At 56.0% G+C, this 115343-nt stretch carries 100 protein-coding genes, 11 tRNA genes and 1 other RNA gene (2 of these 112 cut by a window edge); 58 read left to right on the top strand and 54 right to left on the bottom strand.

From position 1 onward, the window contains the following. The 9 genes from rlpA to leuS all read right to left on the bottom strand — a co-directional run. Window positions 1-128 carry the 5' end (the start) of an endolytic peptidoglycan transglycosylase RlpA gene (gene rlpA, locus D4100_RS08730; protein WP_006319880.1) on the bottom strand. Its footprint begins 958 nt before the window's first position, so only the first 128 of its 1086 coding nucleotides appear in the window; the start codon lies at window positions 126-128; its stop codon lies off the left edge, out of view. 10 nt (window positions 129-138) lie between these two features. Beyond that, on the bottom strand, window positions 139-1251 hold the full coding sequence (mrdB, locus tag D4100_RS08725) for a peptidoglycan glycosyltransferase MrdB (protein WP_006319881.1): 1113 nt from the start codon (window positions 1249-1251) through the stop codon (window positions 139-141). Window positions 1252-1259: 8 nt separating this feature from the next. Next, the gene (gene mrdA / locus D4100_RS08720) at window positions 1260-3155 is read right to left on the bottom strand and encodes a peptidoglycan DD-transpeptidase MrdA (RefSeq protein WP_119804055.1); all 1896 of its coding nucleotides are present in this window, start codon (window positions 3153-3155) and stop codon (window positions 1260-1262) included. A 38-nt stretch (window positions 3156-3193) separates the two neighbouring features. Continuing rightward, the gene (rlmH, locus tag D4100_RS08715) at window positions 3194-3664 is read right to left on the bottom strand and encodes a 23S rRNA (pseudouridine(1915)-N(3))-methyltransferase RlmH (RefSeq protein WP_004949595.1); all 471 of its coding nucleotides are present in this window, start codon (window positions 3662-3664) and stop codon (window positions 3194-3196) included. Between the two features lie 3 nt (window positions 3665-3667). Further along, the gene (gene rsfS / locus D4100_RS08710; RefSeq protein WP_006319883.1) at window positions 3668-3985 is read right to left on the bottom strand and encodes a ribosome silencing factor; all 318 of its coding nucleotides are present in this window, start codon (window positions 3983-3985) and stop codon (window positions 3668-3670) included. A 188-nt stretch (window positions 3986-4173) separates the two neighbouring features. Then, entirely contained in the window at window positions 4174-4836 is a 663-nt protein-coding gene (nadD, locus tag D4100_RS08705; RefSeq protein WP_006319884.1) for a nicotinate-nucleotide adenylyltransferase, read from the bottom strand. Continuing rightward, window positions 4826-5860: a DNA polymerase III subunit delta gene (gene holA, locus D4100_RS08700; RefSeq protein WP_006319887.1), complete on the bottom strand. Its 1035-nt coding sequence runs from the start codon at window positions 5858-5860 to the stop codon at window positions 4826-4828. Before holA ends, nadD begins: the two co-directional genes overlap by 11 nt. After that, the gene (lptE, locus tag D4100_RS08695; protein ID WP_006319889.1) at window positions 5857-6417 is read right to left on the bottom strand and encodes an LPS assembly lipoprotein LptE; all 561 of its coding nucleotides are present in this window, start codon (window positions 6415-6417) and stop codon (window positions 5857-5859) included. The genes holA and lptE overlap by 4 nt, the downstream gene beginning before the upstream one ends. 14 nt (window positions 6418-6431) lie before the next feature. Further along, a complete protein-coding gene (gene leuS, locus D4100_RS08690) occupies window positions 6432-9014 on the bottom strand; it encodes a leucine--tRNA ligase (RefSeq protein ID WP_006319891.1) in 2583 nt (860 codons plus the stop codon). A gap of 277 nt (window positions 9015-9291) precedes the next feature. On the opposite strand from leuS, the gene D4100_RS08685 reads away from it, so the two are divergent. Further along, window positions 9292-9774 (top strand): zinc ribbon-containing protein, encoded by a 483-nt coding sequence (locus tag D4100_RS08685; protein ID WP_004949608.1) that lies wholly within the window; start codon window positions 9292-9294, stop codon window positions 9772-9774. 50 nt (window positions 9775-9824) lie between these two features. On the opposite strand, the gene D4100_RS08680 is transcribed toward D4100_RS08685, so the two are convergent. From D4100_RS08680 to miaB, 12 genes are all read right to left on the bottom strand, one after another. Continuing rightward, window positions 9825-10523, bottom strand: coding sequence for an FMN-dependent NADH-azoreductase (locus D4100_RS08680; RefSeq protein WP_119804053.1), 699 nt, complete (start codon window positions 10521-10523; stop codon window positions 9825-9827). Window positions 10524-10673: 150 nt separating this feature from the next. Continuing rightward, a complete protein-coding gene (gene rihA / locus D4100_RS08675; protein ID WP_119804051.1) occupies window positions 10674-11606 on the bottom strand; it encodes a pyrimidine-specific ribonucleoside hydrolase RihA in 933 nt (310 codons plus the stop codon). A gap of 120 nt (window positions 11607-11726) precedes the next feature. After that, window positions 11727-12452: an amino acid ABC transporter ATP-binding protein gene (locus tag D4100_RS08670; RefSeq protein ID WP_006319906.1), complete on the bottom strand. Its 726-nt coding sequence runs from the start codon at window positions 12450-12452 to the stop codon at window positions 11727-11729. Continuing rightward, on the bottom strand, window positions 12452-13126 hold the full coding sequence (gene gltK / locus D4100_RS08665) for a glutamate/aspartate ABC transporter permease GltK (protein WP_004949616.1): 675 nt from the start codon (window positions 13124-13126) through the stop codon (window positions 12452-12454). Before gltK ends, D4100_RS08670 begins: the two co-directional genes overlap by 1 nt. Continuing rightward, window positions 13126-13866, bottom strand: coding sequence for an amino acid ABC transporter permease (locus D4100_RS08660; protein ID WP_006319909.1), 741 nt, complete (start codon window positions 13864-13866; stop codon window positions 13126-13128). The genes gltK and D4100_RS08660 overlap by 1 nt, the downstream gene beginning before the upstream one ends. Before the next feature lie 216 nt (window positions 13867-14082). After that, window positions 14083-14979 (bottom strand): amino acid ABC transporter substrate-binding protein, encoded by an 897-nt coding sequence (locus D4100_RS08655; protein WP_006319911.1) that lies wholly within the window; start codon window positions 14977-14979, stop codon window positions 14083-14085. Between the two features lie 381 nt (window positions 14980-15360). After that, complete coding sequence (gene lnt / locus D4100_RS08650) at window positions 15361-16890, bottom strand: apolipoprotein N-acyltransferase (RefSeq protein ID WP_119804049.1); 1530 nt, start codon at window positions 16888-16890, stop codon at window positions 15361-15363. Between the two features lie 7 nt (window positions 16891-16897). Beyond that, a complete protein-coding gene (gene corC, locus D4100_RS08645) occupies window positions 16898-17776 on the bottom strand; it encodes a CNNM family magnesium/cobalt transport protein CorC (protein WP_006319913.1) in 879 nt (292 codons plus the stop codon). An 84-nt stretch (window positions 17777-17860) separates the two neighbouring features. Continuing rightward, on the bottom strand, window positions 17861-18334 hold the full coding sequence (gene ybeY / locus D4100_RS08640) for an rRNA maturation RNase YbeY (protein ID WP_006319914.1): 474 nt from the start codon (window positions 18332-18334) through the stop codon (window positions 17861-17863). Then, on the bottom strand, window positions 18331-19386 hold the full coding sequence (locus tag D4100_RS08635) for a PhoH family protein (protein WP_006319915.1): 1056 nt from the start codon (window positions 19384-19386) through the stop codon (window positions 18331-18333). Before D4100_RS08635 ends, ybeY begins: the two co-directional genes overlap by 4 nt. A gap of 202 nt (window positions 19387-19588) precedes the next feature. Continuing rightward, window positions 19589-19924, bottom strand: a complete 336-nt coding sequence (locus tag D4100_RS08630) for a zinc ribbon domain-containing protein YjdM (RefSeq protein ID WP_119804047.1) — start codon at window positions 19922-19924, stop codon at window positions 19589-19591. A gap of 125 nt (window positions 19925-20049) precedes the next feature. Further along, on the bottom strand, window positions 20050-21474 hold the full coding sequence (gene miaB, locus D4100_RS08625; RefSeq protein ID WP_006319917.1) for a tRNA (N6-isopentenyl adenosine(37)-C2)-methylthiotransferase MiaB: 1425 nt from the start codon (window positions 21472-21474) through the stop codon (window positions 20050-20052). A 197-nt stretch (window positions 21475-21671) separates the two neighbouring features. Between miaB and ubiF the strand changes: the two genes are divergently transcribed. Next, window positions 21672-22853 (top strand): 3-demethoxyubiquinol 3-hydroxylase, encoded by a 1182-nt coding sequence (ubiF, locus tag D4100_RS08620; RefSeq protein WP_006319918.1) that lies wholly within the window; start codon window positions 21672-21674, stop codon window positions 22851-22853. A 108-nt stretch (window positions 22854-22961) separates the two neighbouring features. Here ubiF and D4100_RS08615 read toward each other — a convergent pair. The 12 genes from D4100_RS08615 to nagB form a co-directional block, all read right to left on the bottom strand. Beyond that, a tRNA-Gln gene (locus D4100_RS08615) sits at window positions 22962-23036 on the bottom strand. A gap of 19 nt (window positions 23037-23055) precedes the next feature. Further along, window positions 23056-23132: transfer RNA gene (locus tag D4100_RS08610), tRNA-Met, on the bottom strand. A gap of 40 nt (window positions 23133-23172) precedes the next feature. After that, window positions 23173-23247 (bottom strand) — tRNA-Gln (locus D4100_RS08605). Window positions 23248-23291: 44 nt separating this feature from the next. Further along, window positions 23292-23366 (bottom strand) — tRNA-Gln (locus tag D4100_RS08600). A 29-nt stretch (window positions 23367-23395) separates the two neighbouring features. After that, window positions 23396-23480, bottom strand: a tRNA-Leu gene (locus D4100_RS08595). A gap of 7 nt (window positions 23481-23487) precedes the next feature. Continuing rightward, window positions 23488-23564 (bottom strand) — tRNA-Met (locus D4100_RS08590). Window positions 23565-23782: 218 nt separating this feature from the next. Then, the gene (asnB, locus tag D4100_RS08585; RefSeq protein ID WP_006319919.1) at window positions 23783-25447 is read right to left on the bottom strand and encodes an asparagine synthase B; all 1665 of its coding nucleotides are present in this window, start codon (window positions 25445-25447) and stop codon (window positions 23783-23785) included. Between the two features lie 288 nt (window positions 25448-25735). Beyond that, window positions 25736-27193 carry a chitinase ChiC gene (gene chiC / locus D4100_RS08580; RefSeq protein WP_119804045.1) on the bottom strand — a complete coding sequence of 486 codons (1458 nt, stop codon included), beginning with the start codon at window positions 27191-27193 and terminating at the stop codon, window positions 25736-25738. A 201-nt stretch (window positions 27194-27394) separates the two neighbouring features. Next, on the bottom strand, window positions 27395-28147 hold the full coding sequence (locus D4100_RS08575; protein ID WP_004949656.1) for an HAD-IIA family hydrolase: 753 nt from the start codon (window positions 28145-28147) through the stop codon (window positions 27395-27397). A 67-nt stretch (window positions 28148-28214) separates the two neighbouring features. After that, window positions 28215-29435, bottom strand: coding sequence for a DNA-binding transcriptional regulator NagC (gene nagC, locus D4100_RS08570; RefSeq protein ID WP_006319921.1), 1221 nt, complete (start codon window positions 29433-29435; stop codon window positions 28215-28217). Window positions 29436-29462: 27 nt separating this feature from the next. Continuing rightward, window positions 29463-30602 carry an N-acetylglucosamine-6-phosphate deacetylase gene (gene nagA, locus D4100_RS08565; RefSeq protein WP_006319922.1) on the bottom strand — a complete coding sequence of 380 codons (1140 nt, stop codon included), beginning with the start codon at window positions 30600-30602 and terminating at the stop codon, window positions 29463-29465. 18 nt (window positions 30603-30620) lie between these two features. Further along, on the bottom strand, window positions 30621-31421 hold the full coding sequence (gene nagB, locus D4100_RS08560) for a glucosamine-6-phosphate deaminase (protein ID WP_006319923.1): 801 nt from the start codon (window positions 31419-31421) through the stop codon (window positions 30621-30623). Window positions 31422-31756: 335 nt separating this feature from the next. On the opposite strand from nagB, the gene nagE reads away from it, so the two are divergent. The 10 genes from nagE (at window position 31757) to D4100_RS08510 (ending at window position 47047) form a co-directional block, all read left to right on the top strand. Beyond that, on the top strand, window positions 31757-33793 hold the full coding sequence (gene nagE, locus D4100_RS08555; RefSeq protein ID WP_119804041.1) for an N-acetylglucosamine-specific PTS transporter subunit IIBC: 2037 nt from the start codon (window positions 31757-31759) through the stop codon (window positions 33791-33793). A 241-nt stretch (window positions 33794-34034) separates the two neighbouring features. Continuing rightward, a complete protein-coding gene (gene glnS, locus D4100_RS08550; protein ID WP_119804039.1) occupies window positions 34035-35699 on the top strand; it encodes a glutamine--tRNA ligase in 1665 nt (554 codons plus the stop codon). A gap of 578 nt (window positions 35700-36277) precedes the next feature. Then, entirely contained in the window at window positions 36278-37681 is a 1404-nt protein-coding gene (gene chiP, locus D4100_RS08545) for a chitoporin ChiP (RefSeq protein WP_119804037.1), read from the top strand. Window positions 37682-37728: 47 nt separating this feature from the next. Beyond that, complete coding sequence (gene chiQ, locus D4100_RS08540) at window positions 37729-38055, top strand: ChiQ/YbfN family lipoprotein (protein ID WP_006319930.1); 327 nt, start codon at window positions 37729-37731, stop codon at window positions 38053-38055. An 18-nt stretch (window positions 38056-38073) separates the two neighbouring features. Beyond that, window positions 38074-40731 (top strand): beta-N-acetylhexosaminidase, encoded by a 2658-nt coding sequence (locus D4100_RS08535; protein WP_119804035.1) that lies wholly within the window; start codon window positions 38074-38076, stop codon window positions 40729-40731. Between the two features lie 72 nt (window positions 40732-40803). Beyond that, the gene (locus D4100_RS08530; protein WP_119804033.1) at window positions 40804-41958 is read left to right on the top strand and encodes an MFS transporter; all 1155 of its coding nucleotides are present in this window, start codon (window positions 40804-40806) and stop codon (window positions 41956-41958) included. Between the two features lie 48 nt (window positions 41959-42006). Continuing rightward, the gene (gene galE / locus D4100_RS08525; protein ID WP_006319936.1) at window positions 42007-43038 is read left to right on the top strand and encodes a UDP-glucose 4-epimerase GalE; all 1032 of its coding nucleotides are present in this window, start codon (window positions 42007-42009) and stop codon (window positions 43036-43038) included. A gap of 2 nt (window positions 43039-43040) precedes the next feature. After that, complete coding sequence (locus tag D4100_RS08520; protein ID WP_119804031.1) at window positions 43041-45002, top strand: glycosyltransferase; 1962 nt, start codon at window positions 43041-43043, stop codon at window positions 45000-45002. Between the two features lie 436 nt (window positions 45003-45438). Continuing rightward, the gene (locus D4100_RS08515; RefSeq protein WP_119804029.1) at window positions 45439-45936 is read left to right on the top strand and encodes a hypothetical protein; all 498 of its coding nucleotides are present in this window, start codon (window positions 45439-45441) and stop codon (window positions 45934-45936) included. A 130-nt stretch (window positions 45937-46066) separates the two neighbouring features. Next, entirely contained in the window at window positions 46067-47047 is a 981-nt protein-coding gene (locus D4100_RS08510; protein WP_119804027.1) for a hypothetical protein, read from the top strand. A 192-nt stretch (window positions 47048-47239) separates the two neighbouring features. Here D4100_RS08510 and fur read toward each other — a convergent pair whose 3' ends face one another. The 4 genes from fur to ybfF all read right to left on the bottom strand — a co-directional run bounded on the left by fur (window position 47240) and on the right by ybfF (window position 50095). Continuing rightward, window positions 47240-47686: a ferric iron uptake transcriptional regulator gene (gene fur / locus D4100_RS08505; RefSeq protein ID WP_004949689.1), complete on the bottom strand. Its 447-nt coding sequence runs from the start codon at window positions 47684-47686 to the stop codon at window positions 47240-47242. 322 nt (window positions 47687-48008) lie between these two features. Then, the gene (gene fldA / locus D4100_RS08500; RefSeq protein ID WP_006319940.1) at window positions 48009-48548 is read right to left on the bottom strand and encodes a flavodoxin FldA; all 540 of its coding nucleotides are present in this window, start codon (window positions 48546-48548) and stop codon (window positions 48009-48011) included. A gap of 229 nt (window positions 48549-48777) precedes the next feature. Then, entirely contained in the window at window positions 48778-49065 is a 288-nt protein-coding gene (ybfE, locus tag D4100_RS08495; RefSeq protein WP_004949692.1) for a LexA regulated protein, read from the bottom strand. Between the two features lie 256 nt (window positions 49066-49321). Further along, a complete protein-coding gene (ybfF, locus tag D4100_RS08490; RefSeq protein ID WP_081304000.1) occupies window positions 49322-50095 on the bottom strand; it encodes an esterase in 774 nt (257 codons plus the stop codon). Between the two features lie 284 nt (window positions 50096-50379). Here ybfF and seqA point away from each other — a divergent pair, with 284 nt between their 5' ends. The 6 genes from seqA to D4100_RS08460 all read left to right on the top strand — a co-directional run bounded on the left by seqA (window position 50380) and on the right by D4100_RS08460 (window position 57411). Next, window positions 50380-50919 (top strand): replication initiation negative regulator SeqA, encoded by a 540-nt coding sequence (gene seqA / locus D4100_RS08485; protein WP_006319958.1) that lies wholly within the window; start codon window positions 50380-50382, stop codon window positions 50917-50919. Between the two features lie 77 nt (window positions 50920-50996). Further along, a complete protein-coding gene (gene pgm, locus D4100_RS08480; RefSeq protein WP_006319960.1) occupies window positions 50997-52640 on the top strand; it encodes a phosphoglucomutase (alpha-D-glucose-1,6-bisphosphate-dependent) in 1644 nt (547 codons plus the stop codon). A gap of 187 nt (window positions 52641-52827) precedes the next feature. After that, window positions 52828-53478: a PadR family transcriptional regulator gene (locus tag D4100_RS08475; protein ID WP_119804025.1), complete on the top strand. Its 651-nt coding sequence runs from the start codon at window positions 52828-52830 to the stop codon at window positions 53476-53478. Continuing rightward, window positions 53478-53777, top strand: a complete 300-nt coding sequence (locus D4100_RS08470) for a DUF3861 domain-containing protein (protein ID WP_006319964.1) — start codon at window positions 53478-53480, stop codon at window positions 53775-53777. The genes D4100_RS08475 and D4100_RS08470 overlap by 1 nt, the downstream gene beginning before the upstream one ends. Window positions 53778-54125: 348 nt before the next feature. After that, window positions 54126-56306, top strand: coding sequence for a methylmalonyl-CoA mutase (scpA, locus tag D4100_RS08465; protein WP_244941648.1), 2181 nt, complete (start codon window positions 54126-54128; stop codon window positions 56304-56306). Between the two features lie 7 nt (window positions 56307-56313). After that, the gene (locus D4100_RS08460) at window positions 56314-57411 is read left to right on the top strand and encodes a 3-oxoacyl-[acyl-carrier-protein] synthase III C-terminal domain-containing protein (protein WP_006319968.1); all 1098 of its coding nucleotides are present in this window, start codon (window positions 56314-56316) and stop codon (window positions 57409-57411) included. A 51-nt stretch (window positions 57412-57462) separates the two neighbouring features. Here D4100_RS08460 and kdpE read toward each other — a convergent pair whose 3' ends face one another. From kdpE to D4100_RS08430, 6 genes are all read right to left on the bottom strand, one after another. Beyond that, entirely contained in the window at window positions 57463-58152 is a 690-nt protein-coding gene (gene kdpE / locus D4100_RS08455) for a two-component system response regulator KdpE (RefSeq protein ID WP_006319970.1), read from the bottom strand. A gap of 18 nt (window positions 58153-58170) precedes the next feature. Continuing rightward, window positions 58171-60864, bottom strand: coding sequence for a two-component system sensor histidine kinase KdpD (kdpD, locus tag D4100_RS08450; RefSeq protein WP_119804023.1), 2694 nt, complete (start codon window positions 60862-60864; stop codon window positions 58171-58173). A gap of 73 nt (window positions 60865-60937) precedes the next feature. Next, on the bottom strand, window positions 60938-61507 hold the full coding sequence (gene kdpC / locus D4100_RS08445) for a potassium-transporting ATPase subunit KdpC (protein ID WP_006319975.1): 570 nt from the start codon (window positions 61505-61507) through the stop codon (window positions 60938-60940). 19 nt (window positions 61508-61526) lie between these two features. Then, window positions 61527-63596 (bottom strand): potassium-transporting ATPase subunit KdpB, encoded by a 2070-nt coding sequence (gene kdpB / locus D4100_RS08440; RefSeq protein WP_006319977.1) that lies wholly within the window; start codon window positions 63594-63596, stop codon window positions 61527-61529. Window positions 63597-63753: 157 nt separating this feature from the next. Then, window positions 63754-65442, bottom strand: a complete 1689-nt coding sequence (kdpA, locus tag D4100_RS08435; RefSeq protein WP_119804021.1) for a potassium-transporting ATPase subunit KdpA — start codon at window positions 65440-65442, stop codon at window positions 63754-63756. Beyond that, window positions 65442-65531, bottom strand: a complete 90-nt coding sequence (locus D4100_RS08430; protein ID WP_004949718.1) for a K(+)-transporting ATPase subunit F — start codon at window positions 65529-65531, stop codon at window positions 65442-65444. Before D4100_RS08430 ends, kdpA begins: the two co-directional genes overlap by 1 nt. A gap of 444 nt (window positions 65532-65975) precedes the next feature. On the opposite strand from D4100_RS08430, the gene D4100_RS08425 reads away from it, so the two are divergent. The 12 genes from D4100_RS08425 to nei all read left to right on the top strand — a co-directional run bounded on the left by D4100_RS08425 (window position 65976) and on the right by nei (window position 76389). Beyond that, window positions 65976-66182, top strand: coding sequence for a YbfA family protein (locus D4100_RS08425; RefSeq protein WP_006319981.1), 207 nt, complete (start codon window positions 65976-65978; stop codon window positions 66180-66182). A 143-nt stretch (window positions 66183-66325) separates the two neighbouring features. Next, window positions 66326-67282 carry a YbgA family protein gene (locus tag D4100_RS08420; protein ID WP_119804019.1) on the top strand — a complete coding sequence of 319 codons (957 nt, stop codon included), beginning with the start codon at window positions 66326-66328 and terminating at the stop codon, window positions 67280-67282. 15 nt (window positions 67283-67297) lie between these two features. Continuing rightward, window positions 67298-68728, top strand: coding sequence for a deoxyribodipyrimidine photo-lyase (phrB, locus tag D4100_RS08415; protein WP_119804017.1), 1431 nt, complete (start codon window positions 67298-67300; stop codon window positions 68726-68728). Window positions 68729-68750: 22 nt separating this feature from the next. Continuing rightward, entirely contained in the window at window positions 68751-69731 is a 981-nt protein-coding gene (locus tag D4100_RS08410; RefSeq protein ID WP_119804015.1) for an MBL fold metallo-hydrolase, read from the top strand. A gap of 17 nt (window positions 69732-69748) precedes the next feature. Further along, window positions 69749-70492 carry a type 2 GTP cyclohydrolase I gene (locus D4100_RS08405; protein ID WP_006319989.1) on the top strand — a complete coding sequence of 248 codons (744 nt, stop codon included), beginning with the start codon at window positions 69749-69751 and terminating at the stop codon, window positions 70490-70492. 280 nt (window positions 70493-70772) lie between these two features. After that, complete coding sequence (gene pxpB, locus D4100_RS08400; RefSeq protein WP_119804013.1) at window positions 70773-71429, top strand: 5-oxoprolinase subunit PxpB; 657 nt, start codon at window positions 70773-70775, stop codon at window positions 71427-71429. After that, window positions 71423-72355: a 5-oxoprolinase subunit PxpC gene (pxpC, locus tag D4100_RS08395; protein WP_119804011.1), complete on the top strand. Its 933-nt coding sequence runs from the start codon at window positions 71423-71425 to the stop codon at window positions 72353-72355. The genes pxpB and pxpC overlap by 7 nt, the downstream gene beginning before the upstream one ends. Further along, window positions 72345-73082: a 5-oxoprolinase subunit PxpA gene (gene pxpA / locus D4100_RS08390; protein WP_065505956.1), complete on the top strand. Its 738-nt coding sequence runs from the start codon at window positions 72345-72347 to the stop codon at window positions 73080-73082. Before pxpC ends, pxpA begins: the two co-directional genes overlap by 11 nt. A 56-nt stretch (window positions 73083-73138) precedes the next feature. Further along, window positions 73139-73870, top strand: a complete 732-nt coding sequence (locus tag D4100_RS08385) for a DUF969 domain-containing protein (RefSeq protein ID WP_065505957.1) — start codon at window positions 73139-73141, stop codon at window positions 73868-73870. Beyond that, a complete protein-coding gene (locus D4100_RS08380) occupies window positions 73867-74886 on the top strand; it encodes a DUF979 domain-containing protein (protein WP_065505958.1) in 1020 nt (339 codons plus the stop codon). Before D4100_RS08385 ends, D4100_RS08380 begins: the two co-directional genes overlap by 4 nt. 8 nt (window positions 74887-74894) lie before the next feature. After that, window positions 74895-75539, top strand: a complete 645-nt coding sequence (gene pcp, locus D4100_RS08375) for a pyroglutamyl-peptidase I (protein WP_065505959.1) — start codon at window positions 74895-74897, stop codon at window positions 75537-75539. A 58-nt stretch (window positions 75540-75597) separates the two neighbouring features. Next, window positions 75598-76389 carry an endonuclease VIII gene (gene nei, locus D4100_RS08370; RefSeq protein ID WP_119804009.1) on the top strand — a complete coding sequence of 264 codons (792 nt, stop codon included), beginning with the start codon at window positions 75598-75600 and terminating at the stop codon, window positions 76387-76389. Between the two features lie 59 nt (window positions 76390-76448). On the opposite strand, the gene D4100_RS08365 is transcribed toward nei, so the two are convergent. Further along, the gene (locus tag D4100_RS08365; RefSeq protein WP_004949745.1) at window positions 76449-77741 is read right to left on the bottom strand and encodes a citrate synthase; all 1293 of its coding nucleotides are present in this window, start codon (window positions 77739-77741) and stop codon (window positions 76449-76451) included. 735 nt (window positions 77742-78476) lie between these two features. Between D4100_RS08365 and sdhC the strand changes: the two genes are divergently transcribed. The 8 genes from sdhC to sucD all read left to right on the top strand — a co-directional run bounded on the left by sdhC (window position 78477) and on the right by sucD (window position 88309). Continuing rightward, the gene (sdhC, locus tag D4100_RS08360) at window positions 78477-78866 is read left to right on the top strand and encodes a succinate dehydrogenase cytochrome b556 subunit (RefSeq protein WP_065505961.1); all 390 of its coding nucleotides are present in this window, start codon (window positions 78477-78479) and stop codon (window positions 78864-78866) included. Then, on the top strand, window positions 78860-79207 hold the full coding sequence (gene sdhD / locus D4100_RS08355) for a succinate dehydrogenase membrane anchor subunit (RefSeq protein ID WP_004949748.1): 348 nt from the start codon (window positions 78860-78862) through the stop codon (window positions 79205-79207). Before sdhC ends, sdhD begins: the two co-directional genes overlap by 7 nt. Continuing rightward, window positions 79208-80974 carry a succinate dehydrogenase flavoprotein subunit gene (sdhA, locus tag D4100_RS08350; protein WP_065505962.1) on the top strand — a complete coding sequence of 589 codons (1767 nt, stop codon included), beginning with the start codon at window positions 79208-79210 and terminating at the stop codon, window positions 80972-80974. Window positions 80975-80990: 16 nt separating this feature from the next. Then, window positions 80991-81707, top strand: a complete 717-nt coding sequence (locus tag D4100_RS08345; protein ID WP_065505963.1) for a succinate dehydrogenase iron-sulfur subunit — start codon at window positions 80991-80993, stop codon at window positions 81705-81707. A gap of 396 nt (window positions 81708-82103) precedes the next feature. Continuing rightward, complete coding sequence (gene sucA / locus D4100_RS08335) at window positions 82104-84911, top strand: 2-oxoglutarate dehydrogenase E1 component (protein ID WP_065505964.1); 2808 nt, start codon at window positions 82104-82106, stop codon at window positions 84909-84911. 18 nt (window positions 84912-84929) lie between these two features. After that, on the top strand, window positions 84930-86153 hold the full coding sequence (gene odhB, locus D4100_RS08330; RefSeq protein ID WP_065505965.1) for a 2-oxoglutarate dehydrogenase complex dihydrolipoyllysine-residue succinyltransferase: 1224 nt from the start codon (window positions 84930-84932) through the stop codon (window positions 86151-86153). 117 nt (window positions 86154-86270) lie between these two features. Beyond that, window positions 86271-87437: an ADP-forming succinate--CoA ligase subunit beta gene (sucC, locus tag D4100_RS08325; RefSeq protein ID WP_004949756.1), complete on the top strand. Its 1167-nt coding sequence runs from the start codon at window positions 86271-86273 to the stop codon at window positions 87435-87437. Then, a complete protein-coding gene (gene sucD, locus D4100_RS08320) occupies window positions 87437-88309 on the top strand; it encodes a succinate--CoA ligase subunit alpha (protein WP_020825678.1) in 873 nt (290 codons plus the stop codon). Before sucC ends, sucD begins: the two co-directional genes overlap by 1 nt. Window positions 88310-88372: 63 nt before the next feature. On the opposite strand, the gene D4100_RS08315 is transcribed toward sucD, so the two are convergent. Next, window positions 88373-90271 (bottom strand): bifunctional metallophosphatase/5'-nucleotidase, encoded by a 1899-nt coding sequence (locus tag D4100_RS08315; protein WP_119804007.1) that lies wholly within the window; start codon window positions 90269-90271, stop codon window positions 88373-88375. Window positions 90272-90953: 682 nt separating this feature from the next. Between D4100_RS08315 and cydA the strand changes: the two genes are divergently transcribed. The 19 genes from cydA (at window position 90954) to pnuC (ending at window position 103181) form a co-directional block, all read left to right on the top strand. Beyond that, on the top strand, window positions 90954-92522 hold the full coding sequence (gene cydA / locus D4100_RS08310; RefSeq protein WP_004949759.1) for a cytochrome ubiquinol oxidase subunit I: 1569 nt from the start codon (window positions 90954-90956) through the stop codon (window positions 92520-92522). Window positions 92523-92536: 14 nt separating this feature from the next. Next, complete coding sequence (cydB, locus tag D4100_RS08305) at window positions 92537-93676, top strand: cytochrome d ubiquinol oxidase subunit II (protein ID WP_004949760.1); 1140 nt, start codon at window positions 92537-92539, stop codon at window positions 93674-93676. 17 nt (window positions 93677-93693) lie between these two features. After that, window positions 93694-93807, top strand: coding sequence for a cytochrome bd-I oxidase subunit CydX (cydX, locus tag D4100_RS08300; RefSeq protein ID WP_004949761.1), 114 nt, complete (start codon window positions 93694-93696; stop codon window positions 93805-93807). After that, on the top strand, window positions 93807-94103 hold the full coding sequence (ybgE, locus tag D4100_RS08295) for a cyd operon protein YbgE (protein WP_065505967.1): 297 nt from the start codon (window positions 93807-93809) through the stop codon (window positions 94101-94103). The genes cydX and ybgE overlap by 1 nt, the downstream gene beginning before the upstream one ends. Before the next feature lie 130 nt (window positions 94104-94233). Next, a complete protein-coding gene (gene ybgC / locus D4100_RS08290; protein WP_065505968.1) occupies window positions 94234-94638 on the top strand; it encodes a tol-pal system-associated acyl-CoA thioesterase in 405 nt (134 codons plus the stop codon). Then, window positions 94635-95318: a Tol-Pal system protein TolQ gene (tolQ, locus tag D4100_RS08285; protein ID WP_006324117.1), complete on the top strand. Its 684-nt coding sequence runs from the start codon at window positions 94635-94637 to the stop codon at window positions 95316-95318. Before ybgC ends, tolQ begins: the two co-directional genes overlap by 4 nt. Before the next feature lie 12 nt (window positions 95319-95330). Next, window positions 95331-95759, top strand: coding sequence for a colicin uptake protein TolR (gene tolR / locus D4100_RS08280; RefSeq protein WP_004949769.1), 429 nt, complete (start codon window positions 95331-95333; stop codon window positions 95757-95759). A gap of 81 nt (window positions 95760-95840) precedes the next feature. Further along, window positions 95841-97178: a cell envelope integrity protein TolA gene (gene tolA / locus D4100_RS08275; protein ID WP_119804005.1), complete on the top strand. Its 1338-nt coding sequence runs from the start codon at window positions 95841-95843 to the stop codon at window positions 97176-97178. 133 nt (window positions 97179-97311) lie between these two features. Further along, window positions 97312-98604: a Tol-Pal system beta propeller repeat protein TolB gene (gene tolB / locus D4100_RS08270; RefSeq protein WP_119804003.1), complete on the top strand. Its 1293-nt coding sequence runs from the start codon at window positions 97312-97314 to the stop codon at window positions 98602-98604. Window positions 98605-98648: 44 nt separating this feature from the next. Continuing rightward, the gene (gene pal, locus D4100_RS08265; RefSeq protein ID WP_013811931.1) at window positions 98649-99164 is read left to right on the top strand and encodes a peptidoglycan-associated lipoprotein Pal; all 516 of its coding nucleotides are present in this window, start codon (window positions 98649-98651) and stop codon (window positions 99162-99164) included. A gap of 9 nt (window positions 99165-99173) precedes the next feature. After that, complete coding sequence (cpoB, locus tag D4100_RS08260) at window positions 99174-99974, top strand: cell division protein CpoB (protein ID WP_065505971.1); 801 nt, start codon at window positions 99174-99176, stop codon at window positions 99972-99974. Window positions 99975-100152: 178 nt separating this feature from the next. Continuing rightward, a tRNA-Lys gene (locus tag D4100_RS08255) sits at window positions 100153-100228 on the top strand. Window positions 100229-100260: 32 nt separating this feature from the next. Further along, a tRNA-Val gene (locus D4100_RS08250) sits at window positions 100261-100336 on the top strand. 7 nt (window positions 100337-100343) lie between these two features. Continuing rightward, window positions 100344-100419: transfer RNA gene (locus D4100_RS08245), tRNA-Lys, on the top strand. A gap of 143 nt (window positions 100420-100562) precedes the next feature. Beyond that, window positions 100563-100638, top strand: a tRNA-Lys gene (locus D4100_RS08240). Window positions 100639-100764: 126 nt separating this feature from the next. Further along, window positions 100765-100840, top strand: a tRNA-Lys gene (locus D4100_RS08235). A gap of 43 nt (window positions 100841-100883) precedes the next feature. Next, window positions 100884-101014, top strand: a non-coding RNA gene (locus D4100_RS08230) — RtT sRNA. Between the two features lie 353 nt (window positions 101015-101367). Further along, window positions 101368-102429, top strand: coding sequence for a quinolinate synthase NadA (gene nadA, locus D4100_RS08225; protein ID WP_065505972.1), 1062 nt, complete (start codon window positions 101368-101370; stop codon window positions 102427-102429). Window positions 102430-102455: 26 nt separating this feature from the next. Beyond that, window positions 102456-103181 (top strand): nicotinamide riboside transporter PnuC, encoded by a 726-nt coding sequence (pnuC, locus tag D4100_RS08220; protein ID WP_119804001.1) that lies wholly within the window; start codon window positions 102456-102458, stop codon window positions 103179-103181. A gap of 37 nt (window positions 103182-103218) precedes the next feature. Here the strand turns inward: pnuC and zitB are convergent, their stop codons facing one another. Genes zitB through D4100_RS08205 form a run of 3 tightly spaced genes read right to left on the bottom strand, consistent with a single transcriptional unit; the run spans window position 103219 to window position 108001 of the window. Then, entirely contained in the window at window positions 103219-104181 is a 963-nt protein-coding gene (gene zitB, locus D4100_RS08215) for a CDF family zinc transporter ZitB (RefSeq protein ID WP_065505974.1), read from the bottom strand. After that, entirely contained in the window at window positions 104181-107399 is a 3219-nt protein-coding gene (locus tag D4100_RS08210; RefSeq protein ID WP_119803999.1) for an ATP-binding protein, read from the bottom strand. Before D4100_RS08210 ends, zitB begins: the two co-directional genes overlap by 1 nt. Then, complete coding sequence (locus D4100_RS08205) at window positions 107396-108001, bottom strand: response regulator (protein WP_119804127.1); 606 nt, start codon at window positions 107999-108001, stop codon at window positions 107396-107398. The genes D4100_RS08210 and D4100_RS08205 overlap by 4 nt, the downstream gene beginning before the upstream one ends. A gap of 206 nt (window positions 108002-108207) precedes the next feature. Between D4100_RS08205 and aroG the strand changes: the two genes are divergently transcribed. Further along, on the top strand, window positions 108208-109260 hold the full coding sequence (gene aroG, locus D4100_RS08200) for a 3-deoxy-7-phosphoheptulonate synthase AroG (RefSeq protein ID WP_065505976.1): 1053 nt from the start codon (window positions 108208-108210) through the stop codon (window positions 109258-109260). 272 nt (window positions 109261-109532) lie between these two features. Here the strand turns inward: aroG and gpmA are convergent, their stop codons facing one another. From gpmA to D4100_RS08165, 6 genes are all read right to left on the bottom strand, one after another. Further along, complete coding sequence (gene gpmA / locus D4100_RS08195; protein ID WP_065505977.1) at window positions 109533-110285, bottom strand: 2,3-diphosphoglycerate-dependent phosphoglycerate mutase; 753 nt, start codon at window positions 110283-110285, stop codon at window positions 109533-109535. 215 nt (window positions 110286-110500) lie between these two features. Continuing rightward, complete coding sequence (locus tag D4100_RS08185) at window positions 110501-110845, bottom strand: PsiF family protein (protein ID WP_119803995.1); 345 nt, start codon at window positions 110843-110845, stop codon at window positions 110501-110503. Window positions 110846-111038: 193 nt separating this feature from the next. Then, window positions 111039-112082 (bottom strand): galactose-1-epimerase, encoded by a 1044-nt coding sequence (galM, locus tag D4100_RS08180; protein ID WP_119803993.1) that lies wholly within the window; start codon window positions 112080-112082, stop codon window positions 111039-111041. Next, window positions 112076-113227, bottom strand: coding sequence for a galactokinase (gene galK / locus D4100_RS08175; RefSeq protein ID WP_119803991.1), 1152 nt, complete (start codon window positions 113225-113227; stop codon window positions 112076-112078). The genes galM and galK overlap by 7 nt, the downstream gene beginning before the upstream one ends. Then, window positions 113227-114276 (bottom strand): galactose-1-phosphate uridylyltransferase, encoded by a 1050-nt coding sequence (galT, locus tag D4100_RS08170; RefSeq protein WP_119804126.1) that lies wholly within the window; start codon window positions 114274-114276, stop codon window positions 113227-113229. Before galT ends, galK begins: the two co-directional genes overlap by 1 nt. 286 nt (window positions 114277-114562) lie before the next feature. Next, window positions 114563-115343, bottom strand: partial view of a CPBP family intramembrane glutamic endopeptidase gene (locus tag D4100_RS08165; protein ID WP_119803989.1) — the 3' portion only. The gene runs 38 nt beyond the window's last position; 781 of the gene's 819 nt are visible here — the last part of the coding sequence; the start codon falls outside the window, past its right edge — the gene reads right to left on this strand; it ends in the stop codon at window positions 114563-114565.

The following is a 115343-nucleotide window of genomic DNA, read 5'->3' as shown; positions in this document are numbered from 1 at the left end:
ACGCCGCCGATTTCCACCACCGGCCCGTTATACGGTTGCTGCGGCGGTGCCTGCTGTTCCGTGGTCGGGGAGGTACAGGCGGAAAGCAACACAGCCACTACGCCGACCCAAAGCCATTCCTTACGCATTACTCACCTCTTATAAACTTTTAGACAGCATTTTCCGATGCGTGTGGATCGACATGATGATGCCGAACCCAGCCATAAGTACGATCAGCGCCGAACCCCCATAACTGACCAGAGGCAAAGGTACGCCAACTACCGGTAAAATGCCACTGACCATACCAATGTTAACAAACACATAAACGAACAGTATCAGCATCAGGCCGCCGACCATGACGCGGCCGAAGGTCGTTTGCGCTTTGGCGGCGATCATCAGCCCGCGAATAATCACCAGCAGGTACAGCGCCAGCAGCACCAGCACCCCAACCAGCCCCAGCTCCTCGGCCAATACCGCGAAGATGAAGTCGGTATGGCGCTCCGGCAAAAACTCCAGCTGCGACTGGGTGCCATGCAGCCAGCCCTTGCCGGACAGGCCGCCGGAACCTATGGCGATTTTCGACTGAATAATGTGGTAGCCGGCGCCGAGCGGATCGCTTTCCGGATCGAGCAACATCATCACGCGGTCGCGTTGATAGCCGTGCATCAGGAAGAACCATAGTACCGGAATAAAGGCCGCCAGCATTACGGCGGCGACGGCGATCAGCTTCCAGCTCATACCGGACAGGAACAGCACGAACAGGCCGGAGGCTGCGATCAAAATCGACGTGCCCAGGTCCGGCTGCGCGGCAACCAGCAGGGTCGGCAGGAAAATCAGCACCAGCGCAATACCGGTATTCTTCAGTGAAGGCGGGCAGACGTCGCGGTTCATAAAGCGCGCAACCATCAGCGGGACGGCGATTTTAGCGATTTCTGACGGCTGGAAGCGCACAAAACCGAGATCCAGCCAGCGCTGAGCGCCTTTACTGATCTGCCCGAACGCGTCGACCATAATCAGCAGGATCACGCAGAAGATGTACAGATAGGGCGCCCAGCTTTCATAGACCCGCGGCGGGATCTGAGCCATTACGCCCATCACGATCAGGCCCATGACGATCTGGCCGATTTTGCGTTCCATCATGCCGATATCCTGGCCGCTGGCGCTCCACATCACGAATGCGCTATAGACCAGCAGGGCCAGAATGAATAGCAGGAAAGTGGGGTCGATATGGATTTTGGTCCAGATCGAGCCTTTTTGTTGGCTTTCAGTCATGTTCTACCTTAATCACCTTCTACACCAGGCGGCAGTGGGGCCTCGGCTGGTAATTGCGTATTGTTGTCGCCCAGCAGGATATGGTCGAGGATCTGGCGGGTAATCGTCCCGACCGCCGGACCGGCACCGCCGTTTTCCAAAATGATGGCGACCGATACCGTTGGATTATTGTACGGCGCAAAGGCGGTCATCAGCTTATGGTCACGCAGGTGCTCTGCCAGTTTGTGGGCGTTGTAGGTTTCGTAGCCGAATACCTGTGCGGTACCCGATTTTGCCGCGGCTTTGTAGGGTGCATCTGCGAAGTACTTGCGCGCCGTCCCGTTAGGACGGTTGGCGACACCATACATGCCGTCTTTGGCAATTTCCCAGAAGCCGGAATGAATATCACCGATCTGCGTGCTCTCTTCCTGACGGAAAGGCACCAGCGCACCGTTGACGCGGGTGCTTTGCAGCAGATGCGGCGTTTTGACGTTACCGTCGTTAATCAGGGTGTTCAGCGCCTTGGACATCTGGATCGGCGTTGCGGTCCAGTAACCCTGGCCGATGCCCACCGGGATGGTATCGCCCTGGTACCAGGGTTTTTTATAGCGTTTGAATTTCCAGTCGCGAGTCGGCATCAGGCCGGAACGTTCTTCGGAAAGATCGATGCCGGTGTACTGGCCGTAGCCGAACTTGGTCAACCAGGTCGACAAGCGATCGATGCCCATATCGTACGCCACCTGATAGAAGAAGGTATCCGCCGATTCTTCCAGCGCCTTGGTGACGTTCAGGCGGCCATGGCCCCATTTTTTCCAGTCGCGAAAGCGTTTTTCCGAACCGGGCAACTGCCACCAACCGGGATCGAACACTATGGTGTTTTTGGTGATCACCCCGGCGCTGAGCGCCGAGACGGAAATATAGGGTTTTACCGTCGACGCAGGTGGGTAAACCCCTTGCGTGGCGCGGTTGATCAGTGGCCGGTTCGGATCGTTCAGCAGCCCCTGATACTCTTTGCTCGAGATGCCGTCCACGAACAGGTTCGGGTCGTAGCTGGGGTTGGAGACCATGGCCAGAATGCCGCCGGTGCGCGGGTCGCTCACCACCACCGCTGCCCGGCTGCCCACCAGCAATTGCTCGATATAGCGTTGCAGGTTGAGATCCAGCGTCAGGTAAACGTCCTGGCCGGCGGAAGGCGGCTGCTCGTGCAATTGACGGATGACCCGGCCGCGGTTGTTGACCTCGACCTCTTCGTAGCCGGTTTTGCCGTGCAGGGTGTCTTCGTAATAGCGTTCGATGCCCAGCTTGCCGATATCGTGGGTGGCGGCGTAGTTGGCCAGTTTGCCGTCTTTGTCCAGCCGTTCGACGTCGCGATCGTTGATCTTCGAGACGTAACCGGTGACGTGGGTGAGGGCGGAGCCATAAGGATAATAGCGGCGCTGGTAGCCTTTCACTTCCACGCCGGGGAAGCGGAACTGATTGACCGCAAAGCGGGCGACCTGGACTTCGTTCAGCGCGGTTTTCACCGGGATGGAAACGAAACGGCGTGAGCGCTTGCGCTCTTTCTCGAAGTTGGTGATGTCGTCATCGGTCAGATCGACCACCGGACGCAGCGCCTGCAGCGTCGCTTTCAGGTCATCGATTTTTTCCGGCATCAGTTCCAACTGATAGATGGTGCGGTTGAGCGCCAGCGGGGTGCCGTTACGATCGTAGATAATGCCGCGGCTGGGGGCGATGGGCACCAGCTTGATGCGGTTTTCGTTGGAGCGGGTGCGGTAATCCTCAACGCGGACAATTTGCAGATTATACAGATTGGCGATCAGGGTGCCGCTCAGCACCAGAATGACCAAAAACGCCACCAGGGCGCGGCGTACAAACAGGGCAGATTCAGCCGTATAGTCGCGAAAAGGGTTACGTTCTATTTTCATCCCGCTGCTTTATTTCACTCTGTCACTGTCACCACCGGTTATTCCCGGTGGTAAGGATGATTTGTTGTAATACTCCAGGCGCGATAGAGGCTTTCAGCCACCAGGACGCGCACTAAAGGATGCGGTAATGTCAATGGCGAGAGCGACCAGCTTTGTTCGGCAGCGGCTTTGCAGGCCGGCGCCAGCCCTTCAGGGCCGCCAATCAGCAGGCTGACGTTGCGGCCATCCTGCTTCCAGCGTTCGAGCTGTTGCGCCAACTGCGGGGTTTCCCACGGCGTACCGGGGATATCCAGCGTGACAATGCGGTTGCCTTTGCCCACCGCAGCCAGCATCTGCTCGCCTTCCTTTTCCAGAATGCGTTTGATGTCGGCATTCTTGCCGCGCTTGCCTGCCGGGATTTCGGTCAGCTCAAACGGCATGTCTTTCGGAAAACGATGCAGATAATCCATAAAACCGGTCTGCACCCAGTCTGGCATCTTGGTGCCGACCGCTACCAGTTGCAGTTTCACCGCTTAGCCCCAGAGTTTTTCCAGCTCATACAGCTGACGGCTTTCTTCCTGCATGATATGTACGATCACATCGCCCAAATCGACGACTACCCAGTCGGAGGCTTCCTGACCTTTCATGCCGTACAGTTCCATACCTGCGGAACGGGCTTCCTGCACTACGTGGTTGGCGATAGACATCACGTGGCGGGTGGAGGTCCCGGTGCAGATGATCATGCAATCGGTGATGCTGGATTTGCCCTGTACATCCAGAGCGATAATGTCTTGGCCTTTCAGGTCATCAATTTTATCGATGACGAAATCTTGGAGCGCTTTACCTTGCAAAGGTTCCCCCTCGGGTGTGTTCTGTTTGTTCGACTGCGGCAGGCAAATGCCCGCATGCGGCCTGAATCAATGATAATGTCGGCAGGATGCCGCTGAAAGCCAGCTGGTAATTGCCCGGCCAGCTAAGGTTTCCGGGGTTTTCAGCGAATACCTGAAAAATAGCGGCGCAGTATATCACGCGACTTCGGCTAGCGATATAAACCCTGCAACTCGATATAGCGCTGTACCGAGCGCGGCAACAGGTCGTCACAGCTGATGCCCTGATGGCGGCGCTGGCGGATTTCCGTGGCGGAAATTTCCAACAACGGCGTGTCGGCCAGATAAATATGCCCCTGCGGTCGTTGGCTGAGCAGCGCGGCGTCGGTGACCCGATGGCGCTCCAGCCACTGTTGCAGTTCCGGCGTATCCATTTGGTCATTGTAGCCGGGGCGGGCCAGCACCAACAGATGGCAGATATCCAGCAACGCCTGCCAGCGATGCCATTTGTGCAGCGTCAGCAGCGAATCCTGACCAATAATAAACGCCAACGGCAACGTGGGGCCCCGTTCTTTACGCACGTTTTCCAACGTCTCGATGGTATAGGAAGGCGCAGTGCGGTGCAGTTCACGGTCGTCAACGGCGAACAGCGGGTTATTGGCGATCGCCAGCTCAACCATCTTCAGCCGTTGTTGGGCATTGGCCTCAGGTTGCGGACGGTGGGGGGGGACGTGGTTTGGCAGCAGCGTGACCTGGTTCAGGCCGACTTCTGCGGCCAGCGCTTCCACCGGCCGCAAATGGCCGTAATGGATAGGATCAAAGGTGCCGCCGAACAGGGCATGCAGGATTGTCGCGCTTTGTGGATTAGTGGGCATCTGAAAAACTCGTGGCCAGGGGTTTGCCGCACAGCAGCATCGACAGGGTTTCCAGTTCCGGCCACACCGACTGACCGTAATCCTGTTTAAGGGTGATTTCAATTTGCGCCAGCAGATGGACCGCTTGCTGCAATTGAGCGCCGGACAGCCGCTGCAGCGCCTGCGTCACCAGGTTGCGACGGTTTTGCCAGACCTTGTATTGATCGAACAGCGTGCGCAGCGGCACGGAGGCCATGCGTCGTTGCAGGTTCAGCAGTTGCAGCAGTTCGCGTTGCAGGGTGCGCAGCAGGATCACCGGTTCGACATCTTCCTGCTGCATTTGCTGCAGGATATGCCAGGCGCGCTTGCTTTTGCCTGCCAGCAGGGCGTCCAGCCAGTGGAATGGCGTAAAGTGGGCGGCGTCATTGACTGCCAGTTCAACGCGCGGCAGCGTGAGTTTACCGTCCGGGTGCAACAGAGACAGCCTTTCCAGCGCCTGTGATAACGCCAGCAGGTTGCCTTCGTAGCAGTAACACAGCAGTTGATTGGCCGCATCGTCCAGCTCGAGCTTCATGCTTTTGGCACGCTGCATCACCCAGCGCGGCAACTGCGCCTGTTCAGGCGTCTGGCAACTGACGTAAGCGCCATTTGGGCTAAGCGCTTTGAACCAGGCGCTGTTTTCCTGCGCTTTGGTCAGGCGAGGGCCGCGCAGCATCAGCAAGATGTCGTCATGCAGCAGAGCCGCCAGCTTGATCAGTTGTTCACCGATAGGGGCGGTCGGGCCGTTTTCCGGGAAGATCAGCAGCAGCGTCTGGCGGCTGGCGAACAGGCTCATGGCCTGACAGATGCTGAAAATGGCGTCCCAGTCGGTATGGGCGTCGAGAGAAATGCTGTAGTGCTCGGTGAACTGCTGCTGTTGCGCGGCCTGCCGGATCAGATCCTGGCTTTCCTGCAGCAGTAACGGTTCATTGCCACTCAGTAAATAACAAGCGCGCAGCCCCTCTCGGAGCTGCGCGGCAAGTTGTTCAGGATAAATACGGATCATTGCGCTGAGAGACTTTCCGCTTTTTCACCGGCGGCGGCAGCTTTTTGCTGAGCTTGTTCTTCCGCCGCATGCACGGTCAGCAGTTTGCGCACCAGTTGCTGGGCGGCCTGATCACGCATTTCCTGGCGAATAATGTCCTGTTCGGAATCTTTTGCCAGCGCGGTCAGCGGGTTGTCGAAGAACGAACGGAAGACTTTCACGTTCAGCGGATACAGATCATGACCCGGGATCAGCACCTGAGCCTGAACGGTCAGCACCATCTGATACTCAGCGGTTTTACCGTCCTGGAAGATCGAGGCGGTGTCCTGGCTTTCGCTGGAACCGATGATACGCAGGGAAGGAACATCCTTACGTTTCGGATCTTTGACGATTGTCACGTCATTCAGGCGCAATTGCTCACGCACTGCCCGGGTCAGCGGACCATAAGGATCCCCACTGTCCAGTATCAGCGTTTTCATTTCCGAGGGAACCTGCGTGGTGCCACGCAGGTGAAAACCGCAGCCGGCGGTGACCAGCACCGCCAACCCCAGCAACAGCGTCAGAATACGATGTCGCACAACTCCTCCTTGTGTTAACCCACAACCAGGTTAAGCAATTTGCCCGGAACATAGATCACTTTACGAACCGTAACCCCGTCCAGATATTTAGCGACCAGATGTTCCTCAGCGGCACGCGCACGTACCTGCTCTTCGGTTGCATCTGCTGCCACAGTGATTTTAGCGCGAACTTTGCCGTTTACCTGTACTACAACCAGCTTGGAATCTTCGACCATCGCTTGCTCGTCAGCCTGCGGCCAGGCTGCGGTATCCACATCGCCTTCACCGCCCAACGCCTGCCACAGCGAGAAACAAACGTGCGGGGTAAACGGATACAGCATACGAACGACGGACAACAACGCTTCCTGCAGCAGAGCGCGATCCTGCTCGCTTTCCTGCGGAGCGCGGGCCAGTTTGTTCATCAGCTCCATCACGGCCGCAATGGCGGTGTTGAAGGTTTGACGACGGCCAATATCATCGGTCACTTTGGCGATGGTCTTATGCAGATCACGGCGCAGCGCTTTCTGATCTTCGTTCAGCGTCGCGACGTTCAGCGGCTGGACAGCGCCTTTCTCAAGGTGTTCGTAGGCCAGTTTCCAAACGCGTTTCAGGAAGCGGTTTGCCCCTTCAACACCGGATTCCTGCCATTCCAGCGTCATTTCTGCCGGCGAAGCAAACATCATGAACAGACGCACGGTATCCGCGCCGTATTTCTCAACCATCACCTGCGGGTCGATGCCGTTGTTTTTCGACTTCGACATTTTGCTCATGCCAGCATAGACCAGTTCACGGCCTTGTGGATCGGTGGCTTTAACAATGCGGCCTTTGTCGTCGCGTTCAACGGTGGCGTCGACCGGGGAAACCCAGACGCGCTCGCCGCTGTTGCCGGTGTAGTAGAAGGCGTCCGCCAGTACCATACCCTGGCACAGCAGGCGTTTTGCCGGCTCGTCGGAATCGACCAGACCTGCGTCACGCAGCAGTTTGTGGAAGAAGCGGAAATACATCAGGTGCATGATGGCGTGTTCGATACCGCCGACATACTGATCGACCGGCAGCCAGTAGTTGGCGGCAGCCGGGTCCAGCATGCCCTGGTCGTACTGCGGGCAGGTGTAGCGCGCGTAGTACCAGGAGGACTCCATAAAGGTGTCGAAGGTGTCGGTTTCACGCAGCGCCGGCTGGCCGTTAACGGTGGTTTTCGCCCACTCGGGATCGGCTTTGATCGGGCTGGTAATACCGTCCATCACTACGTCTTCCGGCAGGATCACCGGCAGTTGGTCTTCCGGGGTTGGCATTACGGTGCCGTCTTCCAGCGTCACCATCGGGATCGGGGCGCCCCAGTAACGTTGACGAGAGACACCCCAGTCGCGCAGGCGGTAGTTGATCTTGCGTTGGCCCACGCCTTTGGCAACCAGTTTGTCGGCAATGGCGTTGAAACCGGCTTCGTGATCCAGGCCATCGAACTCGCCGGAGTTGAACAGTGTGCCTTTTTCGGTCATCGCTTCGGCGTGCACGTCCGGCTGGCTGCCGTCGAGCGCCAGCACTACCGGTTTGATCGGCAGGCCATATTTGGTGGCGAACTCCCAGTCGCGTTGATCGTGAGCCGGAACCGCCATTACCGCGCCGGTGCCGTATTCCATCAAGACGAAGTTGGCGACCCAAACCGGCACTTTCTCGCCGGACAGCGGATGAATGGCGAACAGGCCGGTCGGCATGCCTTTCTTCTCCATCGTCGCCATGTCGGCTTCGGCCACTTTGGTATTGCGGCACTCTTCGATAAATTCAGCCAGCGCCGGGTTATTCACCGCACCCTGTTGCGCCAGCGGGTGGCCCGCAGCGACGGCCACATAAGTGGCACCCATGAAGGTATCCGGGCGGGTGGTGTAAACGGTCAGCTTCTCGTCGCTGCCCGCCACGTCAAAGGTGATGTCCACCCCTTCAGAACGGCCAATCCAGTTGCGCTGCATGGTTTTCACCTGCTCTGGCCAGCTTTCCAGCGTATCCAGATCGTTGAGCAACTGATCGGCGTAGTCGGTGATTTTGATAAACCACTGCGGGATCTCTTTACGCTCGACCTTGGTGTCGCAGCGCCAGCAGCAGCCGTCGATAACCTGTTCGTTGGCCAGTACGGTCAGATCGTGTGGGCACCAGTTGACCGCAGAGGTTTTCTTGTAGACCAGGCCTTTTTCGTACAGTTTGGTGAAGAACCACTGTTCCCAACGGTAGTAATCCGGATCGCAGGTGGCGATCTCGCGATCCCAGTCATAGCCGAAGCCCAGCAGTTTCAACTGGTTCTTCATGTATTCGATGTTGTCGTAGGTCCACGGGGCCGGTGCGGTGTTGTTCTTCACCGCGGCGCCTTCCGCCGGCAGGCCGAACGCATCCCAGCCGATTGGCTGCAGCACGTTTTTGCCCAGCATGCGCTGATAGCGCGAGATCACGTCGCCGATAGTGTAGTTACGAACGTGTCCCATGTGCAGACGGCCTGATGGGTAGGGCAGCATGGATAGGCAGTAGTACTTTTCCTTGCTCGCGTCTTCGGTAACCTTGAAAGTCTGCTTCTCTTGCCAGTGAAGCTGTACATTCGATTCTATGTCTTCTGGACGGTATTGCTCTTGCATGGCGGCCGGTGGTCCTGTAGGTGTAAAACCGTTACCTCAGTCAGAGATAAGGCTATGAAGATTTAGTATTCGTAGATCCGCATAGCATAGCTGATAAGACCTCCCGGCAACAACACCAAGCGCCCGACTCGGCGTATTTAAAAAATCCCCGCCATGATGTGACTCACATCTTGAGGATCCCGTGCCTTGCCAAGTGACATCAGCAATTTACGACTAAAATGATAAGAGATAGTTTTGGGAGATAAGCCCTGTCACGTGAGTTCATCGAGGAGAGAATATGAACAAGGTTGCTCAGTATTACCGCGAATTGGTGGCATCTCTGACCGAACGTCTGAAAAATGGAGAGCGTGATATTGACGAATTGGTCGCCGGCGCCGAAAAACGGCTGAACGAAGCGGGCGAATTGACGCGCGGTGAGGTGGAGCAGGTGATCCAGGCGGTACGGCGCGACCTGGAAGAGTTCGCCCGCAGTTACCAGGAAAGCAAGGGCGAGTTTACCGACAGCGTCTTTATGCGGGTCATCAAGGAGAGCCTGTGGCAGGAGCTGGCGGATATTACGGATAAAACCCAGTTGGAATGGCGAGAAGTGTTTAAAGACGTCAGCCATCACGGCGTCTACCACAGCGGTGAGGTGGTTGGGCTGGGTAACCTGGTGTGCGAACAGTGCCACCATCATTTGGCGTTTTACACGCCGGAAGTGCTGCCGCTGTGCCCTAAGTGCGGCCATGACCAGTTCCAGCGTCGGCCTTTCGAACCCTGAGTTTGCCCCCTCATTCTTCTTGCCCGGTAAATCAGAATGAGGGGCGGCGATCAGCCGAAGAGCTTTTTCATCAGATTACTCAGAAAACCGCCGTTTGCCGTGGCCTGTACCGCCGCGGGCTGGGCCACTGAGGTTAACCGTATCTTGGCCGGCACCTTTTGCAGCACGGCGATGCGGCTGTCTTGTGCGGCTTTTTCAGCGGCATCCGGCCCGTAGGCAAAACCTTCCGCCAGCACGAATTCTACGTCGGTGATGCCGATAAAACCGAGGAACAGTTTCAGATAAGGGGTGATCAGATCGGTTGGCGTATCGGCGTGGATACCGCCGCGGCTGGAGATCACGATCGCTTTTTTACCCGTAACCAGGCCTTCCGCACCTTCAGAGGTGTAACGGAAGGTTTGGCCGGCGCGGGCCACCAGATCGAAGTAGATCTTCAGTTGAGTGGGAATATTGAAGTTGTACATCGGGGCACCGATGATGATGGTGTCGTGCGATTTCAATTCAGCAATCAGCTCATCGGAAAGCGCCAGCGTTTCTTTTTGGTGCGGCGTCAATGGGTTATCGCCGGCGTTAAAACCGCCAATCACTTCGCCATCCAGTTCGGGCAGAGTTGGGTTGGCCAGATCACGAAGGGTAAAGGTGTCATCCGGATGCGCTTCGCGCCACTGTTCAACAAAAAAATCGACTAATTTTCCAGACTGGGAATAATCGCCCAGAATACTTGATTTCAGGACCAGTATGCGACTCATTATGCTATCTCCGGGCTTACTCTAAGGGATAATTGATGCTGCGTGTGCAAAGCATATTAGAGGCAAGCTGCAGCCGGTGATAGCGTAAAAATTCGCTGAGTTAAATCAAAAAAATTGAATGTACCAGGGCGCAATCGGCGCCCCGGCAGATCAGTAGCGTGCCACGCGTTCAATCAGCAGCTCGATAAATCCTTCGCGATCAATACCGGTCAGCACTTGAACGTTGGCCGGTTTGCCGCTCTGCTGGAAGTCATCCACCACCGTCATGCCGAGGGTATATTCCCCTTTGGTTTCCACGCCGACCCAGCGTTCGATGCCGGTAAACAGCTGCGGTGCCAGCAGCCAGGCAATGGTGCAGGGATCGTGCATCGCGGCACCCGGCAACCCGCGTGGGTGGCGGAGGTACAGCGGCAGATAGAAATCGAGCATCTCTGCGACCGCCTGCGCCATCGGGTTGTCAATCTGGCGGATACGCTCGATATCCTTCGGCAACACCAGTGCCTGATGGGTAACGTTCAACCCGGCCATGGTCAGCGGCACGCCGGACTTCAGCACTATTTCTGCGGCTTCCGGATCGACAAAGATATTGAATTCCGCCACCGGCGTGGCGTTGCCGGCATTCATACCACCGCCCATAAATACAATACGCTCGATGTTGCCTTTCAGCTCGGCATGCTGGGCCAGTAACAGGGCGATATTGGTCATCGGGCCGGTGACCACCAGGGTGATCGGCTGCGGGCTGGTGCGCAGCAGGCCGGCTATCAATTCCACGGCGGTTTGCGTGACCGGTTTTATCGTTGGCGTTGGCAGATGGGTATTGCCCATACCGGTTTTGCCGTGGACATGATCGGCAATCACCAGCGCACGCATCAGCGGCGCTGCGGCACCGGCAGCGACGGGAATATCTTCGCGTTTCATCAGCGTCAGCAGGCCAAGCGCGTTATGCAGGGTTTTCTCCGGCGTCTGGTTGCCGGCGGAAGTGGTGATGGCCTTGACGTCCAGTTCCGGCGAGCGCAGCGCCATGGCAAGGGCAATGGCATCGTCCAGGCCGGGGTCACAATCGATAATGATAGGGCGGGGCATGTTTATCTCCTTTGTTGTTATCCAACGAGCATCGGATCAAAACAGGGGAGAAACAAGCGCTTTTAGTGCCGGGAAAGGGGGCGAAAATGCGCCCCGGGCGGGGCGCATAGTGTCAATGAATCAATGCAGGATCTTGGCCAGGAAGTCTTTGGCGCGCTCTGATTCCGGGTTGTTGAAGAAGTCGTCTTTGTTGCGGTCTTCGACAATTTTGCCTTCATCCATAAAGATCACCCGGTGGGCCACCTTACGGGCAAAGCCCATTTCGTGGGTTACCACCATCATGGTCATGCCTTCTTGCGCCAGCTCGACCATGACGTCCAGCACTTCGTTGATCATTTCCGGATCAAGCGCGGAGGTCGGTTCATCGAACAGCATGGCGATCGGATCCATGCACAGCGCACGGGCGATGGCCACGCGCTGCTGCTGGCCGCCGGAAAGCTGCCCTGGGAACTTGTTGGCGTGGGCGGTCAGGCCAACGCGCTCCAGCAATTTAAGGCCTTTCTCTCGGGAGGCGGCTTTATCGCGTTTTAGCACTTTTACCTGCGCCAGCGTCAGGTTGTCGATGATCGACAAGTGCGGGAACAGCTCAAAATGCTGGAATACCATACCCACTTTGGAGCGCAGCTGCGCCAGGTTGGTGCTCTTGTTGTTGACCGCCGTGCCGTTCACCAGGATATCGCCTTGCTGAATCGGCTCCAGACCGTTGACGGTTTTGATCAGGGTAGATTTGCCCGAGCCTGAAGGACCACAGACCACCACCACCTCGCCTTTTTTTACTTCTGTGGTGCAATCGGTCAGAACCTGAAAGTGACCGTACCACTTAGAAACATTTTTCAGGGATATCATCAAACAGTCCTTTTCTTCAAATAGCTTACCAGCGCCGAGGCGGCGAGACTGATAACAAAATAGACAAAGCCGGCGAACAGGATCATTTCAACCTGTGTGCCGTCGCGCTCGCCGATGGTTGAGGCGGTACGGAAGAAGTCGGCCAGGCTCAGTACGTAGACCAGCGAAGTATCCTGGAACAGTACGATGCCCTGAGTCAGCAGCAGCGGAACCATCGCGCGGAACGCTTGCGGCAGGATCACCAGCTTCATCGACTGCCAGTGGGTCATGCCCAGCGCCAGTGCGGCGGAAGACTGGCCGCGGGAAATACTGATAATGCCGGCGCGGATAATTTCCGAGTAATAGGCCGCTTCAAACAGGGAAAAGGCTACCATAGCCGAGATCAGGCGAATATCGGTTTTCGGCGACAGCCCCAGAACTTGTTGTAATAAGCTTGGAACCACCAGGTAGAACCACAGCAGCACCATCACCAGCGGTACGGAACGGAAAAGGTTGACGTAGAGTGTGGCAAACCAGCTGATAGGCTTGATTGGCGACAGGCGCATGACCGCCAAAATGGTGCCCCAGAGGATGCCGAAAACGATGGCGGTCACGGTGATCTTCAGCGTGATGACCAACCCTTGCAGCAGGTAAGGGAAGCTTGGGACAATGGATGCCCAGTCAAATTCGTACATTATTTACTCCCCATATTGCCAGGCAACTGCACTTTCTTCTCTACCAGACGCATAAACAGCATGATCACGGCGTTGATGCCGATATAGGCCAGCGTAATGGCGGTAAAGGATTCATAGGCATGCGCGGAGTAATCCAGCAGTTTACCGGCTTGAGCGGCCATATCCACCAGACCAATGGTTGAAGCGATAGCGGAGTTTTTGACCAGGTTGAGCATTTCCGAGGTCATCGGCGGCACTATCACCCGGTAGGCGTTCGGCAGCAGCACGTAGCGATAGGTTTGCGGCAGCGTCAAGCCCATGGCGAGCCCGGCGGCGCGTTGGCCACGCGGCAGGGACTGAATAGCGGCGCGCACCTGTTCGCATACGCGGGCAGCGGTAAACAGCCCGAGGCACAGCATGGAGGAGACAAAGAACTGCACGTTAGGATCGAGTTCGGTTTTGAACCACATACCCAGATTGGCCGGCAGCAGTTCCGGAACCACCAGATACCAGGTAAAGAATTGCACAATCAGCGGCACATTACGGAACAGTTCGACGTAACAGGTGCCGAGAGCGGAAAGAAAACGGTTTGGCACGGTACGCAAAATACCGAACAGCGAACCGACAAAGAAAGCGATAATCCATGCACAGACGGAGAGGGCTACCGTGACCTGGAAGCCGGACCAAATCCAGCCGAGGTAGGTGGTATTCCCAAACGGGGCCTGCTGCAGGAAGATACCCCAGTTCCAATCTATTGACATAACAAACTCCGTTAAGCGGGCGCAGAGCGCCTAAAGATTGATGACTATTCAGCTCAGTACAGATCGAATCGCGGCCAGTCAGGCTGGCTTATGTGCGCGCATATCGGTTGTGAGTTATGGGGAAAATGAGGGAGGGGAACGGCCCCCCTCATTCCTGTCTGTCCCAGCCATCAACAGGGCTGGTTTGGCCTGGCGGCCGCCCCAGCTCTTTTTCTATTAGTTCAGTGCTTTATCGTTCGGCTCTTTGAACAGTTGCTTCATGTCGTCTGACAGGGCGAAGTTCATGTTGAGGTTCTTTGGTGGAATTGGCTGGTTGAACCACTTATCAAACCATTTTGCCGCTTCACCGGAGGTTTGGGCCTGAGCGATGGTGTCATCGACCAGTTTTTTGAACTCGGCGTCGTCTTTACGCAGCATACAGCCGTAAGCTTCTTTCGACTGAGGTGTGCCGAGGATTTCCCATTGATCCGGCTTCTTCGCTTTGGCTCGTTCGCCTGCCAGCAGCGCATCATCCATCATGAAGGCTACGGCACGGCCGCTTTCCAGGGTGCGGAACGAGTCACCGTGGTCCTTGGCGCTGATGATACGCATGTTCATCTTGCCGCTGTCGTTCAGTTTGTTCAGCAGCACTTCTGACGTGGTGCCGGAGGTGACCACCACCGGTTTGCCGGCCAGGTCTTTGAAGTCTTTGACGTCAGAGCCTTTTTTCACCAGCAAGCGGGTACCCACCACGAAGATGGTGTCGGAGAAGGCAGCCTGTTTTTGACGTTCAATATTGTTGGTGGTTGAACCGCATTCAAAATCAAAGGTGCCGTTCTGCAGCAGCGGGATACGGTTCTGCGAGGTGATCGGCAGCATTTTTACCTGCAGATCGGGGATGTTCAGTTTTTTCTTAACAGCGTCAACGATTTGGTTGGAGTAGTCCTGAGAGTAGCCCACAACTTTCTGCTGGTTGTCGTAGTAGGAGAACGGCACTGACGATTCGCGGTGGCCGATAACGATCACGCCGTTGTCTTTGATTTTCTTCAGCGTACCTGTCAGTTCTTCCGCATGGGCTACGTTACTCGCCATACCGATCAGCAGTAACGATAACGCCAATTTACGCATTTGCATGGTCCAGCTCCTTTGCTGTTGTCGTGGTTCTGACGAAAGAGCGTCAGATTTAAAACGGGGATCTCTTGCTCAAGATATAAAGATAGTCTTGGAACGGATAACCGTTAGAAAATAGCCGATTGTGAACGCAATGAAACTAAAATGTTTCATTTTTTGAGACGCCACGCGCACCAAATTAATGCAACAAAACCCTGATGCACCTTTCCGGTGCTGGTGATGCTCTCAGGTTGTGCGTAAGTGCGACAAAACGTCAGTAAAAGTAAATCGGCTTTAAATCACAGAGTAATTAAAGCAAGGAGTGTGCCAGAAGCGTTGATTTGACGGGCATTTGACGGGGACAGGGACGAGGGCGCAGTTCAGTGAACTGCGCCCCGGGTGAGATTACTTACGACGCAGGCCGAGCATCAACGCCATGCCGCCAAGCAGCAGGGTGATGATCCACAGCGGTGTGGCGCCAAAGCGAGCGTATGGCGTAATGCCGGTGGTCGGGGTGACTTTCACCTCGAGCACGCTGCGGGTGAACTGCGGGATCTCGGCTATCACTTCACCGTTGGCGTCAACAGCGGCGGTTACGCCGTTGTTGGTGCTGCGCAACAGCGGGCGACCCAATTCCAGTGCACGCATGCGCGCCATCTGGAAGTGCTGCCACGGGCCGATGGAATGGCCGAACCAGGCGTCATTGGAGAGGGTCAGCAGGAAGTTGGTGTCCGGGCGGAAGTTATCGCGCACCTGCTGGCCGAGGACAATTTCATAACAGATCGCCGCCGTCAGGTTATACCCCTTCACGCTCAACTGCGGTTGAACGTAATCGCCACGGCTGAAGGATGACATTGGCAGATCGAAGAACGGCGCCAGTGGCCTCAACAGCGTTTCCAACGGCACAAACTCGCCGAACGGTACCAGATGATGCTTGTTATAGCGGTCTTTGGCCGGGTAGACGTACGGCGTCTGTTCACCCAATACAATGGCGCTGTTATAGATTTGCTGGCCCTGCGGGGTGGCGCGCACGTCGACAATGCCGGTGATCAGGCTGCTGTTTTTGGCGCGCATCAGGTCGTCCATCATGGTCAGGAAGCCGTTCTGACTGGCCTCGTAATCCGGGATGGCGGATTCCGGCCAGATGATGATCGGCGCCTTGCCCATATAAGGACGGGTTTCATCCAGATAGGTTTGCAGCGTGCTGACCAGCGCTTTCGGATCCCACTTCATCGATTGGGCGATGTTGCCTTGTACCATGGCGACATTCACCGCTTTCTCCGGCTGCGGGGTAAACCAGTGCAACTGACGCAGCGGCCAGGGCAACAACAGCAGTGCGATGGCAACGGCCGCAGCGGCAACGCGGCGTTGGTTGATGGCATACACCAGCAACCCGGCGATCGCCATCAGCATGAAGGTGATGGCGTCAACTCCCAGTAGCGGCGCGACGCCTTTCAGCGGCCCGTTGAGTTGGCTGTAGCCGAACTGTAACCAGGGGAAGCCGGTCAGCACCCAACCGCGCAGGAACTCGGTCACTTGCCACAGCACCGGCGCGGCAATCGCCAGGCGGTACCAACTGGTGGCCGGCCACAGGCGTGCCAACAACCCGGCGAACAGCCCGGTATACAAAGCCAGGTAGGCGGCCAGCAGCGCAACCAGAAAAATATTGACGGCAAACGGCATGCCGCCGAAGTCGGCTATGCTGACGTAAACCCAGTGGACGCCGGCGCCAAACAGACCAAACCCCCAACAGAAGCCGAGCAGGGCGGATTGTCTGGTGGTGCGGTTCAGGGTAACGGCCAGCAGGCCGAACAGGGAAACAATGGCCGCAGGCCATATATCGTAAGGGGAAAACGCCAGCGCGCCGCCGGCACCAGACAACAGCGCCAGCAGGGCGCGAACCCGCTGGCGTTCAAGGATAGAGGCTTTAGCCATGTTGGATTTAGTCTTCCAGTTTCGGTTGTGGAGAATCGTCCGGAATTTTTACATGAACCTGGATGATACGTCGACTGTCGGCCATCGCAACCTTAAACAGGTAACCTTCGATTTCAATGGTTTCCCCACGCGCAGGCAGGTGCCCGAAGGCTTGCATCACCAGGCCACCTATGGTGTCGACCTCGTCGTCGCTGAAGTGTGTATTGAAGGCTTCGTTGAAGTCTTCAATCGGCGCCAACGCCCGCACGGTATACATATGGCGGCTGAGTTGGCGGATGTCCAGATCTTCTTCGTCGTCATATTCGTCTTCGATTTCGCCGACAATCAGTTCCAGAATGTCTTCGATGGTGACCAGGCCGGAAACGCCGCCGAATTCGTCAATGACAATCGCCATGTGATAGCGCTGGGAGCGAAACTCCTTCAGCATCCGATCGACCCGCTTGCTTTCGGGCACCACCACCGCGGTGCGCAGCACCTTGTCGATGCTGAACGGCTCAGACTCTGCGCGCATAAACGGCAGCAGATCCTTGGCCATCAGAATGCCTTCGATGTGATCTTTATCTTCGCTGATCACCGGGAAGCGTGAGTGGGCGGATTCAATAATCACGTCCAGGCACTCTTCCAGAGTCTGGTTACGCTTGAGCGTGACCATCTGGGAGCGCGGGATCATGATGTCGCGCACGCGCTGCTCGGCGATATCCATCACGCCTTCCAGCATGTCTCGGGTATCGGGGTCGATCAGATCGTTCTGCTCGGAATCGCGGATCAGCTCTACCAGATCGCCACGGTTTTTCGGTTCGCCGTGGAACAGCTGGTTAAGGATGAGAGTAAAGAACCCCTTCTTGGGACTGGGGCTGTCATTGCTTTGTGAATGGTCGTCGCTCATGGCGTTTTAGTTAATATCACTCATGTAAGAGTTAGGGGCGTCAGCGACAGCCCCTTACAGGGGCTGCGGGGGAATCAGCTGACGTCAGATGGGGTCTTTTTCCGCCAGGTACGGGTCCGGATAGCCCAGGCCGTGCATGATTTCGGTTTCCAAAGACTCCATTTCTTCGGCTTCATCGTCTTCGATGTGGTCATACCCTAGCAGATGAAGGCTGCCGTGGACAACCATATGCGCCCAGTGGGCCTCCAGCGCCTTGTCTTGCTCAACCGCTTCCTGTTCAACGACCTGACGGCAGATGATCAGATCGCCGAGCAGCGGTAGCTCGATGCCCGGTGGGGCTTCGAACGGGAAGGACAGCACGTTGGTCGGTTTGTCTTTCCCGCGATAGGTCAGGTTCAGTTCGTTGCTCTCGGCTTCGTCCACCACGCGAATGGTGACCTCGGCCTCTTCCTGAAACTGCGGCAGCACGCCCTCCAGCCAGCGCTGGAAGGTGGCTTCGTCCGGCAGGCCGTTGCTGTCTGCACAGGCAATCTGCAGATCCAAAATCACCTGACTCATAGTGTCTCCTGCCCGGAGGCGATGATGGCCTCGTGCTTGCGTTGTTCGGCAATCGCGTCTTTGCGTTTTTGTTCGGCGGCTTCCCAGGCTTCATAGGCGATAACCACGCGGGCTACCACCGGGTGGCGCACCACGTCTTCGCTATGGAAGAAGTTGAAGCTCAGTTCTTCGACATCCGACAGGACTTCTATCGCATGGCGAAGGCCGGATTTCTGGTTGCGCGGCAGGTCAATCTGGGTAACGTCGCCGGTGATCACCGCCTTCGAGTTGAAGCCGATGCGCGTCAGGAACATCTTCATCTGTTCGATGGTGGTGTTCTGGCTCTCATCGAGAATGATAAACGCATCGTTCAGCGTGCGACCGCGCATATAGGCCAGCGGCGCGACCTCAATCACGTTGCGTTCGATCAGCTTCTCCACGCGCTCAAAGCCCAGCATTTCGAACAGGGCGTCGTACAGAGGGCGCAGGTAAGGATCGACCTTCTGGCTCAGATCCCCCGGCAGGAAGCCCAGTTTTTCACCGGCCTCAACCGCCGGGCGCGTCAGCAGAATGCGGCGAATCTCCTGGCGTTCCAGGGCGTCTACCGCAGCGGCGACGGCCAGATAGGTCTTCCCGGTCCCCGCCGGCCCAATGCCGAAGGTGATGTCGTGATCGAGAATATTGGCGATGTACTGCGCCTGATTCGGCGTGCGCGGTTTCACCATGCCACGTTTGGTTTTGATGGTTACCGCTTTGCCGTAATCCGGCACGCTATCGGCTACCTGCTCAAGCACCCGACTCTCTTTGATCGCCAGATGGATCTGTTCCGGGTCGATATCCGGGATCACGCCGCGAATGGGCGCGGTATCCACGTACAGGTGGCGCAAGATATCGGCGGCGGCAACTACGCACGGGTTTTTGCCAACCAGTTTGAAACGGTTGTCGCGGCGGTTGATCTCAATCCCCAACCGGCGTTCGAGTTGTTTGATATTGTCATCAAACGGGCCGCACAGGCTGAGCAATCGCTTATTGTCTGCCGGCTCTAACAGAATTTCTTGTGTTGCGACGTTCAAACTATTCCTCAAGGCTCATATCGGGCCTGGTTGATTTTCGGTACGCGCATTCAGGGGCAAGCCCTGAAGTTTCTTCTTGAATTATTCATGGTGCGCCGTACTGGCGCAAGTTTACCCATGATCTATCTGTGCGCCGGCGATGTAATTCAAGGGCGGAGTGAGGAAAAAACGCGGCAAAAACAGCCGCGTAATTGCGCGGGGATCAGTTCTTTTTCACGAACTCGGATTTCAGCTTCATCGGGCCAAAACCATCGATTTTACAGTCAATGTTGTGGTCGCCTTCCACCAGGCGAATGTTTTTCACCTTGGTGCCAATCTTCAGCATAGAAGAGCTGCCTTTCACTTTTAGGTCTTTCACCACGGTCACGGCATCGCCGTCGGCCAGCAGGTTGCCGTTGGCGTCTTTGACGATCAGCGCATCGCTGTCTTCTGCCGGCGCGTTGTCGCTCCACTCGTGGGCGCACTCAGGGCAGATAAACATCGCATTGTCCTGATAGGTGTATTCGGAGTTGCACTGCGGGCAGTGTGGGAGTTGCATGCTATATCGCCTCTTAATAATAAAAAAAACAAAAAAGAACATCACCGGACGCAAGCGCCCGGCGGAGAAATAATAAGGATAAACGTCAACGTGGCGACAGGCGCCACGGCAATGCGGAAACGGCGTCAGGGCTGGTAAGTACCGACACCCAGCGCATTTTCTTTGCGGGTACGGGCGATCACCGACTGCGGGGATTCATGTACGCGCAGATCCATCTGCTGTTCGGTACGCACCACTGCGCCACGCAGTGTGTTGGTCATTACCTCGGTGATTTCCACATCGACGAATTGGCCGATCATATCCGGCGTGCCTTCAAAATTCACCATACGGTTGCATTCGGTGCGACCGGCCAGCTCCATCAGGCTTTTGCGCGAGGTACCCTCAACCAGAATACGCTGCACGGTACCGAGCATGCGGCGGCTGAACTGCAACACCTGCTGGTTGATACGATCCTGCAGGATATACAGGCGCTGTTTCTTTTCGTCTTCGCTGACGTCGTCCACCATATCGGCCGCTGGGGTGCCTGGGCGTGACGAATAGATAAAACTGAAGCTGGCATCGAAGTTAATCTCGGCGACCAGGTTTATGGTTTGTTCGAAGTCGGCCTGGGTTTCCCCCGGGAAGCCGATGATAAAGTCAGAGCTGAGCTGTATGTTCGGCCGCGCCTTGCGCAGTTTGCGAATGATCGCTTTGTATTCCAACGCGGTGTGCGCGCGTTTCATCATGGTCAGTATGCGGTCTGAGCCGCTCTGTACCGGCAGATGCAGGAAGCTGACCAGCTCTGGCGTGTCTTGATACACCGCGATGATGTCGTCGGTGAACTCAATCGGATGGCTGGTGGTGAAACGGATGCGGTCGATGCCGTCAATCGCCGCCACCAGGCGCAGCAGCTCGGCAAACGAGCAGATACCGCCATCGTAGGTAGCGCCGCGGTAGGCGTTGACGTTCTGGCCGAGCAGGTTCACTTCACGCACGCCCTGTGCCGCCAGTTGGGCGATTTCGAACAGCACGTCATCGCTTGGGCGGCTCACTTCCTCGCCGCGGGTGTAAGGCACCACGCAGAAGGTACAGTATTTGTTGCAACCTTCCATGATGGAAACAAAGGCGGTTGGGCCTTCGGCGCGCGGTTCCGGCAGGCGGTCGAATTTCTCGATTTCCGGGAAGCTGATGTCGACGATTGGGCTGCGGGTGCCGCGCACGTGGTTGATCATTTCCGGCAGGCGGTGCAGGGTCTGCGGGCCGAACACTACGTCAACGCAGGGAGCGCGGGTGCGGATCAATTCGCCTTCCTGAGAGGCGACGCAGCCGCCCACACCGATGATCAGCGCCGGGTTTTTCTCTTTCAGCAATCTCCAGCGCCCGAGCATGGCGAAAACTTTTTCCTGCGCCTTTTCACGAATTGAGCAGGTGTTCAGCAGCAGCACGTCCGCTTCTTCGGCGTTTTCGGTCCACTCGAAGCCGTGCGTGCTGTTCAACAGGTCGGCCATTTTCGATGAATCGTATTCATTCATCTGGCAGCCCCAGGTTTTGATATGTAGTTTTTTCGTCATTGACTTGCCATTACTCAGTGCGGAGCGAAAGTTGCGTTACGCGACATGCAGAAGGCGTATTGTAATCATTTGGCGCCGTTGTGACCAGCGCGGGGAAAACGCTATGCGACCTGATGCGCAATTAAAAATCCGGTACACTGAGGCCAAATGCCGTGCCCGCTGGGATGGCGATAATTCACTAAGAAAACATGGCCAAAATGAACACATCTCAAAAAAGGTATGACGTCGTAGTGGTAGGCGGCGGGATGGTCGGCGCGGCGGCGGCGCTGGGATTGGCGCAGGCCGGTTGGTCGGTGGCGCTGTTGGAACATCAGGCACCGCAGGCGTTCGATGTGCAAAGCCCGCCGGACCTGCGTATTTCCGCGATTGGCTGCACCTCGGTGGGGCTGCTCAAGCAGCTTGGCGTCTGGCAAGCGGTGGCGGGCATGCGTGTGGCACCGTACCGCCGGTTGGAAACCTGGGAGTGGGCGTCTTCACGCGTGGCGTTTGACGCGGCTTCGCTGGGCCTGCCTGAGCTGGGCTTCATGGTGGAAAATCGGATTTTGCAATTGGCGCTGTGGCAGCAAATGGAGCAGTGCGACAATTTGACGCTCTGTTGCCCCGCCAGGCTGCGTTCGCTGCAACGGGCAGATGACCACTGGCATCTGGAGCTGGACTCTTCTGAGAGGCTGCAGGCGCGGCTGGTGGTGGGCGCCGACGGCGCTAATTCGCAGGTGCGTAATCTGGCGGCCATCGGCACCAGCGGTTGGCAGTATCGCCAGTCCTGCATGTTGATCACCGTCGATACCGGCGCGCCGCAGCAGGATGTGACCTGGCAGCAATTTTTCCCTTCCGGGCCGCGCGCTTTCCTGCCGTTGTACGATCAATGGGCTTCGCTGGTTTGGTACGACAGCCCGCAGCGTATCCGTCAGTTGCAAGCGATGCCGCCGGCGCAGCTTGAGCGGGAAATCGCCGAAGCGTTTCCGGCTCGTCTGGGGGCGGTAAAAGTGCATGCCGCCGGGGCTTTTCCGCTGGCGCGCCGCCACGCACAGCGCTATGTACTGCCGGGGCTGGCGTTGCTCGGTGATGCAGCGCACACCATCAACCCGTTGGCGGGGCAGGGGGTGAACCTGGGCTATCGCGATGTGGAAGCGTTGCTGGCGGTACTGAGTGACGCGCGGGAGCAGGGCGAGGACTGGAGTAGTGAAGCTGTGCTGATGCGCTATCAGCGCCGTCGTCGCACCGATAACCTGCTGATGCAAAGTGGCATGGATCTGTTTTATACCGCTTTCAGCAATAATTTGGCACCGCTGAACGTAGCGCGCAATATTGCGCTGATGGCGGCCCAGCGGGCGGGCAAGCTGAAGGAACATGCGCTGAAATATGCATTAGGGTTGTAGTCGAGAGGATATTTTCCTGGTACGGGCGCAACAGGCTGCGCCCGTTTTAACGCGACTTCAACGAACGCAGAATAGCAAAAAGCCCGCCGAAGCGGGCTTTTCTAAATGTGGCTGGGGTGCCAGGATTCGAACCTGGGTATGCTGGTATCAGAAACCAGAGCCTTACCGCTTGGCGACACCCCAATGGTATAACAGTAAAATATGGTGGCTACGACGGGATTTGAACCTGTGACCCCATCATTATGAGTGATGTGCTCTAACCAGCTGAGCTACGTAGCCATTTTTCGATATTTTACCTTAAAAGTCAACAGTGTCGGTATGGCTGGGGTACCTGGATTCGAACCAGGGAATGCTGGTATCAAAAACCAGTGCCTTACCGCTTGGCGATACCCCATCAACACGTAAACCTTTTTTGCAGCATCCCCATCCTAAAAAAGATGGCTGGGGTACCTGGATTCGAACCAGGGAATGCCGGTATCAAAAACCGGTGCCTTACCGCTTGGCGATACCCCACCTGCTGCCTGCTCGACGATGAAAAGAAATGGTGCGGGAGGCGAGACTTGAACTCGCACACCTTGCGGCGCTAGAACCTAAATCTAGTGCGTCTACCAATTTCGCCACTCCCGCAAAAAGATGGTGGCTACGACGGGATTTGAACCTGTGACCCCATCATTATGAGTGATGTGCTCTAACCAGCTGAGCTACGTAGCCATCTTTTTTCGCGCAACCTTCATCGGCGTTGCGGGGCGCATTATGCGTATATGGCCGTTTTGCGTCAACAAGTTTTTTCCCGAAAAAGCGGCTGGATGTGTTGTTTGTCTGGGTTGTGAACAGTATGGTGATAAAAGCATCAATTCAGGTGATTAACGGTTGAAAACATCAACAAAAAAGCGGGCCATGAGGCCCGCCTGGATATAAAACCCGCGCTATTACTTGTAGGCGGATTGGTGGACGCCGACGGCACGGCCAGAAGGGTCATCCATCTTTTTGAAGGATTCATCCCATTCGATGGCTTTCGCTGAAGAGCAAGCCACTGAAGGGCCGCCAGGTACGCATTCGGCCGCGCTTGGCAGTGGGAACAGCTCTTCGAAGATTTCGCGATACAGATAGCCTTCTTTGGAGCTCGGCGTGTTGTACGGGAAACGGAAACGTGCAGTTTCGAGCTGTTGATCGCTGATTTGCTTCGCGGCGACTTCTTTCAGCGTGTCGATCCAGCTATAGCCCACGCCGTCGGAGAACTGCTCTTTCTGGCGCCAGGCCACGCTGGCCGGCAGATAGGATTCAAAACACTCGCGCAGGATGTGTTTTTCCATTTTGCCGTTGCCGCACATTTTATCTTTCGGGTTGATGCGCATCGCCACGTCGAGGAATTTCTTGTCCAGGAAGGGTACGCGAGCTTCCACGCCCCAGGCGGACATCGCCTTGTTGGCGCGCGCACAGTCAAACATATGCAGCGCCAGCAGCTTACGCACGGTCTCGTCGTGGAACTCACGCGCATCCGGCGCCTTATGGAAATACAGATAGCCACCGAACACTTCGTCCGCACCCTCGCCGGACAGCACCATCTTGATACCCATCGCCTTGATTTTACGCGACATCAGGTACATTGGCGTGGAGGCGCGAATGGTGGTGACGTCGTAGGTTTCGATGTGATAAATCACGTCGCGGATGGCATCCAGGCCTTCCTGCACGGTGAAGTGAATTTCATGGTGCACGGTGCCCAGATGGTTGGCCACTTCCTGCGCGGCGCGCAGATCCGGTGAACCTTCCAGGCCGACGGCGAAGGAGTGCAGCTGTGGCCACCAGGCTTCGCTGCGCTCTTGATCTTCCACACGGCGTGCGGCGTATTTTTTGGTAATGGCGGAGATGACTGAAGAATCCAGCCCGCCGGACAGCAATACGCCGTACGGCACGTCGGACATCAGATGGCTTTTCACCGAATCTTCCAGCGCGTTGCGCAGGGCGTTGGCATCGGTCACGTTGTCTTTGACATTGTCGTAATCGAACCAGTCGCGCTGGTAATATTCACGGATCTCGCCGTCCTGGCTCCACAGGTAGCTGCCCGCCGGGAATTCTTTGATGGTGCGGCAGACCGGCACCAGCGCTTTCATTTCGGAGGCGACATACAGGTTGCCGAATTCGTCATGGCCCATGTACAGCGGGATAATACCCAGGTGATCGCGTCCGATCAGGTAAGCGTCTTTCTCTGAATCATAAAGGGCGAAGGCGAACATGCCCTGCAAATCGTCGAGGAAATCGATGCCTTTTTCCTGATACAGCGCCAGGATCACTTCACAGTCGGAAGCGGTCTGGAACTCGTAACGATCGCCCAGTTCTTGACGCAGTGCCTGGTGGTTATAGATCTCACCGTTTACGGCCAGAACGTGGGTGTGCGCAGCGTTGTACAGCGGTTGGGCGCCATTGTTGACGTCGACAATCGACAGGCGCTCATGCACCAGAATGGCTTTATCGCTGGCATAAACGCCGGACCAGTCCGGGCCGCGATGGCGCATCAGACGAGACAGCTCCAGCGCTTTCTTGCGCAGTTCAACGGGATCGGACTTCAGATCGAGCACACCGAAAATAGAACACATATAACGACTCTCCTAACGACTTTTTTAGACTGTGATGTTGTTTTGCTGTTATGGGCGGCGCGGCCGGTTCATCAGTGATGACGCGGTCTTGCTGCGTTGTGTTTATGAAAATGCGTCAAAACCGGCAGGGGATGCAAGCGTTTTAGCGTTACGCAGAGAAATAGTTGTTTTGGGGGTGTCGATTTTTAGCGGATATTCAGTTTTTATCTATTTTAATTAGTGAATGTTTAATTTTTTGATGAATGAATAAGTCGCCGGACAATTTTACCGGCGACTCATTGCTGACTATCAGGCGGTCAGCTGCCACAGGGTGAAGGCGGCATCCGGTGTCCAACCGGTATTCGAGGTGTGTGCCTGAAGGCAGGTGTATTTTTTGCCTTTATAGGTCACCACATCGCCCGCCTTGTAGCTATGATTGCTTTGCCACTCGCTCACGCCCGGCTCGGGCGGCGTGCCGCCGTCGGCCGTTTTCACCGCCAGCGCACTGCCAGGCAACGAGGTATTGCCCTGGCTGTCGGTTGCGGTAACAAAATAGCTGTATTGAGTCGATGGGAGCAGGCCGCTGTCCTGCAGCGAAAGGCTGCCGGTCTGGCCGATGGCGCTGCCGTCGCGGTAAACCGCATAGTGGCTGATCGGATAAGTGCTGGCTGCTGCGGTCCAGTTTAACGTCAGTGACGTCGAGGTCAGTGCGGTGGCGTTCAGCGCCGTGGGCGCATCAGGCTTTCCCGGCTGAGGTGGGGTGGCTCCACCCTGGATCAACGGCGCATAGCGTGTTTTGAATTCCCAGTTATAGGCAACGCCGGCGCTGCTTTTGCCATTGTCCCAGTTGACCGACCAGGTCATCAGCCCTTTGATCGACAGCCCTTTGGTGTCGAGCCGCGCGAAGGCGTTATACACTGCCTGCTTGTTGACCACATAACCGGTGGCGGCGGCGTCGTTGTTGCTTGGCAGGCCGATAACGAATTTCGTCGCCGGGATTTTGGTATAACCGCGGGTACCGGTGACCAGGCTCTCGGTCAGATAATAGAGAAAGTCTTCTTTCATCGCGTCATTATCCTGAGTGATCCAGGCGCCTTTACCGCCATTGGCTTCATCAACCCAGATCCCGTCGCCGCCCTGATTGTAATATTGCGGTGCAATAAAATCGTAGTAGCCTTCGAGCGCGGTAATATAATCCAGGTAAGTGCCATTGGTGCGTAAATAAGGGAATTCAGGCGCCATGCTGACAATAAAGTTTTTACCTTCGGCGGCGTAATGTGCTTTCACTTTTTTCAATGCGGCCGGCAATACGGTTTTATTATTGGCTGCGCCAATTGCTGCCTGTTCAAGATCGATATCCAGGCCATCGAAACCGTAAGTTTCCACCAGACGGATAATCTCATTGGCCAGTTTGTCTTCATCGCCGGTTTTCAACTCGATGTGCGCATCTGCGCCGCCGAGTGAAATCAGTACCGCCCGGCCCTGGTTATTAAGCACGCCAACCTGGCGGCGGAACTCGGCGTCGGACAGATTATAAGGCTTGAAGGTAGGGATGCCTTCACCCTTCATAAAGGCGACCGCCACCACATTATATTCAGGCGGGATATCGGTCAGATCCATATTGGTGAATTTACCTTGCTTGTAACCATCGCTGGCGCCGGCCAGCCAGTTATGCCAAAAGCCCATCAGGATTTTCTTGCCGCTCAGGTCCGGCATCGCGGCAGCAGCGTCTGCGGCTTGTACATTGATAATGTTATTCGTGCTCATTATGGCCTCGTTATATTTTTGGGTAAGGGTATTTTCACTCGCCGGCAATTCAGTGATTGGCGGGGTGTAAATACATAGTGCGGATTTTTAACGAGGACAGGCTGAAACCTTTTGCGCCCATGAATAAATTAAATTCACGCTGGCGAGGGTTTTATTATTGAGACAATAGGGCAGAGGCGGCCATTGAGGCCGCCGCAGTATTTAAAAAATGGTGATGTCGGCCACGGAAGGGAAAATATAGCTCGGGCGGAACGGCATGGTTTCGACATCGTTAAGCGTCGAGACGCCGGACAGCACCAGCACGGTTTCCAGACCGGCCTGGAAGCCCGCCAGAATGTCGGTGCGCAGGTTGTCGCCGACGATCACCGTTTCTTCCGAGTGTGCCTGCATCTTGTTCAGCGCGGCGCGAATGATCCACGGGCTTGGCTTACCGACGTAAAACGGCTTGCGGCCGGTGATCTTTTCGATAGGTGCGCACAGCGCACCGCAGGCAGGCGTAAAACCATGACCATGGCTATCCGGGTTGGTGGCGATAAAGCGCGCACCGTTGTTCACGAAGTAGGCGGCCTTATGCATCATATCCCAGTTGTAGGAGCGGGTTTCGCCGACAATCACGAAGTCCGGGTTGATGTCGGTAATGGTGAAACCGGCCTTATAGAGTTCGTGAATCAACGCACCTTCACCGACCACATAGGCTTTTTTGCCCTCCTGGCGGCGCAGAAAATCGGCGGTGGCCATCGCGGAGGTATAAAACGCGCTCTCCGGCACTTCCAATCCGGCGGCGGCGAAGCGGTTCGCCAGATCCTGCGCGGTTTGCGACGGATAGTTGGTCAGCACCACCAGCGGCATGCCTTGTTCCTGAATGCGCGCCAGGAAAAGATCGGCACCGGGGACCGGCGTGTTGTCATGCAGCAGCACGCCGTCGATATCGCATATAACGTTCTTGATTGTCATCGTTGCTGTTTCTCATGATTTACGGCAGGCAAAAACGCGAAGATGCACACCTGCCTGAAGCGGCGGCTCAACTTTCCAGCAATCGCTGCAATAGCACGCCGTTGAGCATCGCCCGCTTGGCCAGGGCGAAAGCGCCGATCGCCGAGCGATGATTGAGTTCGGAAGTGACCACCGGCAGATTTTTGCGGAAGTCCTTCAGCACCTGCGTATTGATGCAGCTTTGGATCGCCGGCAGCAGCACTTTTTCGGCTTCGGTAATTTCACCGGCGATCACCACTTTTTGCGGATTAAACAGGTTAATGGCGATAGCCACCGCTTTGCCGAGGTAGCGGCCGACGTGCTCTATCACTTCGCTGGCCAGCAGATCGCCGCGGTTGGCCGCTTTGCAGATGGCGGCGATGCTGCAATCGTCGAGCGTCAGCTTGCTTGGGTAGCCCTGGGTCAGCAAATGGCGCACGCGGTGTTCAATCGCGGCGTTGGCGGCCACGGTTTCCAGGCAGCCGAAGTTGCCGCAGTGGCAGCGCTCACCGAGGGGATCGATCTGAATGTGGCCGATTTCGCCGACGTTGCCGTTATTGCCAAGGAAAATCTGGCCATTGACGATAATACCTGCACCGGTACCCCGGTGCAGACGCACCAGAATAGAGTCTTCGCAGTCACGGGTGGCGCCAAAGTAATGCTCCGCCAGCGCCAGGCTGCGGATGTCGTGCCCGACAAAGCTGGTGACGTTGAAACGTTGCTGCAGGTTATCTACCAACGGCCAGTGGCTGACGCTGATGTGCGGCATATAGCGCACCACGCCCAGCGCCGGATCAACCAGGCCCGGCAGGATCACCGCGATGGCGATCAGCTCGCGCAGTTTGCGCTGGTAGCTTTCGATAAACTGCGCAATGGCGTTGAACAGTGCGTTTTCCAGCGTCTCTTGAGTGCGTTCCGGCAGTGGATAGTGTTCTTCACCGAGCGATTTTCCGCTCATGTCGTACAGAGTGATGGTGGCGTCGTGACGCCCAAGACGCACTGCCACGGTGTGGAAGTGCCGGGTTTCGGAGACAATGGAAATGGCGCGACGGCCACCGGTAGAGGCTTGCTGATCGACTTCCTTGATCAGCCCGCGCTCCAACAGCTGGCGAGTAATTTTGGTGACGCTGGCGGGCGCTAGCTGGCTGAGTTCGGCTATCTGAATGCGCGAGATCGGACCCTGCTGGTCGATCAGGCGATACACTGCTGCGCCGTTGAGTTGTTTGACTAAGTCAACGTTCCCTATTTGTGCCTGTCCGCCAGTACTCATCAATAATTTTACTCGCTGTTCATTAAGTTAAACCTCGTTACCGTTAACGAGCGTTTTGGTGATATCAAAATCACGGGTAAATGCGGTCAGGTTCGCCACTTTGCCGGCTTCGATTGTGCCTAACAGGTGGTCTACGCCGATGGCGCGCGCCGGATACAACGTTGCCATGCGCAGCGCTTCGTCCAGCGCGATACCGACGTGCTCTACGCTGTTTTTCACCGCGTCGATCATGGTCAGCGCCGAGCCGCTCAGGGTGCCGTTCTCATCCACGCACAGCCCGTCGCGATAGTATATTGTTTTACCGGCAAAAATAAATTGGTCAATCTCTGCGCCCGCCGGGGCGGTGGCATCGGTGACCAACACCAATTTATCACCTTTCATGCGTTTGGCGTTACGGATACTCGCCCAGGCTACGTGATGGCCGTCGGCAATGATGCCGGTATACACTTCGGGCGTATCGAAAATCGCCCCCATCAGGCCAGGTTCGCGCCCGGTGATATACGGCATGGCGTTATACAGATGGGTCGCAAAGGTGATGCCGGCGGCAAAGCCGGTGCGGGCCTGATCGTAAGTGGCGTTAGAGTGGCCGGCGGAAACCACGATGCCCGCTGCGGTCAGTTGCTTGATAAAGTGCGGTTCTACCATTTCCGGCGCCAGGGTGACTTTGGTGATCACATCGGCGTTGGCGCACAGATAGTCGATCATCTCGCTGGTCGGTTTGCGGATGAACGCCGGGTTGTGGGTGCCTTTTTTCAGTGGGCTAAGGTACGGCCCTTCCAGATGCAGGCCGAGTGCCTGATTCGGGTGTTTTTTCAGATAAGCACGCATCACATCGATGCTGTGCTTCATAAATTCGTCGCTGCTGGTGATCAGCGTAGGCAGATAGCTGGTGCAGCCGGATTTTTCGTTGGCGCGCTGCATGATCTCCAGCGTCTCTTCCGAAATGGCGTCCAGCGAATCGTTAAATTGTACGCCGCCACAGCCGTTAAGCTGCACGTCGATCAAACCGGGGGCCAGGATGGCGCCACCCAGATCGCGCGTTTCAATGTCGGCCGGCAGTTCAGCCAGCGGACAGACTCGTTCAATCAGTCCATCAGCGATGATTACCGCATGGTCGTCAAGCACGTCGTGGCCGGTGAAAATCCGGCATTGGGTTAAAGCGAACATCGTAGCCCCCTGCAAAAATTAAAGACTCTTAACGCTTTCCGCTTCTAACTCGCGGAAGTATTTAACGGTTTTGACTTTCAGTTCCATGGTGGAAGGCTCATCGCACACCACAACCGCCTTGGCGTGCAGCTGCAGGCAACTGATGGTCCACATATGGTTGATATTGCCTTCCACTGCGGCTTCCAGCGCCTGTGCCTTGGCATGGCCGGTCACCAGAATCATCACTTCTTCTGCGTCGAGCAGCGTACCCACGCCCACGGTCAGCGCGTATTTCGGCACCAGGCTAACATCGCCGCCGAAGAAACGAGAGTTGGCGATGCGGGTATCTTCAGTCAGCGTTTTGATGCGGGTACGCGACGCCAGTGATGAAGCCGGCTCGTTAAACGCGATATGACCGTCAATGCCGACGCCGCCCATAAACAGGTTGATTTTACCGTAGGACTTGATTTTTTCTTCGTATTTACGGCACTCGGCGTCCACGTCCGGCGCATTGCCATTCAGCAGGTTGATGTTTTCACGTGGAATATCAACGTGATCAAAGAAATTACGGTACATGAAGGTATGATAGCTTTCCGGGTGTTCCTGCGGCAGGCCAACGTATTCGTCCATGTTGAAAGTCACTACATGCTTAAAGCTTACTTCACCTGCTTTGTGCATCGCAATCAGATGTTTGTAGGCTTCGAGCGGAGTCCCGCCGGTTGGCAGGCCGAGTACAAACGGACGCTCCGCAGTAGGCTTGAATGCGTTGATGCGCTGGACGATATGGCGGGCGGCCCATTTGCCGACTTGTGCAGTATCTTTCAGTGGGATAAGTCTCATCTAACACCTCTTTGGGTAAGTAAACTAAAGCTATACTGTTACGGGCCTGAACAAGAGTCTAAGCGTAATCCAACTTTATGATTCTCACGTGATGCGTCAGCCCCGATGATTTTTTGAATGATAAAATAAGTTTTGTGTGATGGCTAGCAATGTGGCAGCTTAAGACTACTTTTTGGTGATATAAATCACAAAAAAGGAGCTTTTAATTTGCGATACGAAATAATTTTTTTACACTCCGCATGAGTGATACGTGCCATGCGTTATTTCTAAAAGGTAGTGAGAGAGTTAAATAAACTACTAATAGGGTCCGTCCGCGGACAACATAGGGGGAAAAGGTGAACATTCTTAGTTATTTGCAAAAAGTGGGCCGCGCCTTGATGGTGCCGGTTGCCACGCTGCCCGCCGCCGCGATCTTGATGGGCGTAGGGTACTGGATTGACCCTACGGGTTGGGGCGCCTCCAACGCTCTCGCTGCTTTCTTTATTAAATCCGGCTCTGCCATTATCGAACACATGTCGGTGCTGTTCGCCGTCGGTGTGGCTTATGGCATGTCCAAAGACAAGGACGGCGCCGCCGCGCTGACCGGCTTTGTCGGTTTCCTGGTATTAACCACTCTCTGTTCACCGTCCGCCGTGTCGATGATTCAGAAGATCCCCCTCGACCAGGTCCCTGCCGCTTTTGGCAAAATTGAGAACCAGTTCGTCGGTATTCTGGTGGGCATTATTTCCGCCGAAGTCTACAACCGTTTCAGCAGCGTTGAGCTGCCGAAAGCGCTGTCGTTCTTCAGCGGCCGCCGTCTGGTGCCTATCCTGATCTCCTTCCTGATGATCCTGGTGGCTTTCATTCTGATGTATATCTGGCCGATGATTTTCGGTGGCCTGGTTAACTTCGGTGAACATATTCAGAAGTTAGGCTCCGCCGGCGCAGGTATTTATGCGTTCTTTAACCGTCTGCTGATCCCGGTCGGCCTGCATCATGCGTTGAACTCGGTGTTCTGGTTCGACGTGGCCGGCATTAACGACATCCCTAACTTCCTCGGTGGCCAGCAGTCTATCGAAGCCGGTAAAGCGGTTGTCGGCATCACCGGTCGTTATCAGGCGGGCTTCTTCCCTATCATGATGTTCGGTCTGCCGGGTGCTGCGCTGGCTATCTATCACTGCGCGCGTCCGGAAAACAAAGCCAAGGTTCTGGGTATCATGATGGCGGGCGCCTTTGCCGCCTTCTTTACCGGGATCACCGAACCGCTGGAATTCTCCTTCATGTTCGTGGCTCCAGTGTTGTATGTGATCCACGCGATACTGACCGGTATTTCGGTATACATCGCCGCCAGCATGCACTGGATTGCCGGTTTCGGCTTCAGTGCCGGTCTGGTGGATATGGTGCTTTCGTCACGTAACCCATTGGCGACCCACTGGTACATGTTGATCCCGCAGGGCCTGGTGTTCTTCGCCATTTACTACGTGGTGTTCCGCTTCACCATCAACAAGTTCAACCTGATGACCCCAGGGCGCGAACTGGCGGTTGCCGGTGACGAAACCGACGGTTATGACGTAAACGTCGGTACCGACGACGGTAAAGGCGAAAACGAAACCACTACCCTGGCACGCCGTTACGTGGGCGCCATCGGCGGTTCTGACAACCTGACCGGCATCGACGCCTGTATCACCCGTCTGCGTCTGAACGTGAAAGACTCTGCACTGGTGAACGACGCGGTGGCGAAACGTCTGGGTGCTTCCGGCGTGATCCGCCTGAACAAACAAAGCGTACAGGTGATCGTCGGCACCCGTGCGGAGCTGATTGCCAGCGCCATGCGCAACGTGGTCGCCGCAGGTCCGGTTGCCGCTACCGTAGCGCCTGCTGCAGCCCCTGTAGCCGAAGCCAAGCCGCAGGCGGTGCCTAACGCACCTAAGGTGGCTTTTGAGACGCTGGTGGCACCGGTAACCGGCGAAGTGGTGTTGTTGGATCAGGTTCCTGATGAAGCCTTTGCCAGCAAAGCGGTGGGTGATGGCCTGGCGATCCGCCCGACCGACAAAACCGTGGTGGCGCCGGCGGACGGCACCATCGTGAAAATCTTCAACACCAACCACGCTTTCTGTCTGGAAACCGTCAAGGGCGCGGAGATTGTGGTGCATATGGGCATCGACACCGTGGCGCTGAACGGTCAGGGGTTCAAACGTCTGGTAGAAGAGGGTGCTGAGGTGAAAGCCGGCCAGCCGATTCTCGAGTTGGATCTGGACTTCCTGAACGCCAATGCCCGCTCGATGATAAGCCCGGTGGTGGTGAGCAACTCTGACGATTACGCCGGCCTGACTGCACTGGCGACCGGTTCCGTAGTGGCAGGCCAAACCAAGCTGTTCGACATCCAGAAGTAAAGTGTTTTACCTGAGTAGTACCCAGGGTGTTTAACGAGTCATGACGGAACACACCCTACCTTTGGCGGGAAGAGAGCGATCTCTTCCCGCTTTTTTATGAGCGCAATTTGCCCCGTTGTGGTGCCGTGGTCTATTGCGGTGCAGAGCCCTGCATTTTTCGTGAAACAAACGGTTGTTTCCGGGCGTGGCTTGTTGGATCATAGGCGGTTATGTGTAGCGCTTTGCATTGAGGAATAGTCAAATGAGTGAGGCTGAAGCCCGCCCAACCAATTTTATCCGTCAGATCGTTGATGAAGATCTGGCGTCAGGGAAACACGCGTCGGTACATACCCGTTTCCCGCCGGAGCCAAATGGCTATCTGCATATCGGCCATGCCAAATCCATCTGCCTGAACTTCGGCATCGCCCAGGATTACCGGGGCCAGTGCAACCTGCGTTTCGATGATACCAACCCGGTAAAAGAAGACATCGAATTCGTCGAGTCAATCAAGCACGACGTCGAGTGGCTGGGCTTTGAGTGGAGCGGCAATGTCCGTTACTCCTCGGATTACTTCGATCAGTTGCACCACTATGCGGTTGAGCTGATCAACAAAGGTCTGGCCTACGTCGACGAACTGTCGCCTGAGCAGATCCGCGAATATCGCGGCAGCCTGACTGCACCCGGCAAAGACAGTCCGTATCGCGGCCGCAGCGTGGAAGAGAACCTGGCGCTGTTTGAGAAAATGCGTAATGGCGAATTTGCCGAAGGCACCGCCTGCCTGCGAGCCAAAATTGACATGGCTTCACCGTTCATCGTGATGCGTGATCCGGTGCTGTACCGCATTAAATTTGCAGAACACCATCAGACCGGCAACAAGTGGTGCATCTACCCGATGTACGATTTTACCCACTGCATTTCCGATGCGCTGGAAGGGATCACCCATTCGCTGTGTACGCTGGAGTTCCAGGACAACCGCCGTCTGTATGACTGGGTGCTGGATAACATCACCATCCCTTGCCATCCGCGTCAGTACGAGTTCTCGCGTCTCAATCTTGAGTACGCCATCATGTCGAAGCGCAAGCTGAACCAGTTGGTGACCGAGAATATCGTTGAAGGCTGGGATGACCCGCGTATGCCGACCGTTTCCGGCCTGCGTCGCCGTGGTTATACCGCGGCCTCGATCCGTGAGTTCTGCCAGCGCATCGGCGTGACCAAGCAGGATAACAACGTCGAAATGGTGGCGCTGGAGGCTTGCATTCGTGAAGATCTGAACGAGAACGCGCCGCGTGCGATGGCGGTGCTGGATCCGGTGAAAGTGATCATCGAGAACCGGGCCGAAGGTGTGGAAATGGTCACCATGCCCAACCACCCGAACAAGCCGGAAATGGGCAGCCGCGAAGTGCCGTTCAGCCGTGAGATTTATATCGATCGTGCCGACTTCCGCGAAGAAGCCAACAAGCAATACAAGCGTCTGGTGCTGGGTAAGGAAGTGCGTCTGCGCAATGCGTATGTGATCAAGGCTGAGCGCGTCGAGAAGGACGCCGAGGGCGAGATCACCACCATTTTCTGCAGCTACGATGCGGATACGCTGAGCAAGGATCCTGCCGATGGCCGCAAGGTGAAGGGCGTGATCCACTGGGTTTCCGCTGCGCATGCGTTGCCGGCGGAAATCCGCCTGTACGATCGCCTGTTCAACGTGGCGAACCCGGCGGCGGCAGAGGATTTCCTCGCGACCATCAACCCGGAGTCGCTGGTTGTCAAGCATGGCTTCGTGGAGCCAAGCCTGGCTGCCGCGCAGCCGGAAAAAGCCTACCAGTTCGAACGTGAAGGCTATTTCTGCGCCGACAGCCGCTACTCTTCGGCTGAGCATCTGGTGTTTAACCGCACCGTTGGCCTGCGTGACACCTGGGCGAAAATCGACGTCTGAGGGTGATATACCGCTGACGGATAAAAGCGCAACTTCGGTTGCGCTTTTTTTTTAATGACATTCACCGCTTTTCCTCTGCGCACATACCTTATTTCATCAACCCTGCTGTAGATTTTCATCACGTCCTTTCATTATCAATTTCTTGATATAAGGCTTCATTCAGTTAACATTACCTTATATATTCGTGATGCGAATTAATGTCATTTGGAGAGCGCTCTCATTTTTTCCTTTCTGGCTGATGGTTTTTGTTATGCTGAAACCATTAATCGTCTCTGCTTGACCTGGTATCAATATTTATTCTGATTTTATTGAATTTTTTATTCAAATCCCTCTTTGCACAGCGACGTAACACAATCTCAGCGATATGTGCTCTTTGTCATACTTTGACAAATCTCTCTCATTTTTCATTTGATAATTCGCGTCGCGAAAAATAGTCTAGCTGTAGCAATAAGTGCTGTGGGGATTTCACCCCGCGCACTATTTTTTACCCGGTTGGGTTTTTTATTGGCAGTCGTGCAGGGCAGTGGTGAACACGGGCGGCTGCAACTTTTAAAGTTAAGTCAAAGAGGAATTTCATTATGGGTACGCACGGTGCTCAGCGTAAAACGCTGGCGCTCGCTATCGCGGGTGCGCTGTTGGGAACAGGGTTTGCCATGGCCCCTGAGGCGAAAGCCGCAGGGTTTGTCGATGATTCCACGCTGACCGGCGGTATTTATTACTGGCAACGTGAGCGCGACCGTAAAGATCTCAATCCGACCAGTGACGATTACAATAAATACACCACCAACCTGTCGCACTCGACGGCTAACCTGAGCCTTGATTTCGCTTCGGGCTATGCCTGGGATATGTTCGGTCTGGACGTGGGCGCGTTCACCGCCATTGAGCTGGCCGAGTCCAGTGCCAGTGGCCACCCGAACGAAATTGCGTTCTCCTCGAAAAACCGTACCTATGATGAAGACTACAGCGGCGACAAAGGCGGCATCAGCCTGTATAAAGCGGCCGGTAAGTTCAAATACGGCCCGCTCTGGGCGCGTGCCGGTTATATCCAGCCAAGCGGTCAGACGCTGCTGGCGCCGCACTGGAGCTTTATGCCTGGCACCTATCAGGGGGCCGAGGCCGGCGCCAAGTTTGACTACGGCGATGCCGGCGCGTTGAGCTTCTCCTACATGTGGACCAACAAGTACAAGGCTCCTTGGCATACCGAGATGGACGACTTCCGCCAAAACGATAAAAAAACCGGCGTGTCTTACCTGCACTCATTAGGCGCCAAGTACGACTTCAAAAATGATCTGGTGCTGGAAGCGGCGTTCGGCCAGGCCCAGGGGTATGTAAACCAGTACTTCACCAAGGCATCTTATAAGTTCGATCTGTTAGGCAACCCGTTAACCACCAGCTACCAGTTCTACGGCGCGGAAGACCGCATCAACGACAAAAACGATGCCAACAGCATTTACGACGGTCTGGCCTGGCTGCAGGCGTTGACCTTCGGCTACACCACCGGTCAGTTCAACTGGCGGTTGGAAGGCACCATGGTTAAAGCCGAAGGCAATCAGGGCTTCTTCCTGCAGCGTATGACCCCAACCTATGCTTCCTCCAATGGCCGCCTCGACGTGTGGTGGGATAACCGCTCCGACTTCAACGCCAACGGTGAGAAAGCCGTTTATGCCGGCGTGATGTACGACCTGAGCAACTGGAATCTTCCGGGCATGGCGGTGGGCGGTTCTTACGTGTATGCCTGGGATGCCAAACCAAGCACCAACCCGATCTACGATCAGGGCCAGCGCCTGAAAGAGAGCGCCTGGAGCCTGGACGCCATGTACACGGTGCAGGACGGCCGCGCCAAAGGCACTTTGCTGAAACTGCATTACACCCAGTACGACAATCACACCAACATCCCGAGCTGGGGCGGCGGTTACGGCAACATCTTCCAGGATGAGAAAGACGTCAAATTCATGGTTATCGCGCCATTCACCATTTTCTGATGCCCTCCCCGGCGATGACGCCGGGGAAGCTTAAAAGGGACATAGCAATGAAAAAAATGATGCTGACGTTGGCCGCCGTAGTCACGCTGAATGCTTGTGTGCAGCCCGCCGCACCGCCGGAAGATGCCAAATTGAAACAGGCGTACAGCGCCTGCATTAACACTGCGGAAGGTTCGCCGGAAAAACTGCAGTCGTGCCAGGCGGTGCTGGACGTGCTGCGGCAAGAGAAGCAGCACCAACAGTTTGCCGCGCAGGAAAGGGTGCGCGTGATGGATTATCAGAGCTGCATTCAGGCAGCCCACAGCGGTAACGGGCAGGCCTACGACGCCAAATGCGGCAAGATTTGGCAAGAGATCCGCGAAAATAACAATTAATTAAGGATGATGTTAACGATGAATACATTCAAATTGAGCGCGCTTGCCGCCCTGACGGCGACCGCTGGATTGTTTGGCGGCGTGGGGAACGCAATGGCCGATCAACAGCTGGTGGATCAACTCGGCCAGTTAAAGCTGAATTTAAAGATGGTGGACAACCGCGCGGCCGACAGCGGTCTGGATTGCGGTAAGCTGGGCGCCGACTGGGCTGCCTGCAATAAAGTCCTGATCGGCCTGACCAACGATAATCAGGACATTAAAGGCCAGGACTGGGCGATCTATTTTCACAGTGCCCGCCAGACTATGAGAGTGGATAACGACCAATTCACCGTCTCTCATGTGACCGGGGATCTGTACAAACTGGAGCCGACCGACAAGTTTACCGGATTCCCGGCCGGTAAAACGGTGGAAATTCCGATTATTGCGGAATACTGGCAACTGTTTAAAACCGACTTCGTACCGCGCTGGTACGCGACCTCCGGCGATGCCAAGCCAAAAATTCTGCTCAATACCGATACCGAAGATCTGAACCGGTTTGTGGCACCCTTTACCGGTGACCAGTGGAAGCGCACCAGGGATGACAACAATATCCTGATGACTCCGGCCACTCGTTTCACTAAAAACGCCGAGCTGAAAACCTTACCGGCAGCGTCGTTGCGTGGCCAAATCGTGCCGACGCCGCTGGAAGTGAAAGTGCATCCGCAGGATGTGGATCTGAGCAAAGGCGTGGCGCTTGAACTGAGCGCATTGAATAAGCCTGCGGCTGACGCGGTTGCTGAACGCTTTACGCTGCTGGGGGTGACGAATAATGCGGGCGGTTATCCCATAAGAACCGATATCCAACCGAGTAAATTTAAAGGTGAGCTGGCGGTGCCGGGCGCTTATGAGCTGAAGATTGGCAATAAGGAAACTCGGGTCATCGGCTTCGATCAGGCCGGGGTGTTCTATGGCCTGCAGTCTATTTTATCGCTTGTCCCGACAGACGGCAGCGCCAGCATCGCCACGCTAGGCGCTAAAGATGCACCGCGCTTCCAGTATCGCGGCATCTTCCTCGACGTGGCGCGCAATTTCCACCAGAAGGATGCGGTGCTGCGCCTGCTGGATCAGATGGCGGTTTACAAACTCAATAAATTCCACTTCCACCTGAGCGATGACGAAGGCTGGCGCATCGAGATCCCGGGCCTGCCGGAGTTGACCGAAGTAGGGGGGCAACGTTGTCATGATCTGAGCGAAACCACCTGCCTGCTGCCGCAATACGGCCAGGGGCCTGATGTGTACGGCGGGTTCTTCTCGCGTCAGGATTACATCGACATTATCAAATATGCCCAGGCGCGCCAGATTGAGGTGATCCCGGAAATCGATATGCCGGCACATGCCCGTGCGGCGGTGGTTTCGATGGAGGCGCGCTACAAAAAACTGCATGCCGCCGGGAAAGAGAAAGAGGCGGACGAGTTCCGTCTGGTGGATCCGACCGATACCTCGAACACCACGTCGGTGCAGTACTTCAACCGTCAAAGCTACCTGAACCCGTGCCTGGATTCATCCAAACGCTTTGTCGACAAGGTGATCGGCGAAATTGCCCAGATGCACAAAGAGGCCGGGCAGCCGCTGCGCACCTGGCACTTTGGCGGCGATGAAGCGAAAAACATTCGTCTGGGCGCGGGCTATACCAATCTGACCAAGCCGGAGGCGGGCAAAGGCATCATCGATCAGAGCAAGGAAGACAAACCCTGGGCGAAATCTCAGGTGTGCCAAGCGATGATTAAAGAAGGCAAAGTGGCCGATATGGAGCACCTGCCAAGCTACTTCGGGCTGGAAGTCAGCCAACTGGTGAAGGCGCACGGCATTGACAGAATGCAGGCCTGGCAGGATGGCCTGAAAGATGCGAAAGACGCCAAGGCATTCGCCACCCAACGTGTTGGGGTGAACTTCTGGGATACCCTGTATTGGGGTGGTTTTGATAGCGCGAACGATTGGGCGAACAAAGGTTACGAAGTTATCCTTTCCAACCCGGATTACGTCTACATGGACTTCCCGTATGAGGTGAACCCGGACGAGCGCGGCTACTACTGGGGGACACGCTTCAGCGACGAACGGAAAATGTTCAGTTTCGCGCCGAATAACCTACCGCAGAACGCCGAAACCTCGGTTGACCGCGACGGCAACCACTTTACCGCCAAGAGCGACAAACCCTGGCCGGGGGCTTACGGCATCTCCGCGCAGATGTGGAGTGAAACCCAACGTACCGATCCGCAAATGGAATACATGATCTTTCCTCGTTCGTTGTCGGTGGCTGAACGCGCATGGCATCGCGCCGGCTGGGAACAGGATTACCAGGCGGGGCGTGAGTATAAAGGCGGGGAAACTCACTTTGTCGACAGCAAGAAACTGGATCGGGACTGGTTGCGCTTTGCCAATATTCTGGGGCAACGCGAGTTGGCAAAACTGGACAAGGGCGGGGTGAGTTATCGCTTGCCGGTTCCGGGCGCTCGCGTGCTGGACGGCAAACTGGAAGCCAATATCTCGCTGCCGGGCCTGGGCATCGAGTATTCCATCGACGGCGGCAAACATTGGCAGCGTTATGACGCTACTGCCAAACCTGCGGTAACCGGCGACGTGCAGATCCGGGCGGTAAGCCCGGATGGCAAGCGTTATAGCCGCGCAGAGAAAGTGTAAGCCTTAACCCTGGCCCGTCTGACTGCAGGCGGGCCATTCTTTTTCAACGGCAACGTTCGGCGGTAATCAATCATGAATTCGATACGGCTGACGTTTATGGTGGTCGCTTTTTTCTCCGGTATTGCCGGCGCACTGCAAATACCGACGCTGAGCCTGTTTCTTACTACTGAAGTGCAGGTCTCGTCGTTATGGGTCGGATTTTTTTATGCGGTTAACGCCGGCACGGGCATTGCAGTCAGTTTCTTGCTGGCAAAAAAATCAGATCGCCAGCGTGACCGGCGCAATCTGATTTTAATCTGTTATTTATTGGCTGCGGGCAACTGCCTGCTGTTTGCGTTTAACCGCAATTATTTGACGTTAATTACGGTGGGCGTGCTGTTAACCGCCATCGCCAATACGGCGATACCGCAATTATTTGCGCTGGCGCGCGAGTATGGGGAGAAAACATCGCATAACGTGGCGATGTTCAGCGCGATTATGCGCGCCCAGCTTTCGCTTGCCTGGGTATTTGGCCCGCCATTGGCCTTTATGCTGGTGATGAAGTACGGCTTTACGGCCATGTTTATGTTTGCCGCTGGGATATTCCTGTTGGTCACGCTGTTGGCCTGGTGGGTATTGCCCTGCGTGGTGCGAACCGAAGAGGGCAACGTCGCTGTTGATCCGCCGTTGCGGCAAAAAGGGGCCTTCGACAAAGACGTTGGCCTGCTGTTTTGCACCTCGGTATTGATGTGGACTTGCAGCGCCATGTATCTGATCGACGTACCGCTGTATATCACCGCCGAGCTGGGGTTGTCGCAGAGTCTGACCGGTTGGATTATGGGCGTTGCCGCCGCAGTCGAGATCCCGATCATGATTCTGGCCGGGCGTTATGTGAACCTGGTGGGCAAGCGCCCGATGATGGCGGGCGCAATCGTGGCCGGCATGCTGTTTTATGCCGGCATGCCGTGGTTCAGCACTGCCGGCGGGTTGCTGGCCCTGCAAGCGTTTAACGCGATATTTATCGGCATTATCGCCACCGTCGGCATGCTCTATTTTCAGGATCTGATGCCTGAACGGGCCGGAATGGCCACTACGTTGTTTACCAACAGTATTTCAACCGGCGTGATCCTGGCCGGAATATTACAAGGAGTTCTGACCGAGTACGGGCCGCATTCCTCCGTTTATCTGTTAGCCGTGTTACTGCTTTTAATTGCTTTGCCCGTGGTGTGTAAAGTTCGGGAAGTTTAGTGGTTTCTGAGTGAGTCGTTTATTTTTAAACACAAACAAGGATACATGATGGCTATATTAGTGACGGGCGGCGCCGGTTATATCGGTTCGCATACCGTATTGGCATTGCTGGAAAGGGGAGAGGACGTTGTCGTGTTGGACAATTTATCCAACAGTTCACCGGAATCGCTGTTTCGGGTTGAGAGGCTGACCGGTAAAAAAGTGATTTTTTATCAGGGGGATATTCAAGAACATCATTTACTGGATCATCTCTTTCGCCAGCATGATATTCATGCGGTTATTCATCTTGCGGGGTTGAAGTCGGTTCGAGAGTCTACCGAAGAGCCGCTGAAGTATTATCAAAATAACATTTCCGGCTCGCTGATCGTACTGGACAGAATGCGGCATGCCGGGGTGCGGCAATTTATTTTCAGCTCGTCAGCCACCGTTTACGGGCCGGCGGAATATACCCCGCTGACGGAGAGTTGCCGCGTCGGGCAGACGACGAATCCTTACGGTACTTCCAAGCTGATTGTGGAGCAGATCCTGGCGGAGTTCGCCAGAACCGCGCCGCAGATGGCGATCACCGCGCTGCGTTACTTTAACCCGGCCGGGGCGCACGAGTCGGGTTTGATCGGTGAAGATCCCGCAGGCATTCCCAATAATCTTCTGGCTTATCTGGCACAGGTGGCTATTGGCAAACTTGCGGTGTTGCCGGTGTATGGTAACGACTATCCCACCAGTGATGGCACCGGGGTGCGAGATTACATTCACGTTATGGATCTGGCCGAAGGGCACTTGAAAGCGCTGGATAATCTGCGGCCGGGTTTTAACGTGTATAACCTGGGCACCGGCAAAGGTTATTCGGTGCTGGAGATTATCCAGGCATTTGAACGCGCCTGCGGATTTAAAATCGCCTATCAAATTAACCCGCGCCGTGCAGGAGATATTGCCGAGTGCTGGTCTGATCCGACGCTGGCGGCGGAAAAATTAGGCTGGCAAGCCAAAAGAAGCCTGGAAAAAATGGTTTGCGACGCCTGGCATTGGCAGAGCAAAAATCCACAGGGATACGGTTCTTGTGCACCGCTGGTGGGAGGCTGACGATGAAACTTGACGACGAGCGTTTGGGGTTGATGCAGCGTGACCTGTTTCGCGCCGACTATGAGGCCTGGATTAATAACCTGAAGTTAGCGTTCGTGAAATATCAGCGCCAGCTTTCCCCGGCGTTACTGGGGCAATACCAGCGAGGGGTTAGCCAGCTGCGAGCCTGGTTGGCTGATCAAGGGCATTTATTCGATGCTGCGCAGTGCTCCTCATTATTCTGCGTACCTACGCGCCAGTTGGCCGCGCAGGAAAAATTGCTGCACCGCATCTGGCTGGGTGGTGCCATTCCAGACGATGCCAGAGAGGTTATCTCCCAATGGGGAGATGCGCAGCAGGCTGTTCGCAGCGCAACCGCCGACGAATGGGTCGGGATGCTTTGGGTATGGGATGCGCGGCAACTCAAAAACGAGGCGTATTTTACCCCCGCGGCGCAAGTGGAAGGTGGGCTGTTGGGGGAGTTCGATGCCGGCAACCACCGGTTGCAGGTGCATTCGCTTAGCGAACTGGCGCAAAAAAGCGTCGGCGACAACCTGGGTTTTATCCACGCACTCCATGATAAGCGCTATTACGCCACGCTTTCTGACTACTTTCGCTTTTTGATCCTGATCGAAATGGGCGGAATGTATATGGATATCGACACCCTCCCGCACCGTTCGGCGACGTTTTTCCTGCTGAAGCCGGAAGTGCCGGATTACCTTCAACTCCTGCCCAATGGCGAAGTCAGCCACGTCAGCGGGTTGAATTTGTTTCTGGATGAAACCGGGATGATCATTGGCCGCAGCGGCGACGGGGCGCTGTGCAAAATATTGGTGGGTCTGGATCAAATCTATGCGGCGCAAACCGGTGAAGTGCCGGATAAAAACCCCGTCTATGAAAGAAAGTTGTTCGATGCGTTTTATCTGTTGTGGAGCCGTCACATCGGCAGGACTTTCCTCAGCCACGATAGCTTTTGCAAGGAGCACGGAGTTCATTATGACGCCGTTCCGCAGGCGGTGACCTGCGGTATCCGCGGCATGCGCCTGTTGGAAGACGTGATCACCAATGAGACGCTGCCGCTGGGGGAGGACGAACTGCGCAGCTATCGGCAGTGTATAAGCCGGCTGGATCAGGTGGATTGGCAGCTTGAGCAACCGACGGATCTGGCGCGTTATGCGGAAATATTTACCGTCGATGAGGTGCCGCGCATGGCCTATCCGGCGCAGATAAGGTCCGATATCGATCACTATCATTACTATTCGGTGCTGTCCCATGATCGCGCGCTGGATCGGGTGAACCGGCTTTTCGGCGAGTATTTGATAACCGATAACCGGCGGCTGATCGACGAAGGCAATTACTGGCGACCAACCGTTGGAGCGGGCGATGCGGTATTGCCGCTATCGCAGGGCGGGTTGCATTTTCTGCCTGGGCGGCAGGCGGACGAAGCGGACAAGACCCGCATGGCGAAGCTGATTTTTGCCACCAGCTACCTGGAGTATTGCTCCGTCGGCAACCCGGCCGGGATGGATCTGGTCTCTCTGCAGCAGGCGCAAAATATTGACCCCTATCTGGATCTGATTACCCTGGCTTACGAGCGGTGCGGGGCGTTTGTCGGATTTTTCACGGCGGCGAGCGTTGACGAATTGTATGGCGTTGAGGCGAACTCTCTATATCGCGATGAAATAAAGCCGCTTGATGAAGCCTACGACGGTTTTGTGCGAACACAGAGCGCGGAGGGCGATTACTTTATCTGCAGCCTGGCCATCGAGAGCCGGTTCCGCGGGCAGGGCTATTTTAACCCGATGTTTGCCCTGATTAAGCAGCGCGCGCAGCAGCGCCGGGCAAAACATATCGTGCTGTGCGTATGGCAAAGTAGTGATGCCTGCCAAATCTACCTGAACAAAGGGTTCCGCGTTCGCGGCGTTTTCGACTATGCCTGGCCGATTTTCTTCGATCGGCTGCTGTTGCTTGAATATGCATTGTGACGAGTTTACCCATCCGCGTGTCGGCGGGTGAGTTGACGGTGAAGTGAGTGTAAGTGGGTAGTGAGAGAAGTACCGCGGAGAAGTGCCGCTGCGATTGTTGTCTTTCAGATGTGATTTTCCCCGGGCCTGTCCGGGGATTTTTTTGTCCTGCAAACACAGGGATAAAGCCCGAGGTGGAATTCCATATTTGTTATTTCGTATTAGGACCTTGTTTTTCCTTTGGAATGATGTATTGATAATTATTTATCATCAATTAGTTGATGTCTGGAATTATTTATCGATAAATTAAATTATAGAACATTGAGGGTAAATCAAGAAATATGTCTTTCTCTTCTTGATGTTTTTTGTTTTACGCTATGCTTAATAAGTAAGTTTTTGCTTATGCTTCTGAGCCAGACGGAGTTTATTTCTTCCAGAAACCTAGCCAAGGTGACATATGACCACAAAACAAGATAATGAGTTTATTCTCACATACAGTGAAATTAAAAATATTGAATATCGAACTAATAGCGCATATGTTAGCTCGGGGCAACCTTTTGATGTGCCTCCCACAATTACTGAGCAAAGTAGCGGCAGCTGGAAAATCAATTTCGCTGCCGGTCGGCATAAAACCTCTGCCGTGTCTAAGAGCTTTATGGCTGTAACCGGAGGTTCGTCGCTAACGGTAATCGCTTCAGACTCATGGGATAAAACACCCGAAGAGCTGAATTTTTACTTCGGTCTGGACATTTCATTTAAGACTAGCGGATTTGATAACTTGCTCATTTATCTGGCTCAGGGTAGCAGTGGGGCACATAATAACTGGTGGCTAGGTTCAGCCAATCTAGTTAATTCTAATGGTACTGCACTTCTTGTTGGTACTCAGGCAAACAAAATCGCCTGGAAGGCTCTTCTCAACATGTCGAACAGCTCTTGCTCACTGTCCAGTCAATAAATAACGGATGAGTTTTCCTGTAACCTAAATACAGCTGCGGCACCAGCGTTTTTATGACTCGAGAATATCAAGATGATTCATTCTCGCTGCCGCAGTATATTGAATACATCACCATACAGAAGAGAATGTTATGACTACCAAGCATGATAATGAATTCATTCTGACATGTGACGCGATTAAAAACATCTGTTACATAGATAATAGCGAAGTCGCCTCGAGTGGGCAGCCTTACGATACCCCACCGACTATTTCTAACGAAGGTAATGGCAGGTGGAAGATTATTTTCACATGTGGCCGCCACAAAACCGAATCGGTAGCCAATAGTTTTAAGTCAACTGTGGGTAATACAAAATATGCGATGGTCACGGCATCATCGGGGGACAATACACCTAAAGAGCTTAACTTCTATTTTGGTTTGAGTTTGTCATTAAAGCTACCCAATGGCAGTTTGCTGGATACGTTGCCAATCTATTTGGGGCAAGGCAGTAGTGGATCGACAAATAACTGGTGGCTAGGTGCAAGGGCGCTTGTAAATACCAGTAAAACTTACCTTTTGGCAACTCAATCAGGCCAGATCGCCTGGCGTGCAAAGGTGAGTATGTCGAACAATTCCATGTCGCTATCGCCAGAATCGCCTAATACCCCGTCCAGCATCGAGTTACTGGATGTGTGGGGGGAAGGACGTATCGTGGAGGGGGATATAATTACAGGATTCGACAACGCGCTCAATCTCAATAAATATACGCAGAAAATCAGCAATGGTCCTAACAAGAACCAACCTATCCCACAACAGGTGATGGTGTTTGATTACGATTATCCCCAGTTTCCAGTAAGCGACGGTGCCGTTCAATTTGTGACGTTGATGGGGGCACCGATGACTACTGTGACTGCGCAAGAGATAGTTCGGGTGCTTAACCCCAACACGGGAGTTGTGATCCTCTATGATCTGTCAGCTAGCGATATCGAGACCTTCGAAAAAAACAAGGGCAAGCTCGTTTACAAACCCAACGAAGTACTGGGGATCCCATTTAACGAGATCACGATTCCCAACCCGCGAATCTACGGTATTTCGGGAGTGACAGACAAGATTGAGGACCATGATGAACTTTGATTCAAGCGGGAGAAGTTATTTACCGGGGTTTTTCAAGCGAGGTGGGTATTAAAAGAGCCGGTGAATTTAAGATTTTTCCATGCCTTTGACATGGTTGCTGCCGAGCAGATAAAGTAAAAAACCCCTACTTGTTGGAGTGCCAACTTTTGGGGTTTTCTTTACTTAAGGCGGTTCTCAATGCCGGTCAGGGCATTATTTTTTGTCGTGCAAGGTGTCGTCTTCGCGGCAATCACCGATTTCACAGTGACCATACAGGTACAGGCTGTGGTTGGTGAGCTTGATACCATGCTGCTTGGCGATATCACGCTGGCGCACTTCGATAGACTCATCGCTGAATTCGATCACTTTGCCGCAGTCCAGGCAAATCAGGTGATCGTGGTGATGCTGTTGGGTCAATTCGAACACGGACTTGCCGCCTTCGAAATTGTGACGGGTTACAATGCCGGCATCATCAAACTGGTTCAGTACGCGGTAAACTGTCGCCAGGCCAATTTCTTCGCCCATATCGATCAGTTTTTTGTACAAATCTTCCGCACTGACGTGATGGCATTCCGGATTTTGCAGTACTTCCAGGATTTTGAGTCGCGGAAGCGTGACTTTTAGGCCGGCCTTCTTCAATGCGGTGTTGTTGTCAGTCATGCGGATTCAGTCCTGTTACTATGCTAATCAAGTTGAGGCATTTTTGCCTGTGGCATCGGTCGGCACAAAGAGTTAATTGCGTGTCATTATAGAGCCGGTTGCCCCAAATGGAAACCGCCGGTTGTTAACAAAGATATCATGGCACAATTGCATGTTACACACGCAACGTCTTGATGGATGGGATAAACCGATATCTCAGTCTACCTTGACGATGTGGGAAGTTACAAACATGTAGCTTCTATTGCAGAAATCCGTGCTGCCGATGAACGGCCCTGCTGGCAACACTATGCACTTTGCAGGGCTTTTGTTCAACCTTTGAGGGTTAGCCGACGATATCGGCCAGGCTCAGTTCTTCGCTGATCTGCTTCACCCAGGCTGCGACGCGATCGTTGGTCAATTCCGGTTGACGGTCTTCGTCAATCGCCAGACCGATGAAGAAATTGTCATCCGCCAAACCTTTCGATGCTTCAAAGTGGTAACCCTTGGTCGGCCAGTGGCCTACAATCGCGGCGCCGCGTGGCTCAATGATGTCGCGGATGGTGCCCATCGCATCACAGAAATATTCCGCGTAGTCTTCCTGATCGCCACAACCGAACAGCGCAACCAGCTTGCCGTTGAAATCGATTTCTTCCAGCGTCGGGAAGAAGTCATCCCAATCGCACTGGGCTTCGCCGTAGTACCAGGTAGGAATACCCAACAGCAGGATGTCGAAAGCTTCCAGGTCCTCTTTGCTGCTTTTGGCGATGTCGCGGATTTCCGACACCTCGTTGCCAAACTGCTGCTGAAGAATTTTCTGGATCATCTTGGCAATGTTTTCGGTATTGCCAGTGTCGCTGCCAAAGAAAATGCCTACATTAGCCATATCGCGTATAACCTTTAAATTCAATTAATTGCATTGCACGATGTTAGCGTTGAACGCGATAACACCGATTAAAATGATGACATGGCAAGAATCTGCCTCTTACCGGTAAGTGCGTATCATGCCAGAGATTTACCCCAGGGTTTTATCGCGTTTATGCGATGCCGGGAGGAATAAAACGGTGTTGATCGGTGTCATCCATAACACCGTGCCGCATGTGCGGCTGCAAAGATCAATGTTCCGGCTGTTCATCCGCCAGTTGTGCCAGCAGCATTTGCTCAATAAGCTCGCTGCGGCTGATATTGCGCTGTTCCGCCAGTTTGTTCAGGGCGTCCACCGCATCCGCGTTGATTTTCAGTTCCACACGCCGTAAGCCACGGACTTTATCGCGTCGAAGCTGATTACGCTTATTGATTCTAAGCTGTTCATCTCGGGATAGCGGGTTGGTTTTCGGGCGCCCCGGACGGCGTTCATCTGCGAACAGATCCAGCGTCGTGCGATCCGTTTGTTCTTTTGCCATAGGTAGCGGTACTGCAAGGGAGTTTGCATCAAAAAGCGTATACGCTTCCGGACGGTTCGGTTAACACACTTCGGGCCAATAAACCCTAACCCAAATTTACCCCCAGCCTGACGTTACTGAACACGCTGAGCAGGGCGGCAAAATTATAGCGCGCCATATTACCCCAGCAGATAGAGCAACGACAATGTTTAACTGAGCCGAAAACGCGCTAAGCCGTTATCTTTAGCGCATTTTTTCGCCAGTGGGTGGTTTTTATTCAGGCTTCGTCGAGAAAACGGTGGATGGCGCGCAGCACCGCCTCCGGTTTTTCCGCGTGAACCCAGTGGCCTGTGCCGGCAACCACGTGCGCTCGCGCCTGCGGGAACTGGCGCGCGATATCTTCACGGTAGCTGTCCTGAACGTAGGGTGACAGGCCGCCGCGGATAAACAGTGTCGGGTGCGGCCATGCGGGAACTTCCTGCCAGCCGGTGACGTTTTCGTATTGGTCGATCAGCACCGGCAGATTAAAGCGCCACTCGCCTTGATGAAAGGACTTCAGCAGAAACTGGATCACGCCTTCTTCCTGCAGGTAGCCGCGCATCAATTCCGCCGCCTGCTGGCGTTGGGTGATGCCGGCCGCGCTCACCGCGGTTAAGGCGGCAAAAATCTCGTCGTGGCGGCGAGTGCGGTAATCCACCGGCGCCACGTCGATAACAATCAGCTTTTCAACCCGTTGCGGGGCGATCGCCGTCAGCGCCATCGCCGCTTTACCGCCCATAGAGTGGCCGATCACAATCGCCTTCTCCAACTGCAACTCATCGAGCAGGGCCAGCAGGTCCTGTGCCATCTCGGGATAGGTCATTACCGCAGAACGCGGCGAAAGGCCGTGGTTGCGCAGATCGACTTTAATCACGCTGTGCTGTTGATTCAGATCGCGCGCCAGCACGCCCAGGTTATCCAGATTGCCGAACAGCCCGTGGATCAGCACTACCGGCAGGGCGGCGGACTCGGTGGCCAGCAGTTGATAATGTAATTTCATGGCGAAGTTCATACTGAGAGAGATTCAGATTAGGGTATCATGATTAAAACACACGACGAATATGCCCGTCGCCTTTCAAGCAGCAGCGTGGTTAGCGGCAACTTGAAATCCGGAGGGTATGACGCGGATTTTTCGAGGTTCGGGCTTGGCAGCGCCGACTATAGGTATTAGTCTGCATTTTCCGCCCGCAGACACATAGTTGTGTTCGCCCTTGCGCTTTTAACCTTATAATCCCATGGCTTGAATGCAGGATCTGGCTTCAGGTTCTAAGTAGAAAAAAACAGTACTGGATAAAGATGAAAACTATTGAAGTCGACGAAGAGCTTTACCGTTATATTGCCAGCCACACGCAACATATTGGTGAGAGCGCGTCCGATATTTTGCGCCGTATGTTGAAGTTTACCGCAGGCCAGCCATTGCGCGCCGCGCCTGTCGCCAGTGCTCAGAGTGCCGAGCAGGAAAAAACCGTTGCCGCGCAGCGTCCTCGCGATCGTGTACGCGCAGTGCGCGAACTGTTGCTGTCGGACGAATATGCCGAACAGAGCAGAGCGGTTAATCGTTTTATGCTGGTACTTTCGACCTTGTATACCCTCGATGCGGCGGGCTTTGCCGCAGCTACCGATGCATTGCATGGCCGCACCCGCACCTATTTTGCCGGCGATCAACAAACCCTGCTGGCGAACGGAACTCATACCAAGCCAAAGCACGTTCCGGGTACGCCTTACTGGGTGATCACCAATACCAACACCGGTCGTAAACGCAGCATGGTTGAACACATCATGCAGGCTATGCAGTTCCCTGCGGAACTGACAGATAAAGTTTGCGGCACTATCTAATTTAGCGAACAGCCCGTCATGGCGGCCGTGAGCGACATATTGCCCGGCTGCCGGACAGGGATTAGGGAGATATGTCGATGGCGAATAACCCACGTGCCGGGCAGCCGGCTCAGCAAAGCGATTTGATCAACGTGGCCCAGCTGACGTCGCAGTACTATGTACTGCAGCCGGAAGCGGGCAACGCCGCACATGCGGTGAAGTTCGGTACTTCAGGGCATCGCGGCAGCGCCCTGCGCCACAGCTTCAATGAAGCCCATATCCTCGCTATCGCTCAGGCGATTGCCGAAGTGCGTCGCCAGCAAGGGGTTACCGGCCCTTGTTACGTCGGTAAAGACACCCACGCGCTGTCGGAGCCGGCCTTTATTTCCGTGCTGGAAGTCCTGACCGCCAACGGCGTAGATGTGATCGTGCAGGAAAATAACGGTTTTACGCCAACCCCTGCGGTATCTCATGCCATTTTGTGCCACAACCGCAACGGCGGGGCGCAGGCCGACGGTATCGTCATTACCCCTTCGCACAACCCGCCTGAAGACGGCGGCATCAAGTATAACCCGACCAACGGCGGCCCGGCCGACACCAACCTGACCTCAGTGATTGAAAAGCGCGCCAACGAACTGCTGGCGCAGCAGCTGAAAGGCGTTCAGCGCCAGTCGCTGGACAAAGCCTGGAACAGCGGTCATCTGCACGCGCAGGATTTGGTGCAACCTTATGTGGAAGGGCTGGTGGACGTGGTTGATATGCCCGCGATTCAGCGTGCCGGCCTGAAGCTGGGCGTTGATCCGCTTGGCGGCTCCGGTATTGCCTACTGGCAGCGCATTGCTGAGCATTACAAGCTGGATCTGACGCTGGTCAACGACTCCATCGATCAGACCTTCCGCTTTATGCACCTGGACCACGACGGCATTATCCGCATGGACTGCTCGTCGGAATCTGCGATGGCCGGCCTGCTGGCGTTGCGCGACAAGTTCGATTTGGCGTTCGCCAATGACCCGGACTACGATCGCCACGGTATCGTGACGCCTAAAGGTCTGATGAATCCGAACCACTATCTGGCCGTTGCCATCAACTACCTGTTCCAGCATCGCCCGCAGTGGGGCGCCGATGTGGCCGTGGGCAAAACGCTGGTTTCCAGCGCGATGATTGACCGCGTGGTGGCCGATCTGGGCCGCAAGCTGGTGGAAGTGCCGGTCGGTTTCAAATGGTTTGTTGACGGTCTGTTCGACGGCAGCTTCGGTTTTGGCGGCGAAGAGAGCGCCGGGGCTTCGTTCCTGCGTTTCAATGGCACCCCGTGGTCGACCGACAAAGACGGCATCATCATGTGCCTGCTGGCGGCGGAAATCACCGCAGTGACTGGCGAAAACCCACAGAATCATTACGAAGATCTGGCCAAGCGTTTCGGTGCACCGAGCTATAACCGTATTCAGGCACCGGCTACCCATGCGCAGAAAGCCGCATTGGCCAAGCTGTCGCCGGAAATGGTCAAGGCCAACACGTTAGCGGGTGACCCGATCACCGCTCGTCTGACGGCGGCTCCGGGCAACGGTGCCTCCATCGGCGGCCTGAAAGTGATGACCGACAACGGCTGGTTTGCTGCGCGTCCTTCAGGTACCGAAGAAGCCTACAAAATCTATTGTGAAAGCTTCCTGGGCGCCGAACACCGCGAAAAAATCGAGCATGAAGCGGTAGAGATCGTCAGCGAAGTGCTGGCTTCCGCCAAATAATACCTTCTTCGCCATAATGAAAAGCGCTGTTTTTACAGCGCTTTTTTTATGCCTGCAATTTAGATATATCTATTTACAAAGACCCTTTGCGTATTTCGATATATCGATCTAGATTAGATATATCGAAGTGAGTTAGATATATCTAAATCACCTCGTCAACCGACTATTCATTGAGAGGCAAAACCCTATGTTCCATCGATTAGGTTTACACCGCCGGCACGGTTGCCACCATGACGGCGAAGAAGGGCACGAACATCGTCGGCGCGGCGGGCGCCACCACTTTGGCGGCGAGCACGACGAAGAACATGGACGCGGTGGTCGCGGCGGCCGTGGCGGGCGTCACCGCATGTTTGAACATGGCGATTTGCGGTTGGTGCTGCTGGCGCTGGTTGCGCGCAAGCCGAGCCACGGCTATGAGCTGATCAAGGCGATCGACGAAGCTTCCTCCGGTTTGTACGTGCCAAGTCCGGGCGTTATTTATCCGACTCTGACGCTGTTGGAAGAGCAGGACTTCCTTGAGCCGCTCACCACCGGTAACGGCCGCAAAAGCTACCAAATTACCGCGCTTGGCCAGAGTGAACTGCAAAAACACCAGGCCGCCGTAGACCTGATCCTTGCCCGTTTGGCCGGGGCCGGCCGCAGCCATCATCATCACGGCAATCTGGCGGAGGGTATTTCCGAAGCCATGAACCGCCTGCGCAGTTTGCTGCGCGGTAACGTGATGCGCGCCGATCTCTCGCCCCAGCAGGTTGAACGCATCAATCAGGCGTTGCTCACCGCAGTGGCGGCGATCGAAAGCGAAATGAACATTCGCCCAACAGCGCAGGAGAACGACTGATGCCAGGCCACCGTTTTCGTATCACCGTTGAAGCGCTGAGCGATCGCAAGGGTGACCCGGTCGATAAAGCGCCGTTGAGTTTTGAAGTGGAAAACCACGACGACATTCTCGGCATCGTTGAGCGTATCAAAGCGCGTGAAGATCTGAACTTTGGCGAAGATAAAAGTGCGGCCTTTGCCGTCGGCTTGAAGCTGTTCTCGGAAGTGATGATCGAGAACCGCAAGCATCCGGTGTTTGCACCGCTGCGCGAGGCGTTCAAGGAATTTATGATGGGGTTGAAGAAAGGGCCGCATTCGTAGGGGAGTCGCACAACCCCGTGAACTGGGTTTGCGTTTAACACAATGGCAACTATCATTAACTCTGGTCATTTTATCAAAGTCAGCGGTTGCCATTTTCTTTAATAGATCCTTCAAGATTATTAAAACCAAAAAAACGCCATAAAATCAGTTTTTCTGCAGTAATTAAGTGCAGTAAATAATAATTATCCTAATTAATTAAATGCTAACAATAGCATCATTTCCCCTTACCGCCATTATAGTGATGGCGAGAAAGTTTCTTGATATTCAAAGGATTGCTTTTAGGTGTGGGTTCGAAAATGAATTCACGCCGAGCCGTACTGCGCCTGCTGTATCACGAAAGGGGGAGTGATGAGAAAAACATACGTTAGTAGTAATAAAAAAACCGATGGTTTTGATTACGCGGTTTATTCTAATGTGCCGGTAGAGGAAAGTCCCCGCTATCATTATGACTTTCCGCTAAAAGCGGTTTATAGCCGTGAGGATATCACTTCATTTCCCTACGTGGATGCCTTGCCGGGAATGCCGCCTTATATTCGTGGGCCGAATGCGACGATGTATACGGTAAAACCCTGGACCATAAGACAATATGCCGGGTTTTCTACCAGTCAAGAATCCAATGCTTTTTACCGTAAAGCGCTGGCGGGGGGAATGCAGGGGATTTCCGTGGCTTTTGATCTGGCTACGCACCGTGGGTATGACTCGGACCACCCTCGAGTAGAAGGCGATGTCGGCAAGGCTGGCGTCGCCATTGATTCCGCAGAGGATATGAAAGCCCTGTTTGAGGGTATTCCTCTCGATCAGGTTTCGGTATCGATGACGATGAACGGCGCCGTTTTGCCGGTGATGGCAGCCTATATTGTTGCCGCGGAAGAAAGCGGCGTGGCGCCAGAGCAGCTTAAAGGAACTCTGCAAAATGATATTTTGAAAGAGTTCATGGTCCGTAATACTTATATTTATCCTCCTGCACCTTCAATGCGTATTGTCACCGATATTCTCGCTTACGCCGCTGAGCGCATGCCGAAATTCAACGCGCTGTCCATTTCGGGTTACCACATGCAAGAGGCCGGCGCGCCTGACGTACTTGAGTTGGCGCTGACGCTGGCTAATGGCAAAGCCTATGTTCAGGCGGCTCTGGATCGCGGATTGAAAATCGATGAGTTTGCCGGCCGCCTGAGTTTCTTTTTCGGCATGGGTATGCAGTTCTATGCCAACATCGCCAAGCTGCGTGCCGCCCGCCTGCTATGGTGCCAAATCATGCAATCATTTGGTGCCGCCAAGCCCAACTCATTGCTGCTGCGTACGCATTGCCAGACTTCGGGCTGGTCGCTGACGGAACAAGATCCGCTGAACAATGTGGTACGCACCACTATTGAAGCCATGGCCGCCGTTTTCGGCGGGACCCAGTCTCTGCACACCAACGCGTTCGATGAAGCCATGGGGTTGCCAACCGATAACTCCGCCAGGCTCGCCCGCAATACCCAACTCATTTTGCAGGAGGAGACCGCCATCTGTGACGTGGCCGATCCCTGGGCCGGCTCTTACATGATGGAAACGCTGACGATGGAGATGGCGGAAGGGGCGAGAAACATCATGAACGACATCAGTGCCATGGGCGGAATGCTGGTCGCTCTGGAAAGCGGTTGGGTAAAGCGACAAATTGAACATTGTTCGGCCATTACCCAGGCGCAGATTGATTCTGGCAGAAAAGTGATTGTTGGCGTCAATAAGTATCAGTTGCCGGGAGAGCGGCCGCTTGAGGTTCGTTTTATTGACAACAGCAAAGTGCGGGCTCAGCAAATAACCCGGCTGGCCTCACTGCGCCGGCAACGCAACGATACCCAGGTCGCCCATGCGCTGGCGGCATTGACGCGCTGTGCCGGGAGTGATGGCAATTTATTGGCTGCGGCAGTCGATGCCATGCGTCTGCGGGCCACGGTCGGTGAGGTGACCGCAGCGCTCGAGCAGGTATGGGGGCGTTATCAGGCGGAGCCGCAGTTTGTCACTCATGTTTATGGCGAGGAGCTCAGGCACGATCCGCAGTGGCAAAGAGTGACAGCGCAGATTGGCGCGCTCACCCGGCGACTGGGCCAGCGGCCAAAATTGCTGATCGCAAAAATGGGGCAGGACGGACACGATCGGGGGGCAAAGGTGGTGGCCGCCGGTCTGCATGACATGGGCTTTGACGTTGTACTGGGCGCGTTATTCCAGACCCCGGAGGAAGTGGTGCAACAGGCCGGCGCAAGCCACTGCCATGCTATTGGCGTCTCATCGCTGGTGGCAGGGCATAAAACGCTGGTTCCTGCATTAATGACGGCGCTGGCGGCGGCCGGTAAAGAGGAGATCACCGTGTTCGTTGGCGGGGTGCTGCCTGTGGCCGATTACCCGTTTCTCTTCGATTGCGGTGTGGCCGATATTTTTGGCCCCGGTACGACATTACTGACCTGCGCCGATCGGATCCTGGAACACATTGAACGCCAGCAGGTTTCTCAACAGAGTTCCGCAGCAATTCTCTCTCCAAAAATCAAGTGAGGCATATATGAACGGTGAGCAGCAAGGGCAGACCTTCAAATATAAACTGGCGGGCATCTCTACGTTGATTGGCCAGGTGGTATCGATGGACGAATGGGCGGAAATGTTTAAAGTTCCACACCGGAAAAAACCGGGGCAATACTTAACCGGCAAGGACATTCAAAAAATTATTGGTCCCGTGGAGTCCAAAAGCTGGGATCCGGATTTATTTCGCGATTTCACTCATGTCGTCAATGTGGCGCAAGAGGCTATGCAGGCAGCGGGGCTTGGCCCGAACGATATTGACGTCGTGATGGTTGCCAGCAGCACCCCGTATGAGGTTCAACTGGATTACGACTCTTTTCGCCTGATGCGAGCGCTGGGAATTCCCGATCACATTCCGCCATTACAATTGGCTGCCGGCTGCGCCGGTATGGGGCGAGCGCTGTCTTTAGCCGCCCGTTTGCAGGCGAAAAATATCCTGGTTGTGACGTATGAAGTCTCGAGCCTGTACATGGTTTCACCCATTTACCGTTATAACAGCGCGCACCCGTTGCGCGATTCGTTATGGGCTTCGCCGGCGTTATTTTCGGACGGTATAGCGGCGATCGTATTAAGACAGCATGACGATGCGCAAGGCTACAGTCTTTATAGTCGGGACTCACTGTCCTTCGGTGATGAAGCGGGGTTTGAAGATCCGCTCATTCATTATCCCGGCGGCGGCGGATTGAATCCTCCCGGCGTTGAGCGTAATGAAGAACTGTCTTGCTATGCGATGGCGGGTGATCAAACCAAACGTTACTATGCAAAAGGGATGAAATTGAATCACCTGGGGTTGGCTCAATATAATAGTAATTATTACAATGAGGTAGCGCGAATCTATACCCATCAGGCCAGCCCTAATATGGTCGAAAGCTATATTGAGCAATACTGCCATGAGACGCAGGTGGAGCAGGGTAAATTCAGTACTCACGCCCGGCGTTATGGCAACCTGGTGATCCCGAGTACGCTAAAACTTATTCACGATGATTTGAAAGAGAAAAAACTCCATTCGGGCGATGATATTGCCGTGCTGGTGGTCGGTGCCGGGCCGGAAAGGGGCGCGTTTCTCATTGGCGTGGAATAACCTGTCAGGCCGCATGTGGCGCTCGCTAAATCGCATGCGGCACCCATAACCTCAAGGCATAAATCGGTACCCGACGCCGGTCTCGGTCAACAGGTGTTTCGGCCGCGCCGGGTCGGCCTCCAGCTTCTGCCGCAGGTGCCCCATATAAATGCGCAGATAGTGGCTGTGTTCGACGTAGTTCGGCCCCCAGACGTGGCTCAGCAACTGACGTTGGGTGATCACTTTGCCGGAGTTGGCCAGCAACTCGGCCAGCAGACGAAACTCTATCGGCGTCAGGTGCAAGTCTTCGCCATTGCGCAGCACCCGGCGGTTGATCAGATCGACAGTGATTTCGGAAAAGCTGATCAGCGGGCTCTCCTGCTGGTTGCCGGAGTGGCGCCGCAAGGCAACCCGTACCCGCGCCAGCAACTCGCCGATGCCAAAGGGCTTGCTGAGATAGTCATCTGCCCCGGCGTCCAGTGCGGCGACTTTGTCTTCTTCGGCATTGCGCGCCGAAAGGACGATCACCGGAATGGCGCTCCACTGCCGCAGATCGCGGATATAGTTCAGCCCGTCGCCGTCCGGCAACCCTAAATCGAGAATAATCAGATCCGGTTTACGCGTGCCGGCTTCAATCAACCCGCGTTGCAGCGTCTCGCTTTCAAACACCCGCAGACCTTCGCTTTCCAATGCGATGCGTACGAAACGCCGGATCTCTTTTTCATCTTCGACAATCAGAATATTGGTTGGCGTGCTGCTCACAGTGCTCCCAGGGTTTGATTACAGATCAAAGGACTCGCCGTCAATTTCGGGCGGTTTTTCCAGCGGCAGAACAAAACGGAAACTGGCACCGCCGTTGGCGCCGTTTTCCGCCCAGATGCGGCCACCGTGCACTTCAATAATGGCACGGCAAATCGCTAACCCCAACCCTACGCCGGGGATTGCCGACTCTTTATTGCCGCGAGAGAATTTATCGAAAATCAGCTGTTTTTTCCCTTCGGGGATGCCAGGGCCATTATCCCAGACTTCGACTTCCAGCCACTCCGGCAGAGTATGGGCGCGAATGCCGATAATAGCATCGATGCCGGCGTATTTATTGGCGTTTTCCAACAAGTTAGTGAAAACGCGTTCCAGCAGGCTGCCGTCGCAATTGACCAGCACCAGCTCAGGCGGCAGCTCAACCTTGATCTGGTGTTGGGTCAGCAAGGGTTCCAGCATGTGCAGCGATGCGCCGACGATCTCCTCCAGCGATTGCCACTCTTTACGCAGGTTAAAACCGCCGGACTGAATACGCGCCATATCCAGCAGGTTATTCACCAGCCGGGTGGTGCTCAGCACCTGCTGGCGGATCTGGCTGGCTTGCGGTGCGTGGCTGGAACCTTCTGCCGCCAGATCGAGCGTCAGAATTTCCGCCTGACCGAACAGCACCGTCAGCGGGGTGCGTAAATCGTGGGACAGTGCCGCCAGCAGAGAGTTGCGCAACTGTTCGCGCTCGGCGTCCAGCTTGGCTTCCTGGGCGCTGCGCGCCAGGTGCAGCCGCTCCAACGCGCTGGCGATCAGCACCGTAAAGGTTTGCAGCAGCCGCTGTTGTTCCGGCACCATCAGTTGGCGCAGGTTACTGGGTTCGATAGCCAGCAGGCCGAAGGTTTGCTTCGAGGTGGTTAACGGCAGCAGCTGATAAGGCACGCCGGGCAGGGTGTCGGTGCCGGCACCGGCCGGCATGCCCTTGTCAAAGCTCCAGCGGGCAATCGCCTCATCCACCGACAACAGCCCGCCGGCCTCGCCGACCATCTGTTGCAGCCTGCCATCCTCCTGCGGCAGCAGCAGCACGGTTTTGGCCTGGAAGCTGCTGGAGAGGAAATGGCGGCTGGTCTTGGCGATATCTTCGGGGGTCAGCGCCTGGCTCAGGCCGCGCGAGATTTCATACAGGTGGCGGGCTCGCTGTTCGCGATAGCGTGCGACCCTGGCCTGGTAACGCACCCCGGCGGTCAGGTTCCCTATGGTGATGCCGACGGTCAGCATGACGCCGAAGGTCAGCAGATATTGCATATCGCTGACGGCGAACGACCATTGGGGTTGAACGAAAAACAGGTCAAAGCTGGCGACGTTGATCACCGCCGCCAGCACCGACGGCCAGCGGCCGAAGAACAGCGCGACGATCGCCACGCCGAGCAGATACACCATCACCAGGTTAGCCTGGTCAAAGCCCGGCAGCAGCCATTGCGAAAGCAGGGTGATCAGGGCGCACAGCGCCACGGCGACGGCACAGCCGCGCAATTGCATACGCCACTTTTCGGTGAAGTTACGGTTGTCGTGCTCTTTGCCGGGGGGCGGGAAGCTGTCGTTTTCCAGCGCGACAATCACCAAATCGAGATCCGGCCCCAGACGGCCAAGACGATCGGCGAAGCTGCCGCGCAGTTTCCAGCGCTGTTCGCCACGCCGGCCGATAATGATTTTCCCCAGGTTATGCTCGCGGGCGTAGCGTAGCACCGCACGTTCTTCGGAAGGATCGGACAGGGTGGCGGTTTCGGCACCCAGCTCTTGCGCCAGCCGCAGCGCCCGCAGGATCGCCCGGCGTCGGTTTTCCGGCAGCCGGTGCAGCTTCGGCGTTTCCACATATACCGCATGCCAGTGGCAACCCAGCCGCGCCGCCAGCCGGGCGGCGATGCGCACCAGCTTTTCGTTGCCGCTGTTGTGGCCGACGCACAGCAAAATGCTGTCGCGGGTGTGCCACACTTTCTCTCGACCCTGGGTGTCGCGAAAGGCGCGCATTTGGTCATCGACCCGATCGGCAGTGCGGCGCAGCGCCAGTTCGCGCAGGGCGATCAGGTTACCCTTGCGGAAAAAGTGCTCGATGGCGCGCTCGGCCTGGCCGGGGATATACACCTTGCCTTCATTTAGCCGTTGGCGCAGATCGTCCGGCGGAAGATCGACCAGCACCACTTCGGTGGCATCGTCGAATACATGGTCGGGTACGGTCTCCCGCACCCGCACTCCGGTTACGCCGCCGACCACGTCGTTCAGGCTTTCCAGATGCTGCACGTTCACGGTGGTGAGCACGTCGATACCGGCGTCCAGCAGCTCCTCTACATCCTGCCAGCGTTTCGGGTGGCGCGAACCCTGGGCGTTGCTGTGTGCCAGTTCGTCCATCAGCACCAACGCCGGATGGCGCGCCAGCGCAGCATCGAGGTCAAACTCCTGCACCAGCCGGCCGCGATACTGGATACGCTTTTTCGCCAGCACGTCCAGGCCGGTCAGCAGCGCAGCGGTTTCGGAGCGTCCGTGGGTTTCGACTACGCCGACCAGCACGTCCAGCCCCTGGCCGCGCAGGCGCTGCGCTTCTTGCAGCATGGCGTAAGTTTTGCCCACCCCGGCGCAGGCGCCGAAGAACACCTTCAGCCGGCCGCGCGGTTTTTCATTGGCTACCGCCAGCAGGCTGTCAGGATCGGGGCGCTGCTGTTCTTCTTCGACCATTACAATTCCTTGCGTAACAAAGCAAAAATGGGTTCGGCACGCCGAACCCTCTTACTATGCTGAATGCGGCGTATTACCGCAATGCGTCGAGCGCCAGGTTCAATTTCAGCACGTTAACCACCGATTCGCCCATAAAGTTGGGCGTTGCCTGATCGGTGTTTTCGTCAATCAACTTGGCGATTTGCTCCGGCGGCAGCTGGCGCGCTGCGGCAACCCTGGCCAGTTGATATTGCGCCGCAGCGATGGAAATCTGCGGATCCAGCCCGCTGCCGGAGGCGGTCAGCAGATCGACCGGGATCGGGCCTTTCATCGCCGGATTGGCCTGACGCAGTTGCGCTGCACGTTCGGCGATGGCCTTATCCAGCGCCGGGTTGGTGGCGGCCAGATTGCTGCCGGCGGACGCCATGGCATTATAGGCGGAATCACCGGTGGCAGAAGGGCGACCCCAGAAATACTCCGGCTTGGTAAAGTTTTGGCCGATCAGCGCCGACCCGACCACCTTGTCGCCCTGATACAGCAGCGAGCCGTTGGCCGCACCGGAAAACAGCAACTGCGACAGCCCGGTAGTCAGCAACGGATAGGCAATGCCGGTAATCAACGTCAGCAGAATCAGCATTACCAGCGAAGGACGTAAATATGACATGTTCATTTCCCCTTAATTCTTAACCGGCGATATGCAAGGCGACCAAGACCAGATCGATCAGTTTGATGCCGACAAAGGGCACCAGCAGACCGCCCACACCGTACATCCACAGGTTGCGGCGCAGCAGAGCTGCGGCGCTCATGGGTTTATAGCTCACCCCTTTCAGCGCCAGCGGGATCAGGAACACGATCACCAGGGCGTTGAAAATGACCGCAGACATAATGGCGGAAGCGGGGGAGTGCAGGTGCATCACGTTCAGCGCGTTCAACTGCGGATAGGTTGCAGCGAACGCCGCCGGGATAATGGCGAAATACTTCGCCACGTCGTTGGCGATACTGAAGGTGGTCAGAGAACCGCGCGTCATCAGCATCTGTTTACCGATATGCACCACTTCAATCAGTTTGGTCGGGTTGGAGTCCAGATCGACCATGTTGCCCGCCTCTTTGGCGGCCTGGGTGCCCGAGTTCATCGCCACCGCCACGTCGGCCTGCGCCAGCGCCGGCGCATCGTTGGTGCCGTCGCCGGTCATCGCCACCAGTCTGCCTTCCGCCTGGTACTGGCGGATTAAGGCCAGTTTGGCTTCCGGCGTAGCTTCCGACAGGAAGTCATCCACCCCGGCCTCGGCGGCGATCGCCGCAGCGGTCAACGGGTTATCGCCGGTGATCATCACCGTTTTGATGCCCATTTTACGCAGCTCGGCGAAGCGCTCTTTAATGCCGCCCTTGACGATATCTTTCAGCGCCACCACGCCCAGCACCCGTGGTCCTTCGGCCACCACCAGCGGCGTGCCGCCGGTGCGCGCGACGCTAGCCACCAGATCGTCCACCGCCTGCGGGAAGTGGCCCTGATTGGATTCCACGTGACGGCGAATGGCATCCACCGCCCCTTTACGGATCATGCGGTCCTGCACGTTGACGCCGCTCATGCGCGTCTGGGCGGAGAAGGGCACGAAGGTGGCGTTCAGCGCCTGCAGGTCGCGTTCGCGCAGGTTAAAGCGCTGTTTGGCCAACACCACTATACTGCGGCCTTCCGGCGTTTCATCGGCCAGGGAAGACAACTGCGCCGCATCGGCCAGATCCTGTTCCTTCACGCCGGGAGCAGGCAGAAACTCGGAGGCCTGACGGTTACCCAGCGTGATGGTGCCGGTTTTGTCCAGCAACAGCACGTCGACGTCGCCGGCAGCTTCCACCGCACGGCCGCTGGTGGCTATCACGTTAGCGCCCAGCATCCGGCTCATCCCCGCCACGCCGATGGCAGACAGCAGGCCACCGATAGTCGTTGGGATCAGGCAGACCAACAGCGCCACCAACACGGTGATGGTGACTACCGAGCCGCCTTTGGCCGCGTCGACGCTGTACTGCGAGAACGGGAACAGCGTAGCGGTCGCCAGCACGAACACGATAGTCAGCGCCACCAGCAGAATGGTCAGCGCCACCTCGTTCGGGGTTTTACGCCGTTTGGCGCCTTCCACCATGGCGATCATCCGATCGAGGAAGGTTTCGCCCGGGTTGACGCTGCACTGCACCACCAGCCAGTCGGACAGCACGCGGGTGCCGCCGGTCACCGACGAGAAGTCGCCGCCGGACTCGCGGATCACCGGTGCGGATTCGCCGGTAATGGCGCTTTCGTCCACCGACGCGCCGCCTTCCAGCACCTCGCCGTCGCAGGGGATGGTATCGCCGGCTTCCACCAGCACCACGTCACCTTTGCGCAGGCTTTCGGCGGACACTTTTTCGGTAGCGCCCTCGCGATTTGGCCCGGCCAATTTCTTCGCCCAACTGGTTTTTTTGGTGCCCCTCAGGCTTTCTGCCTGTGCCTTGCTGCGCCCCTCGGCCAGCGCTTCGGCAAAGTTGGCGAACAGCACGGTGAACCACAGCCACAGGGCGATGCTGCCGGTAAAGGCGGCGCTGCCGTCGGTTTGTTTCGCCAGGATCGCCAGCCAGATGATGGTGGTCAGAATACTGCCGATATACACCACGAACATGACCGGGTTACGCCATTGGGTGCGCGGATCCAGCTTTTTCACCGCATCGATCAGCGCGGTGCGGACCAATGCCGGTTCAAACAGTGCGCGTTGTTTGCGAGTCATCTTTTATTCTCTCTCTCTTTATTCCATTCCCTATGGATTTCGAGTTGCAGCTAGGCGACCAGCTCGCTCATCCCCAGGCGCTTACTTGAGTAAGTAACTGGGGTGAGTGAGTGCAGGTAACAACGCTGCGGCTCGAAAGGCGACGGGAATGCGCCTGTTATTTGGCCAACCAAAGCTGCAGGTGCTCGGCCACCGGTCCCAGCGCCAGCGCCGGTACGAAGGTTAATGCGCCCACCAGCAGCACGGTGCCGATCAGCAGACCGATAAACAGCGGCCCGTAGGTTGGCAGGGTGCCGTTGCCCGCAGGCTGACGTTTTTTCGCGCACAGCGAACCGGCAATCGCCAGCACCGGCAGGATCACCCCGAAGCGGCCGACGAACATGGCGAAGGCCAGCAACAGGTTGTAAAACGGCGTGTTGACGCTCAAGCCGGCAAAGGCGCTGCCGTTGTTGTTGGCGGCAGAGGACAGGGCATACAGCACTTCGCTGAAGCCATGCGCGCCCGGGTTAAGGATGCCGGCGCGGCCTGCGTCGGTGGCGATGGCCAGTGCCGTACCCAGCAACACCAGTGTCGGCGTGACCAGGATCGCCAACGCGGTCATTTTCATGTCATAGACGTCGATCTTTTTGCCCAGGTACTCCGGCGTGCGGCCGATCATCAGCCCGGCGATAAACACCGTCAGCAGCACGAACAACAGCATGCCGTACAGGCCGGAACCCACGCCGCCGAACACCACCTCACCAATCTGCATCAGCCACATCGGCACCATGCCGCCCAACGCGGTGAAGGAGTCGTGCATCGCGTTGACCGCACCGCAGGAGGCCGCGGTGGTCACCACCGAGAACAGGCTGGTGGCGAGAATGCCAAAGCGTGATTCCTTGCCTTCCATATTGATGTTGCTGGCGCTGCCCAATTCACCCAGATGCGGGTTGCCCGTCAGTTCGGCGGACATCACCACGATCACCGCCACCACGAAGATCAGCGCCATCGCCCAGATCAGTGCGTGGCCCTGGCGGTTCTCACCGGCAACCTGACCGAAGGCGAAGCACAATGCGCACGGGATCAGGAAGATCGCCAGCATCTGCACAAAGTTGGTCAGTACGGTCGGGTTCTCGAACGGGTGAGCCGAGTTTGCGCCAAAGAAGCCGCCGCCGTTGGTACCGAGCATCTTGATCGCTTCCTGCGAGGCCACCGGCCCCATCGGCAGCGTCTGCTGCGCGCCTTCCAGCGTAGTGGTATGCAGATAAGGCAGGAAGTTTTGCAGCGTGCCCTGGCTGACGAAGAACAGCGCGATCAACAGAGAAATCGGCAGCAGTACGTACAGCGTCACGCGGAAAATATCCAGCCAGGCGTTGCCTATGGTGGCGCTGGAACGGCGAGTGAAGGCACGGATCAGCGCAAAGGCCACGGCGATGCCGGTGGCGGCGGACAAGAAGTTTTGCACTGCCAGCCCGGCCATCTGGCTGAGGTAACTGAGGGTGCTTTCGCCGCTGTAAGCCTGCCAGTTGGTGTTGGTGACAAAGCTGACGGCGGTATTGAACGCCAGATCCCAAGACAGCCCAGGGAAACCCTGTGGGTTAAGCGGCAACGAGCCTTGAGTCATCAGCAATGCGAACAGCAGCGCCAGACCCAGCAGGTTGAACCACAGGATCGCCAACGCGTACTGCCACCAGTTCATCTCGGCGGTGTCATTGCCGCAGCAGCGCCAGACGGTGGCCTCCACATGGCGCAGGATAGGCAGCGGCTCGCCTTCGATCAGGCGTGCCAAAAAGCTGCCTAAAGGCCGGGCCAGCAGCAGAAGCACCAGCAGGAAGCTGGCAATCAGTAAAAAGGCTGAAGCTGCCATCAGAAATCCTCCGCGTTGAACAGGGCATAAACCAGATAGCCCAATAGCAGCAGAACCAACAGCGCACCACCAATAACGCTGATACTCACAGGACACCTCCAGAGGTGTAGTTTTTGATACTGCGAGTGTAGGGAGGGCAATAAAAAGAAGATGAAAAAATAGCGCGAGCCGGTGTAAAAAAAGTATAAAAATGGCTGAAATTACAGCAAAAAATGGCTTTTTAACGGCGGTTTTGTGAGTGTGTGGCGCGTTTCAGCCGGTGTTCAACTCTGTCTGGGGAAGTGGTGGGCGTAAACAGGTTGTAAATAACCACAATATAACCAATGGTTAGTTATTCATTAACTCTGTTGTAACAAAATTACGGAACGGTGCATTTATTTGCGATTTTTTGTACAATTTGGTGGTCGGATGAGTAGTAAACTTTCATCGGTTGCGCTAAAATTTTGCTCAGTTACCAAATTGTCGCATTTACATTGTCTACGCCAGCGCTGTTTCCAGAAAATCAACGGCCGGGCGTTTTTGAGGAGGTTCGCATGTCTATTTATCACGCTTATTCATTGCATCGGATTCTCCTGCGCCGCAGCGCAGTGATCCTGGCAGGAACTTTGGCTTTACCGGTTATGCTGTTCCGCAGCGACCGGGCACGTTTTTACAGCTATCTGCACCGCGTCTGGTCTAAAACCAGCGATAAGCCGGTCTGGCTGCAGCAGGCAGAACTGGCGTCCTGCGATTTCTACTGATCGCCGCCAGCGTCCCCTGAAACCCTCGCTTCGCAGCGGGGGTTTTTTTATGGGAACAGCCCGGTCATTGCCCAGCTAACTGTCGTTTCCCGGCGTGAATTACTCTACACTTTTAGCATCGTCCAGGACTGTGGGAGCAAATCATGAGTGACAAAATTCCGGTCGGGATTAGCGCTTGCCTGTTGGGCGATGCGGTGCGTTTCGACGGCGGCCATAAACGCCTGGCCTTTGCGGTGGAGCAACTGGCACCTTATGTGCGTTTTGAGTCGGTGTGCCCGGAAATGGCGATCGGCTTGCCCACTCCACGCCCGGCACTGCGCTTGAGCAAACAGCCACATCCGTCACCGGCAATGCGCTTCAGTAACGACGACAGCGTCGACGTAACCGACAAAATGCAGCGGTTCTCAGAGCAACGCATCGCAGAACTGGGGCATCTGTGCGGCTATATCGTCTGCGCAAAATCCCCGAGCTGCGGTATGGAGCGGGTGCGGGTTTACAGCGAAAACGGGAAAGAGTCGCGCAAAAACGGCGTCGGGTTATTCACCGCCGAACTGATGCGCCAGATGCCGTGGCTGCCGGTAGAAGAAGACGGGCGGCTGAACGATGCCACCCTGCGGGAAAACTTTGTCGAGCGGGTTTATGCGTTGTATGAACTGAATATGCTGTGGCGCAAGGGGCTGACCCGTGGCGGGCTGATCGCTTTCCACAGCCGCTATAAGCTTTCTCTGCTGGCGCATTCGCAGCCGGAATACCGCGAACTGGGTCGCTTTGTCGCCGATATCGAAAAGTGGGCGTCGCTGGAGGCGTTCGCCATTGAATACCGCAGCCGTCTGATGAGGCTGTTGGCGCACAAGGCTACGCGCCGCAATCACACCAATGTGCTGATGCACGTGCAGGGTTATTTCCGCCGCCAGCTCAGCTCGGCTCAGCGGCAGGAGTTGGCGCAACTGATCGACCGCTATCGCCAGGGAATGCAGCCGCTGTTGGCGCCGATCACCCTGCTCAAACATTACATGGCCGAATACCCGGATCGCTATCTGGCCGAACAACGTTATTTCGAACCCTATCCCGAAGCGTTACGCCTGCGTTACGGCCACTAACCGACAAGGAATTTTATGGCCACTCATCTGGTCTGGTTACGTAACGATCTGCGTATAACCGATAACAAAGCGCTGCACGCCGCCTGTTGCGATCCCACTGCCCGCGTGCTGGCGGTGTTTATCGCTACTCCTGGGCAGTGGCGGCAGCATCAGATGGCACCGCGTCAGGCGGCGTTTATCCATGCCAACCTGCTGCAGGTTCAACAGGCGCTGGCGGATCGCGGTATTCCGCTGGTCTGCCATCAGTGTGATGATTTTGCCGCTGCGATTGACTGGCTGGTGGCATATTGCGCGCAAGAGCGGGTGGATGCGCTGTTTTATAACCGCCAGCACGAGATTAATGAGCTAAGGCGCGACCGACAGGCAGAGCGGCGTTTATCCGGGCAGGTGATTTGCCAAAGCTTCGATGACAGCCTGCTGTTACCGCCGGGCAGCGTACAAACCGGCGGCGGGGAGATGTACAAGATTTATACGCCGTTTCGCAAGGCGTTTATCCAGCGGCTGAGCGAATTCGACGTTAGTTCCCTGCCGGCACCCAAACCTCGTGAAGGTGGCGCATTGCCGGTGTCAGCTGCGCCGGCGGCGTTCGATTACCCGTCGGCCGGGGTGGGTGCAGATTTTCCCGCCGGGGAAGAGGCGGCGCTGCAACGGCTGCGCGTTTTCTGCCGTGAACAGGTGCAAGATTACCTGCAACAACGTGATTTTCCGGCTATTGCCGGCACCAGCAGCCTGTCGCCGTATCTGGCGATTGGCGTACTGTCGCCGCGCCAGTGTTTTAACCGCCTGCGTGCCGAATGCCCGCAGGTGCTGGAAAACAGCGACAGCGGTGCCTTTGGCTGGCTGAACGAACTGATCTGGCGCGAATTTTATCGGCATCTGATGGTGGCTTATCCTGCGTTATGCAGGCACCGTCCCTTTATCGAGTGGACGGATAAGGTACGCTGGCGGGATAACGACGCACTGTTGCTGGCCTGGCAGCAAGGTGCGACCGGCTATCCGATCGTCGATGCCGCCATGCGTCAGTTGAATAAAACCGGCTGGATGCACAACAGGTTACGCATGATCAGCGCCAGCTTTTTGGTGAAGGACCTGCTGATCGACTGGCGCGCCGGCGAACGTTATTTCATGTCGCAACTGTTGGACGGCGATCTGGCGGCGAATAACGGTGGCTGGCAGTGGGCGGCCTCAACCGGTACCGACGCCGCGCCGTATTTCCGCATCTTTAACCCGACCACCCAGGGCGAACGTTTTGATCCGCAAGGCACTTTTATCCGTAAATGGTTGCCCGAGCTGGCGGATGTACCGGACAATGATCTCCATCAACCCTATCGCTGGGCGGAAAAACAGCAACGCACGCTGGATTACCCGCTGCCGATTGTCGATCACAAGCAGGCCCGGCTGGAGACGCTGGCGGCCTTTGAAGCGGCCAGGCGGGGGGAATATTAAGGCAACAGCAAGGAGCGAAAGAATGATGAACAAGGTGTTGGCCCTGTGCCTGAGCGGCTATTCAGCCCTGGCGCTGGCCGGCTTTGACGTAGTGGCGCTCGGCGTTGACGGCGGCGTCAGCGACGGCAATCTGACATCCTATCTGATCCGCAGCGACAACCAGCCGCAGTACCTGGCGCTCGATGCCGGTTCACTGTTGCCTGGCATTGCCAAGGGGCTGGAAAAAGGCAGTTTCCCGCAGGTGACCCCCGAACTGGCGGCGCCATACACCCCGCAGGGCTATGTGTTCCGGCAACTGATCGGCGGTTACTTTATCAGTCACGGTCATCTGGACCACGTGGCCGGGTTGATTATCGGTTCGCCGGAGGACGGCAAGAAAAATATTTATGCCCAGGCCGATACCATTCTGACCTTGCGTAATCATTACTTTAACTGGAAGGCCTGGCCGAACTTCACCGACGCCGGCAACGGGTCGCGGCTGGGTACCTATCGGTTGCAAACGGTGCGGCCGCAGCAGCGCTTTACCCTGGGCGTCACCGGCCTGAGCGGCGTGATGTATCCGCTTAGCCACGATCGTTATTCCTCCTCGATGCTGCTGGTGTCCGATCGCAGCGGATCCTTCGCCTATTTCGGCGACACCGGGCCGGATGCGCTCGAGCAGTCGCGCAATCTGGATACCGCCTGGCGCGCGCTGGGGCCGTTGATTGAACAGAAAAAGCTGAAGGGGATGATTATTGAAACCTCTTACCCCAATGGCGTTGAAGATAAAAACCTGTACGGCCACCTGACGCCGGCGTGGCTGTTGAAAGAGCTGAAAAATCTGGCCCGGTACAGCGGCGGCGAAGGCTCGCTGAAAGATTTCCCGGTAGTGATCAGCCACATCAAACCCAGCCTGAAGCAGGGCGAGGACGTGCGCGCTACCATTAAACAGCAGTTGGATCAGGGCAACGATCTGGGCGTGAAGTTTATCCTGATGGAACAGGGCGACCGACAGACATTTTGAATTGAAGAGAGAAGACTATGCGTAACCTCGATCTGGAAAATCTGATCAACAACGAACTGAACACCGCCGCGTTTCAGGACTATGCGCCGAATGGCCTGCAGGTAGAAGGGCGGTCGCACGTGAAGCGCATCGTCACCGGTGTGACCGCCTGTCAGGCGCTACTGGATGCGGCGGTGGAGCAGCAGGCGGACGCCATCCTGGTGCATCACGGGTATTTTTGGAAAAACGAAGCGCCGGCGGTGCGCGGCATGAAACGCAATCGGCTGAAAACCTTGCTGACCAATGACATCAACCTGTACGGCTATCATCTGCCGCTGGATGCCCACCCGGTGCTGGGCAACAACGCGCAACTGGCGCGTTTGCTCGGTATTCGCGTGATTGGCGAAGTGGAGCCGCTGGTGCCGCACGGCGAGTTTGAACAACCGCTGACCGGCGCTGAGCTGCAGCAGCGCATTGAAAGCCGCCTGGGTCGTGCGGTGCTGCACTGTGGCGATAACGCGCCGGCGCACATTCGCCGCGTGGCCTGGTGTACCGGCGGCGGCCAGGGTTTCATCGATAGCGCGGCGCGTTTCGGCGTAGATGCCTTTATCAGCGGCGAGGTGTCGGAACAAACCATTCACACCGCACGGGAAATGGGCGTTCACTTCTTCGCTGCCGGTCATCATGCCACCGAGCGCGGCGGCGTGAAGGCGCTGGGTGAATGGTTGGCGCAGCATCATGGCTTTGAAGTGACCTTTATCGATATCCCGAATCCTGCCTGATTTCTCCCTGGGATTCAGCCAGACTCACACCTCGGCTGAATCCTTCTGCGTCGCTAATTCCTTATTTTCCCAATGGTTGCGTTTTATTGACAGCCGGACCCGTGTCGCGCATAACTGTGTTATTGCAAATAATAAAATGCCTATGCATTTCAAGTTGTGGCCAGACGACCTGTTCGTTGATAGCCAAATATCGTAGGGGCGTTGCAAGCTGCGCCCAGGTGAGTTGGGCAGAACGCTGCGGCTTGAAAGACGGCGGTTAGCGGTTATAAGGAGAATAAGGGTGCAACAAGCGCGATATTACCTGTTGGGTGAAAGAGCGGTAGTGCTTGAGCTGTCGCCGCCGGTGACGCTGCCAAGTCAGCGGCGGATCTGGGCACTGGCCGAAAAACTGAATCATCATCCCGATGTGCTGGAAGTGGTGCCGGGCATGAACAATCTCACGTTGTTGCTGAATACGCCGCAGGCTGACGCCGAAGCGATGCTGGCGCTGTTGCAGCAGGGCTGGGACAGCGAGGAAAGCCTGGTGCCGGAATTGCGCGAGGTGGATATTCCGGTGGTCTACGGCGGTGAGTATGGGCCGGATCTGGACGAGGTAGCGCGCCATACCGGCATGACGCCGCAGCAGGTGGTGGAATGCCATTCTTCTGCGGCCTATGTGGTTTATTTCCTTGGCTTCCAGCCGGGCTTTTCTTATATGGGCGGCATGCCGGAAAAATTGGCGACGCCGCGCCGTGCCGAACCGCGCCTGGCGGTGGCCGCAGGCTCCGTCGGCATCGGCGGCAGCCAGACCGGCATTTATCCGCTGGTCACGCCGGGGGGCTGGCAGTTGATTGGCCGCACGCCGCTGTCGTTATTCAATCCTTATGACATGCCGCCGACGCTGCTGCGCCCTGGCGATAACGTGCGCTTCGTGCCGCAGAAGGAGGGCGTATGTTGAAGATCCTGCGTGCGGGCATTTACACCACGGTACAGGATGCGGGCCGTCACGGTTTCCGCCGTCTGGGCGTTAGCCAGGGCGGTGCGCTCGACCTGCCGGCGCTGAAAATTGCTAACCTGCTGGTGGGTAATTCAGCGGATGCCGCCGGGTTGGAAATCACCCTGGGCCAATTCAGCGTCGAATTCACTCAGGCGGGGTGGATCGCTCTGACCGGGGCCGGTTGCGATGCAAAACTGGACGAAAAACCGTTGTGGACCGGCTGGCGTTACCCGGTTAAAGCGGGCCAGCAACTGATCATGAACATGCCTAAACGCGGTATGCGCAGCTATCTGGCGCTCTCCGGGGGCATCGCCGTGCCCGAAATGCTCGGTTCGCGCAGCACGGATATCAAAGCTGCCTTTGGCGGGTTGGAAGGGCGCAACCTGAAAGACGGCGACAGCCTGCCGTTGGGCAAGCCGGGTTCCCTGCCGCAAAACAGCTGTGGCGTAAAGCAACTGTTGTTCAATAATCGCATCCGCGCCTTGCCGGGACCGGAATATGCCGAGTTCAGCTCCGAGGCGCAGGAGGCTTTTTGGCGCACCGCCTGGCAACTCAGCCCGCAGAGCAATCGCATGGGATATCGTCTGCACGGCGGCAATGCGCTGGGTCGCACCACCGACCGCGAAATGCTGTCGCACGGGCTGCTGCCGGGCGTGGTGCAGGTGCCGCATAACGGCCAACCGATCGTGCTGATGGCCGACGCGCAAACTACCGGCGGTTACCCGCGCATTGCCTGTGTGATCGAGGCCGATCTCTATCATTTGGCGCAGATCCGTCTGGGCGAGGCTATCCACTTTGTTCCCTGCACCCTGGCGGAGGCGCAACGTGCCAAGGCAGAGCAGGATCACTTTATCCAACAAATTGCTTGGGGGTTAGATGCTCATTGATCTGAACGCCGATCTCGGCGAAGGCTGCGCCAACGACGAGGCGCTGCTGCAACTGGTCAGTTCGGCCAATATTGCCTGCGGTTTTCACGCCGGTGATGCGCAAACCCTGCGTCAGTCGATCCGTTGGGCGCTGCAATATGGCGTGGCGATTGGCGCGCACCCCAGCTTCCCCGATCGCGAGAATTTTGGCCGCACCCGCATGCAGCTGCCGCCGGAAACGGTATATGCGCAGGTGGTGTATCAGCTGGGGGCGGTGGCGGCGATGGCCCGCGCCGAAGGCGGGGTGATGGTACATGTGAAGCCACACGGCATGTTGTACAACCAGGCAGCGGTTGAACCGGCTTTGGCGGAGGCCATCGCCCGGGCGGTGAAGGCGGTCGATCCCGCTCTGCGGCTGGTGGGATTGGCGGGCAGCGAACTTATCCGCGCCGGTGAAAAACTGGGGTTGGCGACGCGGCAGGAAGTGTTCGCCGATCGCGGCTATCAGGCCGACGGCACGCTGGTACCGCGTGGCCAGCCGGGCGCACTGATCGAAGACGATGAACAGGCGCTGACGCAAACGCTGGACATGGTGCGCCATCATCGGGTCCGCACTCTGGAAGGCACTTGGGCTGCGGTGCAGGCAGAAACCGTCTGCCTGCACGGCGACGGTGAACATGCGTTGAGCTTTGCGCGCACGCTGCGCGAGCGTTTCGCTGTAGAGGGCATTAACGTCAGCGCAGACTGACAGCGGGACACGCAACATCACTCATAAAAAACGATTAGCAACTATCGGGGAAGATTATGGAACAGGCCATTAACCTCTGGCCATTGATTGGCATTGCCGCCATCGTGGCTGGATTTGTTTTGCGTTTCAACCCGGTGCTGGTGGTGATTGCCGCCGGCATCATCACCGGGCTGGCGGCGCTGATGCCGCTGGACGTCATTCTGGAAAAACTGGGTGAAGGCTTCCTCAATACCCGAAACCTGCCGCTGATCCTGCTGTTGCCGCTGGCGGTAATCGGTCTGCTGGAACGTCACGGGCTGAAGGAACGTGCGCAGGCGTGGATCGCCAAGATCAAGAGCGCCACCGCAGGGCGATTATTGATCGTCTATCTGTTTGTGCGTGAAATTACCGCCGCCATGGGGCTGACCAGCCTGGGTGGCCACCCGCAAATGGTGCGCCCGCTGCTGGCGCCGATGGCGGAAGGGGCAACCGAAAACCGCTACGGCGATCTGCCGGAACGCACGCGGCATCGCCTGCGTGCCATGTCCGCCGCCACCGATAACGTCGGGCTGTTCTTTGGCGAGGACATCTTCGTGGCCTTTGGTGCGATCATCTTCATGCATAACTTTATGCTGGAGTCAGGCGGTATCCAGACCGAGCCGTTGCATATCGCTTTATGGGGCATTCCGACCGCCATTTTCGCTTTCCTGATCCACGCCTTCCGGCTTTACCGGATGGACAAACAGCTCAGCGCCGAGCTGGCGCAGCTTAACCAGGCGGCGTTGCGGGCCAAAGGAGATGCTCAATGAATTTCCAACAACAATATCTCTACTGGCTGGCCGGTGCGGTGCTGTTGATCGTGGCGGTGATGTCGTTTCGCGATCGTGCCAACCCGCGCCGCATCACCACCGGGCTGTTCTGGGCGCTGTACGGTCTGGTCTTTTTGGTCGGCGATTGGACCTACAGCCTGCTGGGTGAGGTGTTGGGCGAGGGCAGCAATGAGAAGCGCATGCTGCATATCATCGTCGGCGTAGTGGTGATAGTGATGGCATTGATCGCCGGCTTTGGCGGAATGCGGCTTGGCAGCTACCATCAACGTACTCCGCAGCAGCGTGAAGAAAGTGCCAAACGGTTGGGGAACCGGCTGTTTATTCCTGCGCTGGCTATTCCGGTGGTGACGGTGGCCGGTGTATTGCTGTTCAACAATATTCCGGCTCTGCAGCAGGCGGTGTTCGGCAGCGGCAATCACGCCACGTTGATTACGCTGTTCTCGATGGCGCTGGGTGTGGTGTTGGGCGGCATTATTGCGGTGCGAATGACTCGCGAAACCCTTTCGCAGCCGATACAGGAAGCGCGTCGTCTGTTGGATTCGGTCGGCTGGGCGTTTATTTTACCGCAGATTCTGGCCACGCTGGGGCTGCTGTTCACTGCCGCCGGCGTCGGTACCGCGATTTCCCATCTGACCCAGGAATACCTGGCGGTCGACAACCGCTTTATCGCCGTGGCGGTTTACGCCATCGGCATGGCGCTGCTGACCATGGTGATGGGCAACGCCTTCGCCGCCTTCCCGATCGTCACTGCCGGTATCGGCATCCCGATCCTGGTGCTGCAACACGGCGGTAATCCGGCGGTGATGGCGGCAATCGGCATGTTTTCCGGCTATTGCGGCACGCTGATGACGCCAATGGCGGCTAACTTTAATATTGTGCCGGCGGCGTTGCTGGAATTGCCGGACAAGAATGCGGTGATCAAGGCGCAGGTGCCGACCGGGGTGCTGCTGCTGTTGGTTAACGTGTTCCTGCTGTATTTCCTGATGTTCCTGTAGGAGAACTCATGCAAAAGGTATTGATTACGGGCTTTGAACCCTTTGGCGGAGAACGAGTTAATCCTTCGTGGGAAGTGGTAAAGCAACTGAACGACAGGGAGTTTGTCGGCGCGCGCATTATTGCGCGCCAGCTGCCTTGCGTATTTGGCGTGGCGCTTGAGGCGTTGAACGCAGCGATTGATGAGGTGCAGCCAGTGATGGTACTGGCCATCGGCCAGGCCGGTGGACGTACCGATATTACCCTCGAACGGGTGGCGATCAACGTTGATGATGCACGCATTCCTGATAATCAGGGCCGGCAACCGATCGACGAACCGATCCTTGAAACCGGACCGGCGGCCTATTTCAGTACCTTGCCGATCAAGGCGATGGTCAACTCGATGCGTGAAGCCGGCATTCCCGCTTCGGTATCGCAAACCGCCGGGACCTACGTTTGCAACCACGTGATGTACGGCCTGCTGCACCGGTTAAACGGCCAGCAAGAGATCAAGGGCGGGTTTATTCATATCCCTTATCTGCCGGAACAGGCCGCTGCGTATCCTGGTGCGCCCAGCATGGCGTCCCAGACGGTGCTGTTCGCTCTGGAGCTGGCGATCTCCGTCGCATTGCAGGTGGAGCACGATCTGAAAGTGGTGGGCGGCGCGACGCATTAACAGGTGTTTTTTACCGGGGTGCCCGCTGCGGTGGCCTGGCTAATTCAGGAGTTGCAACATGCCGGAAGGACCGGAAATTCGCCGGGCGGCGGATGCGCTGGCTACGGCGGTGATCGATCGGCCGCTGACCGAGGTCGAGTTTGCTTTTCCCCAGCTTAAACATTATCGCGACCGGTTAATTGGTGAACGCATTATTGCTATCGAGCCACGCGGCAAGGCGCTGTTGACCCATTTTTCCAACGGGTTGACGATGTACAGCCATAATCAGTTGTATGGCGTGTGGAAAGTGGCCAGGGCGGGAGATACGCCAGATACCAAGCGTGATTTGCGCGTACGGCTGGAAACGGCTGAGCGGGCGATTTTATTGTACAGCGCCTCGGAGATCACCCTGGGGCCGCGCGAAGAGATCGAGCTGCACCCGTTCTTGCAACGTATCGGGCCTGATGTGCTGGATATGTCGCTGACGGCGACAACGGTGGAACAACGGCTGTTGTCGCCGGCGTTTCGTCGCCGGCAATTGGGAGGGATGCTGCTCGATCAGGCGTTTCTTGCCGGTTTGGGCAATTATCTGCGAGCCGAAATTCTCTGGCAGGCGGAACTGGCGCCGCAGCACCGGCCGCAGGATCTGGCACCGGAAGTATTACGGCGGCTGGCGGAGGCGCTGTTGGCGGTGCCGCGTCTGTCTTACCGGACGCGCGGGCTGGTGGATGAGAATCGTCATCACGGTGCGCTGTTCAGCTTTAAGGTGTTCCATCGCAGCGGTGAGCCTTGCGGGCGCTGCGGCGCGATGATTGTCAGAACCCAACTGTCGTCGCGGCCGTTTTATTGGTGCCCCGGTTGCCAAAAATAGCAAAAAAAACGCCGCCCAATCGGACGGCGCTGTGCTGCTTTATGTAGGGTAAAGCGGCGTTACTTGTTTTTCAGCTGGGATTTGAAATCACGCTCGGCATAGCCGGTATACAGCTGACGCGGACGGGCAATTTTGATGCCTTCGTCATGCATTTCGTTCCAGTGCGCAATCCAGCCGATGGTACGGGCGATGGCAAAGATAACGGTGAACATGGAAGAAGGGATACCCATAGCTTTCAGGATGATACCCGAGTAGAAGTCGACGTTCGGGTACAGTTTCTTCTCGATGAAGTACGGGTCGTTCAGTGCGATGTGTTCCAGCTCCATCGCCACTTCCAACAGGTTGTCGTCCTTCTTGTTCAGCTCTTTCAGCACTTCGTGACAGGTTTCGCGCATCACGGTGGCGCGCGGATCGTAGTTCTTGTACACGCGGTGGCCAAAGCCCATCAGACGGAACGAATCGTTCTTGTCTTTCGCGCGCTTGATGAACTCCGGGATGTGTTCAACGGTTTTGATCTCTTCGAGCATCTTCAGCGCGGCTTCGTTGGCGCCGCCGTGTGCCGGCCCCCACAGGGAGGCGATACCGGCCGCGATACAGGCAAACGGGTTAGCGCCTGAAGAACCTGCGGTACGTACGGTAGAAGTGGACGCGTTTTGCTCGTGGTCGGCGTGCAGGATCAGGATGCGATCCATTGCGCGTTCCAGCACCGGGTTCACCACGTATTCTTCACACGGGGTAGCGAACATCATGTGCAGGAAGTTGCCGGCGTAGGACAGATCGTTACGTGGGTAAACGAACGGCTGGCCCAGGGAATATTTGTAACACATCGCCGCCACGGTAGGCATTTTGGACAGCAGGCGGAATGCGGTGATCTCGCGGTGACGCTCGTTGTTCACATCCAGCGCGTCGTGGTAGAACGCCGCCAGCGCACCGGTTACGCCGCACAGCACCGCCATAGGGTGCGAGTCGCGACGGAAGCCACGGAACAGATGGGTGATCTGGTCGTGGATCATGGTGTGGCGGGTCACGGTAGTTTTGAAGGTCTCGAACTCTTCTGCGGTCGGGGTCTCGCCATACAGCAGGATGTAGCACACTTCCAGGTAGGAAGACTCTTTCGCCAGCTGTTCGATCGGGAAGCCGCGGTGCAGCAGCACGCCTTTGTCACCGTCGATAAAGGTGATTTTGGATTCGCAGGAAGCGGTAGAAGTAAAGCCGGGATCAAATGTGAAATAACCTTTGGAGCCCAGAGCGCGGACATCGAGGACATCGGGGCCCAGTGTCGGGGATAATACGCCCAGTTCGATCGGAGCTTCGCCATCGTTAATGGTTAGCGTCGCTTTCTTATCAGTCATTTACTGTCTCCTTAGCGCCTTATTTTAAAAACCTCTAACAACTGAAATACCTTAATTCTCCGCAGGTTGCCCGCAAAAAATGGAGCGGACGCTAACTCTGTGAGCGACTGCGCAATTGCGCGGGTAGGGTACAGAGTGCTAACCAGGCGAACGAGGCGGGTGACCAGTTGTTAACGATTCATCGGAATTCGTTATATTCTGTTAATCGTACCTACGACGTGTTCGGGGGTTTTATGAACCTATCCCAATAAGTTGTTTTATTTGTCTTATTTGCTTTTACCTGCGGTGATTTGTTGCAAACATGACCGGCAAAAACGGTTATTGGGATAGGTTCTGCCAAATACACTGTTGCATATCTTGAACACTGGGGGAAGTGTATCCGCTGACCTATAGCGCATCATAGGACCGTTTGTGCCCCTATATGTAATGGAAATGTTGATCTCTTGTCAAATCAGATAATTAATTTTGTGCCAATTGTGAAATCCGTGATCTAAATCACTGTTCGGGGGAAATGTTACCAAACAGATTGTATGGGAATTGTAATCAGAATGTGATCCTCCTATACTGCCGCCAGGTCTCCGGATTACCCTGAAGTAGGAGCACCCAGCGTTATAAATGCGCGCCGTTTAAGCACAGAGGATGTTGATGTTTGAGCGCGTGACGTGTAAGGGTTTTGGCTCTTAACGCTGTCTGATCCCCACCCAGGCCCGGAGGAAGGAAAATAATAAGAGCTGTGTGGGCAAAAACGTGAAAAAACAAAGACCTGTCAACCTGGATCTGCAAACGATTCAGTTTCCCGTAACTGCGATAGCGTCCATTTTACACCGAGTCTCTGGCGTAATTACCTTCGTTGCCGTGGGTATCCTCCTCTGGCTGCTGGGCCTGTCTCTCTCTTCCCAAGAGGGTTTCATGCAGGCTGCTGCCATCATGAATAGCTTCATCGTCAAATTCATATTCTGGGGCATCCTCACGGCGTTGGCCTATCACATTTGCGGTGGCATCCGTCACTTGTTAATGGATTTTGGCTATATCGAAGAGAGTTTAGCCGCCGGTACCCGTTCTGCCCAGGTGGCGATCGGTCTGACCGTCGTGCTGTCAGTTCTGGCTGGAGTCCTCGTATGGTAAACAATGTTTCTGCATTAGGGCGCAATGGCGTACACGATTGGTTGTTACTGCGTGCTTCCGCTATCGTCATCACCCTGTACGTGTTGTATATCCTGGGCTTCTTCGTCACGGCTCCGGATCTCACCTATGAAATCTGGCGCGGCTTCTTCGCCACCTCTATTACGAAAGTGTTCACGCTGCTGACGCTGCTGTCGATTCTGGTTCACGCCTGGGTCGGTTTGTGGCAGGTGCTGACGGATTACGTCAAGCCGCTGGCAGTGCGTCTGGTATTGCAACTGGCGATCGTTGTCGTGTTGCTGGTCTATTTACTGTACGGAACAATCGTAGTGTGGGGTGTGTAAATGAAATTGCCGGTCAGAGAGTTTGATGCTGTAGTTATCGGAGCTGGCGGTGCAGGTATGCGCGCGGCACTGCAGATTTCTCAAGCGGGCTCCACCTGTGCCCTGATATCCAAAGTATTCCCGACCCGTTCCCATACCGTGTCTGCGCAGGGCGGCATTACCGTAGCCCTGGGTAATAACCACGATGATAACTGGGAATGGCATATGTATGACACGGTGAAAGGTTCCGATTATATCGGTGACCAGGACGCCATTGAATATATGTGTAAAACCGGCCCGGAAGCGGTTCTGGAGCTGGAGCACATGGGGCTGCCGTTCTCCCGTACGGATGAAGGCCGCATCTATCAGCGCCCGTTCGGCGGCCAGTCACTGAACTTTGGTGGCGAGCAGGCGGCACGCACCGCGGCGGCGGCTGACCGTACCGGCCACGCCCTGTTGCACACCCTGTATCAACAGAACCTGAAAAACCACACCACTATTTTCTCCGAGTGGTATGCGCTGGATCTGGTGAAAAACCAGGATGGCGCGGTGGTGGGTACCACGGCTATCTGCATTGAAACCGGTGAAGTGGTTTACTTCAAAGCCAAAGCCACCGTGCTGGCGACCGGCGGTGCAGGCCGTATTTACCAGTCCACCACCAACGCGCATATCAACACCGGTGACGGTGTCGGCATGGCGCTGCGCGCCGGCGTGCCGGTGCAGGACATGGAAATGTGGCAGTTCCACCCGACCGGCATCGCCGGCGCCGGGGTACTGGTGACCGAAGGTTGCCGTGGTGAAGGCGGTTACCTGCTGAACAAACACGGCGAGCGTTTCATGGAGCGCTATGCGCCGAACGCCAAAGACCTGGCGGGCCGTGATGTGGTTGCCCGTTCGATCATGATTGAAATCCGCGAAGGCCGCGGCTGTGACGGCCCGTGGGGCCCGCACGTCAAGCTGAAGCTGGATCACCTGGGTAAAGAGGTGCTGGAATCCCGCCTGCCGGGCATTCTGGAGTTGTCGCGCACCTTCGCGCACGTCGATCCGGTGAAAGAGCCGATCCCGGTTATCCCGACCTGCCACTACATGATGGGCGGCATTCCGACCAAGGTGACCGGCCAGGCACTGACCGTGAACGAGAAAGGCGAAGACGTGGTGATACCGGGTCTGTTTGCCGTGGGCGAAATCGCCTGCGTATCGGTGCACGGCGCCAACCGCCTGGGCGGCAACTCGCTGCTTGATCTGGTGGTGTTCGGGCGTGCTGCCGGCATGCATTTGCAGGAGTCACTCGCGGAGCAGGGCGAAAGCCGTGACGCCAGCGAGTCGGATGTGGATGCGTCGCTGGAGCGCCTGAATCGCTGGAACAACACCCGCTCGGGTGAAGACCCGGTCGAAATTCGCAAGGCGTTGCAAGCCTGTATGCAGCACAACTTCTCGGTATTCCGTGAAGGCGATGCCATGGCGAAAGGGCTGGAAGAGTTGAAAGAGATCCGTGAACGTCTGAAGAACGCACGCCTGGACGATACCTCCAGCGAATTCAACACCCAGCGCATCGAATGCCTGGAGTTGGATAACCTGATGGAGACTGCGTTTTCCACTGCCGTGTCGGCCAACTTCCGTACCGAGAGCCGTGGGGCACACAGCCGCTTCGACTTCCCGGAGCGTGATGACGCCAACTGGCTGTGCCATTCGCTGTATCAGCCGCAATCGGAAAGCATGACGCGTCGTGAAGTGAACATGCAACCGAAACTGCGCCCGGCATTCCCACCGAAAGTGCGTTCCTACTGATCGCGGAGATCGATTGATGAAACTCGAATTCTCAATATATCGCTATAACCCGGATGTCGATGACGCTCCGCATATGCAGGATTACACCCTGGAAGCGGAAGAAGGCCGGGACATGATGCTGCTGGATGCGTTAATCCAGTTGAAAGAAAAAGATCCGACCCTGTCGTTCCGCCGTTCGTGCCGTGAAGGCGTGTGCGGTTCCGATGGCCTGAACATGAACGGTAAAAACGGTCTGGCGTGCATTACCCCCATCTCGGCGTTGCGCAAAGGCAACAACAAGATTGTGATCCGCCCGCTGCCGGGTTTGCCGGTGGTGCGGGATCTGGTGGTTGATATGGGCCAGTTCTATACCCAGTATGAAAAGATCAAGCCTTACCTGCTGAACGACGGCAAGAATCCTCCGGCGCGCGAGCACCTGCAATCGCCGGAACAACGGGCTAAGCTGGACGGTTTGTATGAATGTATCCTGTGTGCCTGTTGCTCGACGTCTTGCCCATCGTTCTGGTGGAATCCTGACAAGTTTGTAGGGCCGGCCGGTCTGTTGGCAGCGTACCGCTTCCTGATCGACAGCCGTGACACGGAAACGCAAGAACGTTTAGACGATCTGGACGACGCTTTCAGTGTTTTCCGCTGCCATAGCATTATGAATTGTGTCAGTGTATGCCCTAAAGGCTTGAATCCGACGCGTGCGATCGGTCATATCAAGTCTATGCTGCTGCAACGCGGCGCATAAGCGGAGCGAGATGCTGCGCCGGGCAGGTCCCGGCGCACATCACAAAGGAGGGAGCCTCTAAAAACTGACCCGTGGTTGCGGCGCTATGCAGCCTGGTTTGCCCGCCGGTTTTTAGAGGTTCCTTGTAAGGGGCCGCAAGGTCCATAACAAAACGTATCAGGCCATAATGGCATACCCTATGACTTTCGAGTTGCAGCCAGGCAACCAGTTCGTGAGTCCTCAGGCGCTTACTTCAGTAAGTAACTGGGGGGAGCGAACGCAGGCAACAACGCTGCGGCTTGAAAGGCGACGGGTATTAAGTACGTCGAGTGAACCGTTTCTACGGCAAACCGTATCCATCACGGTAATTATGTTAACCACGGCGAAAACTAAAGCTTCAAAGCTTAAGGGATCATGATGCAGAACGGCGCAATGAAGGCCTGGCTGGATTCCTCCTATCTGGCGGGCGCGAACCAGTCTTACATAGAACAGCTCTATGAAGACTTCTTAACCGATCCGGGCTCCGTTGAAGATAGCTGGCGTTCCATTTTTCAACAGCTACCAACCGCGGGTGTTAAACCCGATCAGCTTCACTCTCAAACGCGTGACTACTTCCGCCGCCTGGCGAAAGACTCTGCGCGTTACAACACCACCATCAACGATCCAGACACCGACGCCAAACAGGTCAAGGTACTGCAGCTGATCAACGCCTTCCGTTTCCGCGGACATCAGCATGCCAACCTCGATCCGCTCGGCCTGTGGCAACAAGAAACCGTTGCCGATCTCGATCCCGCTTACCACAATCTGACCGAAGCCGACTTCCAGGAAACCTTCAACGTGGGTTCATTTGCCATCGGCAAAGAAACCATGAAGCTGGGCGATCTGTATGCCGCGCTGAAGCAGACTTACTGCGGTTCGATCGGTGCGGAATACATGCACATCACCAATACCGAAGAGAAACGCTGGATCCAACAGCGCATCGAATCGGTAGCGGGGCGCGCCAGCTTTACCAACGTAGAGAAACGTCGTTTCCTGAACGAGCTGACTGCAGCGGAAGGTCTGGAACGCTATCTCGGCGCTAAATTCCCGGGAGCGAAACGCTTCTCGCTGGAAGGTGGCGATGCGCTGGTGCCCATGCTGAAAGAGATGGTTCGCCACGCCGGCAAGAACGGCACGCGCGAAGTGGTGCTGGGTATGGCTCACCGCGGCCGTCTGAACGTGTTGATCAACGTGCTGGGTAAAAAGCCCGCCGACCTGTTCGACGAGTTTGCCGGCAAGCATAAAGAACACCTCGGTACCGGTGACGTAAAATATCACCAGGGCTTCTCCTCCGACGTCGAAACCGAAGGCGGCATGGTTCACCTGGCGCTGGCGTTCAACCCGTCGCACCTGGAGATCGTCAGCCCGGTGGTTATGGGCTCCGTACGTGCCCGCCGCGATCGCCTGGACGAAGCGCGCAGCAACATGGTGCTGCCAATCACCATTCACGGTGACGCCGCCATTACCGGCCAGGGCGTGGTTCAGGAAACCCTGAACATGTCGCAGGCTCGCGGTTACGAAGTGGGCGGCACGGTGCGTATCGTCATCAACAACCAGGTTGGTTTCACCACCTCCAACCCGCTGGATGCGCGCTCGACCCAATACTGTACCGACATCGCCAAAATGGTGCAGTCGCCGATCTTCCACGTCAATGCTGACGATCCGGAAGCGGTGGCGTTCGTTACCCGCCTGGCGCTGGATTTCCGTAACACCTTCAAACGCGATGTGATGATCGATCTGGTCTGCTACCGTCGTCATGGGCATAACGAGGCCGACGAGCCAAGTGCAACCCAGCCGGTGATGTACCAGAAGATCAAAAAACACCCGACGCCGCGCAAGCTGTATGCTGACGTTCTTACCGAACAGAAAGTCGCCAGCCTGGAAGATGCCACGGAAATGGTCAACCTGTATCGCGATGCGCTCGATCGCGGCGATTGCGTGGTTGAAGAATGGCGTCCAATGAATCTGCATTCCTTTACCTGGTCGCCGTACCTGAACCACGAGTGGGACGAAGAGTACCCAAGCAAGGTTGAGATGAAGCGCTTGCAGGAACTGGCTCGTCGCATCAGCACCGTACCGGAAGCGATCGAAATGCAGTCGCGCGTAGCGAAAATCTACGGCGACCGTGCAGAGATGGCCGCAGGCAACAAAGCGTTCGACTGGGGCGCGGCCGAAACGCTGGCCTACGCCACTATGGTCGATGAAGGCATTCCGATTCGTATCTCCGGTGAAGATGCCGGACGCGGAACCTTCTTCCACCGTCATGCGGTGGTGCACAACCAGAAAAACGGTTCGGTCTACGTTCCGCTGGCGAATGTGCACAGCGGGCAGGGCGAGTTTAAAGTCTGGGACTCCGTGCTGTCTGAAGAAGCGGTACTGGCGTTCGAATACGGCTACGCTACTGCGGAACCGCGCACCCTGACCATTTGGGAAGCGCAGTTCGGCGACTTCGCCAACGGCGCTCAGGTGGTGATCGATCAGTTCATCAGCTCCGGCGAGCAGAAATGGGGCCGTATGTGCGGCCTGGTGATGCTGCTGCCGCACGGTTACGAAGGCCAGGGTCCGGAGCACTCCTCCGCGCGTCTGGAGCGTTACCTGCAGCTGTGTGCAGAACAGAATATGCAAGTGTGCATCCCGTCCACTCCGGCACAGGTTTACCATATGCTGCGTCGTCAGGCGCTGCGCGGTATGCGCCGTCCGTTGGTGGTGATGTCACCGAAATCCCTGCTGCGTCATCCGCTGGCGGTTTCTTCCCTGGAAGAACTGGCTAACGGCACCTTCCTGCCGGCTATCGGCGAGATCGACGAGCTGGATCCGAAAGCGGTCAAACGCGTGGTGATGTGCTCCGGCAAGGTGTATTACGACCTGCTGGAACAGCGCCGCAAGAACGACCAGAAAGATGTGGCCATCGTACGTATCGAGCAGCTGTACCCGTTCCCGCACCAGGCCGTTCAGGCCGTGCTGGAGAAGTATGCTCACGTGCATGATTTCGTCTGGTGCCAGGAAGAGCCGCTGAACCAGGGTGCCTGGTACTGCAGCCAACACAATTTCCGTGAAGTCGTGCCGTTCGGGGCTTCTTTACGTTACGCCGGACGTCCAGCCTCCGCCTCTCCGGCGGTCGGTTATATGTCCGTACACCAGAAGCAGCAACAGGCTCTGGTTAATGACGCGCTGAATATTGAATAAAGATTAAGGGAAAGCTAAATGAGTAGCGTAGATATTCTGGTTCCTGACCTTCCTGAATCGGTTGCCGATGCGACCGTAGCCACCTGGCACAAGAAACCAGGCGACAGCGTCCAGCGTGACGAAGTTCTGGTTGAAATCGAAACTGACAAAGTTGTGTTGGAAGTGCCGGCCAGCGAAGCAGGTATTCTTGATGCGATCGTGGAAGAAGAGGGCGCAACCGTGCTTTCTCGCCAGATCCTCGGCCGTATTCGCCCGGGCGATAGCTCTGGCAAGCCGACCGAAGAGAAAAGCCAGGCTAAAGAAGCCACTCCGGCACAGCGCGCAACCGCCAGCCTGGAAGAAGAGAGCAACGATGCACTCAGCCCGGCGATCCGCCGTCTGATCGCTGAGCACGATCTCGACGCTGCAGCCATCAAAGGCAGCGGCGTGGGTGGCCGTATCACTCGCGAAGACGTGGAAGCGCATCTGGCTAACGGCAAGAAAGCCGACAAGCCGGCCGCCGCAGCAGTTGCCGAAGCCGCACCGCAGCCGGCCCTGAGCAACCGCAGCGAAAAACGCGTACCTATGACCCGCCTGCGCAAGCGCGTGGCTGAGCGCCTGTTGGAAGCGAAGAACAGCACTGCGATGCTGACGACCTTCAACGAAATCAACATGCAGCCGATCATGGACCTGCGCAAGCAGTACGGTGAAGCCTTCGAAAAACGCCACGGTGTACGTCTGGGCTTCATGTCCTTCTACATCAAAGCGGTGGTTGAAGCGCTGAAACGCTTCCCGGAAGTGAACGCTTCCATCGACGGCACTGACGTGGTCTACCACAACTACTTCGATATCAGCATTGCGGTATCTACCCCACGCGGCCTGGTGACCCCGGTGCTGCGCGATGTAGACAGCATGAGCATGGCGGACATCGAGAAGAAAATCAAAGAACTGGCGGTCAAGGGCCGTGACGGCAAATTGACCGTGGAAGAACTGACCGGCGGTAACTTCACCATTACCAACGGCGGCGTATTCGGTTCATTGATGTCTACCCCGATCATCAACCCACCGCAGAGCGCGATCTTGGGCATGCACGCCATTAAAGATCGCCCAATGGCGGTGAATGGCCAGGTTGTGATCCAGCCAATGATGTATCTGGCGCTTTCTTACGATCACCGCCTGATCGACGGCAAAGAGTCCGTTGGTTACCTGGTGACGGTGAAAGAGATGCTGGAAGATCCGGCTCGTCTGCTGCTGGACGTATAACCCTGATGGGCGCGGTACGCCGCGCCCACACTCTGTGCTATGTGGCCGATTAAAGTCATGCGGTTTTCCGCCAAAATGGCTCGGCTAAAACCTTCAGAACTGAATGGATAGAACATCATGAATTTACACGAATATCAGGCAAAACAGCTGTTTGCTCGGTATGGCATGCCGGCACCGACCGGTTACGCCTGTACCACACCGCGTGAAGCAGAAGAAGCCGCATCCAAAATCGGCTCCGGCCCGTGGGTGGTGAAATGTCAGGTTCATGCTGGCGGTCGCGGTAAAGCTGGCGGCGTTAAAGTGGTTAACAGCAAAGAAGATATCCGTGCTTTCGCTGAAGCCTGGCTGGGCAAGCGTCTGGTGACCTACCAGACTGACGCGCTGGGCCAACCGGTTCACCAGATCCTGGTAGAAGCGGCGACCGACATCGATAAAGAACTGTATCTGGGCGCGGTAGTTGACCGTGCAAGCCGTCGCGTGGTGTTTATGGCATCCACCGAAGGTGGCGTCGAGATTGAAAAAGTTGCGGAAGAAACCCCGGAACTGATCCACAAAATGACCATCGACCCACTGGCAGGCCCACAGCCTTACCAGGGCCGTGAGCTGGCCTTCAAACTGGGCCTGACCGGCAAGCAAGTCGGGCAGTTCGCCAAGATCTTCATGGGCCTGGCGACCTTGTTCCTGGAGCGCGATCTGGCGATGGTTGAGATCAACCCGCTGGTAGTGACCAAGCAGGGCGATCTGATCTGCCTGGACGGCAAATTGGGCGCTGACGGCAACGCACTGTTCCGCCAGTCTGAACTGCGCGAAATGCGTGACCCTTCTCAGGAAGATGAGCGTGAATCCCGTGCCGCACAGTGGGAGCTGAACTACGTTGCTCTCGACGGCAACATCGGCTGCATGGTTAACGGCGCAGGTCTGGCGATGGGCACCATGGACATCGTTAAACTGCACGGCGGCGAACCGGCCAACTTCCTCGACGTAGGCGGCGGCGCAACCAAAGAGCGCGTAACTGAAGCGTTCAAAATCATCCTGTCCGACGACAAGGTGAAAGCGGTTCTGGTTAACATTTTCGGTGGTATCGTGCGCTGCGATCTGATCGCCGACGGCATCATTGGCGCAGTAGCCGAAGTGGGCGTTAACGTCCCTGTGGTCGTGCGTCTGGAAGGGAACAATGCCGAACTGGGCGCCAAGAAACTGGCGGACAGCGGTCTGAATATCATTGCTGCGACCAGCCTGACTGATGCGGCTCAGCAAGTTGTTGCGGCAGTGGAGGGTAAATAATGTCCATTTTAATCGATAAGAACACCAAAGTAATTTGCCAGGGCTTCACCGGTAGCCAGGGGACCTTCCACTCCGAGCAGGCTATCGCTTACGGCACCAAAATGGTCGGTGGCGTTACGCCAGGCAAAGGCGGCACTCAACACCTGGGTCTGCCGGTGTTCAACACCGTACGCGAAGCGGTAGAAGCCACTGGCGCGACTGCGTCCGTGATCTACGTCCCGGCGCCGTTCTGCAAAGATTCCATTCTGGAAGCTATCGATGCAGGCATCAAACTGATCATCACCATCACCGAAGGCATCCCGACTCTGGATATGCTGACCGTGAAAGTGAAGCTGGATGAAGCCGGCGTGCGCATGATTGGCCCGAACTGCCCAGGCGTTATCACTCCGGGCGAGTGCAAAATCGGCATCATGCCAGGCCACATCCACCTGCCGGGTAAAGTGGGCATCGTTTCCCGCTCTGGCACCCTGACCTATGAAGCGGTTAAGCAAACCACCGATACCGGTCTGGGCCAGTCTACCTGTGTGGGCATCGGCGGCGACCCGATCCCGGGCTCCAACTTCATCGATATCCTGAAACTGTTCCAGGAAGATCCGCAAACTGAAGCGATAGTGATGATCGGCGAGATCGGCGGTAGCGCGGAAGAAGAAGCGGCGGCTTACATCAAAGAACACGTCACCAAGCCGGTTGTGGGCTACATTGCCGGCGTTACCGCGCCGAAAGGCAAACGTATGGGCCACGCAGGCGCCATCATCGCCGGCGGCAAAGGCACTGCGGACGAAAAATTCGCAGCGCTGGAAGCGGCCGGGGTTAAAACCGTGCGCAGCCTGGCTGACATCGGTGAAGCGGTAAAAGCGGTATTGAATCGCTGATACGGCAATACTGTTTCGACATGACTGGCCACCCTTTTGGGTGGCCTTTTTTATGGGAAGGGGTCAGAAGTTGTTAAGCGCCTTGATCAGCGCGATGCGATCCTGCAGACGTTGTTTTTGCATTGCGTCGTTGCTGGTACCCTGCTGCTTTTCGAGTGAGGAGAGGGCGGCGTTATAGCCCGCGGCGTCACTGAATAATGCGTCTTTGACGTTGATTGATGCCACGTTGGTATAACGGCCGTCATCGGTAGTGGGGACGCGGATGATGCCTTGATTTAACAGACTTTTGACGATCGCCCGCTGGGGTTCATAACCTTCCATGCCCACCAGTTTCCAGCGCTGCTGCGGCAGCCCTTGATATTGCCCTTTTTTCACTTCCGTCAGATAACGAAGGGTGAGATTGCGGATAGTGCCTTCCTCCTCGCCGTATTGCGCCTTGCTGTCGGACAGTACCGGGAAGGATTGCCCCTCCAGCGCACCGCCTTTTTGCGTCAGATGCCCCATGCGATAGCTGTTCATGCCCAGACGGATCGGCATCTCGTCGGTAACCGGGGTGCCATCGGCCAGGCGTAAATCGGTAATGCGCGAACCGGCGGGTTGGCGCAGATCGATGCTGTAGGTGACGCCGTCGAAAAAGTCGTTGGTGGAGTATTTGGACGAGCGACGCGCCGGGTTAAAGCTGTAGGTGACGTCACCCGGTTTAAGCTGATTAAAGTAACCGGCGGACCATTCCATATACTGTTTTAACGCTTTGCCGTTGAGCTGATAAACGGTGATTTCGCCGCCGGCGTATTGATAGTTAAACGCGATATCCTTGGCCTTGATTTCACCGACATCGAGTTTGGCGAAGTCATTATCGATTTGCAGGGCGATCACCTGCGCCTGCGGCGCGTAATAACGGGCGGCTTGCTGGAACAGGGCGCTGATGCCGGTATCCTGGATATGCACTTGCGGAATCCCCTTGATCTCGTCGGCAGGCACCAGATCGCTGCCGGTCAGCGTCGCTACCACCCGGTTGGCATTGGCGCGCAGGATATCGTGATACGGCCGGTAGAGGGCCAGCATGCCGCTGTCGGGCGTGATGCCCTTAATCGGGTAGGTAAAACTGTCTTTATTGATCAGGGCGAACTTGCCGTCGCGCCGTTCAAACTGCAGATCGATGCGCGATAGCGCGCGGCCATATTTATCCGGCTCGGTAATAATGACGCCGTTGACCACCGCCTTGTCGATTTTTACATGCATATGCCCGGCGACGATCGCTGCCAGCTGCGGGTTGGCGTTGGCAATGTCGGCCACGCCGGTGCCTGGCCGCTGGTTTTCGTTATCGATACCCATATGCGCCACCAGAACGATGGCGTCGACCTGGCTGTCAATCTCGCTGATTACGTTCTTCACCGCCTGCACGGGATCGGTAAAGTTCAGCCCTTTGGTGCGATCGGTGCCTTTGGCAAACTCGGCGGTCATTGGCGTATCCATGCCGATAATGCCGATTTTCACGCCCTGGCGTTCGATAATTTTGTACGCCGGCAGGAACGGCTTGCCGTTATCCCAGAAAATATTGCCCGCCAACGCGGTGCCTTCAAACTGTTTGAGTGGCGTCGCCAACACCGGCAGACCGAAATCAAATTCGTGGTTACCCATCACCCATACGTCGTACTTGAGCGCGTTGAAGCCCAGCATCATCGGGCTGATGGCTTCATGTTTGAAGGTCTCGACAAAGTTGCCCTGAATGGTGTCGCCGGCGTCAACCAGGATCAGGTTGGGCTGTTCGGCGCGCAGTTTTTTAATCTGAGTGGCGATCTGGCTCAGGCTGCCTGCCAGGTTTTCGGTATCGCTGGCGTAGTCCCAGGGCACGAAGGTGCCGTGCAGATCAGAGGTGCCCAGCAGCGTGATATTTACCGTTTCGGCGGCAATGGCGCTCCCTGAGAGTCCAAGAACAGAGGCAAAAAGAATTTTTTTCATAAGTTATTGTAGACCAAAGGTTTTTTATACAAGCTTCTATTTTGCTACAAAAATGCAACCTTTACGATCGAATAGCCAAAAATAGACTAATATTGGAGAGAGTTTTTTGCTTTTGTGACTGAAATCACTGTGTTTGGTTATTGGAAATAAAAAGTTAATTATGTCGCATAATAAGCGCGTAATAATACAATGACATTGCTTTTGAATTACATTTATTTAACACAAAAATATCATTAAAAAACAATTAAACCATTGCGCAACATGACCCCAAGAAAATTATGAGAAATGTGCTGATGAATATGGAAATAATACTGAGATAGGCTTAAATTGTTTTAGATCAAATTAGCCCGAAGTACCTCTTTTGGCCAGGATTTGACCTGTAACCAAAAGTCTAACCCACATCACGCAAAAACCTATTTATTGTGTGGGATTGGGCGAGTATCATCCTGTTGTGATTATGGATGGTTGATCTTGTTGCATTTGTTACCCGTTGTCGGTTTTCAGTGGTGTGCTTGGCGATGGCCCGCGCGGCCTTGCGGTGAGTGTGCGGTTGAAAGCGGAAAAGCTGGATCAAATTTGTTGTGTTTAAGGGCATTCACTGCGGGGCGTTACCGGTGGCTTCGAAAGAAGTATTACCGATAACCGCATGTCGGAGTCTTCCTGCGAGGAGCAAGGAGTCAAGATGTTTGATATTGTCGAACTGTCGCGCTTACAGTTTGCTTTAACGGCGATGTACCATTTCTTATTTGTCCCATTAACGCTAGGCATGGCGTTTTTGCTGGCAATTATGGAAACGGTATATGTGCTGTCTGGCAAACAAATCTATAAAGATATGACCAAATTCTGGGGCAAGTTATTTGCAATTAACTTTGCTCTGGGTGTGGCCACCGGTTTGACCATGGAGTTCCAGTTCGGGACCAACTGGTCATATTTCTCCCACTACGTCGGTGATATTTTCGGGGCCCCGCTGGCCATCGAAGGTCTGATGGCGTTCTTCCTGGAATCGACGCTGGTCGGCCTGTTCTTCTTCGGTTGGGATCGTCTGAGCAAAGTGCAGCACATGGCGGTAACCTGGCTTGTGGCGCTGGGCTCGAACTTCTCCGCACTGTGGATCCTGGTTGCCAACGGCTGGATGCAGAACCCGATCGCTTCCGACTTCAACTTCGAAACCATGCGCATGGAGATGCTCAGCTTCTCCGAACTGGTACTCAACCCGGTTGCGCAGGTGAAGTTTGTGCACACCGTGGCTGCCGGCTACACCTGTGGCGCGATGTTCGTTCTGGGTATCAGCTCTTACTACCTGTTGAAAGGCCGCGATGTCGCTTTCGCCAAGCGCTCCTTCGCCATTGCCGCCAGTTTCGGTATGGCTGCCGTATTGTCCGTTATCGTGCTGGGTGATGAATCCGGTTACGAAATGGGCGACGTGCAGAAAACCAAGCTGGCCGCTATCGAAGCCGAGTGGGAAACCCAACCGGCTCCGGCCGCCTTTACCCTGTTCGGTATCCCGAATCAGGATAAAATGGAAAACTCCTACGCGATTCAAATCCCTTACGCGCTTGGCCTGATTGCGACTCGTTCCACGGATACCCAGGTCACCGGCCTGAAAGATCTGATGGCGCAGCATGAAGTGCGGATCCGCAACGGGATGAAAGCCTACCAACTGCTGGAAGAGCTGCGTGGTGGCAATACCGATCCGGCGGTCCGCGCCGAGTTCAATAAAGCCAAGCAGGATCTGGGCTACGGTCTGTTGCTGAAGCGTTATACCCCGAACGTCACCGACGCGACGGAAGCGCAAATCCAGCAAGCGACCAAAGACTCCATCCCACGCGTGGCGCCGCTGTACTTCGCCTTCCGCATCATGGTGGCCTGTGGCGTGCTGATGCTGTTTATCATCGGTCTGTCGTTCTGGAGCGTGATTCGCGGGCGCATCGGTCAGCGAAAATGGCTGCATCGCGCGGCGTTGTATGGCTTGCCGCTGCCCTGGATCGCGATCGAAGCCGGCTGGTTTGTGGCTGAATACGGCCGTCAACCCTGGGCGATCGGTGAGGTGCTGCCGACGGCTGTCGCCAACTCTTCACTGACTGCGGGCGACATTCTGTTCTCGATGGGGCTGATTTGCGGCTTGTACACCCTGTTCCTGGTGGCTGAGATGTACCTGATGTTCAAATTTGCGCGTCTGGGTCCAAGCAGCCTGAAAACTGGCCGCTACCACTTTGAACAACCGACTGCCGCCGTGCAGGAAGCGCGCTAAACAGGAGTCCACGTATGTTTGACTATGAAGTACTGCGATTTATCTGGTGGGCTCTGATTGGCGTACTGCTGATCGGTTTCGCCGTCACCGACGGTTTCGACATGGGCGTCGGCATCTTGCTGCGCATTATCGGCAGAACCGATACTGAGCGCCGGGTGATGATCAACTCCATCGCTCCGCACTGGGACGGTAACCAGGTGTGGTTGATCACCGCAGGTGGCGCGCTGTTCGCCGCCTGGCCGATGGTCTACGCGGCGGCGTTCTCCGGTTTCTATGTCGCGATGATCCTGGTGCTGTCAGCCTTGTTCTTCCGCCCGGTCGGTTTTGACTACCGTTCGAAGCTGGAAAACAGCCGCTGGCGCAACATGTGGGACTGGGGCATTTTCATCGGCAGCTTCGTGCCGGCCGTGGTATTCGGCGTAGCGTTCGGCAACCTGTTGCAGGGCGTGCCGTTCCACATGGACGAATACATGCGTCTGTTCTACACCGGCAACTTCTTCCAACTGCTGAACCCGTTCGGCCTGTTGGCGGGTGTGGTCAGCCTGACCATGCTGGTGACGCAAGGGGCAACTTATCTGCAGATGCGTACCTCCGGCGAGATCCACCTGCGCGCACGCGCTGCGGCGCAGATCTCCACGCTGGTGATGGCGGTATGCTTCCTGTTGGGTGGCGTATGGCTGGTGAAAGGCATCGATGGGTATGTGATTACCTCGGCGCTGAATACCATGGCGGAGTCTAATCCGATGCGTAAAGAAGTGGCGCATCAGGCGGGTGCCTGGTTGATTAATTTCAACAAGTATCCGGCTCTGTGGGCTTTGCCTGCTCTGGGCGTAGTGCTGCCATTGTTCACCGCGTTGTTCTCGCGCTTGCAGAAAGACGCGCTGGCCTTCGTGTCTTCGTCATTGACCATTGCCTGCGTGATCCTGACCGCCGGGGTAACCATGTTCCCGTTCGTGATGCCGTCAAGCACCGTGCCTAACGTTAGCCTGACCATGTGGGACGCGACGTCCAGCCTGTTTACGCTAGAAGTGATGACCGTTGTTGCGGCGATCTTCGTGCCTATCGTTCTGGCGTACACCAGCTGGTCGTACTACAAAATGTTTGGCCGTCTCGACAAGAACTTCATCGAGAACAACAAGCATTCGCTGTATTAAGGATAAGGAGCTAAACCATGTGGTATTTTGCCTGGATCCTCGGAACGCTTCTTGCCTGTGCCTTCGGTATCATTACGGCGCTGGCGCTTGAGCACCACGAAGATTCAAAAGCGCAGCAAGACGGCAAGTGATGAGTTCGTCATTGGCTGACAAGCTGTACGCCATGACTGACAAGGGCCCGGTTCGGGCCCTTTCATTGGTGCTGGCGTTGATTTTGGCGGGCTGTATTTTCTGGGATCCGACCCGCTTTGCGGCGAAGACCAGCTCGCTGGAGATTTGGGAAGGCCTGTTGCTTATTTGGGCGGTGTGCACCGGCGTGATCCACGGCGTCGGGTTCCGGCCGCAACGTTCGCTATGGCGTGCTTTTTTTGCGCCACTTCCGGCAATTGTGATCTTGGCCGCAGGATTACTTTACGTTTCTTTATAATCTCCGTTATATCCCCGTGTTATGGGCCGTTCCGGCCCATAATTATTTTCGTTCCCTCCTTGTAACCCATTCCCAACCCGATCCGTCTTGCGTATAGTAGCACCGTTAAATTGCATTGCTGGGAAGTAGAGTGAGTAATACGTTGTTTCGATGGCCGGTTCGCGTTTACTACGAGGATACCGATGCCAGTGGAGTGGTCTATCACGCCCGCTATGTCGCCTTTTTTGAAAGAGCGCGCACCGAGATGCTGCGTCACCACAACTTTCATCAACAGCAGATGCTCAGTGAACATATCGCTTTCGTAGTCCGGCGCATCACGGTGGATTATCTGGCTTCGGCTCGTCTCGACGAACAGCTGGAAGTGCAGAGTGAAATCACCTCAATGCGCGGGGCTTCTTTCACGTTTGCTCAACGTATTGTCAATTCTGACGGAACTCTTTTGAGTCAGGCCGATGTGTTGATTGCATGCATTAATCCACACCAAATGAAGCCGATAGCGCTTCCTAAGTCTATTGTCGCGGAGTTTAAGCAGTGAATGAGATGAACATCCTAGATTTATTCTTGAAGGCAAGCCTGCTGGTTAAGCTTATCATGTTGATTTTGATATGCTTCTCAGTGGCCTCCTGGGCGATCATCATTCAGCGCACCCGCATCCTTAATGCGGCCACGCGTGACGCCGAGGCCTTTGAAGACAAATTCTGGTCCGGTATTGAACTTTCCCGTCTGTATCAGGAAAGCCAGGCACGTCGCGATAGCCTGACCGGCTCCGAACAAATTTTCCATTCAGGTTTCAAAGAATTCGCTCGTTTGCACCGCGCTAACAACCATGCGCCGGAATCGGTGATCGAAGGCGCGTCACGCGCTATGCGCATCTCGATGAACCGCGAGCTGGAAACGCTGGAAAACCACATTCCTTTCCTCGGCACCGTGGGGTCGATCAGTCCGTATATCGGTTTGTTCGGCACCGTGTGGGGGATCATGCACGCCTTTATCGCACTGGGTGCGGTGAAACAGGCCACGCTGCAAATGGTAGCACCGGGTATCGCCGAAGCACTGATCGCAACCGCCATCGGTCTGTTCGCCGCTATCCCGGCCGTTATGGCCTATAACCGCCTCAACCAGCGCGTCAACAAGCTTGAGCAGAATTACGACAACTTTATGGAAGAGTTCACCGCTATTCTGCATCGTCAGGCCTTCTCCAGCGACAGCAAATAAGTAGGAGGTAGCATGGCGAGAGTTCGTGGACGCAATCGGCGCGAGCTGAAGTCCGAAATTAACATAGTTCCGTTGCTCGACGTGTTGCTGGTGCTGTTGCTGATCTTTATGGCAACCGCGCCGATCATCACCCAGAGCGTTGAGGTTGATCTGCCGGATGCCACCGATTCCAAGGCGGTGTCCAGTGACGATAACCCACCGGTGATCCTCGAGGTTTCCGGTGTCGGTCAATACACCCTGGTGGTGGATCACAACCGCATGGAGTTGTTGCCGCCGGAACAGGTTGCAGCCGAAGCCAAGTCGCGTTTAGCGGCTAACCCGAAGACGGTCTTTTTGATCGGCGGGGCGAAGGAAGTACCCTACGATGAGATTATCAAGGCATTGAATATTCTCCATCAGGCGGGCGTCGCTTCCGTGGGGCTGATGACCCAGCCAATCTGACCATAAGGTTAGAGGCAACCCGGTTCCTGTGCTCTGGCCCAGGAACCCCGTATAAGCAACACCAGTTTTTGGGAATCTATTTTGGTAAAGGCAACTGAGCAAAACGATAAGCTGAACCGCGCCGTTATTGTTTCGGTCGTTCTGCACTTCATATTGATTGCCCTGCTGATTTGGGGATCGCTGCAAGAAAACGTCAACATGGACAGCGCCGGCGGTGGCGGCGAAGGTTCGGTTGTCGGCGCAGTGATGGTCGATCCCGGGGCAGTGGTGGAGCAGTACAACCGCCAGCAACAGCAGAGTAACGACGCGCAGCGTGCTGAAAAGCAGCGCCAGAAAAAAGCGGAGCAACAGGCCGAAGAACTTCAGCAGAAGCAGGCGGCGGAACAACAGCGCCTGAAAGAGCTGGAGAAAGAGCGTTTGACCGCGCAGGAAAAAGCGGCGCAGGACGCGAAAGAACAGGCTGAACAGCAAAAGCAGGCCGCGGAGCAGCAAAAGCAAGCGGCAGAGCAGCAGAAACAGGCAGCCGAACAGCAAAAGCAGGCCGCTGAACAGCAAAAAGTGGCCGAGAACGCCGCGGCGAAAGCCAAAGAACAACAGAAAGTAGCGGAAGCGGCGGCCGCCAAGGCCAAAGCCGAAGCGGATAAAGTTGCCAAGGCACAAGCGGACGCGCAGAAGAAAGCGGAAGCTGAAGCCAAGAAAGAAGCCGCCGCCGCCGCTGCCGCCAAGAAACAGGCGGAAGAAGCGAAGAAAGCGGCTGCCGCCGAGCAAAAAGCGACTGAAGCCGCAGAGAAAAAAGCGGCGGCCGACGCCGAGAAGAAAGCCGCCGCGGAAGCCGAGAAGAAAGCTGCAGCAGAAGCCGAGAAAGCCGAGAAAAAGGCGGCTGCTGACGCCGAGAAGAAAGCGGCCGCAGAGGCTGAGAAAAAAGCCGCTGCTGCCGAGAAGGCCGCAGCCAAGAAAGCCGCAGCGGATGCCAAGAAGAAGGCGGCAGCCGCAGCTGCGGAGCAGTCTTCCGATGTAAACGATCTGTTTGGCGATCTGGCGGACGGTAAAAACGCACCGAAAGGCGGCGGCGCCAAGTCTGGCGGCGCTAAGTCGAAGGGCGATGGTAAACCTGCGGGGCAGGGTAATGCCAAGACTGCGGGGGCCAGTGGGGCTGATATTAACGGTTATAAGAGCCAAATTCAGGCAGCTATAAAGAGCAAGTTCTACGGTGCTTCGGATTACAGTGGGAAAACCTGCGATCTGCGTATTCGCTTGGCTCCTGATGGTTTATTGATTAGCGTTCAGGCTGCGGGCGGCGATCCTGCTTTATGTCAGGCGGCGGTAGCAGCAGCAAAATCGGCAAATATTCCTAAACCGCCGAGTGATGCCGTTTATCAGGAATTTAAGAGTTCTATCCTTGAATTTAAACCACAGTAATGGTTGTTTGAGCTGAGTCATACCGCAGGGATGTACTAAGGTAACCAACAGGGATTATGTAGTTTTGTTTGCGTTGGTTTGTTAAAATTCTGCTAATTTATCGCAGGCATCCCGCCTGGATAAGGGAGATGAGATGAAGCAGGCATTTCGAGTAGCGTTAGGTTTTTTAATACTGTGGGCGTCCGTTCTTCACGCGGAAGTTCGCATCGAAATCACCCAAGGGGTCGACTCCGCTCGTCCGATTGGCGTGGTACCCTTTAAATGGGCTGGCCCAGGCACGCCTCCGGAAGACATTGGCAAGATTGTCGGCGCAGATTTGCGCAACAGCGGCAAATTCAACCCGATTGACGTGGCGCGCATGCCGCAGCAACCGACCACCGCGTCTGAAGTGACGCCGGCGGCCTGGACTGCATTGGGCATTGACGCGGTCGTGGTCGGCCAGGTGCAACCTGGCGCAGACGGCGGCTACCTGATCTCCTATCAGCTGGTGGACACTTCAGGTTCACCGGGCACCGTATTGGCGCAGAACCAGTATAAAGTGACCAAGCAATGGTTGCGTTATTCTGCTCATACCGCCAGTGACGAAGTGTTCGAGAAGCTGACCGGTATCAAGGGCGCATTCCGTACCCGTATCGCCTACGTAGTGCAGACCAACGGCGGCAAATTCCCGTATGAGTTGCGCGTAGCGGATTACGACGGTTACAACCAGTTTGTGGTACACCGTTCACCGGAACCGCTGATGTCCCCGGCCTGGTCGCCGGATGGCAGCAAACTGGCGTACGTGACCTTTGAAAGCGGCCGTTCTGCGTTGGTCGTACAGACCCTGGCTAACGGCGCTATCCGTCAGATCGCTTCGTTCCCGCGCCACAACGGTGCACCGGCGTTTTCGCCGGACGGCAGCCGTCTGGCCTTTGCGCTGTCTAAAAGCGGCAGCCTGAACCTGTATGTGATGAATCTCGGCTCTGGCCAGATCACGCAAATCACCGACGGGCGCAGCAACAATACCGAACCGACCTGGTTCCCGGATGGCCAGTCTCTGGCATATACCTCCGATCAGGGTGGCCGACCGCAGATTTATAAAGTCAGCGCCAGTGGCGGTGCGTCACAGCGTCTGACATGGGAAGGCTCTCAGAATCAGGATTCTGAAGTCAGCTCTGATGGTAAATTCCTGGTGATGGTGAGCTCCAATAGCGGCGCCCAGCATATCGCCAAACAAGATCTTGGATCGGGAGCCGTTCAAGTTTTAACCGGCACGTTCCTGGACGAAACGCCTAGTATTGCGCCAAATGGCACCATGGTGATCTATAGCTCCACGCAAGGTATGGGCTCCGTGCTGCAACTGGTATCGACTGATGGGCGTTTTAAAGCGCGTCTTCCGGCAACCGATGGACAGGTCAAATTCCCTGCCTGGTCGCCGTATCTGTGATGCATGTGTAAATATGTATGGCAAACTATAAAAGGATCAAAGAAATGCAACTGAACAAAGTGCTGAAAGGGCTTCTGCTGGCACTGCCAGTTCTGGCTGTAGCGGCTTGTAGTTCTAACAAAAGCGCAAACAACGACCAATCTGGTCTGGGCGCTGGCGCTGGCACTGGTACAGAAAACGGCAGCAGCAACCTGTCTTCTGAAGAACAAGCTCGTCTGCAGATGCAAGAACTGCAGAAGAACAACATTGTTTACTTCGGCCTGGACAAGTATGACGTGAGCTCCGAGTTCGCTCAGATGCTGGACGCGCACTCTGCATTCCTGCGTAACAACCCGTCTTACAAAGTGACCGTTGAAGGCCACGCGGACGAACGCGGCACGCCGGAATACAACATCGCTCTGGGCGAGCGTCGTGCTAACGCAGTTAAAATGTACCTGCAAGGCAAAGGCGTTTCAGCTGACCAGATCTCTATCGTTTCTTACGGTAAAGAAAAACCAGCAGTACTGGGCCACGACGAAGCGGCTTATGCTAAAAACCGTCGTGCCGTTCTGGTTTACTAAGAGAATCGCATGAACAGTAACTTCAGACGTCACTTGTTGAGTCTGTCGTTACTGGTTGGCGTAGCGGTCCCATGGGCCGCTACTGCCCAAGCGCCAATCAGTAATGTCGGCTCCGGCTCGGTCGAAGACCGTGTCACTTCACTTGAGCGTATCTCCAATGCTCAGGGCCAGCTTTTAAACCAACTCCAGCAGCAACTCTCTGACAACCAGCGCGATATTGACTCTCTCCGTGGGCAAATCCAGGAAAGCCAATATCAACTGAATCAGGTTGTTGAACGCCAGAAGCAGATCTATCAACAGATGGATAGCATCAGCCAGGGCGGCGCTCAGAGCTCCGCAGCCGCTGCGGGTGCCGCAGGTGGGGCAGCCGCGGCTGCTTCCTCCGACGGCGCTGACAGCGCGTCTGCGGGCGCCTCAGCGGCAGCACCGGCCAGTACGGGTGATGAAAACAGCGACTACAACGCCGCTGTTTCATTGGCGCTGGAAAAAAAACAGTATGATCAGGCGATCTCCGCTTTTCAGACCTTCGTAAAACAGTACCCAAAGTCTACTTACCAGCCCAACGCCAATTATTGGCTAGGGCAGTTGTTCTACAACAAGGGAAAGAAAGACGATGCGGCCTACTATTTTGCCGTCGTGGTGAAGAATTACGCAAAATCACCTAAGGCGCCGGACGCAATGTACAAGGTGGGTATCATCATGCAGGAAAAAGGGCAGGCCGATAAAGCCAAAGCCGTGTTCCAGCAGGTGATTAAACAATACCCAACCAGTGCTGCGGCCAAACAGGCGAAAAGTCGCGTTGCCGGTTAGTCAGCAAAAAAATGAGCCCAGAAATTAGTCTATCTGACCGCTTTCTGGGCTCATTCGTGTGAAGAACAAGCAGTTGAACCACTTGTTTTAAAATTTAAGTTGCGCTGCCAAGATAAATTAGTAATATATGCCGCCGTTGCCAAGACAACTTGCAAGATGTTAAAGCAGCTAGGAAATTGGGTCGTTAGCTCAGTTGGTAGAGCAGTTGACTTTTAATCAATTGGTCGCAGGTTCGAATCCCGCACGACCCACCAATTCCTGAAGTAGTAGCAGTAACCACACTAGTGGGTGATTAGCTCAGTTGGTAGAGCATCTCCTTTACACGGAGGGGGTCGGCGGTTCGAGCCCGTCATCACCCACCACTGCTGTGGGTCGTTAGCTCAGTTGGTAGAGCAGTTGACTTTTAATCAATTGGTCGCAGGTTCGAATCCCGCACGACCCACCATTTTTAGATGTGATTACGATGTGGAATCGTAAGGGTGAGGCCAAACGCCGAATTATCCCGCACGACCCACTGTTCCAGAGTTGTTTTTCCGCAATACAAATCCTCGGTTTTGTATTCGTAGTTCAGCAGTAAACCACGTCAGTGGGTCGTTAGCTCAGTTGGTAGAGCAGTTGACTTTTAATCAATTGGTCGCAGGTTCGAATCCCGCACGACCCACCATTTTAGACGTGATTACGATGTGGAATCGTAAGGGTGAGGCGCTAGCCGAATAACCCCGCACGCCCCACTCGTTATTGCAGTGAGTTTCTCTCCTGCTTACGCGGTTCAGCAGTAAACCACATCAGTGGGTCGTTAGCTCAGTTGGTAGAGCAGTTGACTTTTAATCAATTGGTCGCAGGTTCGAATCCCGCACGACCCACCATTCTTTCTGATATCTCAGCACTTTCCCCAAACCATAGCCTTGCATAACGCACGAATCCTGTGGGTGAGTAACCTGCGTTCAGGTTCGACAAAATTGCTTCGTCAATTTTGGGCAGCGCTTGCGCTGGCCCGAAGGGCGAGGCCAAAGGCCGAATCAATCCCGCACGACCCACCATTCTTTCTGATATCTCAGCACTTTCCCCAACCATAGCCTCGCATAACGCACGAATCCTGTGGGTGAGTAACCTGCGTTCAGGTTCGAACATTGCACCTGGCCATTCAAAGGCTGAATCAATCCTGCACCCTTAATCCATTCCCTTTCTCCTCAAAAATGCATTTTGCTTCCTGCAGATTCCCTGCTTTCATCAAAAATTCAATCCATTAAACGCTATGAACGTAATAATGAAAATATCAGCGGACTTTTGGCGGGTTTTTAGGTATTTTGTTTAGTATATAAAACGAGTGGCGGTTGCAAGTGGGGAAACCCGTGCAGCAGACACCCAGCCTAGCACAGAGACGATTGCAGCGATGAGTGAAATGTTTGATGTCAATGCGGCGGTGTACCCGTTCCCGCCCAAACCGGTGCCGCTGGACGTAGCGGAAAAGGCGTTTTATCGCGAGAAGATTAAAACCCTGCTCAGGCAGCGCAATGCGGTAATGGTGGCCCATTACTACACCGATCCGGAAATTCAGGCGCTGGCGGAAGAGACCGGCGGCTGCGTGGCGGACTCGCTGGAGATGGCGCGCTTTGGCAGCAATCACCCGGCTTCGACCTTGCTGGTCGCCGGCGTGCGCTTTATGGGGGAGACCGCCAAGATCCTCAGCCCGGAAAAACAGGTGCTGATGCCGACGCTGAACGCCGAGTGTTCGCTTGATCTCGGTTGCCCGGAAGACGAATTTCATGCATTTTGCGACAGCCACCCGGATCGCACCGTGGTGGTCTACGCTAATACTTCAGCCGCGGTCAAAGCGCGCGCGGATTGGGTGGTAACATCCAGCATCGCCGTAGAGTTGATAGAACACCTCGACAGCCTGGGCGAAAAAATCATCTGGGCGCCGGACCGCCATCTGGGCAACTATGTGCAAAAGCAGACGGGCGCCGACGTGCTGTGCTGGCAAGGGGCCTGTATCGTCCATGACGAGTTTAAAACCCAGGCGCTGATGCGCATGAAGGCCCTGTACCCGGAAGCGGCGATACTGGTGCATCCGGAGTCCCCACAGGCGGTGGTCGATTTGGCCGATGCGGTCGGTTCCACCAGCCAGCTGATTCAGGCGGCCAAAACGCTGCCCAACCCTCAGCTGATTGTTGCCACCGATCGCGGTATTTTTTATAAGATGCAGCAGGCCTGCCCGGACAAAGAACTGTTCGAGGCCCCGACCGCCGGCGAAGGCGCCACCTGCCGCAGCTGCGCGCACTGCCCGTGGATGGCGATGAACGGCCTTAAGGCGATTGCCGACGGGTTGGAGCAGGGCGGCGCGCTGCATGAAATCCACGTGGATGCCGCGCTGCGCGAAAAGGCGCTGATCCCGCTTAACCGGATGCTGGACTTTGCCGCGCAGCTGAAAATGCAGGTTAAAGGAAACGCCTGATTTAACCCTTTGATAAGGAAGAACAGATGAGCTTTTTCAGTACCAGCAATATATTGGTGCACATCCCGCTGGGGGCGGGCGGCTACGATCTGTCATGGATTGAAGCCATAGGTACCTTGTTCGGCCTGCTGTGCATCTGGTACGCCAGCAAAGAGAAAATTATCAACTATCTGTTCGGCCTGATTAACGTCACGCTGTTTGCGGTGATTTTCTTTCAGATCCAGCTTTACGCCAGCCTGTTGCTGCAGTTGTTCTTTTTTGTCGCCAATATTTACGGCTGGTATGCCTGGAGCCGCCAAACCCAGGACAATCAGGCCGAGCTGAAAATCCGCTGGTTGCCGTTACCGAAAGCATTGGCCTGGGCGGCGGTGTGCGTTATCGGCATTGCCCTGATGACCTTCAATATCGACAGAGTCTTTGCCTGGTTGACGCAGCTTGCGGTGACGGTAATGCAGGGAATGGGCCTCAGCGTGCAAATGCCGCAGCTGCAACCGGACGCTTTCCCGTTCTGGGACTCGGCGATGATGGTGTTGTCGATCGTGGCGATGGTTTTGATGACGCGCAAATACGTGGAAAACTGGCTGCTGTGGGTGGTGATTGACGTAATCAGCGTGGCGATTTTCGCCTACCAGGGCGTGTATGCCATGGCGCTGGAATACGTGATCCTGACGCTGATTGCGCTGAACGGTTCCTGGTTGTGGATCAAAAGCGCCGGTCGCAACCATTCCCGGCCGTTATCTTCCTCGACATAGCAAACGCAGAGGGCGCCAAACCGGCGCCCTCTTGCTTTTAGTGGTGATGGCCCAGATGTGAATGTGAGCCGGAATGTGAGTGGTCACTTGGCTCGGGTGCCCGGTTAATCCCGCAGTCCGGCGTATCGCAGTGCTGATATTCCATTTGAATGGTGACATGGCCGATCCGGTAGTGTTCCAGCAGATAAGCCTGAATGCGGCGCAGCAGGCCATCGTGGTCGTTGGGCGGTATCACTTGCGCATGCAACGTCATCAGTTTCTGTTCGCCAATCTGCCATACGTGAACGTGATGAATATTGCGCACCTCAGGAATATTAAGGCACAGGTCTTTTTGCAGTTTGTTGATATCCACCTCCTGCGGTGTGCCTTCCAGCAACTCGTGGAAGCTCTCTTTCAGCAGCCGCCAGGCGCTGCGCAGCACCAGACAGGACACCAGCACCGACAGTATCGGGTCAATCGGCGTCCAACCGGTGCTCAGGATCACAATGGCGGCAACGATGGCCCCCACCGAACCCAGCAAATCCCCCAACACATGCAACGCAGCGGCCCGCACGTTGATGTTCTTCTCTTCCGTACCGCGGTGCAGCAGCCAGAAGGCGAACAGGTTAGCCAGAAGCCCCGCTATGGCGATGATCAGCATCGGCGTACCCATCACCGGCTGTGGCTCGAAGAAACGCCGTATCGCTTCCCACAGGATGAATACCACGATCACCAACAGGGCGGCGGCATTGAGAAATGCCGCCAGCGTGGTCAGGCGCAAATAGCCGAAGGTATGGCGTGCGTTGGGTTTACGCTGTGAAAAGTGTACCGCCATCAGCGCCACCAGCAGCGCCGCCGCGTCGGTGAGCATATGGCCGGCATCGGCCAGCAGAGCCAGCGAGCCGGAAATCAGCCCGCCGGCCACTTCGGCGATCATAAATACCGCAGTGACTAAAAAAGCGGTCAGTAGGCGTTTACTATTACTGTCTTTTGGCAGGTGTGCCTGTGGGGAGTCCGTCATTATTTATCCTTATGCATAGCGAAATACGGCGCGTCAGTGCTGACCAGACCGTCCAGTTCTATCAGTATCTGTTCTACCAACGCACTCAATTCAGTATAGGCGGCCTGAGCCAGCACCCCTTCACGGCCGCTTTCCACCAATAATTGGCACCAGCTTGCCGCCGCCGGCCGTTGCAACATCAACAGGCTGCCCTTGATGCGATGTGCGGCCTGCCCAAGGTTCGGCCAGTCTTCGCTTTCCGCCGCCTGGTCAAGCCGTTGCAGGTCTTGTCGCAGAGTCGAGATCAGCGTGGTGGCCAGGCGTTGCGCCATCAGTTGATCATTGCCGGCCATATCGGCCAGCACCCGTTTTAGGTCAGTAAGGGCTAACTGCTGTTCCGGAGCCTGCGGTTGCTGTGGCAGTGCCTGAGCAATGGCGGCCAGTGAAATGGGTTTGGTCAAAAAGCGATCGACAGCCCCCCGTTCCTGTGGAATACGGGTAAATTCCTGCACGTCGGCCGAACAGAGAATAATCTGGCAGGCCGGACGATGATAACGCTGTTCATCGCGGCGTATCAGTCGCGCCAATGTCAGGCCGTCCGGGCGCGGCATGTTGTAATCGATAAACAGCAGGTCAAACGGTTGTCTGCGGTGAGCTTTCAGCAGTGCATAACCGTGCTCGAACAGCGCCGGTTGCAGGCCGAAGTGACGCAGTTGCCGTTCCATCAGCAGCAGGTTGGTCGGGTGATCGTCAATCAGCGCCACGCGCAGCGTGGAGGGCGACGGCAAGCTGAGCGGTGGGTCGGTCTGGTTGAGGGGGGCGGCATCCAGGGGAACCTGGGTGATCGGCACTGAAACCTTGACCTGCGTACCTATGCCGGGCTGTGATTGCAGCTCGATCCGGCCGCCCATTTGCTCGATAATTTCCTTGCAGATAGACAACCCCAGCCCGGTACCCTGCACCGATACGCGCTGTACGCCGCGGGCGCGGTAGAAGGGTTGGAACAGTTTGCCGATCTCATCGGCGGCGATGCCACAGCCGCTATCGGTCACCGTCAGCAACAACTCGCCCTGTTGTTTATCCTGCTCGCGCCAGTCGATATTGACCTGAATGCTGCCGCGGGGAGTGAATTTAATGGCATTATTTATCAGGTTGTTAGCCACTTGAAGTAAACGCTCACCATCAATAACGACGGCGGCAGGCAACAGGTTACTGGCGGTAACGCTCAAGGTTACCGGGCGCTCGCCGATCAACGGCTGATACAGTGCGCTGATATGGGCAACCCAGGGGTGCAGCGCCAGGGTTTTTGGCACCAGCGTCAAGGTTCCGGTTTCCAGCCGGGCGTAATCTTGTAAATCATTGAGCAGATTGAGCAAGGATGACGCCGAACTGTAAATGACTGGCAGCCCCTCCGGTATCGGCCGGCGTTTCAGCTCCAGTTCCAACAGGCCGAGGATGGCGTGCATGGGCGTGCGCAGTTCATGGCTGACGGTAGCCAAAAACTTGCTCTTCATCCGGTTCTCGGCTTCGGCGTGGCGGCGCGCCTGCTCGATCACTTCACGCTCGCGCTTTTCCCTTCGTTGCAAAATAAACCGGCGCAGTGTCAGCGCCAGCAGCAGCAGGATCGCCGCTGCGAGTAGCGCCAGCAGCCAGGTCGTTTGCGGTGGCATGCGGTTGTCGTTCACCGCATCGATCAGGTTGCTGCGGTCGACAATCCACTCGTCGCGCAGCGACTGCAGGGTTTCCGAGGGGATCTGCATCAGGTTTTTATCGAGGATAGCCAGTAGCAGCGGCTGATCCTGACGCACGCCGAACGCCACCGGGTAGGCGATGTTATTGGCGGCGAACGCCAGTTTTATTGCCCCGGAATAACGCGACAGGGCGATAAAGTTTGCCGAGATCACGTTATCCACCAGCGCATCCAATTGGCCGTTGGCCAGGGCGTCATACATCGCCTTGCTGTCGGCAAAGCGCACCGGCTCTTCGTTAGGCGGTACCAGCCCCTGCGCCAGATCGCCTTGCAGTACGCCGATGCGCTTGCCGGCCAGATCGTTCCAGGTAGAAATTCCGTTGGCGTACTGACCGACGTAAACCCCCCACAGCGAACGGTGAATCGGCATGCTGGTGCTGTAACGTGCCTTAACGCCGCGCGCCAGCGGCAGAGCGGTGCGGAAACTGGCCTGGCCGGACAGCACCAGTTGGTCTGCCTGTTCGGCATTGCGCGCCCATAACGGAGCAAAACGCAGCCCGGTGTTTTGCGCAATGATATTGAGTATGTCGATCGCGTAGCCGCGCGGCTGACCGTCGGAGCCGCGATAGGCGAACGGGAAGTTATTCTCTATGGCGGCGTAATAAACGGTGCGGTGCTCTTCTACCCAGTCTTTTTCCATCTGCGTTAGATCGGCGTTGCCGGTATCGAGATAGCTGGGGATCTTTTTGCTCCAGCGGCCTTGAATGGCATTCATCAACTCCATGGGCGTATCGGCGATAGCGATGTTAAGAGTATCGATCAGCGCCGGATTGGCGGCGGCGAAGACGAACGACAGGTTACCGAGATTGACCGTGCTTTCGATCTGATAAAGCTGACCAAGCTGCAACTGGTCAATAATAAAACTGGCGCTGGCTTCGTCGGCAATAAAGTAATCGCTGCTGCCGTTCAGCAAGGCATACACCGCCTGCAGGTTATTGTCATAACGCTGCACGTGGGAAGACACTGCCTTCAGCGCGTTACCGGCCTGCATATCGGTCAGGGTACTGATCGCCACTCGCGCATCGGCGGAGTTAAGCATCACCTGGCGGTTATTGCTCCGATCGCGCAATACGCGCAGGTTACTGACGTAATAAGGCTGGGAGATTTTCAGATCCTCCAGCGCCTCATTCTGCGGAATGCCGTACACCAGATCGATAACGCCGCCGTGCAGCGCCTGTTCGAGCTGCGCCAGATCGGCGAAGCCGTAAATCTGAAAACGGATGCCGGTGACCTGCTGGATATAACCGAGGTAGTCGGCGTTCAACCCGTACAGGTCGTCATCCACAATAATGTTATAGGGGCTGGCATTCTCGCTGATGATACCCACGCGCAGCGTAGCGCCACGCCAGGGATTTTTCTCGCTGGCGATCAGCATATCCGCCGGAATATTCAGGCTGCTGACCAACCGATAAGACACCGGTTGCGCAGCGTATGCGACGTTGCCGAGGTTGAACAGCATCGCCAACAGCAGCAGAACGCCACGCATCATGGCGTCAGTTCTCTAAATACCGCCACCAGCTCCAACAGGTTGCCGGCGCCGGTTTTGCGCAAAATATTCTTCTTGTGGGTGCTGACGGTTTTGTTGCTGATGCTCAACATCTCGGCAATTTGCAGATTGGACAACCCCTTGCTGAGCAGACCGAGGATTTGCAGTTCTTTGGGCGTCAGTAGCGTTCCCGCTGCCGACTGCGTTTCTTCCGCCATCGCGCCGGCAGGAAAACTAGGCTCCCCGGCCAGCACGGTTTCAATGGCCTGCACCAACTGTTCGAGTCGGCTGCCTTTATGCACAAATCCGTTAGCGCCGGCCGCCCAGGCCATGTGTGCGTAAATCTCTTCTTCTTGCGCGGTATAGATCAGGATCGGTTGCTGCGGATAATGGCGGCGGATTTTTTTCAGCAGTTGCAAGCCGTCTGACTGCGGCAGGCCGATATCCAGAATGACCAGCGAAAAATCGGCGGTGGCCAATTGGGCCAAGGCCTGCACGTCGTCCTCTACCGCCTGCAGGCTATAAGAACGGGAAGACTTCATTAGCGCCGCTTCCAGTGCGACATGAACCACCGGGTGGTCATCAACTAATAACAGAGAAGGCATGGTTTGGCTCAAATAGCGGTATCCTGATCGCTAGCATAGCGAAAAAGGAGCCACTGCGCTCTCCCGATGAAACAGCACAATCTACTGATAATTTGGTCGTTCAGCCGGGAGGCGGCTAAGGTGATTTACAGCGCTACCCTCACAGGCTAAATTGGTGAGATCCACGCTTTGTGAAATACCGCCCCTCGATACCGAATGGAAAAGTTATGAATTACCAAAATGATGATTTACGCATTAAAGAAATTAAGGAACTCCTGCCACCGGTGGCCCTGTTAGAGAAGTTTCCGGCCACTGAACGTGCAGCTGAGACGGTGTCCCTGGCGCGCAGTGCAATTCACAAGATCCTTCGCGGTAACGACGATCGCCTGTTGGTGGTCATCGGCCCATGTTCGATCCACGACACCAAAGCGGCAAAAGAGTATGCCGAGCGCTTGCTGACGCTGCGCCAGGAACTGAGCGGCGAACTGGAGGTGGTGATGCGCGTTTACTTTGAAAAACCGCGTACCACCGTGGGTTGGAAAGGGCTGATCAACGATCCGCAGATGGATAACAGCTTCCAGATCAACGACGGTCTGCGCCTGGCCCGCAAGCTGTTGTTGGATATCAACGATAGCGGCTTGCCGGCTGCGGGGGAATTCCTCGACATGATCACCCCGCAGTACCTGGCGGATCTGATGAGCTGGGGTGCGATCGGTGCACGTACCACGGAATCCCAGGTACACCGCGAGCTGTCTTCCGGCCTGTCTTGCCCGGTTGGTTTCAAGAACGGTACCGACGGCACCATCAAAGTGGCGATTGACGCCATCAACGCGGCCAGCGCACCGCACTGTTTCCTGTCGGTGACCAAATGGGGCCACTCGGCGATCGTTAACACCAGCGGTAACGGCGATTGCCACATTATCCTGCGCGGCGGCAAAGAGCCGAACTACAGCGCGGCGCATGTGAAAGAAGTCAAAGACGGCCTGGTCAAAGCGGGCCTGCCGGCACAGGTGATGATCGATTTCAGCCACGCCAACAGCAGCAAGCAGTTCAAAAAGCAGCTGGAAGTGAATGCGGACGTGTGCAAACAGGTAGCCGGCGGTGAAAAAGCGATTATCGGCGTGATGATCGAAAGCCATCTGGTGGAAGGCAACCAGAATCTGGAAAGCGGCGAGCCGCTGGTCTATGGCAAGAGCGTGACAGACGCTTGCATCGGCTGGGAAGACACTGAGACCGTGCTGCGTGAGTTGGCGGCGGCAGTGAAAGCACGCCGCACCTAATATCCCCGTCGTCTTTCAAGCCGCAGCGTTGTTACCTGCTTACAAGGCCCATCCATGGTCCTTGCCCTTTTAGGGCCGCTGCAAGCAGCGTTCAAATCTGTTCCCGACAGATTTGTCGCTCACCCCAGTTACTTACTCATGTAAGCGCCTGGGGATGAGCGAGTTGGTCGCCTAGCTGCAACTTGAAAGCTATAGGGGATAGAATGGGGAGTTTCTTAATAAAAAAAGCCCCCGGCCAAAAAACGGGGGCTTTTTAGATCAACGGGCGAAAATTACTTCGCTTTACCCTGGTTTGCCACGGCGGCCGCTTTAGCAGCGATCTCGTCGGCATTGCCCAGATAGTAACGTTTGATTGGCTTGAAGTTTTCGTCGAATTCATACACCAACGGCACGCCGGTTGGGATGTTCAGTTCGAGGATCTCATCTTCGCTCAGGTTATCCAGGTATTTCACCAGCGCACGCAGCGAGTTGCCGTGAGCGGCAACGATAACGCGCTCGCCGCTTTTGATGCGTGGCAGAATTTCTTCGTCCCAGTAAGGGATCACGCGATCGATGGTCAGAGCCAGGCTTTCGGTCAGCGGCAGCTCTTGTTCGGTCAGCGCTGAGTAGCGTGGATCGTGGCCCGGGTAACGCTCATCATCTTTGGTCAGCTCTGGTGGAGTTACGGCGAAGCCGCGACGCCATTGCTTAACCTGCTCGTCACCGTATTTTTCAGCGGTTTCAGCCTTGTTCAGACCCTGCAGCGCACCGTAGTGGCGTTCGTTCAGCTTCCAGGATTTTTCGGTCGGCAGCCAGGCCTGATCCAGTTCGTCCAGAATGTTCCACAGGGTATGGATCGCGCGCTTCAGTACGGAGGTGTAAGCAAAGTCAAAAGAGAAACCTTCATCTTTCAACAGCTTGCCTGCTGCTTTCGCTTCGGTGCGACCTTTGTCGGACAGATCAACATCATACCAACCGGTAAAGCGGTTTTCGTTGTTCCACTGGCTTTCGCCGTGACGCACCAGAACCAGCTTAGTTACAGCCATAGCTTAACTCCTTAATAATCTGACATTTCAATGATAACGAAAATCATTATATTGCCGTGGCCGGTGGCTCGGCAATCGATAGTGTCTAACCATAGCCAATTTCTTGTCGCAAAGTAAGTGCTGTTCCGAGGAAAAAGCTGAATCGATCAGGCGGGCGTCACGAGGGAAACCGGCACGGCGGAATGAGATCCGGCCGCACCGTGGGAGAAGGGGGATCAGGCTGCTTTTTTCAGGCAACTGCTCATAAAGGTTTTACGCTCGTCGCCTTTCAGGCTTTTAGCTTTGGCGTCGGCGTTGCAGGTTTTCATTTTCTGCTGTTGCGGCGTCAGGGTTTTCGCTGCAGCGGAACCTTCCGCCTTCAGGCAGGTGCTCATGAAGGTGGTGCGATCCGCGCCTTTCAGCGTTTTGGTGGAGGCTTGTTGATTACAATCGGTCATGCGCTTTTGTTGTGCAGCCTGCGCCGGCGAAGGCGTTTTTGTTGCGGTTGCGGTATCGGCAGCCATCAGGTTGGTGCTCAGCAGTAAACCCGCCAGTAAAGGGAGTGCAGTAATCAGACGCATAGGTGTTCCTTCAGCTATTGGCCAGAGATGGCCGAAAATTGTGACGCAGCACAAGACGTTGTGCTTATCACCGTAGCCTGATTCTAGTGTGCGCTTTGGAATAAGGAAAGGCAGGTGCCGGTGGGGCCGGCGTGTAAAAAGGTAAGCATTTATAACAAACGGCCCCTGGCCGTATGGCAAGGGGCGCGACGGGTCAGATAGGATAAAACTGATAATGGGTGGCGCTTTGATATTGCTGCCCCGGTTTGAGCCAACAGTCCGGCTGCGGCCATTCCGGGTGGTGCGGGCTGTCCGGCAAAAACTCGCTTTCCAGCGCCACGCCGGCGTAACTGGCGTAGTTGCCGCCGTCACGCGCCGGCGTACCGTCCAGGTAATTGCCGCTGTACAGTTGCAGCGCCGGTGCGCTGGTGAATACGCTCATTTGCACCTGACCATCGGCCGACCACAGATGTGCCGCCGGGCAGTCCAGCGCACCGCAGGTACGGTGCAGCAGATAGGCATGATCATAGCCTTTTACCCGCTGTTGATCGCGGTCGCGCAGAAAATCCTGCAGCAGCGTTTTCGGGTGGCGGAAATCCATGCCACTGCCTTCCACCGGCGTGAGTTCGGCGTTGGGTATGCCCTCGCTGTCGACCGGCAGATAAAGGTCGGCAAACAGTTGCAGCCGTTGCCGGCGGGCGTCGGTGCCGGCGCCATCCAGGTTGAAATACGCATGGTTGGTCAGATTGACCGGGCAGGCGCGATCGGTCCGGGCCTGATAACTGATTTCCAAGCGGTTATCGGCAGTGAGCCGGTAATTGACCTGAACGTCGAGGTTACCGGGAAATCCCTGGTCGCCGTCGGGTGAATGCAACGCGTAGCTCACCTGTTGGGTATCTTGCTGAACAATCCGCCAGCGGCGGGCGTTGAAGCCTTCCGGCCCACCATGCAGTTGGTGTTCCCCTTGATTGGCGAGCAGCGGATGCGGCTTGTTGCCGACCAGCAGACTGGCGTAGGCGATGCGGTTGGCATAGCGCCCGACGGTGGCGCCAAGATAGGCCGCCTGCCGCTGATAGTCCGCCGGTGTCCGGCAACCCAACAGCAGTTCACGCGTTTCGCCCGATTTCAACGGCAGCATGGCGGAAAGCCAGGTGGCGCCCCAATCCATCAGCGAGATCGTCATCCCACCGGCGTTTTGCAACCGGGTTAGCTGGTAAGGCTGGCCATCAGGGGCCAGCTGCAGGCTCTCCGTCAGCATATCCCGGCCCCCGCTGATGCCTTGCAAACGTAAAAGGTTTCTTTCAGTCCATTGGTTTGCAAAGGATATTCGCGCGCTACCGTCTCGCGCACCGGCTCCACCAGTTCTTGCGGCATCAGCGCCACTATGCAGCCGCCAAAGCCGCCGCCGGTCATGCGCACGCCGCCGCGATCGCCGATAACGTTTTTGACGATCTCCACCAATTGGTCGATCGGCGGTACGGTAATGGCAAAGTCATCCCGCATTGAAGCGTGAGATTCCGCCATCAGCCTGCCCATCAGTTTCATATCGCCCGCCGCCAGTGCATCTGCGGCGGCCAAGGTGCGATCGTTTTCAGTGATCACGTGGCGCGCTCGCTTGGCGACGATCGGATCCAATTCATGCTGGATCGGGAAGAACAGCTCCGGGCTGACGTCGCGCAGTGCCTTGACGCCGAAGAAGCGCGCGGCGGCTTCGCATTGTTCGCGACGGGTGTTGTATTCGCTGTCCACCAGCCCGCGCTTCACGTTGGAGTTGATGATCACCACGGCAATATTTTCCGGGACCGACACCGCACGGGTCTCCAGTGAACGACAGTCGATCAGTAATGCATGATCCTGTTCACCTAGCGCGGAAATCAGCTGATCCATGATCCCGCAATTGCAGCCGACAAACCGGTTCTCCGCCTCCTGGCCATTCAAAGCCAGCGCTACGCCATCCAGCGGCAGTTCATACAATGCCTGCATCACCTGGCCAACGGCCACTTCCAGCGAGGCGGAAGAGCTGAGGCCGGCACCTTGCGGCACGTTGCCGGCGATCACCAGATCCGCGCCGCCAAAATTGGCGTTGCGAAGTTGCAGGTGTTTGATCACGCCGCGCACGTAATCGGACCAAAGCTGGTCCGGGTGGCTGACGATCGGAGCGTCGAGCGAGAATTGATCCTGCTGGCCGTCGTAATCGGCTGCGATCACTCGGATCTGGCGATCGTCACGTCTGGCACCGGCGATCACCGTTTGGTAATCAATGGCGCACGGCAACACGAAACCGTCGTTATAGTCGGTATGTTCACCGATCAAATTCACCCGCCCTGGAGCCTGAATGGTCAGCGCGGGGGCGTAACCAAAGCGTTCGGTAAAAATGGTGTGGGTAATATTTTTCAAACTCATTATTTGGCTCCGGCTTCACGGTAATGAATATCGTTAACGGCGCGCAGACGTTCTGCCGCCTGCTCTGCAGTCAGATCTCGCTGGGTTTCCGCCAGCATCTCGTAACCCACCATAAATTTACGCACCGTGGCGGAGCGCAGCAGCGGCGGATAGAAATGCGCATGCAACTGCCAGTGGCGGTTATCCGCATCGTTGAACGGCGCACCGTGCCAGCCCATGGAATAAGGGAAAGAACACTGGAACAGATTGTCGTAGCGGCTGGTCAGTTTTTTCAGCGCGACGGCCAGGTCACTGCTCTGCGCGGCGCTCAGATCGGTAATGCGCTGCACGGCGGCCTTCGGCAGCAGCAGCGTTTCAAACGGCCAGGCGGCCCAGTAAGGCACTACGGCCAGCCAGTGCTCGGTTTCTACTACCGTCCGGCTGCCGTCAGCGAGTTCACGCTGTACGTAGTCCACCAGCAGGGGGGACTGATGCTGTTGGAAATATTCGCGCTGCAGGCGATCTTCATGTTCGACTTCGTTCGGCAGGAAGCTGTTGGCCCAGACCTGGCCATGCGGGTGCGGGTTGGAGCATCCCATCGCCGCCCCTTTGTTTTCAAATACCTGCACCCACGGATAGCTGCGCCCGAGATCGGCAGTTTGCTCCTGCCAGGTGGCAATCACTCGCTCCAGTGCCGCAAGCGTCAGTTCCGGTAAGGTTTTACTGTGATCGGGGGAGAAGCAGATGACCCGGCTGGTGCCGCGCGCGCTTTGGCAGCGCATGAGCGGATCCTGGCTTTCCGGAGCCTGCGGCGTATCCGTCATCAGCGCGGCGAAGTCATTGGTGAACACATAGGTGTCCTGATAATCCGGGTTTTTATCGCCGGTCACACGGGTATTGCCTGGGCAGAGGAAGCAGTCCGGATCATGTTGCGGCAGCCTTTCCTGCTGCGCGGATTCCTGTTGACCCTGCCATGGGCGCTTGGCGCGGTGCGGCGATACCAACACCCATTGACCGGTCAGCGGGTTATAGCGGCGATGGGGATGATCGATGGGATTAAAATCCGTCATTGCGGTTCCTTTTTCTTGGCTGGTGCGGCTGAATGTAATCGCTTTCATCAATGCCGGGCGCACCCTTTACAGATTAAAATGGATAACGATGCGCAAAAAGATAGCATGCCCGACAGAGTAAAAAGGTGATCCAGAGCGAAAAATGGAATCGTTTACACTTGGGTGCAGCAAGAAGGGATACAGGACAGGCAGCAGGGGTTACAGGGCGGTGCAGGGAGGGGGAGAAGCAGGATGATAGCGTTTTCATCCATATCGCCGGCAGGGGGATCCCTGCCGGCTGAGAATATCAGGGATGTTGATACAGTGGATAAGTGAATAACAGCAGATGCGTGAGGTTAAGCCCGAAATGGAACAGGATCGGCACCCACAGGCGGCCGCTCCACATCCATGCCAGGCCGTAAATCAAGCCGGCAAGCGTGGCAAATACCACCATCAGCATGCCGCCGGCCAGGTGCGCGGCGCCAAACACCAGCGCTGCAATAATCAAGGCCGGCCAGGCGCCCAGCCACTGGCTAAGGCGCTGTTGCAAATAACCGCGGAACAGCGCTTCTTCCGCCATACAGACGAAGAACAGGTTGGCCATCACAAACGCCAGGATCCAGCCCGGTGCATGCAGTTCAATCTTCAAGCCGCCGAGCGCCACCGCCACCAGCAGTAAGGCAGGTACTGCCACTATCAGCGCGATCCAAGCGGTTTTACCGACGCTTTTACCGGTTTCAGCGGCAAACAATGTCGGCAGGCAGGCAAACAACAGGAATGGCACCAGCGCCTTGTCGAAGTTGTAATACATGGTGAAAGGCGCGCTGAGCGGGCCGGGTTTTTCACCGTCGATCATCAACTGGTTATGGAACCCCGGCACCAGATGCAAGAATAACGCCACGCAGCTTGTCACCACCAGCACTTCTAGCGGCACCGCCAGATTAGGTTGGGCGCGGTAATGGTGCCGCAGGCCGGCCAGTGCAGCAATGACCAACACGCAGCCCAGGCTGAGCGGGGTCAATACCCCGTGGTACATCCCCATGCCCGCCGATGCGGCCAGAAATAACCAGGCAATCAGCCGGTTAAAT

The sequence above is a fragment of the Serratia inhibens genome (genome assembly GCF_003591175.1).
Lineage (GTDB): Bacteria > Pseudomonadota > Gammaproteobacteria > Enterobacterales > Enterobacteriaceae > Serratia > Serratia inhibens.
This window is presented reverse-complemented; position numbering and strand designations above follow the sequence as displayed.

Excerpts from the sequence above, each read along its gene's own strand:
- galE (WP_006319936.1), top strand. The coding sequence starts at position 42,007 with ATGGCTATATTAGTGACGGGCGGCGCCGGTTATATCGGTTCGCATACC.
- cydB (WP_004949760.1), top strand. The coding sequence starts at position 92,537 with ATGTTTGACTATGAAGTACTGCGATTTATCTGGTGGGCTCTGATTGGC.
- miaB (WP_006319917.1), bottom strand. The coding sequence starts at position 21,474 with ATGACGAAAAAACTACATATCAAAACCTGGGGCTGCCAGATGAATGAA.
- D4100_RS08685 (WP_004949608.1), top strand. The coding sequence starts at position 9,292 with ATGAACAAGGTTGCTCAGTATTACCGCGAATTGGTGGCATCTCTGACC.
- D4100_RS08315 (WP_119804007.1), bottom strand. The coding sequence starts at position 90,271 with ATGAAAAAAATTCTTTTTGCCTCTGTTCTTGGACTCTCAGGGAGCGCC.
- fldA (WP_006319940.1), bottom strand. The coding sequence starts at position 48,548 with ATGGCTAATGTAGGCATTTTCTTTGGCAGCGACACTGGCAATACCGAA.
- chiP (WP_119804037.1), top strand. The coding sequence starts at position 36,278 with ATGGGTACGCACGGTGCTCAGCGTAAAACGCTGGCGCTCGCTATCGCG.
- pgm (WP_006319960.1), top strand. The coding sequence starts at position 50,997 with ATGGCGAATAACCCACGTGCCGGGCAGCCGGCTCAGCAAAGCGATTTG.
- D4100_RS08210 (WP_119803999.1), bottom strand. The coding sequence starts at position 107,399 with ATGATGCGTGGCGTTCTGCTGCTGTTGGCGATGCTGTTCAACCTCGGC.
- pxpA (WP_065505956.1), top strand. The coding sequence starts at position 72,345 with ATGCTCATTGATCTGAACGCCGATCTCGGCGAAGGCTGCGCCAACGAC.
- sdhA (WP_065505962.1), top strand. The coding sequence starts at position 79,208 with ATGAAATTGCCGGTCAGAGAGTTTGATGCTGTAGTTATCGGAGCTGGC.
- kdpC (WP_006319975.1), bottom strand. The coding sequence starts at position 61,507 with ATGTCATATTTACGTCCTTCGCTGGTAATGCTGATTCTGCTGACGTTG.
- tolR (WP_004949769.1), top strand. The coding sequence starts at position 95,331 with ATGGCGAGAGTTCGTGGACGCAATCGGCGCGAGCTGAAGTCCGAAATT.
- cydX (WP_004949761.1), top strand. The coding sequence starts at position 93,694 with ATGTGGTATTTTGCCTGGATCCTCGGAACGCTTCTTGCCTGTGCCTTC.
- nagC (WP_006319921.1), bottom strand. The coding sequence starts at position 29,435 with ATGAGTACTGGCGGACAGGCACAAATAGGGAACGTTGACTTAGTCAAA.
- odhB (WP_065505965.1), top strand. The coding sequence starts at position 84,930 with ATGAGTAGCGTAGATATTCTGGTTCCTGACCTTCCTGAATCGGTTGCC.
- scpA (WP_244941648.1), top strand. The coding sequence starts at position 54,126 with ATGAGAAAAACATACGTTAGTAGTAATAAAAAAACCGATGGTTTTGAT.
- nagB (WP_006319923.1), bottom strand. The coding sequence starts at position 31,421 with ATGAGACTTATCCCACTGAAAGATACTGCACAAGTCGGCAAATGGGCC.
- D4100_RS08520 (WP_119804031.1), top strand. The coding sequence starts at position 43,041 with ATGAAACTTGACGACGAGCGTTTGGGGTTGATGCAGCGTGACCTGTTT.
- ybeY (WP_006319914.1), bottom strand. The coding sequence starts at position 18,334 with ATGAGTCAGGTGATTTTGGATCTGCAGATTGCCTGTGCAGACAGCAAC.
- D4100_RS08515 (WP_119804029.1), top strand. The coding sequence starts at position 45,439 with ATGACCACAAAACAAGATAATGAGTTTATTCTCACATACAGTGAAATT.
- nei (WP_119804009.1), top strand. The coding sequence starts at position 75,598 with ATGCCGGAAGGACCGGAAATTCGCCGGGCGGCGGATGCGCTGGCTACG.
- gltK (WP_004949616.1), bottom strand. The coding sequence starts at position 13,126 with ATGTACGAATTTGACTGGGCATCCATTGTCCCAAGCTTCCCTTACCTG.
- D4100_RS08475 (WP_119804025.1), top strand. The coding sequence starts at position 52,828 with ATGTTCCATCGATTAGGTTTACACCGCCGGCACGGTTGCCACCATGAC.
- holA (WP_006319887.1), bottom strand. The coding sequence starts at position 5,860 with ATGATCCGTATTTATCCTGAACAACTTGCCGCGCAGCTCCGAGAGGGG.
- kdpD (WP_119804023.1), bottom strand. The coding sequence starts at position 60,864 with ATGGTCGAAGAAGAACAGCAGCGCCCCGATCCTGACAGCCTGCTGGCG.
- kdpA (WP_119804021.1), bottom strand. The coding sequence starts at position 65,442 with ATGGCAGCTTCAGCCTTTTTACTGATTGCCAGCTTCCTGCTGGTGCTT.
- D4100_RS08345 (WP_065505963.1), top strand. The coding sequence starts at position 80,991 with ATGAAACTCGAATTCTCAATATATCGCTATAACCCGGATGTCGATGAC.
- D4100_RS08385 (WP_065505957.1), top strand. The coding sequence starts at position 73,139 with ATGGAACAGGCCATTAACCTCTGGCCATTGATTGGCATTGCCGCCATC.
- zitB (WP_065505974.1), bottom strand. The coding sequence starts at position 104,181 with ATGACGGACTCCCCACAGGCACACCTGCCAAAAGACAGTAATAGTAAA.
- phrB (WP_119804017.1), top strand. The coding sequence starts at position 67,298 with ATGGCCACTCATCTGGTCTGGTTACGTAACGATCTGCGTATAACCGAT.
- corC (WP_006319913.1), bottom strand. The coding sequence starts at position 17,776 with ATGAGCGACGACCATTCACAAAGCAATGACAGCCCCAGTCCCAAGAAG.
- D4100_RS08380 (WP_065505958.1), top strand. The coding sequence starts at position 73,867 with ATGAATTTCCAACAACAATATCTCTACTGGCTGGCCGGTGCGGTGCTG.
- pxpC (WP_119804011.1), top strand. The coding sequence starts at position 71,423 with ATGTTGAAGATCCTGCGTGCGGGCATTTACACCACGGTACAGGATGCG.
- cpoB (WP_065505971.1), top strand. The coding sequence starts at position 99,174 with ATGAACAGTAACTTCAGACGTCACTTGTTGAGTCTGTCGTTACTGGTT.
- leuS (WP_006319891.1), bottom strand. The coding sequence starts at position 9,014 with ATGCAAGAGCAATACCGTCCAGAAGACATAGAATCGAATGTACAGCTT.
- D4100_RS08420 (WP_119804019.1), top strand. The coding sequence starts at position 66,326 with ATGAGTGACAAAATTCCGGTCGGGATTAGCGCTTGCCTGTTGGGCGAT.
- D4100_RS08530 (WP_119804033.1), top strand. The coding sequence starts at position 40,804 with ATGAATTCGATACGGCTGACGTTTATGGTGGTCGCTTTTTTCTCCGGT.
- sucA (WP_065505964.1), top strand. The coding sequence starts at position 82,104 with ATGCAGAACGGCGCAATGAAGGCCTGGCTGGATTCCTCCTATCTGGCG.
- D4100_RS08425 (WP_006319981.1), top strand. The coding sequence starts at position 65,976 with ATGTCTATTTATCACGCTTATTCATTGCATCGGATTCTCCTGCGCCGC.
- D4100_RS08575 (WP_004949656.1), bottom strand. The coding sequence starts at position 28,147 with ATGACAATCAAGAACGTTATATGCGATATCGACGGCGTGCTGCTGCAT.
- D4100_RS08205 (WP_119804127.1), bottom strand. The coding sequence starts at position 108,001 with ATGCCTTCTCTGTTATTAGTTGATGACCACCCGGTGGTTCATGTCGCA.
- kdpB (WP_006319977.1), bottom strand. The coding sequence starts at position 63,596 with ATGACTCGCAAACAACGCGCACTGTTTGAACCGGCATTGGTCCGCACC.
- sucD (WP_020825678.1), top strand. The coding sequence starts at position 87,437 with ATGTCCATTTTAATCGATAAGAACACCAAAGTAATTTGCCAGGGCTTC.
- D4100_RS08670 (WP_006319906.1), bottom strand. The coding sequence starts at position 12,452 with ATGATATCCCTGAAAAATGTTTCTAAGTGGTACGGTCACTTTCAGGTT.
- sdhD (WP_004949748.1), top strand. The coding sequence starts at position 78,860 with ATGGTAAACAATGTTTCTGCATTAGGGCGCAATGGCGTACACGATTGG.
- D4100_RS08185 (WP_119803995.1), bottom strand. The coding sequence starts at position 110,845 with ATGCGTCTGATTACTGCACTCCCTTTACTGGCGGGTTTACTGCTGAGC.
- D4100_RS08680 (WP_119804053.1), bottom strand. The coding sequence starts at position 10,523 with ATGAGTCGCATACTGGTCCTGAAATCAAGTATTCTGGGCGATTATTCC.
- ybfE (WP_004949692.1), bottom strand. The coding sequence starts at position 49,065 with ATGGCAAAAGAACAAACGGATCGCACGACGCTGGATCTGTTCGCAGAT.
- chiQ (WP_006319930.1), top strand. The coding sequence starts at position 37,729 with ATGAAAAAAATGATGCTGACGTTGGCCGCCGTAGTCACGCTGAATGCT.
- D4100_RS08660 (WP_006319909.1), bottom strand. The coding sequence starts at position 13,866 with ATGTCAATAGATTGGAACTGGGGTATCTTCCTGCAGCAGGCCCCGTTT.
- glnS (WP_119804039.1), top strand. The coding sequence starts at position 34,035 with ATGAGTGAGGCTGAAGCCCGCCCAACCAATTTTATCCGTCAGATCGTT.
- mrdB (WP_006319881.1), bottom strand. The coding sequence starts at position 1,251 with ATGACTGAAAGCCAACAAAAAGGCTCGATCTGGACCAAAATCCATATC.
- D4100_RS08535 (WP_119804035.1), top strand. The coding sequence starts at position 38,074 with ATGAATACATTCAAATTGAGCGCGCTTGCCGCCCTGACGGCGACCGCT.
- pnuC (WP_119804001.1), top strand. The coding sequence starts at position 102,456 with ATGAGCTTTTTCAGTACCAGCAATATATTGGTGCACATCCCGCTGGGG.
- pcp (WP_065505959.1), top strand. The coding sequence starts at position 74,895 with ATGCAAAAGGTATTGATTACGGGCTTTGAACCCTTTGGCGGAGAACGA.
- ubiF (WP_006319918.1), top strand. The coding sequence starts at position 21,672 with ATGAACACATCTCAAAAAAGGTATGACGTCGTAGTGGTAGGCGGCGGG.
- D4100_RS08405 (WP_006319989.1), top strand. The coding sequence starts at position 69,749 with ATGCGTAACCTCGATCTGGAAAATCTGATCAACAACGAACTGAACACC.
- nadD (WP_006319884.1), bottom strand. The coding sequence starts at position 4,836 with ATGCCCACTAATCCACAAAGCGCGACAATCCTGCATGCCCTGTTCGGC.
- galT (WP_119804126.1), bottom strand. The coding sequence starts at position 114,276 with ATGACGGATTTTAATCCCATCGATCATCCCCATCGCCGCTATAACCCG.
- D4100_RS08410 (WP_119804015.1), top strand. The coding sequence starts at position 68,751 with ATGATGAACAAGGTGTTGGCCCTGTGCCTGAGCGGCTATTCAGCCCTG.
- galM (WP_119803993.1), bottom strand. The coding sequence starts at position 112,082 with ATGCTGACGGAGAGCCTGCAGCTGGCCCCTGATGGCCAGCCTTACCAG.
- lnt (WP_119804049.1), bottom strand. The coding sequence starts at position 16,890 with ATGGCTAAAGCCTCTATCCTTGAACGCCAGCGGGTTCGCGCCCTGCTG.
- asnB (WP_006319919.1), bottom strand. The coding sequence starts at position 25,447 with ATGTGTTCTATTTTCGGTGTGCTCGATCTGAAGTCCGATCCCGTTGAA.
- fur (WP_004949689.1), bottom strand. The coding sequence starts at position 47,686 with ATGACTGACAACAACACCGCATTGAAGAAGGCCGGCCTAAAAGTCACG.
- ybfF (WP_081304000.1), bottom strand. The coding sequence starts at position 50,095 with ATGAACTTCGCCATGAAATTACATTATCAACTGCTGGCCACCGAGTCC.
- D4100_RS08470 (WP_006319964.1), top strand. The coding sequence starts at position 53,478 with ATGCCAGGCCACCGTTTTCGTATCACCGTTGAAGCGCTGAGCGATCGC.
- aroG (WP_065505976.1), top strand. The coding sequence starts at position 108,208 with ATGAATTACCAAAATGATGATTTACGCATTAAAGAAATTAAGGAACTC.
- chiC (WP_119804045.1), bottom strand. The coding sequence starts at position 27,193 with ATGAGCACGAATAACATTATCAATGTACAAGCCGCAGACGCTGCTGCC.
- gpmA (WP_065505977.1), bottom strand. The coding sequence starts at position 110,285 with ATGGCTGTAACTAAGCTGGTTCTGGTGCGTCACGGCGAAAGCCAGTGG.
- D4100_RS08365 (WP_004949745.1), bottom strand. The coding sequence starts at position 77,741 with ATGACTGATAAGAAAGCGACGCTAACCATTAACGATGGCGAAGCTCCG.
- ybgE (WP_065505967.1), top strand. The coding sequence starts at position 93,807 with ATGAGTTCGTCATTGGCTGACAAGCTGTACGCCATGACTGACAAGGGC.
- cydA (WP_004949759.1), top strand. The coding sequence starts at position 90,954 with ATGTTTGATATTGTCGAACTGTCGCGCTTACAGTTTGCTTTAACGGCG.
- D4100_RS08510 (WP_119804027.1), top strand. The coding sequence starts at position 46,067 with ATGACTACCAAGCATGATAATGAATTCATTCTGACATGTGACGCGATT.
- D4100_RS08460 (WP_006319968.1), top strand. The coding sequence starts at position 56,314 with ATGAACGGTGAGCAGCAAGGGCAGACCTTCAAATATAAACTGGCGGGC.
- tolB (WP_119804003.1), top strand. The coding sequence starts at position 97,312 with ATGAAGCAGGCATTTCGAGTAGCGTTAGGTTTTTTAATACTGTGGGCG.
- seqA (WP_006319958.1), top strand. The coding sequence starts at position 50,380 with ATGAAAACTATTGAAGTCGACGAAGAGCTTTACCGTTATATTGCCAGC.
- pal (WP_013811931.1), top strand. The coding sequence starts at position 98,649 with ATGCAACTGAACAAAGTGCTGAAAGGGCTTCTGCTGGCACTGCCAGTT.
- rihA (WP_119804051.1), bottom strand. The coding sequence starts at position 11,606 with ATGCCCCGCCCTATCATTATCGATTGTGACCCCGGCCTGGACGATGCC.
- nagA (WP_006319922.1), bottom strand. The coding sequence starts at position 30,602 with ATGTTCGCTTTAACCCAATGCCGGATTTTCACCGGCCACGACGTGCTT.
- sucC (WP_004949756.1), top strand. The coding sequence starts at position 86,271 with ATGAATTTACACGAATATCAGGCAAAACAGCTGTTTGCTCGGTATGGC.
- galK (WP_119803991.1), bottom strand. The coding sequence starts at position 113,227 with ATGAGTTTGAAAAATATTACCCACACCATTTTTACCGAACGCTTTGGT.
- D4100_RS08655 (WP_006319911.1), bottom strand. The coding sequence starts at position 14,979 with ATGCAAATGCGTAAATTGGCGTTATCGTTACTGCTGATCGGTATGGCG.
- mrdA (WP_119804055.1), bottom strand. The coding sequence starts at position 3,155 with ATGAAAATAGAACGTAACCCTTTTCGCGACTATACGGCTGAATCTGCC.
- nadA (WP_065505972.1), top strand. The coding sequence starts at position 101,368 with ATGAGTGAAATGTTTGATGTCAATGCGGCGGTGTACCCGTTCCCGCCC.
- D4100_RS08630 (WP_119804047.1), bottom strand. The coding sequence starts at position 19,924 with ATGCAACTCCCACACTGCCCGCAGTGCAACTCCGAATACACCTATCAG.